The following is a 115,343-nucleotide window of genomic DNA, read 5'->3' on the forward strand; positions in this document are numbered from 1 at the left end:
CTTTAAGCCCATTTCCTGGCTGGCTAAAAAACTCGTTTGATACTCCCTTTTAGGAATGACACCGGCCCTATAAAGCTCTAAATCTTTTTTAGTAATATCTTTAGCGATTTTTAATTTATTTTGGTTGTTTTGCAATTCAAAATACAAATTGCTCAAATCAATAGAGCTCACTTCACAGATCGCATCTCCAGCCTTCACCTGCTCGCCCTCTCTTTTATAAACAGCGACCACAGACGCATCAAAACTCAAACTCTGCACCACAGAACTCTTGCTATCAAAATCAATATAAGCGTTAAAAGGAAGCCCTTTACTAAAGATTTCTTTATCTAATTTAACCACCTTTAACCCCATGGGTTGCAAGTTTTTTTCTTCTAAAACAATTTCTGGATACTCTTTGGCTTTTAAAGAAACGCCCATTGAAAAAACGCCCATTAACATAAGCCACCATAACGCCCGCTTCAATGCAATACTCCTAATCTGGTCAAGCTCTCCCCTAAAGTCTCTTCTAAAAGCGCGCTAATATCAATGTATTCAATCTTAGCTTCCGCTAGAGTGATGAGGGCGTCCATGTAAGAATTTTGATAAATCAAGTATTCAAAAAGCCCGATTTTTTGGGCTTCATAAGCGATGCGCCCCATTTCCATCAAACGCTTCTTATTGGCAATGGCTTCTTTTTGGGTTTCAATGTATGCTTCTTTGGTTTTGAGCTGGTTTAAGTAGGAGTTGGCGTTGATTCTAATGTTTCGTTTCATCACTTCATTTTGCGCGAGCGTCCCGCTTTGCAAATCCAAGAATTTACGCTTTTGATAGATATTTTTAGGCGTTACCGGTAAAGGGATACGCACTTCTACAGAAAGATTAGTGGAAGAGTTATAGCTTTCAGAGCCAATCCCAAACTCAAATGCATTAAACACATCTCTATTAGCCAATTTCGCATTCACTTGATAATCTTTAGCCGTCAAATCCAAAATATCCACATACAACGAGCGATCCAATTTGAACTTTAAGGCTTCAGGCTCTAATCGCACGTATTCAAAATCCAAACCGATCACCTTGACATCATGCAAATGGTCTAAATAAGTGTCAAAATGCGCCCCCTCTTTAACCGGCTCCACAATCGCTAGCATCGTGTCTAGCATTTTTTCTAAATCTATGAGTTTAGTTTCCACATTGGTTTTAGCGAGTTTGGATTCCAAATAAGAGTTATTGAAGTTGATATAATCTTTTTCGCTCATGCTGCCGGCTTTGACTTTTTCTTTAGCGATTTTGAGCTGCGAATAAAAGTTCGCTTCCCGTTGCGCATACACTTGATACTTTTCTTTAGTCATCACATAAGTCAAATACAAGCGTTTAGCGCCAATAAAAGCGAGATTTTTATTCAATTGATAGCTTTTATCGTATTGAATGGTTTTAATAGAAAGGCTTTTAGATAAAAGCGAACTCACCCATGGGAGCTTGGGTCTTACCACTAAAAGGGTTCTGGGTTGCGCTTCTATGATGCCTTGGAAGTTTTTCACCATAGAAGTTTCATTCTCAATGTAAGGGAAATCCCAAGCGTTCACGGAGCGTTGCTCATTCAAACGGCTTTTAAAATCGGCTTTTTTGCCGATCAACTCCATTGAATTGGTTTCTACTTCTTTAAAAAACTCTTGTAGGGTAAAGGTTTTCGCATCAAGCACGCCCGCACCGCTTATTAAAAAAGCTACCCCCAAACAAAAACGCCGGACTTTGCGTTTGAAAGAATTAAATCGCAATTTCTTTAATATCCCCAATTTCTAAGAAACTTTGATACACGCCCCACAAGAAATTTTTACGATTTTTTTGGATTTCTATGTCTTTATCCATGACTAGCACGCTTTTAAAATATTCTTCTAAAGGCGCATGCAAACCAAAATAAGCCTCTATTTTGCTATCCAAACTCTCAAAAGCGCTTGTTTTGATCGCATTGAACGCTTCAAAAAGGGCATTCTCTTGCGATTCTTTGAAAAGACTCGTAGAAAACCCGCTTGATTCGTTAGGGTTTCTGTCTTTATTGATATTGGCTAAGCGTTTGAAAGCGCTAAAAAGCAACTCTTTTTTTTGAGCGTTCTTGGGATCGTCCAAAAAGCGTTTTAAGGCTTTGACTTTTTGAATGATTTTAACAATGTCTCGCTCGTTGGTGTTTAACACGCTCCTTATAATAGAGGGGTTACAATCTATTAAATTATGAAAGCGCTCCAGTAAAAACTTTTCTAAAATCTCTAAATCAAAGCTTTGATAAACGCCCACTTTTTGAAAAAGGTTTTTCAAATCCGCTTTCAAATCAAATTCTAACCCGTAATGCGCGATGATTTTCAATAGCCCAAAACTCAAGCGCCTTAAAGCAAAAGGATCTTTAGATCCGCTAGGGATTTTACCCACGCTAAAAAGAGAAAACAGGCTGTCTAATTTCAAGCTCAAAGCCACGATTGAACTAAAAACGCTAGAGGGCAAGGGAGCGTTTTCGCTTGCGGGCAAATACTGCTCTTTCACACTCAAGGCGACCAATTCGTTTTCGTTTTGTTTTAAAGCGTAATAATAGCCCATGATCCCTTGAAGCTCGCTAAATTCATACACCACTTCACTGAGTAAATCCGCCTTAGCGATTTGAACGGCTCTTTTAACCAACTCAAGGGCTTTTTCTAAAGGCATGTTTAAAGATGAAAGATATTTTTGCGTCAAATATTGAGCGATGATTGATTCTCGCTCCATTTTATCTTTTAAAGTCCCTAAACCTTGCACAAAAACCACGCTCTCTAAAGGAGCGTTATCTAAAGGCTTTTTGAGATCGTTTTCATAAAAGAAAACCGCATCGCTCAAACGGGCTTTTAAAACCTTTTGGTTGCCTAAAATGATTTTTTGCTTGTCTTTATTGATAGCGTTACTCACCACAATAAAGCCGTTGTGTAATGTTGGGCTTTCTTGGCTTTTTTGACTAAAGGCCGCAAAATAGCGTTGGTTTTCTTTCATGGAAGTGATGATGATTTCACTGGGTAATTTCAAAAACGCCTTGTCAAACTCCCCTAAAAGCGCGCTGGGGTATTCCGTGATCGCTACCACTTCATCTAATAGATCCCTATCTATTTCTACGATGATGCGATGCTTTGTTTCTAGCTCTTTAATTTCTTGTAAGATTTTAGCTTCGCGCTTTTTAGGGTCTAAAATGACATGGTTTTTTTCTAAAACTTCAAAATAGGCTTTAGGGCTATCCACTTGGATAAAATCAAAACCCTCTTGTCGGTGCACTTTCGTGGCTTGCTTGGTTTTAAAACCATACTCTTTGACTTCAATACCGTTAAAATTTTCCCCATTAAACAACACGCAAATATTATGAATGGGTCTGATAAAGCTTTTTTCCACATTGCCCCAACGCATAGACTTCCCGAAATTCAAACCCTCTAAAAACTCTAACACAATGGGCATGATTAAGTCTTTTGTAGGCTCTTTTTCATGGATTTTAGCGTGATAAAGCACTTCTTTATTGTTTTTGAACGCTGTTTGGAAATGCTGGTGATCTTTTAACCCTAATTTTTGATAAAACCCTAAGCCTAATGCGTTCAACCCTTGCGTTTTATCTTCATTGTTGCATGCGATTTTAACCGGAGGCCCAAAAAATTCCTCTTTGGTTTCTTGGGTTAAAAGGGGAAAATCTTTAATGAGCAAACACAAACGCCTAGGGGTGTAAAAAATCTCTATATTTCCCACTTCTAAAGTGCGTTTTTGAAAAAGAGCATGGAGTTTTTTAGGCATTTCTTTATATTCATTCAATAACGCTTGTGCGGGCAATTCTTCAACTAAAATCTCTACTAACAATTCATCTGAATGCAAAATCTCAATTCTCCCTAAAAAACAAAATCACTTTTAAGACTAAATCATGTTAGAATTATACTTGAATTTACACTCAGTTTAGTTTATTTCTTAATACAAAAGGTAGGCGTTTTGAAACATTTAACCCCACTCACTCACACCATCTTTAAAGCCTTATGGCTAGGCACAGCCTTAAGCGCATCTTTAAGTTTAGCCGCAGCAGAAAGCCCCACTAAAACAGAGCCTAAGCCCGCTAAAGGGGTTAAAAACAAACCCAAATCGCCCGTTACTAAAGTCATGATGACCAATTGCGACAATATTAAAGATTTTAACGCTAAGCAAAAAGAAGTCTTAAAAGCCGCTTATCAATTCGGCTCTAAAGAAAATTTAGGCTATGAAATGGCAGGCATCGCATGGAAAGAATCATGCGCAGGGGTTTATAAAATCAATTTTTCCGATCCGAGCGCTGGTGTGTACCATTCTTATATCCCTAGCGTTCTAAAAAGCTATGGGCATAATGATAGCCCCTTTTTGCGTAATGTGATGGGGGAATTGCTCATTAAAGACGATGCGTTTGCTTCTGAAGTGGCTTTAAAAGAGTTGCTCTATTGGAAAACACGCTACCATGACAATCTAAAAGACATGATTAAATCTTACAACAAGGGCAGTCGTTGGGAAAAAAACGAGAAGTCTAACGCTGATGCTGAAAAATATTACGAAGAGATACAAGACAGGATTAGGCGTTTGAAAGAATCTAAAATCTTTGATTCGCAGTCCAGTAATGACCAAGAATTGCAAAAAAGTGCTAATAGCAACCTGGATTTAGACCCTATCGGCAACGCCATGCCCCAAGCCTTAATTGCCAAAGAAACTAAAATAGAAGAAACCCAAGCAGAAAAATCCCAAGAAATGAAAGAGGCAACTAGCGAGCAAACAAAGAGTAAGCCAGAAAAAGCAAAAGATAAACCCATGTATTTGGCTCAAATCAACAGCACTGATTTCACACCCGCTAAAAAAAGCCCCAAAAAACCGGCTAAAGTGAGCCAAAAACGTTCCTCCAAAAACAATAAAAATAATGTAAAAAACAGCACCAAAACCGCTTCCAAAAAACAAGAAGTGTGCAAAAATTGCTCTCCAGGGCAAAGGAATGCGATTTTAGCCAACCATATCACCCTCATGCAAGAGCTTTAAAAAGTCCTAAAAATGGCGCAAAAAACTCTTTTGATTATCACTGATGGCATTGGGTATCGTAAAGATAGCGATCATAACGCATTCTTTCATGCTAAAAAACCCACTTATGATTTGATGTTTAAAACCTTGCCTTATAGCCTAATTGATACGCATGGCTTGAGCGTGGGCTTACCTAAGGGGCAAATGGGAAATTCTGAAGTGGGGCATATGTGCATTGGGGCTGGTAGGGTACTTTATCAGGATTTAGTCAAAATTTCTTTAAGCCTTCAAAACGATGACTTAAAAAACAACCCCGCTTTTTTAAACACGATCCACAAAAGCCCTGTGGTGCATCTTATGGGTTTGATGAGCGATGGAGGCGTGCATTCACACATTGAGCATTTTATCGCTCTGGCTTTAGAGTGTGAAAAATCCCATAAAAAAGTCTGTCTGCATTTAATCACCGATGGGCGCGATGTCGCTCCTAAAAGCGCTTTAACTTATTTAAAACAAATGCAAAATATCTGCAATGAAAACATTCAAATCGCTACCATAAGCGGTCGTTTTTATGCCATGGATAGGGATAAGCGTTTTGAAAGGATTGAGCTTGCGTATCATAGCTTAATGGGGCTTAATCACACGCCTTTAAGCCCTAGCGAGTATATCCAAAGCCAGTATGATAAAAATATTACCGATGAATTTATCACGCCCGCTTGTTTTAAAAATTATTGCGGCATGCAAGATGATGAGAGTTTTATTTTTATCAATTTCAGGAATGATAGGGCTAGAGAAATCGTGAGCGCTTTAGGCCAAAAGGAATTCAGTGGCTTTAAACGCGAAACTTTTAAAAAACTCCATATCGCTACCATGACGCCTTATGATAACACTTTCCCCTACCCTGTTTTATTCCCCAAAGAAAGCGTTCAAAACACGCTCGCTGAAGTGGTCTCTCAACACAACCTGACCCAAAGCCATATCGCTGAAACTGAAAAATACGCGCATGTAACCTTTTTCATCAATGGCGGAGTGGAGACGCCTTTTAAAAATGAAAACCGAGTGCTTATCCCAAGTCCAAAAGTTACCACTTATGATTTAAAGCCTGAAATGAGCGCTAAAGAAGTAACCCTTGCGGTGTTGGAGCAAATGAAACTAGGCACGGATTTGATCATTGTGAATTTTGCTAATGGCGATATGGTGGGGCATACGGGGAATTTTGAAGCGAGTATCAAAGCGGTAGAAGCAGTGGATGCATGCTTAGGGGAAATCCTTTCACTGGCTAAAAAATTGGATTACGCCATGCTTTTAACCAGCGATCATGGGAATTGCGAACGCATGAAAGATGAAAACCAAAACCCCTTAACCAACCACACCGCTGGGAGCGTGTATTGCTTTGTTTTAGGGAATGGAGTCAAATCCATAAAAAACGGAGCGTTAAACAATATCGCTAGCAGCGTGTTAAAGCTCATGGGCATCAAAGCCCCAGTAACGATGGACGAACCCCTATTTTAAACTAAAGGAAAAGAATGCAAATTGATGATAAACTATTGCAACGCTTAGAAAAATTGAGCATGCTAGAGATTAAAGACGAGCATAAAGAGAGTGTTAAAGGCCATTTAGCGGAGGTTTTAGGCTTTGTAGAAAACATCTTCGCTTTAGAAACTAGCGCGCTAAAAACGGATACAGAGCTATGCACCCCCTTAAGAGAAGACGAGCCCAAAAGCCAACCTAACATTGCCAAAGAGATTTTAAGCCAAAACAAACACAGCCAGGATCATTATTTCGTTGTGCCTAAAATCATTGAATAGGTTTGATTGAATAGGCTTAATATCAAGTGAAAAGCTTGATTTTTAAAATCAAAGAGAAAAAGAGGCTATCGCTTGACTAAAATTCAAGCTCTTTACTATTTGTTTTCAGCCTTTTTTTAACTCATCAAGAATTTCCACTAACCCCGCAACCGCCTTTTTGACTTCTTCATGCGTGATAATATAAGGGGGCATGAGGTAAATGGTGTTGTTTAAAGGGCGTAATAACAGGCCTTTTTTTAGAGCTTTTTTAAAAACCGCCAAACTCAAACGCTCTTTGGTTTGAATAAAGACTTCAAAGGCAAAGACCATGCCCAAATGCCTTAAATCAGACACCACTTGTTGCTCTATCAAGGGTTTTAATGCGTTTTGGAGCGCACTAAAAATAAACCCGCTTAAAGCCTTGTTCTTTTCAATAACATTTTCTTTTTCAAAAATATCCAGCGTAGCGTTCGCGCATGCGCATGCTAGGGCGTTTCCTGTGTAGCTGTGCGAATGCAAAAACGCTTTATTTTCTTCATAGGGAGCGTAAAATTGGTTATAGACTTCATTGTGGGTTAATAGCGCGCTTAAAGGCAAATACCCCCCACTAATCCCTTTAGACAAGCATAAAAAATCAGGCTCAATTCCGCATTGTTCATAAGCAAACATGCTCCCTGTGCGCCCAAACCCGGTAGCGATTTCATCAAAAATAATATGGATGTTTTTTTGCTTGCACAACAAAACGGCTTGTTTTAAATATCTTGCGCTATAAATATGCATATTCCCTGCGCATTGCAAAAGAGGCTCTGCAATGAAGGCGCAAATTTCTTCATGATGCTTGTCTAACAAACGCTTTAAAGCGTTCAAACTATTTTCTATTTCATGGTCGTTTTTAGGCACGGGTGTGGTGAGATTCTTGAGCAATAAAGGGGTGTAAGTGTCTTTATAAAGTTTCACATCGCCCACGCTTAACGCCCCCAAAGTCTCGCCATGATAGGAATTAGAAAGCGATAAAAAAAGCTTTTTGCGGCGTGTTTGATTCTTTAAAAAATGGGCGTGATAGCTCATTTTCAAAGCGATTTCAACACAAGATGAGCCGTTATCCGCATAAAAGCATTTGTCCATATGAGTGAGCTGGCAAAGCCTTTGAGAGAGCGTGATGATGGGCTTATGGCTAAAAGAAGCCAAAAGGACATGCTCCAAACTATCAATTTGATTTTTAAGCTGCTGGCTGATGTAGGCGTTATTATGCCCAAAAAGATTCACCCACCATGAGCTGATTAAATCCATGTAAGCGTTATCATTAAAATCATAGAGGTAAATCCCTTGAGCCTTTTTAATGGGGATAATGGGGAAATTTTGATGCTCTTGCATTTGCGAGCAAGGGTGCCAAAGATATTCCAAATCCAAAGCGGCTAAATTTTCTTGAAAATTCATGTTAAAAACTCTCTATAATAAGGATAATTTTAATAACCTTTGGTTAAAATAAGGTTATTTGATTTTACTATAAGGTTGTTTAAACCTGAATTTCACATTTTTGATTTTTTAAAGGGATTAGAGTTCTTATGATTGAATGGATGCAAAATCATAGAAAGTATTTAGTGGTTACAATATGGATAAGCACGATCGCTTTTATTGCTGCCGGGATGATAGGTTGGGGGCAATACAGCTTTTCTTTAGATAGCGATAGCGCTGCCAAAGTGGGACAGATTAAGATTTCTCAAGAAGAATTAGCCCAAGAATACCGCCGCCTTAAAGACGCATATACTGAGTCTATCCCTAATTTTAAAGAACTCACTGAAGATCAAATCAAAGCCATGCATTTAGAAAAAAGCGCTCTAGATTCGCTCATCAATCAAGCCCTATTGAGAAATCTCGCTTTAGATTTAGGGCTTGGCGCTACCAAGCAAGAAGTGGCGAAAGAGATCAGAAAAACGAGCGTTTTCCAAAAAGATGGCGTTTTTGATGAAGAATTGTATAAAAATATCTTAAAACAAAGCCATTACCGCCCCAAGCATTTTGAAGAAAGCGTTGAAAGGCTTTTAATCCTTCAAAAAATCAGCGCTCTCTTCCCCAAAACCACTACCCCTTTGGAGCAATCCAGCCTATCGCTTTGGGCAAAATTGCAAGACAAATTAGACATTCTTATCCTAAACCCTAGTGATATTAAAATCTCTCTTAATGAAGAAGAGATGAAAAAATATTACGAGTCCCATAAAAGGGATTTTAAAAAGCCCACGAGCTTTAAAACACGCTCTTTATATTTTGACGCTAGTTTGGAAAAACCTGATTTGAAAGAATTGGAGGAATACTACCATAAAAACAAGGTGTCTTATTTGGATAAAGAGGGGAAATTACAGGATTTTAAAAGCGTTCAAGATCAAGTCAAGCATGATTTAAGCATGCAAAAAGCGAATGAAAAAGCCTTAAGGAGCTATATCGCTCTAAAAAAAGCGAACGCACAAAACTACACCACGCAAGATTTTGAAGAAAACAACTCCCCCTATACTGCTGAAATCACGCAAAAACTCACCGCTCTCAAGCCCCTTGAAATCCTAAAACCAGAACCTTTTAAAGATGGTTTTATTGTGGTGCAACTCATCTCTCAAATTAAAGACGAATTGCAAAATTTTAATGAAGCTAAAAGCGCTCTTAAAACCCGCCTAACTCAAGAAAAAACCCTTATGGCGTTGCAAGCTTTAGCCAAAGAAAAGCTTAAGGATTTTAAAGGCAAAAGCGTGGGCTATGTAAGCCCTAATTTTGGAGGCACTATTAGCGAACTTAACCAAGAAGAAAGCGCTAAGTTTATCAACACCCTTTTTAACCGCCAGGAAAAAAAGGGGTTTATTACTATTGGTAATAAAGTGGTGCTCTATCAAATCACAGAACAAAATTTCAACCACTCATTTAACGCAGAAGAAAGCCAGTATATGCAGCGTTTGGTCAATAACACTAAAACGGATTTTTTTGATAAAGCGTTGATAGAAGAATTGAAAAAACGCTATAAGATAGTCAAATACATTCAATAATGCAAGGGGAAATCATGGAACATAAAGAAATCGTTATAGGGGTTGATATAGGCTCTAGAAAGATTTGTGCGATAGTGGCTGAATTTAAAGAAGGGATTTTGCGCATCATTGGCACGGCCCATCAAGACTCTAAAGAAATCAATTCAAAAGCCATTAAAAGAGGGCGTATCAATAGCCTTGCTCACGCTTCCAACGCCATTAAAGAAGTGATCAATAGCGCTAAAAAAATGGCAGGTTTGAACGCTGATGAAGACAGAAATAACCCCATGCCCCATTTTGGGGAATACCACCCTAAAACTAAGGCGATTGTTTCTTTTTCGGGAGCTTATACTGAAAGCATTAGAGACGTTACCGGTGTAGCTAGCACCAAAGATAATGTGGTAACCATTGATGAAATCAATCGCGCTATCAATAACGCATGCGCTAAAGCAGGATTGGATAACGACAAACATATTTTGCATGCCCTCCCCTATCGTTTCACTTTAGACAAACAAGAAGTAAATGACCCTTTAGGGATGAGTGGGACTCGCTTGGAAGTCTTTATCCACATTGTCTATACAGAAAAAAACAACATTGAAAATTTAGAAAAAATCATGATCCAATCTGGGGTAGAGATTGAAAACATCGTGATCAATTCTTATGCAGCCTCGATTGCTACCTTGTCTAATGATGAAAGGGAATTGGGCGTGGCTTGCGTGGATATGGGCGGAGAGACATGCAACCTTACGATTTATAGCGGCAATTCCATACGCTATAACAAATACTTACCCGTAGGCTCTCACCATTTAACCACGGATTTATCGCACATGCTCAACACCCCATTCCCTTACGCTGAAGAAGTTAAGATCAAATACGGGGATCTTTCTTTTGAAGGCGGAGAAGAAACGCCCTCTCAAAATGTCCAAATCCCTACCACCGGATCGGATGGCCATGAAAGCCATATTGTGCCGCTTAGTGAAATCCAAACTATCATGAGGGAAAGGGCTTTAGAAACTTTTAAAATCATCCACAGGAGCATTCAGGATAGCGGCTTAGAAGAGCATTTGGGCGGAGGCGTTGTGTTAACCGGTGGGATGGCTTTAATGAAAGGGATCAAAGAATTAGCCAGAACCCATTTCACTAATTACCCGGTGCGTTTGGCGGCCCCTGTGGAAAAATACAATATCATGGGCATGTTTGAAGACTTGAAAGATCCTCGCTTTTCAGTCGTGGTTGGCTTGATTTTATACAAAGCAGGGGGGCATACCAATTATGAAAGAGACTCTAAAGGGGTTATCCGCTACCATGAAAGCGATGATTACACAAGAACAGCCCATCAATCAAGCCCTACCCCCCATATCCATTCATCGCCCACAGAAAGGAATTTGAGCGATTTAAAAACCCCTAACGCTCCTTTAAACACCGCTAAAAACGATGACTTCTTGCCTATAAAACCCACCGAACAAAAAGGTTTTTTTAAAAGTTTCCTTGATAAGATTTCTAAAATCTTTTAAGATACAGCCTTTTCTTTATGCGATAAAAACGCCTTGATAGTTATCAAAAGCCAGAAAACATGGTATAATCCTTTAGCTATTTATCAAAGTTTAAGATTTGCAAAAATCGTATCTCAAGGGGAATGTGGCTATGGTTCATCAATCAGAGATGGAAAATTATAATATCGGTCAAGCAAGCATTGAAGAAGTAAGCGATCCAGCTTATAAAGGGGCTAAGATTGTCGTCATCGGTGTTGGAGGTGGGGGGTCTAACATGATTAAACACCTGGTTGAATACGGCGTGCATCAAGATGTTACCCCCATTGCAACGAACACTGATGGCCAACATCTCAAAAACAATCCCGCTCCGGTTAAAATCCTTTTAGGCAAAGAGTCTACTGGAGGTTTAGGCGCTGGGGGGGTTCCTGATATTGGTAGGAAAGCCGCTGAAGAAAGCGCTAATGAAATTAGAGAAGCGATTAAGGACGCCAAATTAGTCATTGTCTCTACAGGACTTGGAGGAGGGACTGGGACTGGAGCCACCCCTACTATCGTTAAAATCGCAAAAGAAGTGGGAGCGCTCACGATTGCTATCGTTACCAAGCCTTTCAAATACGAAGGGTCTCAAAAAAGCAAGAAAGCCGAAGAGGGGTTAAAGGAATTGGAGCAATCTAGCGATTCTATTTTGGTTATCCCTAATGATAAAATTCTTTTAACCATGAAAAAAAACGCTAGCACTAAAGAATGCTATAAGGAAGTTGATGATGTCTTGGTTAGGGCTGTGAGCGGTATTTCTACGATCATCACTAAACCCGGTGATATTAATGTTGATTTTTCTGATTTAAAAAGCGCTCTTGGTTTTAAAGGCTTTGCGTTAATGGGTATTGGTGAGGCCACTGGCGAAGAATCCGCTAAATTAGCGGTGGAAAATGCGATCCAATCGCCTCTTCTTGATGACGCTTCTATTGATGGGGCTAAGAGCATTATTGTCTTTTTTGAGCACCACCCTGATTATCCTATGTATGCTTATTCTCAAGCTTGCATATCTATTCAAGAACGAGCCAATCAAGATGTTGACGTTAAGTTTGGCCAACACACGAGCGAGAGTATCCCCATTGATCATGTGCGCGTTACTATCATTGCAACCGGTGCTGAAAGAAACAGCGGTGGAGCGAGTTTGGAATCTATTGCTACGCTCTCTCAGCCTATGGTGAAACAAACGAGAAAAGTGGGCAATGGCGAGTATTTAAAGATCCCTACTGAAGAAGAGCTATCCATACCCACAACCATGAGGATCCAGCAAGACTGATTGCGGAGATCTCGCTTTTCTCCCCTATTTTTACAAGGCTATAATAGAGCAGTTTGTTGGGTTCGCTCTCATTTATTTTTTAGAATAAAATTAAAAAGCTTTGATTTTAATGGGTGTGCTAGTTTTTAGAGCGTTTAGGGGATTTTAAAGCGCTTTAAAGGGGAAATTATCCCCGAAACGCCCCCTAGTTAATGAAGCGCTAGAAACTCGTTTGGCAAAAACCAAGGGCTTTGTTTTTCACACTCACCACCCCTAAAACTATACGCCCCATTATGAATTTGTGAGGTCAATGCATTTTTAACTTGATTGAGTTCTGCATTCTTAAGGACGGATTTGAGGGACTTCAATGACTAGATGATTGAAATCCTCACCGCTTTATCAATCTCAAAGATAAAATCATAGCGCTTATTCAAGCTGTTATAAGTGGTGTCTTTAATCAAAGCATAAACTAGGTCTATGTTTTCTGTTTGTCTTATCGCTAATAAGGTGTCGTGGGATAGTTTCGTGCTCACATTGATGAACTGATTGAGTAGGTCTTGTTCGTTAATGGAACAATACCCAGCGTTAGTATCAAATTGATTAGTTTTAAGGGGTTTGGGTTTGTATGTGTTATCTAGAACGCTATCCATAGTAAAGGAAGCGTTCAAGTCGTAGGAGTATCCAGGAACCCACTTGCTCCAATTTTCCCAACTACCCCTAGTTCCTCTTATTTTTCTCTGCCCGTTCTCTATCAAATTGGCTTTTAATTTAGCAAGAACGCTGTTAGCGGTAATGTCTTTTTGTTCGGTTGCCTTATAAGTTCTTGCTATACTTTCATAGGTAGAGAACCCAAACCTAGCGGATTTAGATTTATCATCTCTTTTGATTTTATCTTTTTTAGTTTCGCTGTAGCTGTGTTTAGCAACGCTACGCATAAACTCCGTGAAAGCAATCAAAAAATCAGGGTTTGACTGACCATTAGGTAAGGCTTCATCAGCGATAGAGTTCCTAAATTTAGGGTCTTTTAATTCAACAAAGGGTTCTCCAAGTCTTGTTTTTTCCCATCAAGCATCAAGTAGGGATAAGGTGTAGTGCATATTAAAGTGAATACAGCCCCACGCTTATCTTTAGGGCCGTTGATAATAATGCTGTCTTGGTTGAACTCCCTACCCAAATTCACTATGATGTCTTTGAACTGATTTTTATTATGGAATGGTTTGAGTTCAAAACAAATGAAGCTAGTTTCTATGTTAGCTTGTAGCATACCTGCTTCTCTGTATAACCTTTAACAATTTTGTATCCTATGTAGCCCTTGTATAGGTCTAGCTTTTTTCTCAACCACTTGGTTCTTTTTTCGTTATCAGTGTTAGTGAGCATAAAGGGTTTTAAAAGGGCTTCAACTTCCTCTTTTTTCTCGCCCTCTGTTGTCGCATTCAGTTCTAAAATCTTGGTGGCTTCTTTTAATCCATAATCCGCAATAATGGCTTTATCGTTATAAGTTCTATAACCAGAGATAACTGCTACTGGGCAGTTTAGCATCCGATCGCATAATCGGCTCATAGATAAAGCGGTGGTATTCATTTTTTGAGCCATAGTCAAATCATCATAATGCACTAGGTTATTGTCTCTTTTTGACCTTGTGTTTAAAACGGCTCTTAACGCTGACTTTTTCTTATCATACTCGTTTAATTGAGCGGATAGGGGTTGGTTAGAGTTGACAGAGATTTTAAAGAGAGGTAGTTGGCTTTTAGCTTCCTTGTATTCCTTAAAGGCGGGCATCAATGAGAGATGATAACGAGTTAGAATTGATAGGGTTTTTTTCGCTATTAAGTTAGCTTGGTGCGTTTAGAATTATTAGCACCGATGAAAAGGTTTTTAAAATCGCTTGACATAGGGTCTCCTTTAAAATTCAAGTATCACTACAATCAATGCGTCTCACACCAATCACTTAGAAGAGTCTTGATTTTTAATAGCAATATCTAACTTATTGAAAGGGATTTCAATGTGGTTAGCGTCTAGGGCGTTTTTGATGCGTTCAATGAGTTCGCTCCTCACATTAAAGATCCCGTCTTCAATCTTTGCCCAAACCCTAATGGTGAAATTCAATGAGCTGGATCCAAAATCCGTGATTCCAATAAAAGTGGGCATGTTTTTATCAATTTTTTCCATTGTATCAATAACATCTTTTATAGTCTTATGCACCAGTTCAATATCGCTCCCATACCCTACCCCACAAACCCATTCAATGCGCCGACACGCCGTATTATTGCTATTAATAATATTAGAATTAGCGACACTTCTATTGGGTAAAACCGCCAAGCGTCCGTCATGCAAGCGTAAAGAAGTGTTAAAAAAATTAAGTGCTTCTACTTTGCCCTCTAGGCCAGAGATTTCAATGATGTCTCCTTTTTTGAAAGGGTGTAAAATAATAAGGATTATCCCTCCCGCAATGCTTGAAAGATAATCTTTTAAAGCCAACGCCACAGCGATCCCCACCGTTCCTAAAACAGTGATAATAGAGGTGGTTTGGACGCCTAGCGTGCTGAGCGCGATGATTGTGGTGATGATAAGGATTAAGATAAAAGTAACCTGTGCGACAAAATTCGCTAAAATCTCATCCTTTTTGGATAAAAGCTTCATGGTTTTGTTCCGTAAGAAAAACGAAAAATAAAAACCTATACAAAAAACAATGACAGCCTTGATCAAGATTATCCCAAAATGCTTTGCCTGCGGGAAAAAATCCACTAACAGCGTTTTAATTTCATCCATAAATTTTTCCTTTTAAATCACAAAATCGCTAAAAGAGACAAGATAACTTATTCTTATGTAGCTAATTTGACATGTTAGCATGTTTAGGACTAACCTTATTACCACAACTCAAACGCTCAACCCGGTTCTAGTGTCAAATTGATTGGCTTCTAGCGCACTGTCTAATAAAAAAGGGTTTTTGAGTGTTGAACCTAGAGATTACTTTACGCACACCCCCTACTTGATGGCTACCGCTTACTTTATAGCAATGGTTTTTCCCTAGCTTGGCTTTAATGGATTTTATCGTTACTCTATCAACAGATACCGCTCTATAAGATTTTCGCATAAAGGCTATGGTGTGTTTAAAAGTCTCTGAGTAATTCTTTAAGAATTTAGGGGAGTTGGGGCTTTCTCAATTTTGGTCAATATTGATGTGGTTAGCAATCTTAATTTTTTGACCCCTTTTATAAGGCTTATAACCTTCACCCTTCCTTTTTCTCAAAGAATGCGGATTTTAAAGGGTAGTGAAATACAACCACGCTTCAGAGCTGTTGCTAGTAGAATACACCACGCTATCTTGTTTGTATTGGTATCCAAGCTCTCTAATGGTTGTCAATAAATCCACACCTAATGCGTAGATAAGAAAGCTAGGTTCTTTACTGCCTTGATAAACGCCATTGACTTTAATGTAACCAATTTTTGGGTATAGTTTTTTAATATCCGCTTCCAATTCCTTGTTTCTTTGGGTATTCTCTGCATCGCTCATTAGGTGTTTAGAAAAGATAGCACCAACAGACCCACTTATAATAATCCACAATCATATCAGCGGCGGTATCAAACCCTTCATCTTGCCATAAGCTCAACTTAAACTCTCTGTTAGCCGAAAGACACAAGCACTCATCGTTATATAGATGTTTATACAATCTAGAAAGGAGCGGTTATGCTGTATTTTTCTTTTTTAGTCAGCTCATCAAACGCCTTTAAGTTAGGGTTATTCATAGCTTCACTTAAAGTCGTTTTTAAAGTCGGTTTGATTTTGTAAGTTTTCATAGCATTGATGAGACTTTGACTGACTTTATCGCTTGTAATATTAAGTTTTTTCATGGGTTAGTTCCTAGAACGCTATCCAACCTGAACGCCTTTTTCATATCCACATAACCGGAAAGTGCCTATTACCCCACCCGTTGTGCTAGTTTTCATTCTATTGGCGTCAAGTTTGGCTTTTAAACTCTGTAAGGTGTTTTCGGCTATTTGTGTGGGTTTATAGAAAAAGAACTTCTTTCCGTGTATTTTTGAATAAGCACTTTGGAATGATTTAGCGCTAGGGTTCATATCTTTACCAAAACTGACAAGCTCTGATTTTCCTATTAACTGACCGAATTTACATTTCCTGTGTATTTTGCCAGAGAAGCCATAAGCCTCAACCCCATCAAGGTTTGGTGTGGTGCAAATGAGACTAAATCTAGCATAAACCTTACCGCCTTTTTCTACCATTTCAGGACACCACGCAATGCTGTCTTGCTCGAATTTGTTTCCTAATTTGATGAGTTCTGCTCTTAAATCAAAGCGATGGTCTTTGAGCGTATAGACAAAAAAGAAACTTCATTACTAGGAATATCGCTAGCTTTTTCTTGGCAAGAACCTTGAATAGTAATAAATCCCACTTCAGGGTATAACGCTCTTAAGAGAGACTTGAGGTGTTTAGTCCGCTTCATATTGGTTTCTCTAGTATAATTCCCCATGAATACTGAAACAATTCCGCATTGACCCTCTATCATATGTTCATAAACCCTAGATAGACCCGCAGCGCTCAAGTCAGCCTTCTGCTTCTGTGAAAGCTATTGTTCTTTTTAAGTTAGGGTTACTCGCTCTCAATTTAGCGAATTTTTCAGCCGTCCCATAATGATTAATTCAGGTTCAGTGCCATTCTTTAACTCTGACTTTTTAACATTTTAAAACCACTAGACATTGACTACCTTTTCAAATTTATTTATTATAGTTGTTATCTTACACTAATTATATAGGGATAAAAACCCAAGAAACTAAAAATAGTGATACTATATAAAACAAAGTAAAACATACCAATGCGTGTTATCAAACCATTAAAAACAATAAAAAAACTTAAACAAAATAAGCAAGCAAAAACCTTTGAATAAATCAACAAAACAACCAAAAATAAAAAAAATAAAAAAGCAACAGAAAAATAAAGCACTAAAATATAATCAATAATGAAATTAAATAAAAAGCAAGACTAAAAAACATTTCCCTATCCTTGCACCGACCTACATTCCCACTCTTGAAAAGAGCAGTATTATCAGCGATGAAGAGCTTGACTTCCAGGTTCGGAATGGTTAACTGGGTAGTTCCTCTTCTCTAAAGGCACAAGGAAAAGGGAGCTAAAGATAAAACGCATTTACCCTTAACTCCCCTTTCTCTTTATAGGGAGCTGTTTTTTAACAAAGAAGATCGTTAATAGCTTTTAACTTTAAACCATTGAGATGGTATCTCATTCCTCATTAAAGTTTAACCCTATAAAAGTCTTTATAAAACTCTAACTCTCTTACACTCAGTAAGGCAGTGGTAACCCATTCGCACTTATTGCCGTTATCTTATACAAAAAGCAAAAAACAAGCCAAACGCTCTATTAGTAGTAGTCAGCTAAACGCATTACTGCGCTCACACATCTACCCTATCAAGCACATAGTCTTTGTGCGAGCTTCAGGGAAAGTTTATCTTGGAGTTGGCTTCCTGCTTAGATGCTTTCAGCAGTTATCACATCCGTGTGTAGCTACCCAGCGATGCTCTTGGCAGAACAACTGGTGCACCAGTGACACGTCCATCCCGGTCCTCTCGTACTAGGGACAGCTCTCCTCAACTTTCCTACGCCCACGGCAGATAGGGACCGAACTGTCTCACGACGTTCTGAACCCAGCTCGCGTACCGCTTTAAATGGCGAACAGCCATACCCTTGGGACCTGCTCCAGCCCCAGGATGCGATGAGCCGACATCGAGGTGCCAAACCTCCCCGTCGATGTGAGCTCTTGGGGGAGATCAGCCTGTTATCCCCGGGGTACCTTTTATCCTTTGAGCGATGGCCCTTCCACACAGAACCACCGGATCACTATGACCGACTTTCGTCTCTGCTTGACTTGTATGTCTTACAGTCAGGCTGGCTTGTGCCATTACACTCAACTTGCGATTTCCAACCGCAATGAGCCAACCTTTGCAAGCCTCCGTTACTTTTTAGGAGGCGACCGCCCCAGTCAAACTACCCACCAAGCATTGTCCTGCCTGTGGATAACACAGGCCAGTTAGCTAACAGAAACATCAAGGGTGGTATCTCAAGGATGGCTCCATAAGAGCCAAAGCCCTTACTTCAAAGCCTCCCACCTATCCTGCGCATGATATTCCCATTAGCAGTGCTAAGTTGTAGTAAAGGTCCACGGGGTCTTTCCGTCTTGCCGCGGGTAGGAGGAATTTTCACCTCCACTACAATTTCACTGAATCTCTGGTTGAGACAGCTCCCATCTCGTTACGCCATTCATGCAGGTCGGTATTTAACCGACAAGGAATTTCGCTACCTTAGGACCGTTATAGTTACGGCCGCCGTTTACTCGGGCTTCAATTCAACGCTTCATCTTGCGACTGACGCATCCTCTTAACCTTCGAGCACCGGGCAGGCGTCACACCTTATACTTCCTCTTACGAGTTGGCAAAGTGCTGTGTTTTTGGTAAACAGTCGGGAGGGACTCTTTGCTGAGACCGCATTGCTGCGGCACACCTTATCGCGAACTTACGGTGCTAGTTTGCAGAGTTCCTTAACCAGAGTTCTTTCACGCGCCTTAGAATACTCATCTCATCTACCTGTGTCGGTTTGCGGTACGGACGACTATGGATATGCTTAGAGGCTTTTCTTGGCACGACGGTATCAGCGATTCTCCCTTTGTCCTAAAAGGACTCAAAGAGCCTGTTTGGGTTTCAAATACAGAGGTGGATTTGCCTTCCCTCCAATCTACGCCCTTAGACTAGCGCTTCCATCAGCTAGCTCGCTTAACCCTATGCGTCCCCCCATCACGCTCCATAGTCGGTATTGGAATATTAACCAATTTGCCATCACCTACCCCTTTCGGACTCGGCTTAGGACCCGACTAACCCTACGATGACGACCATCGCGTAGGAAACCTTAGATTTACGGCGGATACAATTCTCATATATCTTATCGTTACTCATTCCTGCATGCTCACTTCATACCACTCCAGCACTCCTTACCGGTATACCTTCAACGCTGGTATGAACGCTCTTCTACCACTGTGTTTAACACAATCTACAAATTCGGTGTCTATCTTAGCCCCGTTATATTTTCAGCGCATGACCACTAGACCAGTGAGCTGTTACGCTTTCTTTAAAGGATGGCTGCTTCTAAGCCAACCTCCTGGTTGTTTGAGTAGCCACACATCTTTTTCCACTCAGAATAGAACTTAGGGACCTTATTTGGTAGTCTGGGTTGTTCCCCTTTTGACGATTGATTTTATCACCCACCGCCTGACTCCCAAGATACGATAAAAGGTATTCGAAGTTTGATAGGGTTTGGTACCGCGGCGAGCAGCCCTAGCCCAATCAGAGCTCTACCCCCTTTTATTATCACTTGAGGCTATACCTAAATATATTTCGAAGAGAACCAGCTATCACTAAGTTTGTTTGGCCTTTCACCCCTATCCACAGCTCATCCCAACCCGTTTCAATGGGTACGAGTTCAGTCCTCCACGCGCTATTACACGCGTTTCAACTTGGCCATGGATAGATCACTTAGCTTCGGGTCTGCAGCATCTGACTTGTTCGCCCTGTTAAGACTCGCTTTCGCTACGGCTTCGCATTCGCTTAACCTTGCCAGATACCACAACTCGCAGGATCATTATGCAAAAGGCAGTCCATCACCCTGATAAATCATAGGGCTCTGAATGATTGTAAGCAGATGGTTTCAGGTTCTATTTCACTCCGCTCACTGCGGTTCTTTTCACCTTTCCCTCACGGTACTTGTTCGCTATCGCTCAAAGAGTAGTATTTAGGGTTGGAGAGTGGTCTCCCCGGCTTCAACCTGGATTCCTCGTGTCCTGGCCTACTCTGGATCCTGCTACCTAAAAACGCCTTGTCGCATACAAGGCTATCACTTTCTATGGCTTACCTTTCCAGGTAACTCTGCTAAAGCGTTCTCTTGGATGTTGCAGTCCTCAACCCCGAATGCAAGCACTCGGTTTGCCCTTTTCCCCGTTCGCTCGCCACTACTTAGGGAATCTCGTTGATTTCTTTTCCTCTAGTTACTGAGATGTTTCACTTCACTAGGTTCGCTCTCTATTAAAGAGTAACTAATATCTCTATTAGTTGGGTTGCCCCATTCGGACATCTACGCATCAAAGCTCCTTGACAGCTCCGCATAGCTTATCGCAGTCTAGTACGTCCTTCATCGCCTCTCTTTGGCAAGGCATCCGCCATCTGCTCTTAAAAGCTTGTTTTAAATTTTAAAATATCCTTTAAAACCCGCCCTTTTATAATGAATAACGACAATTGCACGAATATTCTTCAGCGCTACCACTGCCTTAATGAATATAAGACAGAGTTATTGTAGTTTTACTTTACTTTTACATAGGCTATTAACAATGTTAAATCAAATAACTTCGTTTTTCTTTAAAAACTTGCTACAATCGCTCTGTTAAACCCTTTAAAGAAGACTAAAAATGCTTGATCCCTAATCTTTTTTAAGTGCCAAGTTTAATCAGTCAATGAGCTTTTTATTTTTAAAAGCTTTTTGGCTTTTATGACTTGTTTAAACTTGTTTAAAAGCTTTTTGGCTTTTAGAACTTGTTTGAGTGGTTTCAAATTAAAGAACTTTTTAAAGCTTGTCTTTAAAAACGAAATGTAATTATAGACATGCAATGCTTAAAGTTTGCTTAAAGTTTTGAGAATTTTGGAAGAAAATTTAGAGTTTGAAAGGAATTTTAAAGTTTGAAAGGAATGGATAAGCGTTATTGGAAATGATGGGGGAGCGATTGGAATGGGGGGCTAAAAAATAAAGCTTTAAAGATTAAACGCATCATTAAAATAAGATAAAAACGCATCATTAAAAAACAAAACGCATCATTAAAAAATAAATACGCACCATTAACCATTGATTGAATACCACTAGATACAATGCTCCATGTCATCTTTTTTTCAAAAAGGGGTAGAAATGGCATTCAACCATTCAAGCAATCAAGCAATCAAGCAATCAAGCAATCAAGCAATCAAGCAATCAAGCAATCAAGCAATCAAGCAACGCTACCCTATTATTATAACTTTTACCAAAACCGATTTAAAAATCCCCTACTCTTTATTATTCCCCCTATTATTAACCCTTTTATTCCCTCTCTCATTAATCCGTGCCACAATTTTTTTAAACCATTTGATTCCATAAGCCCCATTTTTAAATCAGTGGGGCTTACAGAGTTAAATTCAATACAAGGAGAAGACGATGGCAAAAGTAGAAGTAGAGTTAAAAAAACTCCATCAAATTTTAGTGGATGCTGAATATTTTTATCAAGTTCCCGATTACCAACGCCCTTACGTGTGGGATAAGGATCATTTAGGGGCTTTGATTGATGATCTGGTGGGCAGCTACACAAACAATAAAGAAGATGAGTATTTTTGCGGCTCTATTGTGATCGCTGAAAATCCAAAAGATAAAAGATGGGATGTTGTGGATGGCCAACAGCGGTTAACGAGTTTTATCATTCTGGCTTGCACGATTTTAAGGCTTTATAAAGATAGTCTTGAGCAAAAATCTAAAGCTTTTATTGAAGATAGTATTTATGACAGATACGATAAAGAAAAAGAGCGTCTGAAATTCTTAACCGCTCAAAATTACAATAGTATTTTTGAAAACACGGTGTTAAACCATTTGGAGTTTGAAGACAACATTAAAAAGAGCGAGTTGAATAAGAAATTTGAAGAAAACACTTATTTGCGTAACGCTTATTATTTCAAGGAGCTATTGAATGAGAGTGTGGAAAATGGTTCAATAAGCGATATTGATGATTTTGTCAAGTGGTTTTATGAACACATTGTTTTGACCAGGATCATTTGTTTTGAGCAAGACAGCGCGATGCAAATCTTTCAAGTGTTAAACGACAGAGGCCAACCCTTAAGCCCTATTGATATTTTAAAATCCAGTTTAATGCAAGAAATCAAACAAGATAGCGAAAAGCGTAAGGATTTTATAACCACTTGGGATAAATTGGTTGAAGCTTGCAAGAGCGTTGAGGGCGTGGATATTGATTTGGAAGACTTTTTTAACATGTATTTGGAATACGCTGATCCTAGCGCTTCTAAAAAGAGGGCCGATAAGGGATTAAAAAAGGTATTCAAAGACAGCAAAAAAGACGCTTGCGAGTTCATTTATGATGTGAGTACTTTTATGAAATCTTATACCGATTTGTTAAAAAAACCAGACCGATATATTTATTTATTAAGATACCTTCCCTCCAGATTTTGGGCTAGTATTTTAACGACCGCCCTTCATGTCAAATATCCTGATTTTGACGCTTTGAAAAAGCTTTTGGTGTCTTATTACTATCAAACTTGGATTGCAGGAGGCACGATCACGCGCATCAAGCAAACGAGCATCAACATTATCAAAAATGTTAAAAGCAATAAAGACATTGAAACCATCAAAGAGCTTATATTGAATAACATAGAATCTTATAACACCTTTAACCAATACCACTATAACTTATGGGAGAGCTCTTCTGTTTATCCTAGCAAATGGGTGCGTCCTGTCTTAGCCTTAGCTAACTATTTCATGGCAGATGAAGAGAAACCCCATTTTATCGTTATGGATGCCGAAACCCAAGTGGAGCATATTTTGCCACAAAAGCTCAAAAGAGGCAGTCAATGGAACGCGGATTTTGACAAAGAAAAAAGAGAAGAATGGGTAAATAATATCGCGAATTTAACCCTTTTAAAGCGTAAAAAGAACGCGCAAGCTTTAAACGGGGATTTTGATGAAAAAAGAAAAATTTATGGAGGCAAAGACACGAGCAAAGTGATTAGCTGTTATGACATCACTAAAGAATTGTATAGCAATTATAGGAAGTGGAATGAGAAGTCCCTCCAAGAGCGATACAAATCTTTGTATAACACTATCACGCCTGTTTTACACATAGAGGGGCAAGAAGATGATTTTGAAGATGATTTTGATCTAGAATGATTAAAGATTGCCAAGCATCAAAACAACAAAGAAGTGATCAATGCCTAAAAAAGAGCTATTAAAGATGTCAAAGAAAAGGATTTTTAAAGACTTCTTAAAAGAAGCCAAACAGCACCGCCCCATTGTTTTCTATACAGACAATGATTGTGATGGCATGTTGGCTGGCAGCGTTTTAATGTCTATGTGTTACAGATTGGGTATTAAAGATTTCTTTTTCTTTAGCCCCTTAAGGAATGCGCATGGCTATGGTTTCACTGATTTAGCTATAAATGATTTATTGTCCAAACCTTGCATCTTTAACCCTAAAACCAACCAATTAGTCCGCCTAGATTGCATTAAAAACCAATTTCAAAAAGACCCCTTATTGTTTAGCGCTGATTTGGGGGCGGATTTGGCCGCTGATACACAATTGCAAGAAATCTTATTAGAGCGTTTTGAACAATGCATCATCACAGACCACCATAAGAGTTTTGAAATTGATTTGATTGATGGAAATAAAATCGCTTACATTAACCTGAATGATGAAAAAGACGCTAACTATTATAGCGGGGCTTTCACAAGCGCTTTAGTGTTTAGTCAAATCTTTCAAACGCAAACCACTCCTTTAGAAGAAGAATTGATCGCTATCACGCTTTTAAGCGATCGCATTGATTTGGATCATGGGGATAATTTGGATATGGTTTTGAATTTAGCACCAGTTAAACATGAGCGCATTCAATGCTTTTTCAAAGATAAAGATCTTTCTTTAGCCCAAGACGATTTAGATGGAATTTCTAACTTATACGGCTTTAATTGCATCAATTATATCAACGCTTTAAGCCGTTTGAGTGGGGCTAGAGAGTTTAAGGGTTGTTATAATAGCTATTTGCACTATCTGGTTTTAAAGCATTTCAATCCCATAAGCGATCCGTGCTTAAGCGTCTTTAATGTTAAGGAATTCAAAAGATACAACGACATTAAAAAGAAAATGGTGAAAGAAAGCGAAGAAAACGCTCAAATTTTTCCTTGCAACAAAATATTAGTGGCTCTTTTAGATGAAAGCTGTTCTATTAAAGTAGGTGTTAGCGGTTTAGTGGCTAATAACTTTTTAAAAAAATACCCTTCCAATCGCTCCCTTTGTATCTATAGAGACAATAAAGACGGGTATAGTGGTAGCGCTAGAGGTGGTGGGAATTTTTTAAGCCAGATTAAAACCATTCCTTTAATACAAGCTGGCGGGCATGAGGAAGCTTTTGGGTTGAGCTTTGCAAAAGAGGATTTTGAAAAAGTGATAAAAAGCTTACAAGCCTTATAAGGTCAAATAACGCTAATGAATAATTTTAAAAAGGACTTGACATGTTATTGGATTATGATTTTTTATTGTTATTGAATGATGAGAGCGGGAATCCAACCAGATACTACTATTTGTTACAAGATTTTGAAAAGGATTTTGTGGCTAGTAAAGTGGCTCAAAATGGAGCGAAGCGATTCGTTAAGGAGATCATTGGGAGGGAGAAAGTCTCTAAAACTAAAAACAGCACCATTGCAGTTTCTAACACAAAGGCTTCTGCTGTTAAGAACGAAACGATTGGAAGCAGCGATCTTAAAAAGGCGTGTGAGAAAATCAAAAGCGGGCTACCCTTTGGGATCATCTCAGCCTTTAAACCCTTTAAAGACGCTTTTTATAGGGATTTCAATCATAATGAGCAAAAATTACTGATAGGGGTGGCTAAAAGCGGTTGCATTCAATCTAGCACTGATAAAGCGGCTCAATTAAAAGCGCGCTTACTCTATTGGCAGGACAAATCCGTTAAAGTGGATTGGGATAAACCCATTTTGATTAAGGACTTCTTTAAAGGCAATGATTACCTTTATAGGAGGCTTTGTTTTTTATTGGGGAAGCATTTTATGGATAGATTTTTAAAAAATAACGCTAAGGCGAGCGTGAAAGACTTTATGTCTAGTAAGGAGTTTGTCGCTAAATACCGATACACTCCCAAGCAGAATACAGAAAAAGCAAAAAAGTTACAATCGTATTTAGAGAATAAGCACGATTTTATAGGGTTTGTTCAAACGCTTAACTCTCTAAAAGACAACCCGCAAGATCCTTTTTTACCCAATGAAGAAACGAGCTTTTTGGTGTTTTCTAATGAACCTACTATCGTATTTAATTTAAGGGACTATTTATTAGTGCTAGCGCAAATCTTTAACCAGCAAGCGATCTGTTATTGTGAAAGCAAATGCCCTATAGAATTAATCAACGCTTCACCGGGTAAGGACTTTAACAAGACACAAGACAGCTTTTCAGACATCAAATTCTCAACACCCAATCAATTAGAACAATCCCTCAACGCTCTTAAAAACAAGCTAAGCGCATTCTTTTCAAAACACCCTGATAAACATAACGGCATGGAGTTTAATGAAATAGCTAAAACTCAAATAGAAGCGCTTTATATGCCGCAATCTAGCGATGGTTTTGATGATTTTCGCGAGCATCTTGAAGATAGCATTAAAAAGTTTTATCAGAGCGAAAAAAAATCGTTATGGTTTTCCTAAAATCTTTGATGTTGCAGACATAGAACAAGAAGAGAGGGAAGTCATTGAATGGCGAGAAAAAAAGAGAGCGTCAAAACAAAGCTATAAACAAAACCTTCAAATCAACAAAATCGCTAACGATTTAAAGCGTGATAAGGTAGTGGATAAAAGAACGATTTTAAGCGTGATAGACGCTGATATAGAGCGTGGTTTTATCCCGCCTAAAGATTTGTTAAAGCAATTAGAAAAAATCAGTGCTTCTCTTTCTAAGGACATCGTAATAGCGATAAAGCAAGTAGAAAAATTAGAGCTTAACTATGCGCTAATAGACAATATCCAACACAACACGCTTGATGACACGCTTAATTTTACCTTTATTATTGGGGATTCTTTGAGCGTTCAGTCGCTTTATGTTACCTTTCATCTTGTGATTGACATGGATAGACCCATGAGCGAGCAGTCCCTCAACCATATTGGGGAATTGGGGAATTTTGAATCTAGAGAGCGAGCGTTAGAGTGGGTGCGACTAGCAGAATCTAAACTGATCATTGAAACGCCCAGAGAAGCGCTAAAAAATGCGGAATTATCGCAAATTGAAGAAATATTAACCGGCTGTATTTTTAATGGCGCTTACCGCCTTCAAAACGATCTTAAGGGCAATAGACATGGAAATTTTAAATAAAATTCACACCCCAACAAGGAGGAACAAGCCATGCCAAAAAGATAAAAACATTAAAAAAACATTGAACGGACGATTATAGCGGATTTTAAAACAAATTTTTATCAAGGAGTATTTTATGGGTTTTCAAAACGAAAATAAGTTAGAGTTAGGCGCGTCAGTCAAAGCCACGATCAATAACAAAGTGGTGGAGGCTAAAGTCATTAATATTGGGTTTAATCGTGTAACCTTAAGGAGCCAAAAAGGCAACGAAGCCACTTACGCTTTCAATAGCGAAAAATTCTTAAAATGGTTTAAGAAAGTGCCTTTGAATGAAGTTGCGAATAATCACGCTGAAACAAGCGGTGATGATTTGTTGAAAAATGTTAAAATCGTTACGAGCGGTGCGAGTGTCAAGGATAGGACTTCTACTCCTAAAGAGAAAGAGGATAGGTTTAAACTCGCTTTTGGATTTAAGACTACGGATGATAAGACTAGCTTTGAGATTATTGCGGAGGATTATACTTTAAGCGAGAGAAAAAGTAGGCTCGGTGCGTTATTATCTCCTATGTTTTTTGAGGGTAGTGGTAATCAAGCAACCGCTATCATTCTTACCGCTCTCCATTATGCGAAAGGTTTAAATAAACATAGCGATGCGGAGTGGCGTGCTATGATTGATAACCGAGATGAGAAAAAATGCGAGATTGAGACACTAGACCACTTGGATAGAGTTGGAACGACTTTATTCTGTGGTGTGATTAAAGAGTATGCGGAGGGTAATAAGGAGTTTGAAAAAGAACTTAACGACTTTTCCCCTGATGGTTTTTGGGCTATGACTTTACCTAAAAACAAAAATGAGACGTTGTTTGTGGCTCAATTGCTTTGCGATGGCGGTATCAATAAATACGGCTTAAGCTGTGCGGGTCTTACTGAAAATTTATTAAAAGACATTTTTAATAATATTGGACTAGCAACTGCTAAAGAGGTTGATGAGCATTTAGCGAATATGGATAAAGAGGAGGCGGAGTTAAAAGAATAAACCCCCCCCATTGGGGTGGCTCTTCTTTTTTTTTATCTTTTCTTTTCTCTCTTTTATTTTTCTTTTTTCATTCCCTCCCTAATCTGTCCATTTAATTTTGTTTAAAATATATTATGTGTATAATCATAAGAAATTTAATCAAAGGTAGTGCCATGCTTATAAACGCTGTCATAGAAAAAGATGAGAATGGGTATTTTGCTTTTGTCCCCTTTCTAAAAGGCTGTGTATCACAAGGGAAAAGTTATGAAGAAGCCCTAAGAAACATTAAAGAAGCCATAGAGCTTTATTTGGGAGATTTAGAAGCCGATGAGTTAGCTTTTCTTTCTAAGAAAAATTCTGTAATAGCACCCATTGAGATAGCTTTTGCCTGAATTGCCACGACTCACAGCTAAAGAAGCAGAGAAGCTATTATTGCAGAATGGATTTGTTTTCTCTAGGCAAAAAGGCAACCATAGAATTTATGTGAAAGATAAGATCAGGCAGGTTTTGCCTTTTCATTCTGGCGAAATCTTGCACCCTAAAATAGTGAAAGAAATCATGGAAAATATCCTTAAATGAAATCTAAAGAAGTCTTAAAGATCTTAAACAATATAAAAACCCAACAAAAAGCGTTTTTAGTGGGTTTTTGCTTTTAAGAAATCGTGCGCAAATACCCGTTTTCGCTCAGCATGACATACAGGCGCCCCATGATTTCTTTCTTTTCTTCCATGTCTAGTTGGTTGTTGTCTTCAATTTTTTGCTTTAAAAGGCGCTCAATTTCTTTAGTGTCATAGTCCAAATCGTCTAGCACATCTAAAATCGTTTGGGCTTCGCAAATATCTTCCACTTCATAATCGCCTTTTTCATCAAAAACCACGCTAAATTCCGTAGGGTGCGTGAATAAATTGTGCTTCATGCCTAAAACTTCTTGATACGCTCCCACTAAAAAGAACGCTAAAAAGTATTCTTCTTCATCTATATCTATATCGTGCAAAAACAAGGGCTTCGTGGAATCAAAAGCGATTTCCCCATCGCTATCGCAAGTAATATCCCACAAGCTCGCGCTCCTGGTGGGCTTTTCATCTAATTTATTCAAGGGCATGACCGGGAAATTCTGCCTCAAGCCCCAATAATCCGGCAAGCTTTGGAAAAACGAGCAATTCAATAAATAGCGCTCTTGGACTTGCTCTTGAATGCGCAAAATATCATTATGATCCTTAACATAAAGCAATTGCACCGCTTTTTTGACAATCAAATGGGCTAAAACTTCAGTGTTGCTCCTGTCAATCAAATCAATATAGCCCAAATCAAAAAGCGTGAATAGCGACTCGGTGTGATCAAAACTATCATGCAAGTATTCAATGGCGTTTTTTTCATTGATATTAGCGAGCAAGTCTAGCATTTCATCAATCAAAGGGGGGTTATTATTTTCTTTGATTTTTAGGGATTTTTCATTGTATTCATGCGAAAACAATTCTAACACCGGGGCCACCAAAACGGCATGGTTAGCGGAAATATAACGGCCTGATTCAATGAAAATGTCCGGCTCGATTTCTTGCTTATTTTTCACAATTTCTCTCAATAAAAACACCACATCAGCGCTGAATTCCTCTAAAGTGTAGTTTTTATCTTGGTGGTGCTTGTGCTGGGTGTATTCTACGGCTAACCCCCCTCCAATATTCACGCTATTGAGATTTTTAGCGCCCATTTTACGCAATTCTGCATACAAGTTTCCCGCTTCTCTTAAAGCCTTTTTTAAGGGCGAAATATCGCTGATTTGAGAGCCTATGTGGAAATGTATCATGTGGAAATGCTCTAACAAGTCATTTTCTTCTAAAAGGCGCATCGCTTCTAAAACTTCAGTGCTGCTAAGACCAAATTTAGAATTGATCCCCCCACTCTTTGCCCAAACGCCAGTGCCAGTGCTGTGCAAACGGATGCGAATGCCAATTTTAGGGCATGCTACAAAATCGTTTTGTTTAGCCACGGCGATAATGGTTTTCAATTCATTCAAACCCTCAATCGTTAAAGTGATTTCATGCTGCATGCTTTTAGCGATAAAGCCAAGCTCAATCATTTCTTTGTCTTTAAAGCCATTCACGGTGATAGGGGCTTTAGGGTTAGTGTAACTCATCGCAATGATGAGCTCAGACTTGCTCCCGGCTTCTAAACCATAATCCAAGCCCTTAGCCCCCTGAACTAAAGGGAAAACAAACGATGGCATTTGATTGACCTTTAAAGGGAAAACCGCCTTAAAAGCCCCGCTGTATTGATACTCTTTAATCGCCAAAGAAAACGCATCAAACAAGCTTTTGATTTGTTTTTGCACCAAATGGGGGAATCGCACCAACAAAGGCCCTCTATAGCCCTTATCGCGCACGCTTTGAACGATTTCTAAAAGCGAGGGGTTTTTGCCATGACAAACTTTAACCAAGCCTTTTTCTATCTTAAATTCGTTATTGCTCCAAAAATTAATCCCATAATCATGGACTTCTTGCATTTTTTATCCTTTTGTTACGATAAGGTTTTAAAGAGATGGGGGTTGTTTTTAAAATCTCTGATCGCTTCTTCATAAACTTTTTCAATTTGAATGACTGAATTTTCTAAAGTGTAGTTTAAAGCGCTTTTAGCGTATTCGTTTTGCATCCTTTCTCTTTCAAGCTTGTTTTCTAACCACCAATCTATTTTAGCGCTCAAATCTGTAGCGTCATCAGGTTCAAACAGCGATCGTTCATCTAGCGCGAATTGCCTGGTCGCGCTTAAAGGGCTATTAGCGATAACAGGCACAATCCCCACGCTAATGGCCTCTAAGCACGCAATCGCTTCGCTTTCCACATTGGCCGTGTGCGCATAAAGGGTGCAGGTTTTTAAGATCTCTAACAATTCATTAGAATTGACAAACCCAAACTCCGTTTTTACGCCTAGTTTTTGGGCTAAAAGTTTGATTTTTTTCTCATCAGGCCCTTTGCCTTTGAGTAATAATACAATGTCTTGTTTGTATCGGCTTAAAGCAATCGCTTTGATTAAAACGCTTTGATTTTTTTCATTAGAATAGCGCCCTACCATAGCGATTTTAAAGGGTGTGGTGTCAAAAAGGCTTTTTTGCGGATGTTCAAATCTAAACATGGGATCAAAGCCGTTAGAAATAGCGTATTTTTTCCCTCCATAGTTGTATTTTTCTAATTCTTCTACAATGAATTTTGATGGGCAATGGATATGGTGGATATAGCGGTAATGCGAAGATTTAAACCACGAAAAAAGCGTCATGTTAAACCAAGAAAACCACCCCAATTTCATATTATAAGAAATATGCTCTGGCTGTAAATGGAAAGAGCCAATGTAAGGCACTTGCATTTCTCGCGCGATTTTTACGGCTGTTTTTTCTAGCAAAAAAGGCAAATAAGTATGGATCATATCCGCTCCCTTAAAAGCCTTCCTTAAGATTTTTTCATCCGGTTTAGCAAAAAGAATGTGCTGTTTGTGTGAGATTTCTGTAACTAGGGGGATATAGCGCTCTTTAAGGTTGTAATACCCTTCTTCTTCACTCCCTAAATTATCCACATGAGGGGCAACCACTCTCATCGCATGCCCTCTTTTTTTCAGCGCTTCAAAAAAACGAAACGCTGTCATAGAAGTGCCATTACTGGTGTCTTTAAAGCTATCCACGACTAAAACAATAACCATTTAACTACTCTTCTTTAAAATTGAATTTAAAAGGCTTTTTATCAAACACCACAATTTCTATCATTCCCTCTAAAACCTGAATGTCTAACACAAACGCCTCTATTTTTATTTCAGCTTTTTTCACGCCATTTTGAATCACTTGCGCTTTAATGAGCGCTTCTTGATTCAATTCTAGGGGGGCATAAAAATTGATGTTATTAGAAACCACCACGCTGTGTCTTTTATTCAACGCGCACAAGGCCGCATAATTGCACGCAATAAGCACAAATCCGGCATGCACAAAATTTTCTTCATACACCATGCTTTCATTGCCCTTGAAACGCGCATGGGCTATATCTTTTTCTAAAACGACCAATTCAGTGCCAACGCTTGGTTTGAAATTCTTACAAGTCTCTAAAGAGTCATAATCCACACGAACGACTGATTCTTGCACTATCTTATCCTTTATTTAACGCTTGTTTGGTTTAAGCATCTTAAAATACCCCCTTAAAGGAGCATCATACCCCTCTAAAGTTTTAGAGGGATCCGTTTTATCCAAAAAATCTTCCAAACTCTGCCCCAAAATAAAATCCGTTTTACGCTGTTCTTTAGGCGTGGTCTTTGAAACGCTAAGAATCTCAAAATTTTCAAACCCTACCCTTTCGCACCACCCCTTTAGCGCGCTAACGCTAGGGATAAAATAAACGTTTTTCATTTTAGCATAAGTTTTTTTAGGGCAAAGGGCGATGTCTAGGGGCGAATCAATGATTAAAGTGTCCAACACCAACTCCCCTTTTATCTTTAAAGCATGATACAAGGCTTTTAAAGCCTCTAGCGGGCTTTTTCTGTGGTATAGCACCCCTAAGCAAAAAATGACATCAAAAGCATTAGGATACTTTTCATGCAAATCCTCTACCCCTAAAGACTCATAAATGATTTTTTTTTCTTTATCAAAAAAGGGGGCTAAAAATTCAAATTGTTTTTTGACTAAAACGCCCGGATCAAACCCCACCAAACTTTTAGGCTTATATTCTAGCATTTTAAACAAGTAATAGCCGTTATTGCAACCCACATCAGCCACAACCTTATCTTTTAAAGGAGTGGCGTTTTTGACTAGATCCCATTTAATGGAGCTGTCCCATTCGCTATCAATCTTGATTTGAGAAATTTTAAAAGGGCCTTTACGCCATGGCCTTAACGCCATGATTTCTTCTAAAAGGGTTTTTGGATTAATTTTATCGTTACAAATGAGCATGACTTACCATAGCGTGGGGGTTTTTTTAAAAAGAGGGGGGTTTAAAAGGGATTCTAAATGATGGGAGCTAATCCCATAAATAAAAGCGAAATTAAACGCTAAATTTTTTAATTGCTCTTTTAAGTTGTTTTGGGTGGTGTAACAATAAGGGTTATTTTTTTCAAAGAAAGCCGCGCTGTTTTTACGACAAAACACGACAATTTTCCCCCACGATAAAATCTCAAAGGCTTTTTGAAGCATCATTTCAAACAATTCTTTTGACGCCTCAGCAACAACCACCCTTGCCGTTGCGCCATAAGGGGCTATTTCTAGATTCTTATTCACAAAAAAGGGTTTGCAATGATCTAAAGGGTATTCTTTTTTGCCCAAAAGATTCAAATCAAACTCAATTTGTAATTTCTCGCACAATTGAATGACCCTTTTTAAAGGCTCTAAAAAGATGCATGGCATTTTGAATTCGTATTCTTGTTTTTCATAGACTAAAGCGCTGCAAAAAAAGGATTGGTTGAGAACGATTAAACGGCTTTCCTTTAAATATTCCTTTAAATCTTCTTTCAAGCGCTCTTGCTTATAAAACAAATGGAGCCACTCCAATTTATCAAAAAAGGCTATTTTACACCCCTCTATAATGAATAAATCTTCAAGGCTCTCTTTCAAGCACCACACAAAATTGCTCACCATGATTTTAGAAGCGATCTCTAATTCTATGGGGCTTAACAACGCCCCGACCACGCGCTCATTCAACAAGCAAAATTTAAACAAATGATTCAAAGAATGTTCTATATCTTTAAGCTTGATCCATGCCACATCCCTATCGCTTACAGGATATTCTCCTGCGTATAAAATCCCATAAGCCCCTAACTCTAAAGCTTTAGGAATGAGAGCATGATCTTTGGCGACAAATAAAGAGCCTTTTTGGACTTTGTTTAAAGACAAAACAATAGAATTAAAATAGCTGATTGAGGGTGTGTTTTGCAATTCGCCCAAACTCAATTCTACGGCTTCATTCACCCCTAATCGCATTTAGCTGATCAAACTTCCTGCAATTTTTTCTTTGGTAGGGCTGATTAAAGCCAGATTATCGCTATCTCGCACCGCTAAAATCATGCCCTCACTCATTTCACCCATAAGCTTTGCGGGTTTTAAATTAGCCACCACGCACACCATTTGACCCACCAAGCTTTCAGGCTCATAATCCAAAGCGATCCCTGAAATAATCTGCCTCAAATAACCTTCGCCTAAATCCACTTTCAAGCGCAGTAATTTATTGGATTTTTCAATCCTTTGAGCTTCTTTGATAAGCCCCACTTTGATCTCTACTTTTTTGAAATCCTCAATGCTGATATAGTTTTCTTGTTTTTGGGGGGCTTTTTCTTTTGCGTCCTTTTTTTCTTTTTCGTTTTTTTCTGGTGAGACTTCTCCCGCTTTTTCAGTCCTTTCAATTTTCTCCATTTTGGAAAATAAAGGCTCGGTGTCTTGTAAAATCATATCTTGTAATTTTTTAGCTTTAAAAAAGCGTTCGTAATTATCGGGCGTGATTTCTGTGTTGAAAGCGTTCGCTAATTTAGCCGCACTCTTTGGCATGAACGCATAGAGCAAAAAGCTTGATTGCAAAAGCGCGTTTGCGATCAAACTCAATAAGGCTTCTAGTTTTTCTGATTCGTTGTTTTTGTGCAAAACCCATGGCTCTTCTTTAGCGATGAGTTTGTTTAAAAAATCATAAACATTAAACAATTCCTCTAAAGCTTTATGCAATTGCATTTTAGGCACAAAAGAATTAGCGTTATCTAAGATTTGATGCACTTTTTCTAGCTCTTTAGAATAATAAGCGGTGATTTTTGCGCTTTTTAGAGAATGATTGAAATATTTTTTAGCCATGCCTAGCAAGCGATTCAGCAAATTCCCCAAATCGTTATTCAAATTCGCATTGATCCTTTCTATTAACGCTTTTTTAGAAAAATCCCCGTCTTGCCCAAAAGGCACTTCACGCAATAAAAAATAGCGTAATTCCTCAATCCCATACTCCATAGCGATTTTTTGAGCGTCTAAAACATTACCCAAGCTCTTACTCATTTTCACGCCCTCTATCGTCCACCACCCATGCACGCAAAGCTGTTTGAATAGGGGCAAATTCAAACTCATCAAAAAAGCCGGCCAATAAATGGCATGGAAGCGTAAAATATCCTTACCCACAATATGCCTAGCGCATTCAAAATGTGCCATTTTATTGTCTAAATCATTCAAATACCCTAACGCGCTCGCATAATTCAATAAAGCGTCCAGCCAAACATACACCACATGTTTAGGATCGTTCATTTTTTTAGGCAAAGGAATGCCCCATTCAAAGCTCGTGCGCGTGATAGACAGATCCAATAAACCCTGCTCAATAAAAGAAGTTACTTCATTTTTACGATAAACGGGCAAAATCGCTTCAGGGTTTTTAGCGTAAAAATCCAATAAAGGCTTCTCATACGCGCTCAATCTGAAAAAATAACTCTCTTCTTCTAAAAGCGCAGTCTCCCTCAAGCAATCAGGGCATAAGACTTTATCGTTCGTGTTGTCCGTTTTAGAGATCGCGCAATAACTCTCACAGCTCACGCAATAATACCCGCTATAAGCGCCTTTATAAATATCCCCTTTTTCAAACATGATTTCAAAGGCGTTTTGCACGCATTTTTGATGCTCGCTGTCTGTGGTGCGGATAAAACCATCATAATCTAAATTGAAAAAATCCCACTGGTCTTTAAAAATCGCGCTAATGCTATCGGCGTAAGCTTTAGGGCTTTGATTTCTCAGTCTTGCGCTTTGTTCGATCTTTTGCCCATGCTCATCGGTGCCGGTTAAAAAAAAGACTTCTTCGCCTTGAAGCGTGTAATACTTCTTTAAAGTATCCGCAATCAAAGTCGTATAAGCATGGCCAATATGAGGGATGTCATTCACATAATAAATGGGGGTTGTGATCAGTGATTTTTGCATCTTTATAATCGTGTTACCTTAAATTTGTTTAAATCTCTTAATTTTAACATGCTTTTAAAAATTTAGAGAATAGAGGTTGAATTTATGCTTATTTGTGGGGTGTTTTTAGCTTAAAATTCATTATAATTAACGCTTAAAAAATTGAAAAAAGAGTTCAAGGAATAGACAGATGATTTCAAAATTTTTGCTCAAAAGCATGTTCAAGCAGTGGAAAAACGGCGATTATCAGGTCGTTTTTTGGGACAATAGCGTTTATAGGAATGGCGAACATTCGCCTAAATTCACCCTTAAAATCCATCGCCCCCTAAAATTTAGCGATATTAAAAAAGACATGTCTTTGACGATCGCTGAGGCTTATATGGACGGCGTGATTGATATTGAAGGCTCTATGGATGAGGTGATGCATTCTTTGTATTTGCAAACCAATTATGAGCATTTGCACAAACATGATAACGCTAAAGCTATCCAAAAGCCTATCAAAGAAAGCTCCAACATTTCTAAACATTACGATCTAGGGAATGACTTTTATTCTATCTGGTTAGATGAAACCTTAAGCTATTCATGCGCGTATTTCAAAAAAGACGATGACACCCTCCATGCCGCCCAACTCCAAAAATTAGATCACACTTTAAAAAAGCTCCACCTAAAGCCTGGCGAAAAACTGCTAGATATAGGCTGTGGCTGGGGCTATCTCTCTGTAAAAGCCGCACAAGAATACGGGGCGGAAGTGATGGGGATCACCATTTCTAGCGAACAATACAAACAGGCTAACAAACGAGTCCAAGAGCTAGGGTTAGAGAATAAAGTAACGATCAAGTTATTAAATTACCAGGATTTAGACGGGCGCTTATACCGCTTTGATAAGGTGGTGAGCGTGGGCATGTTTGAGCATGTGGGTAAGGATAATTTGCCCTTTTATTTCAAAAAAGTTAAAGAAGTGTTGAAGAGAGGCGGGATGTTTTTGCTCCACTCCATTTTATGCTGTTTTGAAGGCAAGACTAACGCATGGGTGGATAAATACATCTTTCCAGGCGGCTACTTGCCCTCTTTAAGAGAAGTGATGAGCGTGATGAGCGAATGCGACTTCCACTTGCTCATGGCTGAAAGCTTACGCATCCATTACGCTAAGACTTTAGACATTTGGCGAAACAACTTCAACCACAACCTAGACCAAGTGAAAAGACTCGGCTATGACGAACGCTTTATCCGCATGTGGGATCTGTATTTAAGGACTTGTGCGTCCGCTTTTAGGGTGGGGAGCGCGGATTTATTCCAATTGCTTTTAACCAACAGCGTGGATAACACTTTCCCCTTAACCAAAGAATACATCTACCAATAATTTCAGATTTTAGCCCCTTCTTTCAGGCTAACTTCTGGCAAACTCTCCACATACAAACTCTGTGATGGGAAAGCAAAACTCAAATGGTGCTTTTCCACAATCCCCATGATTTTTAGCATCACATCTTCTTTGACTTCTAGCCACTCTTCCCAAACCACTGTTTTAGAAAAGCAATACACTAAAATATTGATAGAGCTGTCTGCAAACTGGTCTAAAAAGACAAACAGATTGTTTTTATACCCTAAAAAATCGTCAATAGAAACAATATCTTTTTTAAACATGTAGCGGTAATCGCTCGCGTTTTGCAAAGCGCTATCGGCTCCATTGGCGATTTTAGGGTGGTTTTCTAGCATTTCTTTAATGTCTTTCACGCAAAGCTGTAAAGCGCTTTGGCTGGAGCTATAAGTTAAGCCTATTTCCATTTTAATACGCCTTCCCACTTTACGCCGGCTCCAATTCCTGATGGGTTTTCCGGCTAATTCTGAATTAGGCACGGACAAAAGAGCGTTATCAAAGGCTCTGATCGTGGTGCGCCTTAACCCCATTTCCACCACCGTGCCCTCCACTTCACCGCACACAATCCAATCCCCTTGAGAAAACGAATTGTCTAACAACAAGATGACAGAAGCAAAAAAATTCGCCAACACGTCTTTAACCGCCAAAGCCACCGCTAACCCCCCAATCCCTAAAGAAGCGATGATGGCTGAAACATTAAACCCCAGTTGTTTCAAAACCCCTAAAAGCGTGACAATAAAGATCAAAAAATACACGACTTTTAAAATCAAGTTGATCACTTCTTTTCTAAAATTGTGCGTGCTTTTGGTAGCCATATTCGTAACTAACGCTTCCCCATAGCCTTTAAAAAGCGCTATCACTAACCATGCTAAAAGCATGATATACACCGCGCCCACCCACATAGAAACTTTAGGGGGCGATGCGTTAGGGTAGTAGAAAATATCTAAAGCTATATCGCAACTAAATAGGGCTAAAAAGACAGAAACCGGCGAAACAATGCTTTTTTGCACATTGACATGCATTGTTTTATTGCGCTGCATGATTTCAAAAATCCAATCCAGGAATTTGGCTAAAAGCCAAGTGATCAACTGCCTTAAACCTAGCAATAAGGTTAAAATCATCAAAGCAAGCGCAATCTTACTCACTTGCAAGCTATGGGCTGTGAAAGGCAAGACCTTGCTGATTTTGTTTAACACAAAATCCATATTCACTTCCATGATCAAGTTTTTAGGAAGCACTTCTTTAGGGTGGTTTTTAATGTAACGCAAGACTTCGGTATAAGTGTTCAAACGCAATTCATAATCGCTAAACATCTGCTCTAATTCATGCATTTTGACATTGTCTAAATTTTTAGGGAAAGTGTAGAGTTTGAATTGCCCTAAACGCAAAAGGAAAGAATCGCTGATACTTTCCACATCTTTTTGTTCGCTAAAAATATCAATACTGCTCCTGATTTTATCTATAAAACGATACAAAATTTCATCTATCAACAAAATATCTAAAGACAATCTGTCTTTCATGAAAGTGTAGAAATTATCGCCCTTAATGCTTCTAGACAAGCGCTTTTTGATTTTCTCTTGCTCTTTTAAATTTTGATTGATATCAATGCCAATTTTATCCCTTTCATTCAACACTTTAGAAGTCAAACTTTTAATCAAGTCATTCTTTTGGGTGTTATACAGAGAGATTTCAGCGCTTCTTTCAGGGTTTTTCTTGTAAGTTTCAATGACTTGATTGAGTTGGTTGATTTGATTGAAAATCAAAAACAAATCCACCGCATCCGTTTCATGCTCTTCAACCGCCCTCAAAGGATTTAAAAACAATAACAACACCAATACCCACCACAATAATAAACGCATGCAAAACCCCACTAAAACAAGATAGAATCTTTCTCATAATTTCTAGCGATTATACCAAAAATTAGAAACGCTCCACCCCATAAAGTTACCCATGCAATTTGAAAACGCTTTTTATCTATCCCTAAAAAGCGGGCTTTATCCCAATTGTGAGCCTCTTTTCAGATCGCTATATTTCTTGATGGCTTTGAGTATTTTTACATTTTATGATTGAGATTCAATTAAAAACAGAGCCTTAATTTTTAACAAGTCTTGCTTTGATTTAATATTTTTATAGCAGGATTTCGCACAGGTCGTAGTCAAAAAGCTTTCCTTGTTCGGCGCGATAAAGTCATGGGTAATGCGTGTATCTTTCATTCTTACATATTTCTCATTTTTTAGGTTTTTATAACCACTTTTATTAATGTTTTCGTATAAGATTGTTTTCATGCAAGATCTGTGTTTTAGAGATTTCCAACCCCACCACTTGTCATTGGGCTATTTTGATGATCAATCTTTAGAAGAAAAAACCATAAAGATGTAGTATCCTATGCCTATAAGAAAAACAAGAATCAAGAAAATGAGTAATCCCCACTCTAAAGAATCCATAACTCCTCTTTAAAGAATGTCAAAAGTGGTGCGCTTGGCAGGACTCGAACCTGCGACCTACGGCTTAGAAGGCTGTTGCTCTATCCAGCTGAGCTACAAGCGCATGATATTTGGTGTTAGGTGGTGCGCCCGAAGGGAGTCGAACCCCTAACCCCCAGATCCGAAGTCTGGTGCTCTATCCAATTGAGCTACGAACGCTTACAATTCAAATAAAGGAATGACTAACATAAAACTTGGTAAAACGCTTATTTAATGAGATGGGGTGGAAGATGGGAATTGAACCCACGACCCTCAGGACCACAATCTGATGCTCTAACCGACTGAGCTACTCCCACCATTCAATGAAAGGAAGCGATATTCTACCAAAGAATTTTAAACAGAACAATAAATTATGCAAAAAAGTGGTCGGGGCGAAAGGATTCGAACCTTCGACCCCTTGGTCCCAAACCAAGTGCGCTAACCAGACTGCGCTACGCCCCGAAATTTTCACATGAAGCGTTATTATAGCTGAATTTTCTAATTTTTGAGCGTAATTTTTCAAAAATGCCACTAAAATCAAAAGCGGCACTCAAAAATTATTAATCCAAACTCCCCCCACCCTTTTAAAAAGCTACTTTTTAAAAACAGCTCTCAATGATTCTAAGCTTTTCGTTTCTAAAAAACTACTTTCGCTTTTTCATCTCGCTAGAAACTTTTTCATAATGTTCCATGTGTTTTTTGCTCAACTCTTTAGTGATATGCACCATCACTTTGTGATAGGCTTGATTCATGATCTTTCTAATGGCTTGATCATGATCGGTTTCTTTAATCTTATGCACAAAAGTTTTGGGGACAAAACCTCCAGAATTGGTGCGCCGCAATTCCACTCTTTCAATCACAGCCTCAATCTTTGAAATATCAACGCCAAAACTATGGATAATGTCTTCACTTTTTGGTTCAACAAAATTCAAGTTCAAATACCCTGAAGACATGTCTATAACCTTTTCTTCATTTGCCGCATCGTTTTCTTCCACAATATCTTCTAAAATCGCCACATTCCCATCCATGCGTAAAACGAGCAACGCTTTTTCTTTGATGTCTTGAGGGATTTCGCTAGCATCTTTAAATTGCGAAACGCTATAGCCTTTTCTCTCTAAAAAACTACTCAACTGGAGGAATAAAGACTTCTCAAACTCTTTTTGATAATTTTCAGGGATAACTTTATTGATCTCTATTTTAGGTTCGATCAAAACGACTAAATGGCTGTTTTTAGGCTCTTGCTTGCCTTTAATAGGATAGTGGAAATGCAACTCCACGGACTCGCCCGTATTATTGTGCTGCTGCTTTGCAGGCATTCCATCAGCCAAAGCCGTATAAAACGCCCCACTCGCTAATAGCGATCCTAAAACGATTGCCAAACTACCTTTTTTCATTAACTTCCTTTCTTTCTTTTTCTTTAAAATCAATTCCTAATCTTACCCAAAAAATCCCACTTTTAGCGCTATTTTTTAAGATAATCATTCCCATTCAATCGTTCCTGGTGGTTTAGAGGTAATATCATACACCACCCTATTGATACCGCTCACTTCATTAGTGATACGATTAGAAACCTTTTCTAAAAAAGAATGCTCTAAAAATGAAAAGCTCGCCGTCATGCCATCGCTCGCATTTACCGCTCTTAAACAAATAGCGTTTTCATAAGTGCGATTATCCCCCATAACCCCCACAGAATTGACATTCAACAGCACGCAAAAAGCTTGCCAAACCTTGTCATACAAATTGGCTTTTTTAAGTTCCTCTATAAAAATAAAATCCGCTTCTTGCAAGCGTTTGATCTTACTCTCGCTGACTTCGCCTAAAATCCTTACAGCAAGCCCAGGCCCTGGAAAGGGGTGGTGCATTAAAAAATCCTGGCTAACGCCCAATTCCTTACCCAACAAACGCGCCTCATCTTTAAACAATTCCCTTAAAGGCTCTATGAGTTTAAAGTCCATCCATTCAGGCAGTCCGCCCACATTATGGTGGGTTTTGATCACTTTTGAAGGCCCTTTAACGCTCACGGATTCAATCACATCAGGGTATAAAGTGCCTTGGGCTAAAAACTCAATTTTGCCTTTTAAATGGTGCTTCTTGGCTTCTTTTTCAAACACTTCAATAAAGGTTTCGCCGATGATTTTTCGCTTCAATTCAGGCTCGCTCACGCCCTTTAATTTAGACAAAAAGATTCCTTTAGCGTCTATCGTGTTTAAGGGGATTTGCAAGTCTTTAAACATCGCTTGCACTTTTTCTTTTTCATTTTTACGCAACAAGCCATGATCCACAAAAACAGCGATCAAATTATCCTTAATGGCTCTGTGCAATAGCGTAGCGACCACCGTAGAATCCACGCCCCCACTCACCGCGCACAAAACCTTAGCGTCAGCAATTTTTTCTTTCAATCGCGCGATTTCTCTTTGAGCGAAATGCTGCATCCCCCAAGTTTTTTCACAGCCGCAAACTAAAAGGGCAAAATTTTCTAAAATCTTACCCCCTTCTTCGCTTTGAATGACTTCTGGGTGGAATTGCAAGCCAAAAATCTTGCCGTTTTCAATCGCACAATGGGGGGAATTAGGGCTTTTTGCAAGAGTAGTGAAGCCTTTAGGCAATTCTATGACTTTATCCATATGGCTCATCCACACAAGGCTTTTAATCTTCACGCCTTCAAAAATCACGGAATTTTGAGTGATTTCTAAAACAGCCTTACCAAATTCTTGCTCATTCGCACCAACCACTACCCCCCCAAAAAAATCCACCAGATACTGCATGCCGTAGCAAATCCCTAAAATCGGCACATTCAAATCAAAGATTTTCTCGTTAGGCTTGTAAGCGTCTTTAGCGTACACGCTCGCTGGCCCCCCACTCAAAATCAAACCTTTAGGGGCTTTTTTTTGAATGTTTTCTATGCTTTCAAAAAAAGGGACTATTTCTGTATAAATCCCGCTCTCTCTCAATCTTCTAGCGATCAGCTGTGTGTATTGGCTCCCAAAATCTAATACTAAAATCATCGCTCATTCTTTATTTTTGTTTGTGTTTTATCATACTGACTCTTATAATCCACTCTGTGGCTCTCAGCCAACTCAGGCGCTTTTTGCACAAACCAGCGTTCTAATTTTTCTAATTCGTATCTGTAATTTCCACCTTTGGAGCAATACTGAGAATCAATCAGCGAAAACGCATAGAGCGTCTTACTTTCTTTAGATTGGAATAAAAACTCCTTATGGAATAGCGCTTTTTTAGGCATGCCGCTCATCAGAGATTCAGGCAATAAAAAAGCGTCAAAACCACAAAGGACTTTTTTACTCAATTTGTTGCTTTTGGTAACCACAAAAATGAGATCTGTTTTCATGTCTTGTTTAAAAGCTAATGAAAGCACATTTAAAAAGGGCAGAGCTAAACTTTTATCCACTCTAACCTTAAAAGCTTTAAAATCCCCTAATAAGACCCCCATAAACAAAACCAACCCCACGCAACATTTCAAACTCATTTGAAAAACGCTCATCTTTTATAATCCTTGACTTATCATCGGTTGCATAACCACAAGTTACATGACGCAAAGTATTATAATATAAAAATTGAGAATCACCCCACGCTTTGGCTTGGCTAGTATCAAGTCTTTAGTTATTAAGCCTTTATTGGGTAAAAACACTCTCATGCTAGTATTTTCACTCCGTTTAAGCCCCAATGATGCTTGGTGTTGAAATAGAATGATAGGGTTTGACTAATTCATATCTTCTGAGTCTTCTGATATTAACTAAGGCGGTATTGGCTGAAATGGCTTGTGTCATGCTGCTTGTGGGGCGCAAAGAAGTGAGCGTATTCACATGCCCTCCATTGCATCGTGGGTTTCTAACCCTCTCATCTTCTGGGTCATACCACGCCCCTTTTTGGATACTCAAAACCCCTTGACGGATATTCTTAGTTACAAACGCCCCTGCTAACAACCTCCCCCTAGCGTTAAACACTTCTACAATTTCACCATGCCTAATGCCTAATTTATTAGCGTCTAGTTCGTTGATCATTACAGGCTCTCTGCCTTGAATTTTATACACATTCCTAACCCAAGTGTTATCAAGCTGTGAATTGACACGGTATTTTGGGTGCGGGGAGATCAAATGGAACGGATAAGTCTCAGCCATTTTAGAGCCTAGCCACTCAGCTGGCTCAAACCAAGTAGGATGCCCTTTAAAATCGGCCAGTTTAAAATCCGCGCATTTTTGAGAAAAAATTTGAATTTTCCCGCTCTCTGTATCCAGTTTATTACTAATAGGGTCTTGCCTGAATTTCGCATGACGCACAAACTTTCTCGCATTTTCAGGGATTTCAAACTCCACAAAGCCATCCCTCCAAAATTGATCAAACGATTTCAAAGTAGGGCCATCGCTTTTTTCATAAAGGCCCTTAATCCATTCCACGTAACTCTTAGATTCAGTGAATTTCTGCTCTGTTTCATTGCCCCCAATGCGTAAAGCAAGCTGTCTGAAAATCTCATAATCGTCTTTAGATTCATAAACAGGCTCTACCACCTTACGCATGGCATAAACCACATTCTTAGAATAACTCCCTCCAAAAGTAATATCATCTCTTTCCATAGTGCTAGTGGAAGCAAAGACAATATCAGCAAATTTTGCCGTAGGCGTCCACCAAGGCTCATGCACGATCACGCAATCTAAGGTCCTTAAAGCGCGAATCAGCTCGTTTGTATCAGCTTCATGCCCTAATAAATCCGCCCCACAATTGTAGATCATTTTGATTTTAGGTAATTTAAGTTTTTTACCCATAAAATCAATTTCTTTATCCGGATTCAAAATCGCTTCAGAAACTCTAGATGCTGGAATAGTGCTTTTTACAGAATTATGCCCTTGCGAAATCATAGGAACAATTCTTGCCCCTGAGCTTGCTTGAGCGTTCCCTCCATAATGCATAGAAAAGCCAAAGCCCCCACCAGATAAGCCCACTTGACCAATCATACTGGCTAAAACAATTAACGCCCAATCCGGTTGCTCGCCATACTGAGCTCTTTGCATGGCCCAATTACCCGCTAAAAAAGTGCGCTTAGAAACAAACAAATCCGCTAATTCTTTGATTTTTTCTGCACTCACTCCAGTGATTTGAGACGCCCATTGTAAATTCTTAGGTGCATTATCGCTCTCTCCTAGCAAATAGGGTAAGAATTTATCAAAACCATCAGTGTATTTAGCGATAAACGCTTTATCATATTGATTGCTTGTATAAAGATAATGCATCATGCCTAGCATTAACGCTACATCAGTGTTAGGGCGAATGGGTATCCATTCAGCATTAAAGGCTTGAGCGGTTTCGGTATAAATGGGATCGATACTGATGAATTTAATACCAGCTCTTTTATACTTGGGGTAGTAGCTGTCATTGACATGGTTTGGCACAAAATAATCAATGCGGTTGCACTTGAGTAAATCTGCCCCCCACATGACATACACCTTACAATTTTTAATCATCTCTTCATGCGTGGTTTGTTGCGAATAAACTTCCATATCCCCTACAATCATAGGGTTTATTCTTGCAGCCGCGCCATTACTATATTCCCCATCAGTGCCAATAGCCCCCCCTAAAGTCGTGTTAAAAAAACGCCATGCTAAATGATGGCAACGATGCAAGCTGCCCGCATGCCCCCAGCCACCATAACTGGCATTATAGATGTTTTCTTTAGGGATTTCTTTAAGCTTTTTAGCCGCTAAATCCAACGCCACATCCCAACTCACGCGCACAAACTCTTCTCTCCCGCGCAATTCTTTGTGGTTTTTTTTGTTTTCTAAGAAACTCTTGCGCACGCAAGGATACTTCACTCTACTATCTGAATACACCCTATCAACCATCGCTTTTAACATCATGGTAGGGTTATAATCGCTCTTTTGGGGGACAATATCTTTAATCACTCCATTTTGAACCTTTGCGATAAAGGAACCAAAATGCGTTGCATGCGGAATGGATTCTACTTTTTCAAAAACACCAACAGCTTTCAAACAATTAGTGCTAGCGAGCGCGATGGGGACTTTTGTTAGGATACTTCTGCGTGAAATGGACATGGTTCTCCTTCAAGCTTGCATTCTGTTAAAACACCCCAAATTCTAACATAGATTCACCTAAAATTACCGCTAATAAAATCCCACTATTGAGATTAATTTGAAACTACTTTTTATTCACGCTGCTCATGTCAGCGACTTTCCCCCACATCAAGCGGTATTTCCTCTTCATGAATTCAATTTCTTCTCTCGCTTGATTGAGTTCATCTCGCAAAAGATCAATGGTTTTTTTATCTTCTTCATAGACTTCTTGCATAGAAATTAAAGCGTCTTTTAAAAACATGTTTTCATTTTTAAAGGCTGAAATCGTTTCGTCTTTAGCGCTAATGACTTTATCATGCAAGTTTAAAATCGTGTTAATGGTTTTTTCCACAAACACAGGCTCTAAAGAACGCCCGTTCATATCCATAGAAATCAAATTATTTTCTACCTTTTTGATTAAAGCGTTTGTCCCGCTGCTCGCATCAATTAAAAGCTTGTTGTGGCTTATTTTGCTCTTGATTTTACCAAGATTGACTAATTCTAAAATCCTTTCTTTAGGAAGCCCTGAAAGGCGGCTGAACTCTTCTAATTCAAGCCATGCTAAAGCACTCAAATCCTCTAAAACCACCGGCTCTTTAGACTCTTTTTCTTTATCCTCTACTTCTTGCTCATTTTGTTGTGTCGCTTGCGCTTTGTTCAAATCTAAAATATCCAAATTTTTCCTTAAAAATAGTTTTAGCTTAACGCAATTTTTTAACCGCTTTTTTCAAGCTGTCTAGCAAATAATCAATATCGTTTATGGAATGCGTGAAGTGCAAGCTCACTCTAAGCCATCCGGGTTTAGCGTTAAAATCGCTTGACTTTTGAGCGTTAAGATTCAATAAATCATGCCCATAAGGCCCTGCGCAAGAGCAACCTGCCCGGGTCTCAATAGCGTATTCATAGCTTAAAACCCTCGCTAAATCATAGGGCGAAATCCCCCCAATATTAAAAGCCACTACCCCCACACGACTCGCTGTTAAATTCCCATAAATATTAATAGCGGGCAAGTCTTTTAAGCCATGCATGAGCACTCTTAAAAGGTTATTTTCTTTCTTGTGGATAAAATCCAAACCGCATTCATCTCTTAATTGATACGCTAGAGCGCTCCTGTAAAATTGCAACAATCCTGGCGTGCCAAATTCTTCCCTTAAAGGCAATTCATCAATAAATTCATGCCGTGTGCAATTAGCGTATTTAATCACGCCCCCTGCGCTAAAACTCGGGGCGATCTGCGTGTCAATCAAATCTTTAGAAATGCCTAAAAGACCGCACCCTCCAATGCCCCCTAAAAGCTTATGAGGCGCATAAAAACCGGTTTGGTACTCGCAATCTTTAGGGTTGGCATGCGCGCTAAAATTCGCTAAATCCAAAGCCAAAGCGGCCTTATATTTCTTGCACAATGATGAAACTTCTTTTAAGGGCGTGAGCAGTCCGGTTACATTAGAAGCCGCGCTCATAGAAACCAGGCTGTTAGGGGATTTTTTTAAAGTTTGCTCTAAAATTTCTAAATCCAACAAGCCATGTTCATTCAAAGGGATACGCGCCACTTCACACAAGCCTTCACGCCAACTGATTTCATTAGAATGATGCTCATAAGGCCCTACAATCACACGCTTTAAAGCCATATCTTTCAAATACGGCTCTAAATTTTTCTTCGTTTTTGAAGGGATACACACCCCTAAAATTTCTTGAAATTTCTTAATCGCTGAACTCGCCCCATACCCCGCGCTCAAGACGCAATGATTAGCGCTCAAATTTAAAGAACGCTTTAACTTTTCTTGGCACTCTTTTAAAAGCATGCCCATTAAAATCGCATGTTTAGAAGCGATGGAATGAGCGTTCGCGTAATAAGGCAGTAAGGATTTCACGCGTTTTTCCACTAAAGCGCTCGCTAAACCTGAAGCCCCCCAGTCAAAATAAGACACCCCTTTTTTTAAGATAATACTAGATTTAACCTGCTCTAAAACGCTCTCGTTAGGGTTGAGTAAAGGGGCAAAACTCCTGTTTAAAAACGCTTGCACGAAATACCACCAACCTTTTAATGCATATCCTCGCTTAAAATATGAAAATGCAAATGCATCACCTCTTGCCCGGCGTTTTTACCCACATTCGTTAAAAGCTTGTAGCCCTTTTCTTTGATGCCTAATTTTTCCACCACTTCAAAAATAAAACTTGTCATTTGAGCCATAAGCTCTGGGGTGATGCCATTAAAATCCTGAATGCTTTGTTTGGGGATCACTAACGCATGCACTTTAGCTTTAGGGTTAATGTCATAAAAGGATAAAAAACGCTCGTTTTCTAAAATCTTAGAACAAGGGATTTCGCCTTGGATTATTTTTTCAAACACATTCATGCTTTTTTGCTCCCTTTTAAGGTTTTTCTTTTATTAAAGTTGTATTATAGCTTTTTAAAAATAAAATATAAGGATCGTTATTGCACACCTTAATAGAACGCTTAGAAAAGGTTACTAACAGCAAAGAGTTAGAAGAAGCGCGTTTGAATGCTTTGGGTAAAAAGGGGGTTTTTGCGGATAAATTCAACCAGCTCAAAAACCTGAACGGCGAAGAAAAAAACGCCTTTGCTAAAGAAATCCACCACTATAAACAAGCGTTTGAAAAAGCCTTTGAATGGAAAAAAAAGGCTATTTTAGAGCTTGAATTAGAAGAACGCTTGAAAAAAGAAAAAATTGATGTGAGCTTGTTTAACGCTATTAAAACAAGCTCTTCTCACCCTTTGAATTATACTAAAAATAAAATCATTGAATTTTTCACCCCATTAGGATACAAGCTTGAAATCGGCTCTTTAGTGGAAGATGATTTCCATAATTTCAGCGCTTTAAACTTGCCCCCTTACCACCCTGCAAGAGACATGCAAGACACTTTCTATTTTAAAGATCACAAGCTTTTAAGGACCCACACTTCGCCCGTGCAAATCCACACCATGCAAGAACAAACCCCACCCATTAAAATGATCTGTTTAGGCGAAACCTTTAGGCGCGATTATGATTTGACTCATACGCCTATGTTCCATCAAATTGAAGGGCTTGTCGTGGATCAAAAAGGGAATATCCGTTTCACGCACTTAAAGGGCGTGATCGAAGACTTTTTGCATTATTTCTTTGGCGGCGTGCAATTAAGGTGGCGCTCTAGCTTTTTCCCTTTCACAGAGCCAAGCGCTGAAGTGGATATTAGCTGCGTGTTTTGCAAGCAAGAAGGCTGTAGGGTTTGCTCGCACACAGGTTGGCTAGAAGTGTTGGGTTGCGGCATGGTCAATAATGCGGTGTTTGAAGCCATAGGGTATGAGAATGTGAGTGGGTTTGCTTTTGGCATGGGGATTGAAAGATTAGCCATGCTGACTTGCCAAATCAATGATTTGCGCAGTTTCTTTGAAACTGATTTGAGAGTGTTGGAGAGCTTTTAATGAAACTGAGTGTCAATGATTTGAGTGTTTTTGTAGATGCGCCTAAAGATATAGCCAAACTCTGTGAGGATTTGAGCCGCTTAGGTTTAGAAGTGGAGAGCTGTATCCCTTATGCCGCTCCTAAAAATGTGGTTGTTGGTAAAATTTTAGAAAAAGCCCCCCATAAAAACGCTGAAAAACTCAGCGTGTGTCAAGTGGGTGTGGGTAAGGAAGTGTTACAAATCGTGTGCGGGGCTAAAAATGTCGCGCCAAACCAATTCGTGCCAGTCGCTTTAAATGGGGCGCTAATCGGCTCAACAACCATCGCTAAAACGGAGCTTAGGGGGGTTGAAAGCTGTGGCATGATTTGCTCTAGCATTGAATTAGGCTTCCCTAAAATCAATGATGGCATCTTGGAATTAGATGAGAGCGTTGGGGAGTTGGTTTTGGGGAAAGAATTAAACGAATACACCCCTTTCAACACGCATGTTTTAGAAATTTCATTGACTCCTAATCGTGGGGATTGCTTGAGCGTTTTAGGTATTGCCAGAGAAATTAGCGCCTTTTATCACACGCCCCTAAAGCCTATTAAGGCTTTAAATTTTACGCCAAAAAGCGATTTTGTTACGCTTAGTGCGGGTGAAAATATTGAATCGCATCTGGCTTATTATTTGGTTTGCAATCATTCTTTAAAAACCCCTTTAAATGTCAAACTTTCGCTCGCTCACAATAATGCCCTAAGCGAGAACGATCTAAACAATTTCATAGAATTTAGCACGCATTTTAGTGGGGTAATAATGAACGCTTATAACCTGGATGCAACCCCTATGGATTTGAGCGTGAAAAACGATGAAAACAACCTTGAAAGCGTTTATATCAACCATCAAAAACGCTCCACTATCGCTATAAAGCATCAAGATCAAAAAGATTTGAGCGAATATTTGCTTTTAGAAGCGAGCTATATTGATCCGATAAGCCTGTCTTTAAAATTACACGCCCTAAAAGATAAAACGCTTCAAAAAGACAACGCCCTTATTTATAGGAGTGCTAGGGGGAGTAACCCTAATTTATCAGACGGCTTGAATTTTTTAAGCGCTCATTTGAAAGCGACGATTTTAGAAAGCAAACAAACTGAGCATTCTTTAAAAGATCGCACCCTTAAATTCCAACTTGAAGACATTACCGAGATTTTGGGGCTTGCCATAGAGGAAGAAAAAATTCAAGGCATTTTAAAAAATTTAGGTTTTAAAGTTAGCATAAAAGAGCCAAACTCAAAACCCCAAATTTTAGAGGTTGTTGCACCAAATTTCAGGCATGACATTAAAACGATCCAAGATATTGCTGAAGAAATCTTACGCTTTGTAGGGATTGATAATCTAGTCTCAAAGCCTCTCAATTGCATCAGTAATAAAAATTCAAACCCCCATTATGACACGCACCGCTTTTTTGAAAACCTTAAACACAAGGCTCTCGCTTGCGGTTTTAAAGAAGTCATTCATTATGTGTTTTATTCTAAAGAAAAACAGCAAAAACTAGGCTTTGAAGTTTTAGAAGATCCCCTAGAATTGCAAAACCCTATCACAACGGAGTTAAACACCCTAAGGACGAGCCTTGTTTGCGGGCTTTTAGACGCCAGTTTAAGGAATAAAAATTTAGGGTTTAAAAGCATAGCCCTTTATGAAAAAGGGAGCGTGTATAACTCTAAAAGAGAAGAAATCCAAAAACTAGGCTTTTTAGCGAGCGGCTTACAAAAAAAAGAAAGCTACCCTGATTCTAAAGGCAAGGCTTGGGATTTTTACTCTTTTGCCGAATGCGTTTCAAAAGTTATAGGGGATTTCAGCTTGGAAAAACTGACCACTCAAACCCCCATTAACCACCCCTACCAGAGCGCTAAAATCATTCAAAATCATGAAATCATAGGCGTAATCGCTAAAATCCACCCTAAAGTGATCCAGGAATTGGATTTGTTTGAAAGCTATTATGCTGAGATAGACGCTTTTAAACTCAAACGCCCTGCCATGCTATTAAAGCTCTTTAGCATTTACCCTAGCAGTGTGAGGGATTTGACTCTCATCATTGATGAAAACACCGCTTTTAGCAATATTAAAAAAGCCCTAAAAGACGCTAAAATCCCTAATTTAAGCGAGATTCTACCCCTTGATATTTTTAAAGAAAGTAATAATTCCATAGCCTTAAGCGTGCGTTGCGTGATCCATTCTTTAGAAAAAACCCTGAATGATGAAGAGGTCAATTCAGCCGTGCAAAAAGCGCTTGAAATTTTAGAAAAAGAATTTAACGCCCGCCTTAAGGGATAATACAAAGGATAATATGTGATAGAGCTTGACATTAACGCTAGCGATAAATCGCTCTCGCACAGAGCCGTTATTTTTAGCCTGCTCGCTCAAAAGCCTTGTGTTGTGCGGAATTTTTTAATGGGAGAAGATTGTTTAAGCTCTTTAGAAATCGCTCAAAATTTAGGGGCTAAAGTGGAAAATACCGCCAAAAATTCTTTTAAAATCACGCCCCCAACGGCTATAAAAGAGCCTAACAAGATTTTAAATTGCAACAATTCTGGCACCAGTATACGTTTATACAGCGGGCTTTTAAGCGCTCAAAAAGGCCTTTTTGTTTTAAGCGGGGACAATTCCTTAAACGCGCGCCCCATGAAAAGAATCATTGAGCCTTTGAAGGCTTTTGGGGCAAAAATTTTAGGGAGAGAGGATAACCATTTCGCCCCCTTAGTGATCTTAGGGAATCCTTTAAAAGCTTGTCATTATGAAAGCCCTATCGCTTCAGCTCAAGTCAAAAGCACTTTTATTTTAAGTGCTTTGCAAGCTCAAGGCATAAGCGCCTATAAAGAAAATGAGCTTAGCCGTAACCACACAGAAATCATGCTTAAAAGTTTGGGAGCTGATATTCAAAATCAAGACGGCGTTTTAATGATTTCACCCCTAGAAAAACCCCTAGAAGCCTTTGATTTTACCATAGCCAATGATCCGTCTAGCGCATTTTTTTTCGCCCTCGCTTGCGCGATTACGCCAAAAAGCCGCCTTCTTTTAAAAAATGTCTTGCTCAACCCCACTCGCATAGAAGCTTTTGAAGTTTTAAAAAAAATGGGCGCTTCCATAGAGTATGTCATTCAATCCAAAGATTTAGAAATGATTGGCGATATTTATGTAGAGCATGCCCCTTTAAAAGCGATTAACATTGAGCAAAATATCGCCAGCCTTATTGATGAAATCCCTGCTTTAAGTATCGCTATGCTTTTTGCAAAAGGCAAAAGCATGGTCAAAAACGCTAAAGATTTACGATCTAAAGAAAGCGACAGGATAAAAGCGGTTATTTCTAATTTCAAAGCTTTAGGGATTGAGTGCGAAGAATTTGAAGATGGGTTTTATATAGAGGGATTAGAAGATATAAGCCCATTAAAACAACGCTTTTCTCACAAAAAACCCCCCCTTATTAAAAGCTTTAATGATCACAGGATTGCGATGAGTTTTGCTATTTTAACTTTAGCACTGCCTTTAGAAATTGACAATTTAGAATGCGCAAACATTTCTTTCCCGCAATTCAAACGCTTACTCAATCTATTCAAAAAAGGGAGTTTTAATGGAAATTAAAATGGCTAAAGACTATGGTTTTTGTTTTGGCGTCAAAAGAGCGATACAAATCGCTGAAAAAAATCAAAACAGCTTGATTTTTGGCTCGCTCATTCATAACGCTAAAGAAGTCAATCGTTTGGAAAAAAACTTCAACGTGAAAATTGAAGAAGACCCTAAAAAAATCCCTAAAAACAAAAGCGTGATCATAAGAACCCATGGCATTCCTAAGCAGGATTTAGAATACTTGAAAAACAAGGGGGTCAAAATCACCGATGCGACTTGTCCGTATGTGATCAAACCCCAGCAAATTGTGGAATCCATGAGTAAAGAAGGGTATCAAATCGTGCTTTTTGGGGATATTAACCACCCTGAAGTCAAGGGCGTGATCAGCTATGCCACTAACCAGGCTTTAGTCGTCAATTCTTTAGAAGAGTTGCAAGAAAAAAAGCTCCAACGAAAAGTGGCTTTAGTCTCTCAAACCACCAAACAAACCCCAAAACTCTTGCAAATCGCTTCCTATTTAGTGGAAAGATGCACTGAAGTGCGTATTTTTAACACGATTTGTAACGCCACTTCTTACAACCAAAAAGCCGCTTTGGATTTGAGTAAGGAAGTGGATATTATGATAGTCGTGGGCGGTAAAACTTCTTCAAACACCAAACAGCTCCTAAGCATCGCCAAACAGCATTGCAAAGACAGCTACTTGGTAGAAGACGAAAACGAATTAGAGTTAGCGTGGTTTAAGGGTAAAAAATTGTGTGGGATTACCGCTGGGGCTTCCACGCCGGACTGGATTATAGAAAATGTCAAGCAAAAAATCAGCACGATTTAACACATTTTGAAAATTTTCTTTAAAAAAATAGCTAATTGTTAGTTTTTAAACGATTTTGTAAGCCAAAAAAGGATACAATACCCTTAAGGATTTTATATTTATTTTATAGTAAGGCAGTCAATGAGCAAGATAGCAGATGATCAGAACTTTAATGACGAGGAGGAAAACTTCGCAAAACTCTTTAAAAAAGAATTAGAAAAAGAAGAAACCTTAGAAAAAGGCACTATCAAAGAAGGGCTAATCGTTTCCATCAATGAGAATGATGGTTATGCCATGGTGAGCGTGGGCGGTAAGACAGAAGGCCGTTTGGCTTTGAATGAGATCACCGATGAAAAGGGGCAGTTGCTGTATCAAAAAAATGACCCCATTATCGTGCATGTGTCCGAAAAAGGTGAACACCCTAGCGTTTCCTACAAAAAGGCCATTTCCCAACAAAAGATTCAAGCTAAAATTGAAGAATTAGGCGAAAACTATGAAAACGCCATTATTGAAGGCAAGATTGTAGGCAAGAATAAAGGGGGCTATATCGTGGAGTCTCAAGGCGTGGAGTATTTTCTCTCCCGCTCGCACTCTTCTTTAAAGAATGACGCAAACCATATCGGCAAACGCATTAAAGCGTGCATCATTCGTGTGGATAAGGAAAACCATTCTATCAATATTTCTCGCAAACGATTCTTTGAAGTCAATGACAAACGACAGCTTGAAGTTTCTAAAGAATTGTTAGAAGCCACAGAGCCGGTATTGGGGGTTGTGCGCCAGATCACCCCTTTTGGCATTTTTGTAGAAGCTAAGGGGATTGAGGGCTTAGTCCATTATTCTGAAATCAGCCATAAAGGACCAGTCAATCCTGAAAAATACTACAAAGAGGGCGATGAAGTCTATGTCAAAGCCATCGCTTATGATGCAGAAAAAAGACGCCTTTCACTCTCCATAAAAGCGACCATAGAAGACCCATGGGAAGAGATCCAAGACAAGCTAAAACCCGGATACGCCATTAAGGTGGTGGTGAGCAATATTGAACATTATGGGGTGTTTGTGGATATTGGTAATGATATTGAAGGCTTTTTGCATGTTTCTGAAATCTCTTGGGATAAAAATGTCAGCCACCCTAGCCATTACTTGAGCGTGGGGCAAGAAATTGATGTGAAGATCATTGACATTGATCCTAAAAACCGCCGCTTAAGGGTTTCTTTAAAACAACTCACTAACAGGCCTTTTGATGTTTTTGAATCCAAACACCAAGTGGGGGATATTGTAGAGGGCAAAGTGGCGACTTTAACGGATTTTGGGGCGTTTTTGAATCTGGGTGGAGTGGATGGCTTGCTCCACAATCACGACGCTTTTTGGGATAAAGATAAAAAATGCAAAGACCACTATAAAATTGGCGATGTGATCAAGGTGAAAATCCTTAAAATCAACAAAAAAGATAAAAAGATTTCTTTGAGCGCGAAGCACTTGGTGACTTCCCCCACAGAAGAATTCGCTCAAAAGCATAAAACAGACAGCGTGATTCAAGGCAAAGTGGTGAGCATTAAGGATTTTGGCGTTTTCATTAATGCTGATGGCATTGATGTGCTGATCAAAAATGAAGATTTGAACCCCTTGAAAAAAGATGAAATCAAAATAGGCCAAGAAATCACATGCGTGGTGGTTGCAATTGAAAAATCTAACAACAAGGTGCGTGCTTCTGTGCATAGGTTAGAGCGCAAAAAAGAAAAAGAAGAATTGCAAGCTTTTAACACGAGCGATGATAAAATGACTTTAGGGGATATTCTTAAAGAAAAACTCTAAAGAGTGATTTTAAAAGCATGAGAGTGGCATGAGATTTAAGAGTGTTGTTGCTTTTATTTCCCTAGCTGTCGCTCTTGGCGTTTTAGCCTATTTGTTTTTAAGCGTTAAAAAAGAAATGCCCGCTACTTCTCATGCGATCTCTCAAACACATGCGATCTCTCAAACCAATGAAGGCCTCTCTCAAACAGACGCAAAAAACCATGACATCAACCTAGAAGAAAATAGCCCTAATGAAATCTCTCGTAATGAAAAAGCCCCTCATAACGAAGAAGATCGCAATAACGCCCTTTCTCAAAACCTTGATGCGCAAGAATCTATCAATTACCCCGTTGTGGAGCATCATTTTGAAATCCCTTTTGAAGAAAAAAAAAGGGAATATTCAAAGCTTATCATTAAGGATTTAAAAGGTTATCAATGGCGGTGTTTAAAAGAAATCCTTAAGAAAGAACAAATTGATTACGCTTACGATAGCACCAAAAACCAACCTAACCTCATCATCTATTTAGATAAAAACAAAAAAGAACGCTTTTTAGCTGATTTAGACTACTATAAAATACGCTATCATGCTGTTTTTTAAATTCAAAGGATAAAAATGTATCAAGTAGCCATTTGCGACCCCATCCATGCTAAAGGCATTCAAATTTTAGAAGCCCAAAAAGACATTGTCTTGCATGATTATTCCAAATGCCCCAAAAAGGAGCTTTTAGAAAAACTCACCCCCATGGATGCGCTCATCACTCGCAGCATGACCCCTATCACAAGCGATTTTTTAAAGCCCTTAACCCACTTAAAATCCATCGTGAGAGCGGGCGTGGGAGTGGATAATATTGATTTAGAAAGCTGTTCTCAAAAAGGGATTGTAGTGATGAATATCCCTACCGCTAACACGATTGCCGCTGTGGAATTGACCATGGCACATTTGATCAATGCAGTGCGTTCGTTCCCTTGCGCGAACGATCAAATCAAACACCAAAGGTTATGGAAAAGAGAAGATTGGTATGGCACGGAATTGAAAAATAAAAAGCTGGGCATCATTGGTTTTGGGAATATTGGCTCTAGGGTGGGCATTAGAGCAAAAGCCTTTGAAATGGAAGTTCTAGCCTATGATCCTTATATCCCTTCTTCAAAAGCCACTGATTTAGGGGTCATTTACACAAAAAATTTTGAAGACATTTTGCAATGCGACATGATCACTATCCACACCCCTAAAAATAAAGAAACGATTAACATGATAGGCGCTAAAGAGATTGAACGCATGAAAAAAGGGGTTATTTTAATTAATTGCGCTAGGGGTGGGCTTTATAATGAAGACGCTCTTTATGAAGCTTTAGAAACCAAAAAAGTGCGTTGGCTTGGCATTGATGTCTTTTCTAAAGAGCCTGGCATTCACAACAAGCTTTTAGACTTGCCCAATGTTTATGCGACCCCCCATATTGGTGCGAACACTTTAGAATCCCAAGAAGAAATTTCCAAACAAGCCGCTCAAGGGGTTATGGAATCTTTAAGGGGTTCAAGCCACCCGCATGCTTTGAATTTACCCATGCAAGCTTTTGATGCAAGCGCAAAAGCCTACTTGAATTTAGCGCAAAAATTGGGTTATTTTTCCAGTCAAATCCATAAGGGCGTGTGCCAAAAAATTGAGCTCAGTCTTTGTGGGGAGATCAACCAATTCAAAGACGCCCTTGTAGCCTTTACGTTAGTAGGGGTGTTAAAACCCGTTGTAGGGGATAAAATCAATTACATTAACGCTCCCTTTGTGGCCAAAGAAAGAGGCATTGAAATCAAGGTTAGCCTTAAAGAAAGCGCTTCGCCCTATAAAAACATGCTCTCTTTAACCCTAAATGCGGCTAATGGTTCAATCAGCGTGAGCGGCACGGTGTTTGAAGAAGATATTTTAAAACTCACTGAGATTGATGGGTTTCATATTGATATAGAGCCAAAGGGTAAAATGCTTCTATTTAGGAATACGGATATTCCAGGCGTTATTGGGAGCGTGGGGAATGCGTTCGCTAGGCATGGCATTAACATCGCTGATTTTCGTTTGGGGCGCAACACGCAAAAAGAAGCTTTAGCGCTCATCATTGTAGATGAAGAAGTTTCTTTGGAAGTTTTAGAAGAGCTTAAAAACATTCCTGCGTGCTTAAGCGTTCATTATGTGGTTATTTAAGGTAGTTGGATGCGAGATTTTTTAAAGCTTTTAAAAAAACATGATGAATTAGAAATCATTGACACCCCCCTTGAAGTGGATTTGGAAATCGCTCATCTGGCCTATATAGAAGCGAAAAAACCTAATGGAGGCAAAGCCCTTTTATTCACGCAACCCATAAGAAAAGAGCATGACCAGATCAAAACCTTTGGCATGCCGGTTTTAATGAACGCTTTTGGCTCTTTCAAACGCTTGGATCTTTTATTAAAAACCCCCATAGAAAGCCTGCAACAACGCATGCAAGCGTTCTTGCACTTTAGTGCTCCTAAAAATTTCACTGAGGGTTTGAAAGTCTTAAAAGATTTATGGGATTTAAGACACATTTTCCCTAAAAAAACCACTCGCCCTAAAGATCTCATTATCAAGCAAGATAAAGAAGTCAATTTGTGGGATCTGCCCGTTTTAAAAACTTGGGAAAAAGATGGCGGGGCTTTTATCACTATGGGGCAAGTCTATACCCAAAGCCTGGATCATAAAAAAAAGAATTTAGGCATGTATCGTTTGCAAGTTTATGATAAAAACCATTTAGGCTTGCACTGGCAAATCCATAAAGACTCCCAACTCTTTTTCCACGAATACGCTAAGGCTAAAGTCAAAATGCCTGTCAGTATCGCTATTGGCGGGGATTTGCTCTACACATGGTGTGCGACAGCCCCCTTACCTTATGGGATTTATGAACTCATGCTCTATGGGTTTATGAGAGGAAAAAAAGCGCGCGTGATGCCATGCTTGAGCAATTCTTTAAGCGTGCCAAGCGACTGCGACATTGTGATAGAAGGGTTTGTGGATTGCGAAAAGCTAGAGCTTGAAGGGCCTTTTGGGGATCACACTGGCTATTATACCCCTATTGAGCCTTACCCTGTTTTAGAAGTCAAAACCATTAGCTATAAAAAAGATTCCATTTACTTAGCCACTGTGGTGGGTAAGCCCCCTTTAGAAGACAAATACATGGGGTATTTGACTGAACGCTTGTTCTTGCCCTTACTCCAAATGAACGCCCCCAATCTTATAGATTATTGCATGCCAGAAAATGGGGTGTTTCATAATTTGATTTTAGCCAAAATACACACGCGCTATAACGATCATGCCAAGCAAGTCATGCATGCTTTTTGGGGCGTGGGGCAGATGAGTTTTGTCAAACATGCGATTTTTGTCAATGAAGACGCTCCCAATCTAAGAGACACCAACGCTATCATTGAATATATACTGGAAAATTTTTCTAAAGAAAAAATTCTTATCTCTCAAGGCGTGTGCGACGCTTTAGATCATGCAAGCCCTGAATACGCTATGGGGGGGAAACTCGGTATTGATGCGACCTCTAAAAGCAATACCCCCCACCCCACGCTTTTAAACGATAACGCCTTACTAGCGCTTTTACAAGATAAAATGCCAAATATCGTTCTTTTGAAGCAATATTACCCGCACACCCGTAACCCCATTTGCATCATTAGCGTGGAAAAGAAAGACAAAAGCGTCATTGAATTGGCTAAAAACTTGCTCGGTTTTGAAGAGTATTTACGCATTGTCATCTTTGTAGAGCATACCAGCAACGATTTGAACAACCCTTACATGCTGTTATGGCGCATCGTTAATAATATTGACGCGCAGCGTGATATTCTCACCTCTAAACATTGTTTTTTTATAGACGCTACCAATAAGGGCATTATGGATAAACATTTTAGAGAATGGCCTACAGAAACCAATTGCTCCATGGAAGTCATAGAGGATTTGAAAAAGAAAGGGCTTTTAAAAGATTTTGAAACTTTAAATCAAAAATTCCATCTCACGCATTCTTTCAGCACGCATAAAGAAGATCTATAAAGAAGAGCCATAAAGAAGAATTATGTTAGATTATCGCCAAAAAATTGATGCTCTCATCACCAAAATAGAAAAGGCTCGCATCGCTTATTCAAGGCACCACATTGTCAAAATCGTGGCTGTTTCAAAAAACGCTTCCTTAGAAGCTATCCAACATTATTATAACTGCTCTCAAAGGGCTTTTGGAGAAAATAAAGTTCAAGATTTAAAAACTAAAATGCATTCTTTAGAGCATTTACCCCTTGAATGGCACATGATAGGCTCTTTACAAGAAAATAAAATCAATGCGCTTTTGAGTTTAAAACCCGCTCTTTTGCATTCTTTAGACTCTTTAAAACTCGCTTTGAAGATAGAAAAGCGTTGCGAAATATTGGGCGTCAATTTAAACGCTCTTTTACAGGTTAATAGCGCGTATGAGGAAAGCAAAAGCGGGGTAATGCCTGAAGAAACGCTAGAAATTTATTCTCAAATCAGTGAAACTTGCAAGCGCCTCAAGCTTAAGGGGCTTATGTGTATAGGGGCTCATGCTGATGATGAAAAGGAAATTGAAAAATCCTTTATCACCACCAAAAAGCTTTTTGACCGATTAAAGAACGCGAGCGTTCTTTCAATGGGCATGAGTTGTGATTTTGAATTAGCGATTGCTTGCGGGGCGAATCTTTTAAGGATTGGCTCTTTTTTGTTCAAAGAGTAAGATGCTAGAATCTTATACGCTTAAAAGTGGGGCTGTTTTTATTTCTGATGCGCATTTTTTGCCCAAAAGCCCTCATTTAATCCATACGCTTAAAGAACTTTTAAGCGTCAAACCCCCACAAGTCTTTTTCATGGGCGATATTTTCCATGTTCTTGTGGGCTATTTACCCCTAGACAAAGAGCAGCAAAAAATCATTGATCTAATCCATGCGTTAAGCGAAATTTCACAAGTCTTTTATTTTGAAGGCAACCATGATTTTTCCATGCGTTTTGTATTCAATTCCAAAGTAATGGTTTTTGAGCGCCAAAACCAGCCCGTATTATTCCAATACGATAACAAACGCTTTTTACTAGCCCATGGGGATTTATTCATCACTAAAGCGTATGAATTTTACATCACGCAACTCACTTCCACTTGGGCTAGATTTTTTTTAACTTTTTTAAATTTATTAAGTTTTAAAACCTTATACCCTCTTTTTAAAAAACTCATTTATCAAAAACCCGTCCGCCTTTGGGAATTAGAGCCAAACAAATTGCAATCTTTTATTGAAAAGCGCCTAAAAGCCTATCAAAACTATATTGAAGATCTTAACATTGGTAGGATTGATGGCATTATAGAGGGGCATTTTCATCTCAAAAGCGGTGCAAAAATCCCCTTGAATGCGCCTATTTATTGCCCACTGCCTTCCTTTTATTACGAACAAAGCCTTTTTAAGGTATCATCAAGCGTTTTAGAACCATCTCAAAATAAGGACGCCTAAATCATGGCAGAAAAAACAGCTAACGATTTAAAATTGAGTGAGATAGAACTCGTGGATTTTCGTATTTATGGCATGCAAGAGGGCGTCCCTTATGAGGGGATTTATGGCATCAATGTGGCTAAAGTCCAAGAAATCATCCCCATGCCCACCCTTTTTGAATACCCCACGAATTTGGATTACATTATCGGCGTGTTTGATTTGCGCTCCATAATCATTCCGCTTATAGACTTGGCCAAATGGATAGGGATTGTCCCGGATAAAAGCAAGGAAAACGAAAAAATCGTCATTATCACGGAATTTAATAATGTCAAATTGGGTTTTTTAGTCCATTCGGCTAGGCGTATCAGGCGCATTAGTTGGAAAGATGTGGAGCCTGCATCCTTTAGTGCCTCTAATAGCATCAATAAAGAAAGTATCACCGGTACGACACGCATTGAAAACGACAAAACCCTACTCATTTTGGATTTAGAAAGCATTTTAGACGATTTAAAACTTAATGAAGACGCTAAAAACGCTAAAGATACCCCTAAAGAGCGTTTTGAAGGCGAAGTGTTGTTTTTAGACGATAGCAAGACCGCAAGAAAAACCTTAAAAAACCATTTGAGTAAATTGGGTTTTAGCATCACTGAAGCTGTGGATGGGGAAGACGGGTTGAACAAATTAGAAATGTTATTCAAAAAATACGGAGACGATCTGAGGAAACATTTGAAATTCATTATTTCAGATGTTGAAATGCCTAAAATGGATGGCTATCATTTCTTATTCAAGCTCCAAAAAGACCCCAGGTTTGCTTATATTCCTGTGATTTTCAATTCTTCTATTTGCGATAATTATAGCGCTGAAAGGGCTAAAGAAATGGGGGCTGTAGCGTATTTAGTCAAGTTTGACGCAGAGAAATTCACCGAAGAAATTTCTAAGATTTTAGACAAGAATGCGTAATTCTTTTTATAAAATTGTAAAATACTCTTATCTCAAACGCTAAAAAAGGGTTTTAAAATGGATGATTTGCAAGAAATAATGGAAGACTTCTTGATTGAAGCCTTTGAAATGAACGAGCAGCTGGATCAGGATTTGGTGGAATTGGAGCATAACCCTGAAGATTTGGACTTGCTCAATCGCATTTTTAGAGTCGCTCACACCATTAAAGGTTCTAGCTCGTTTTTGAATCTTAATATCCTTACGCACCTCACGCACAACATGGAAGATGTCTTGAATCGCGCCAGAAAGGGCGAAATCAAAATCACGCCTGATATTATGGATGTCGTGTTGCGTTCTATTGATTTGATGAAAACCTTACTCGTAACGATTAGAGATACCGGCTCTGATACTAATAACGGCAAGGAAAACGAGATTGAAGAAGCGGTCAAACAGCTTCAAGCCATTACGAGTCAAAATTTAGAGGGCGCTAAAGAAGGGACTACAGAAGCCCCCCAAAAAGAAAATAAAGAAGAAAATAAAGAAGAAAATAAAGAAGAAAATAAAGAAAACAAGGCAAAAGCCCCTACTGCAGAAAATTCCGCAAGCGATAACCCACTAGCCGATGAGCCGGATTTGGATTACGCTAACATGAGCGCTGAAGAAGTGGAAGCGGAGATTGAGCGGCTGCTGAACAAACGCCAAGAAGCCGATAAAGAGCGAAGAGCCCAAAAAAAACAAGAAGCCAAACAAGAAGTTACTCCAACAAAAGAAACCCCTAAAACAGAAACCCCCAAAGCCCCTAAAACCGAAACTAAAGCTAAAGCCGATACTGAAGAAAATAAAGCCCCCTCTATTGGCGTGGAGCAAACCGTTAGGGTGGATGTGCGCCGCTTGGATCACTTGATGAATTTAATCGGTGAGCTTGTGTTAGGAAAAAATCGCTTGATTAGAATCTATAGCGATGTGGAAGAGCGCTATGATGGGGAAAAGTTTTTAGAGGAATTAAACCAGGTAGTCTCTTCTATTTCAGCGGTAACGACAGACTTGCAGCTTGCGGTGATGAAAACCAGGATGCAACCAGTGGGCAAAGTGTTCAATAAATTCCCTCGCATGGTAAGGGATTTGAGCCGGGAATTAGGCAAAAGCATTGAATTAATCATTGAGGGCGAAGAAACCGAATTAGACAAATCCATTGTAGAAGAGATTGGCGATCCGCTCATCCACATTATCCGCAACTCATGCGATCATGGGATTGAGCCTTTAGAAGAAAGGAGAAGGCTTAACAAGCCTGAAACCGGTAAGGTGCAATTGAGCGCGTATAATGAGGGTAACCACATTGTGATTAAAATCTCTGATGATGGCAAAGGGTTAGACCCTGTGATGCTTAAAGAAAAAGCGATTGAAAAAGGGGTGATTAGCGAAAGAGACGCTGAAGGCATGAGCGATAGGGAAGCGTTTAACCTCATTTTCAAGCCAGGCTTTTCTACCGCAAAAGTCGTTTCCAATGTTTCAGGTAGGGGTGTTGGCATGGATGTGGTGAAAACCAATATTGAAAAGCTCAATGGGATCATTGAAATTGATTCAGAAGTGGGGGTAGGCACGACTCAAAAGCTTAAAATCCCTCTCACTCTGGCTATCATTCAAGCTTTACTCGTGGGCGTTCAAGAAGAATATTACGCTATCCCGCTTTCTTCAGTTTTAGAAACCGTGCGCATCAGCCAAGATGAAATCTACACCGTTGATGGCAAGAGCGTGTTGCGCTTGAGGGATGAGGTGCTTTCTTTGGTGCGCCTTTCTGATATTTTTAAAGTGGATGCTATTTTGGAATCCAACTCAGATGTGTATGTGGTCATCATTGGCTTGGCTGATCAAAAAATTGGCGTGATCGTGGATTATTTAATCGGTCAAGAAGAAGTGGTCATCAAATCTTTAGGTTACTATCTTAAAAACACTAGAGGCATTGCTGGCGCTACGGTGAGAGGCGATGGGAAAATCACTCTCATTGTAGATGTGGGGGCGATGATGGATATGGCAAAAAGCATCAAGGTCAATATCACTACCTTGATGAACGAATCCGAAAACACCAAGAGCAAAAATTCCCCTAGCGATTATATTGTCTTAGCGATTGATGACAGCAGCACGGACAGAGCGATTATCCGCAAGTGTTTAAAACCATTAGGCATCACGCTTTTAGAGGCCACTAACGGGTTAGAGGGCTTAGAAATGCTTAAAAATGGCGATAAGATTCCGGACGCTATTTTAGTGGATATTGAAATGCCTAAAATGGACGGCTACACTTTCGCTTCTGAAGTGCGCAAATACAATAAATTCAAAAACCTGCCTTTGATTGCAGTAACTAGTCGGGTAACTAAAACCGATAGGATGCGCGGCGTTGAATCCGGCATGACTGAATACATCACCAAACCTTATAGCGGCGAGTATTTAACCACCGTAGTGAAGCGCAGTATTAAATTAGAAGGAGACCAATCGTGAGCAACCAATTAAAAGATTTATTTGAAAGACAGAAAGAAGCTAATGCAGGTTCTAAACAAGAAGACAATGAAGAAATTTTGCAATTCATCGGCTTTATTATTGGCGATGAAGAATACGCCATTCCCATTTTGAATATTTTAGAGATCGTCAAACCCATTGGTTACACGCGAGTCCCTGAAACCCCAAACTATGTGCTTGGCGTGTTCAATTTAAGGGGTAATGTCTTCCCATTGATTAGCCTGCGTTTAAAGTTTGGCTTGAAGGCTGAAAAACAAAACAAAGACACTCGTTATTTGGTGGTGCGCCATAACGATCAAATCGCTGGGTTTTTCATTGATCGCTTAACTGAAGCCATTCGCATCAAGCAAACGGATATTGATCCGGTTCCAGAAACTTTGAGCGATAACAATAATTTAACTTATGGTATTGGGAAACAAAACGACAGACTTGTAACCATTTTAAGAGTGGAAGAAATCTTAAAGAAAGACTTCTAAAAATTTTAGTTTATCCATAAGCCCCTATAGGCTTTGAGAAAGACTTATCCCGTTAAAAAGCTTGATTTTAATCAAGCGATAATGTTTGATTGAAAATAGAGTCTTTTTAATATTTTCTTTTAAAAACAGCGTGAAACTTTTTTAAACGGATTAAAAAGAACTTCTTATTTTTTAGTCTTTGTTGCCAACACTTTTTAATAAATAGAGCTTTTGCATTGAGATTCGCTAGATTATAGCCCCCTCCTTTTAAGAACTTCCTATTCCAACACTTTTAAAAGCGCTTCATAATCAGGCTCTTCTAAAATGTTTTGAACGATCTCTTTATAGATAACCACTCCCTTATCATCAAGAACAAACACCGATCGAGCGAGTAAGCCTTGAAAAGAGCCTTTGCCCAACAGCACACCGTAATTTTCCCCAAAAGCCTTATACCTAAAATCGCTTAAAATTCTTAAGTCCTTAATGCCTTCAGCGCCGCAAATTTGCCCTTGAGAAAAAGGTAAGTCCATAGAAATAACGCTAAAACTCACAGAAGGCAGTTTGCCGGCTTGCTCATTGAAGTGCTTGGCTTGGAGCAAGCAAACCGATCCGGTTAAACTAGGAAGCGTGCTAACAACCTGAAAACGCACGCCTTGCTTCAACAAATTGACTTCTTGCAAATCGCCATTCACCAATTTCACATCAGGGGCTTTATCGCCCACTTTTAAGGGTTTCCCTTCTAACTGATATGTTTCTTCTTTAAAAGTAACTTTTTGCATGGTTAAATCCTTTCTAATTGAATTGCTATATTGAGTTAGAATAGTAGCCCATTAAGATTAACTTTTAACAAATTTAAAAAGAATTTGTTTAAAAAGTCGTTTTCATTTTAAAAAACCCCTTAAAATCTACAAAATTTGCATAACGATTTAATTTTTAAGAAAAGATTTACCAAAAAGTATTAAAAAATGATTACAATACGGCTATCTGATCACAAGGAGAAAACATGTTTACATTACGAGAGTTGCCTTTTGCTAAAGACAGCATGGGAGATTTTTTAAGCCCTGTGGCGTTTGATTTCCACCATGGGAAACACCATCAAACTTATGTGAATAATTTGAATAACTTAATCAAAGGCACGGATTTTGAGAAAAGTTCTTTGTTTGATATTTTGACAAAATCTAGCGGAGGCGTGTTCAATAACGCCGCTCAAATTTACAACCACGATTTTTATTGGGATTGCCTAAGCCCCAAAGCGACTGCTTTAAGCGATGAGTTAAAAGGGGCTTTAGAAAAAGATTTCGGATCGTTGGAAAAATTTAAAGAAGACTTCATTAAGAGCGCGACCACTCTGTTTGGCTCTGGCTGGAATTGGGCAGCGTATAATTTAGACACTCAAAAAATTGAAATCATTCAAACGAGCAACGCTCAAACCCCAGTTACGGATAAAAAAGTGCCGCTTTTAGTGGTAGATGTGTGGGAGCATGCTTATTACATTGATCACAAAAACGCGCGCCCTGTGTATTTGGAAAAATTCTATGGGCATATCAATTGGCATTTCGTTTCTCAATGCTATGAATGGGCGAAAAAAGAAGGCTTAGGATCAGTGGATTACTACATCAATGAGTTGGTGCATAAAAAAGCTTAAGCGTTATTTTGCGTAGAGTGGTTTAAAGGTTTTTAAACCACGCTTCTTTTTTGAATGAAAGACACCCTGTTTAATGAATCTCTAAACAAACGCTTTTGCTTTGATGAGAAAGTCGCCCATGTTTTTGACGACATGCTGGAACGCTCCATCCCCTATTATTATGAAATGTTGGATTTGGGGGCGTATTTCATCGCTCAAAATTTAAAAGAAAATGTCTATCCTAAGCCCTTGCCTAAGCCCTTGATTTATGATTTGGGCTGTTCTACCGGGAACTTTTTTATCGCGCTTAACCGGCAAATCCAACAAGATATTGAGCTTGTAGGGATTGACAATTCCATGCCCATGCTTAAAAAAGCGCAAGAAAAATTAAAAGATTTTAACAATGTCCGTTTTGAATGCATGGATTTTTTAGAGGTTGAGTTTAAAGAAGCGAGCGCGTTTTCATTGCTTTTTGTGTTGCAATTTGTCCGCCCCATGCAAAGAGAGGTGCTGCTTAAAAAGATTTATAACAGCCTTGCGTTGAATGGGGTTTTATTGGTGGGTGAAAAGATCATGAGCGAGGATCGGATATTGGACAAGCAAATGATAGAGCTATACTACCTTTATAAACAAAATCAAGGCTACAGCCACAATGAAATCGCTTTCAAAAGGGAAGCGTTAGAAAATGTGCTTGTGCCCTATAGTTTAAAAGAAAATATCGTGCTTTTAGAAAGCGTGGGGTTTAAGCATGTGGAAGCGGTGTTTAAATGGGTGAATTTCACGCTGCTAGTTGCCAGAAAAACATGAGTTTTTTGAAATAATATATAAAGTTTTTAAAAAATATCCACAGGATCCATGTTCACGCTACAAGGAATATTAGGGGCGGTTTTTAAAAACGCATGCACGCTTTTGATTAGGCTTAAAGGGTCTTTGGAACGCAATAAAATCAGGTAGCGGTAAGAAGAGGCGATTTTTTCAATGGGGGCTTTAAAGCTAGAGAGCGTTACGCCCTTTTCTAAACACGAAGAAAGGGTTTGAGAGGCTTTTAGGATCAATTGTTGGGCTTTTTCTTCGTTTTTATGCTTAAACTCTAACAAACACAACCTTGAAAAAGGCGGGTAGAGTTCGCACCTTTCTTGCAATTCGTATTGTAAAAAATCTTCATAATCTTCTAAGAAATTTTTTAATAGATCGGTTTCGGTGCTTTGAATGAACACTTGGCCAGAAATTTGCCTAGCGCTCCTCCCAGCGATTTGATAAAGTAACGACACGCCCTCTTCTAAAGCCCTATAACTATTAGATTTAATGATATTGTCTATGCCTAAAACAACCGCTAAACTCACTTTAGCGTAATCATGCCCTTTGCTTATCATTTGAGTGCCGATTAAGATATTGGTTTTTTGAGCGTTGAAATCGTTTAAAATATTGTGGAGTTTTTTTGGCGTGCTGGTGTGATCTTTATCTAAAATCGCTATTTTAGCGCCTTTCAAAAGGCCTTCCAACTCGTTCAACACTTGCATGGTGCCTATCCTTTTACCCACTAAAACTTCGCTTTGACACGCGCTGCAAATTTTAGGGATAGGGCTTGAAAAATGGCAATAATGGCACATGAGTTTGTTGGTTTTTAAATGCAAACTCATATTCACGCTGCAAAAGGGGCATTGAACGCTTTTATAGCAATTTTGACACAGCAAGGTTTTGAAATTAGCCCTTGTAGGCACAAAAATAATGGCTTGCTCGTTTTTGTCTATAACTTGTTTGAGCGCTTCTAGGAGTTTGGGCGTGATAAAACGCTCGGTTTTTTCAAAAATAATGTTTTTTTGCGTAGGGGTGTAGCGCCCCTTTAAGCGTACTAAAGCCTTATCTTTAAAGCGTTTGTAACTATTCAAACTTGGTGTAGCAGAGCCTAAAACCACTTGAATAGGGAATTTATGGGATAAATACAAGCATAAATCCCTAGCGTTATACATAGGGCTTTGATGAGACTTATAAGAAAAGTCATGCTCTTCATCTACAATGATTAAACCCAACTCCTTAAGGGGCAAAAACAACGCGCTTCGTGTGCCTACCACTAATTTGATTTCTTGCGAATAAAGCTTTTCTAAAAATTGTTTTTTTTGATTTTGAGAGAGTTTGCTATGCCACAAGCCTAAATTTTCTTTAAAAACCCTTTTAAGGCGTTGCTGCATTTGAGGGGTGAGAGCGATTTCTGGCACTAACAATAATGCGCTTTTTTTTTGCTCTAAAGTTTGAGCGATTGCATGCATATAAATTTCGGTTTTCCCGCTACCCGTATCGCCAAAGAGCAAGCTTGCTGAATGTTTTTGCAATTCTTTTAAAGCGTTGGTTTGCGTTTGGCTTAATCTATTAAGAACAGGCTCAATTTTTTCTAACCCCATTTCATCACATTCTTTAAAAGGGGTAAAAAGGCTTAAGACTGAAGAAAGATTGGCCGAGTAATATTGAGCGATAAATAGAGCAAGCTCTATTTGAAAGGGGAGTAAAAAATAAGGGGTTTTTTCTAGTTCTAGGCATTCAAAAGAGGGTTTTGAAACTTCTTCAAGAACGACTCCCAAAAGCGTTTTATTCCTTAAATGGATATTAACTAACGCTCCTTTAAGGTGTCGCTCTTTAGAAAAGTAAGTTAAAGGGGGGGTTTTATTTTTTAAAGGAGCGATTAAGTGATAGAACATGATGAGATTTTTTCTAAAAGCTTTTGGAGTTCATTATGCAAATACTCGTTTTGACAACTTTCATGCAAATAATCCTTTAAAAGCTCTAAGGCGTTTAATTCTTGGTTATGGAAACGCTCCTTTAGGGTGCGTTTCATCTCATCGCTAAAGGTGTTATTGAGAGAGATTTTATAGCGTTTGCCTAAATAAGTGATTTCTAAGCTGTCGTTTTCGGAGTGCATGTTTTTAATGGTTTATGACAATAAATCAGAGATTTTGTCATAAAGACCTTGAATGCCCTTATCTTTAGCGCTCAATTCATCGTATAAAATAGCGATTTGAATGTCTTTTTCTTCATTTTGCGCATTCAGCGTGGTGTTTGCTTGGCGTAAAGCGTTCAACTCTTCTTCTTGTTTTTTGATTTTTTCAATCAATTCGTCAATTTTAGCCCCCAATTGGTTTAACAAACTTAAAGATTGCATAGTAAGCCTTTCATGGTTTTTAAAAGTTATTATATCAAAGCTATTAAATTATCGCAAAATACCCCTATCCCCTTAAGGTAATGACTTTTACCATAAAATCAAGCAACCAAATCCTATTTTTAAGCAATTCTTATGGCGGTATTTGGTATTTTTGATTACCATAAAACAACAAGACAGAGAGCTTGACATGGAATGATAAATGCAAAAAAGTATATTAAAAATGACTCTGTTGTTGGTTTTCCTCCTTTCAAGGAATGCTGTTGGTTTAGACGATAAAAAAGCGGATCCTAAAAGCGTTCAAAATACGCCCAAAAATTTACCCCCTATCCAATTAAGACTCAATGAAGTCCATGAAGAACTTATAGAAATGTTAGAAAATATGGAAAAAGGCACGCAGTATGAGTTCCCTAAAATCAAAGAAATCCTAGAACAAAGCGAAGAGGAATGGCTCAAAGTCGCCCATGAAGAATGCGTGGCGTTGGTTATGCTAATAAGCCCCAAGGCTTCTATTGAAAATAGCCCGATTTATAAGAATTGCTATGAAGCTTATGTGAAGCAAAGAATCCATGATTTATATGATTTTTATATAGAAAGCAAAAAGGTGAAAAGAAAAATCAAGAAATCCCATAAGCAGGAGACCGCTATTAATCAATCCAAGCCCCTAACAAAAGAGCCACCCAAGAACGAGAACAAAAAAAGCTTAGTAAAACCCAGCTTAAAAGATGCGAGTATCCCTAAAGGGTATTATTTGCAAATTGGGGCTTTTTTGAACGCGCCCAGTAAGGATTTTTTGCAAACGCTCAAAACTTTCCCTTACCAAATAAAGAAAAAAGACTCCCTCACGCATTATTTTATTGGCCCTTATAAAACGAAAGAAGAAGCCCTAAAACAGCTTGAAAATGCAATTAAAAGCTTTAAAAATAAGCCTGTGTTGGTAGAGAAGTAGTCGTTTTAGCTCCTTATTCAATAAAAACAAATCCATCGTTTTATTGGATTTGATAAAGCCACATGGCTATTAGTGCAACAAACAAACTCGCACCCAAAAACACATAGCCTATCATTTTATAAAGGGGGATAAAATTTTTTTGAATTTCTTCTTCTGCAATAATGATTTTAGAAACCCCTAAGCGGTTAGTTGGGGCGCTGTCTGTGAGGTAAAAGCCCTGTTTTTTAAGCGCAAAATAAGGGGTTTTAATTAAGGCGTCATTTTTAAAAGAGGCCACAAACGCCCCGATATTGGAAAACTTGACTTTGTTATCCGCATCTAATAAGACAAAGGGGGTGTTTTTGAATCGTTCTTCTAAGATTTTTAAAGGCTCTAAAGAAGAGGTATTATCCAACTCTAAAAGGCTTTTAGCGATCGCATCAGCGGTGTATTGCATGCGTATTTGGGTGTTTTCTAATAGGTTATTTTTCGCATAAAAGAAAAATAACGCTAACAAAACCCCCACTAAAAGCAAGGTAGAAAGGGCATAAACGATTAAAAAACGCTTTTTAAAAGAATGGGGCATGACAGACCTTTTTGTTGGTAGCGGGTTGGATAACACAGCTTTTTATGATTGGATTAAAAACGCTCAAAAATAGCCCCTTTTTTCTACCATATTTATTTAATTTTATGGTAAATTTTTGAAAAATTGTTATAATTCCCATACTTTTATTGGCAAATTGATTAAAAAAGGGGTTTAGAATATGCTTGACATATGGATAGATATGATAATTTGTATTTTTTATTTGCTCTTTTTTACGACTCCTTACATTGTGGGCGATATTTTGCAATTGAAATTTATCCGTCAAAAGCTCTGCGAGAAGCCCGTTTTACTCCCACAAAAGGATTATGAAGAAGCGGGAAATTATGCCATTAGGAAAATGCAATTATCCATTATTTCTCAAATTTTAGACGGGATAATCTTTGCTGGGTGGGTCTTTTTTGGTTTGACGCATTTAGAAGATTTGACGCATTATTTAAACCTTCCTGAAACGCTAGGTTACTTGGTGTTTGCCTTGTTGTTTTTAGCGATTCAAAGCGTTTTAGCTTTACCCATTAGCTACTACACCACCATGCATTTGGATAAGGAATTTGGCTTTTCTAAGGTGAGCTTGTCGTTGTTTTTTAAGGATTTTTTCAAAGGGTTATTGCTCACTTTAAGCGTGGGATTGTTGTTGATTTACACTCTTATTATGATCATTGAACATGTGGAACATTGGGAGATTAGCTCGTTTTTTGTCGTGTTTGTTTTCATGATTTTGGCTAATCTTTTTTACCCTAAAATCGCCCAGCTTTTCAACCAATTCACCCCCTTAAATAACCGGGATTTGGAGAGTCAAATTGAGAGCATGATGGATAAGGTAGGTTTTAAATCCGAAGGCATCTTTGTGATGGACGCTAGCAAGAGGGATGGGCGTTTGAATGCGTATTTTGGAGGTTTGGGTAAAAACAAGCGGGTGGTGTTGTTTGACACTTTGATCTCTAAAGTTGGGACGGAAGGGCTTTTAGCCATTTTAGGGCATGAATTAGGGCATTTTAAAAATAAGGATTTACTGAAAAGTTTAGGGATTATGGGAGGCTTGCTCGCTCTTGTTTTTGCTCTGATCGCTCATTTGCCACCGATCGTTTTTGAAGGCTTCAATGTCTCGCAAACGCCAGCGAGTTTGATTGCGATTTTACTCTTGTTTTTGCCGGTATTTTCTTTTTACGCTATGCCTTTGATTGGGTTTTTTAGCCGAAAGAACGAATACAATGCGGACAAGTTTGGGGCGAGTTTAAGCTCTAAAGAGGTTTTAGCCAAAGCGTTAGTGTCTATTGTGAGCGAAAATAAAGCGTTCCCCCATTCGCACCCTTTTTATGTCTTCTTGCATTTCACGCACCCACCCCTATTAGAACGCTTGAAAGCTTTGGATTATGAAATTGAATGACCCTTTCACAAGCCCTAAACAAAGCCAAAAAAGGATTATCGCAAAAAGGTTTTAGGGGGGGCTTAGAGTCTGAAATTTTATTAGGCTTTGTCTTGCAAAAAGAAAGGGTTTTTTTGCACGCGCATGCTTATTTAGAGTTAAACCACGAAGAAGAGGTGCGTTTTTTTGAATTGGTAGAAAAGCGTTTGAATGACTGCCCCATAGAGTATTTATTAGAAAGCTGTGATTTTTACGGGCGCTCTTTTTTCGTGAATGAGCATGTTTTAATCCCACGGCCTGAAACGGAGATTTTAGTCCAAAAAGCCCTTGATGTTATTTCTCAATACCACTTAAAAGAGATAGGCGAAATCGGCATAGGGAGCGCTTGCGTGTCCGTTAGTTTGGCTTTAGAAAACCCTAAACTTTGTATTTATGCGAGCGATATTTCATTAAAAGCTTTAGAAGTGGCGTCCAAAAATATTGAACGCTTTAATTTAAAAGAGCGTGTTTTTTTAAAACAAACGCGCCTTTGGGATCGCATGCCAACGATAGAAATGCTTGTCTCTAACCCGCCTTATATCGCTAGAGGTTATCCTTTGGAAAAATCCGTTCTCAAAGAACCGCACGAAGCCCTTTTTGGGGGGGTTAAAGGCGATGAAATCTTAAAAGAAATCGTTTTTTTAGCCGCTGGATTAAAAATCCCTTTTTTGGTTTGCGAAATGGGGTATGACCAGTTAAAAAGCTTGAAAGAATGCTTGGAGTTTTGCGGTTATGATGCAGAGTTTTACAAAGATTTGAGCGGCTTTGATAGAGGGTTTGTGGGCGTTTTAAAAAGTTTTTTAAGATAAAGTTAAAACTTGATTACCCTTTTAGTGTTACAATAAAAACACTTAAAACAATAAAAGGATGCCGCTTATGTATGTTGAAAAAATCCTCCAATCTTTACAGAAAAAATACCCTTATCAAAAAGAGTTCCATCAAGCTGTCTATGAAGCTATCACTTCTTTAAAACCCCTTTTAGACAGCGATAAAAGTTATGAAAAGCATGCCATTTTAGAGCGTTTGATTGAGCCTGAAAGAGAGATTTTTTTTAGGGTGTGTTGGTTAGATGATAACAACCAAATCCAGGTCAATCGGGGGTGTAGGGTTGAATTCAATTCGGCGATTGGCCCTTATAAGGGGGGCTTGAGATTCCACCCTAGCGTGAATGAAAGCGTGATCAAGTTTTTAGGCTTTGAGCAAGTGTTGAAAAATTCGCTCACCACTTTGGCTATGGGGGGCGCTAAGGGGGGGAGCGATTTTGACCCTAAAGGGAAGAGCGAATATGAAATCATGCGTTTTTGCCAGGCGTTCATGAATGAATTATACCGCCACATTGGAGCCACGACTGATGTGCCAGCCGGGGATATTGGAGTGGGCGAAAGAGAGATTGGCTATCTGTTTGGGCAATACAAAAAATTAGTCAATCGTTTTGAGGGCGTATTGACCGGTAAGGGACTCACTTATGGGGGGAGCTTGTGCAGAAAAGAAGCTACCGGCTATGGGTGCGTGTATTTTGCTGAAGAAATGTTGCAAGAAAGGAACAGCTCCTTAGAGGGTAAGGTTTGCAGCGTTTCTGGGAGCGGTAATGTCGCAATTTACACCATTGAAAAATTGCTTCAAATAGGGGCTAAACCGGTAACGGCGAGCGATTCTAATGGCATGATTTATGATAAAGACGGCATTGATTTAGAGCTTTTGAAAGAGATTAAAGAAATCCGTCGTGAGAGGATCAAAGAATACGCCCTACAAAAACCAAACGCGAAATACACCCCCATAGAAAATTACCCCAAAGGGGGGAATGCAGTGTGGCATGTGCCTTGTTTTGCGGCTTTTCCTAGCGCGACTGAGAATGAATTGAGCGTTTTAGACGCTAAAACCCTCCTTTCTAACGGGTGCAAATGCGTGGCTGAAGGGGCGAACATGCCCTCAAGCAATGAAGCGATTGGATTGTTTTTACAGGCTAAGATTTCTTATGGTATAGGCAAGGCGGCTAATGCTGGGGGGGTGAGTGTGAGCGGCTTGGAAATGGCGCAAAATGCAAGCATGCACCCTTGGAGTTTTGAAGTGGTGGATGCGAAATTACACCACATCATGAAAGAGATTTATAAGAATGTCTCTCAAACCGCTAAAGAGTTTAAAGACCCTACTAATTTTGTTTTAGGGGCCAATATCGCTGGTTTTAGAAAAGTGGCGTCTGCGATGATAGCGCAAGGGGTTTGATTTACCCCCAATTTTACAAACCCAATTTTTTAACCCATCTCCTTATTGCGCGCAACAAAGGTAAGGATTTTTGATAAGCTTTGCGATAGATTTTAAAAGTGGTGATTTGAGAGGGTTCTAATAAAGGTGAAGCGTTTTGTAAAAGGCGCTCATAATTAACCCTCAAATCATCATAATTAACCCTCAAATCATCAATAGATATTAACGGCTCATTCAAATCACGATAGAAAATGAAAGGGTTATTATGATAAATCGTGTCGTTTTCTAAAATCGTTTTAAAAAAATCTAGGATTTTTTTAAAACTCAAATCTTGGTAAAAGTAAGCTTTCCCATCAATTTCATTTAAAGGGTTTTCATAGAGCATGTCTAAATAAGCGTTTGGGTGCGTGTGCAGGTATCTCACGTAATCAATCGCTTCATCAAAATCTTTAAAATCACAAACGTTCACAAAACTTTTAGGGTTAAAATCTTTCGCCACGCTAGGACTCCCCCAATAAATGGGAATGGTATGGCTGAAATAAGCGTCAATGATTTTTTCAGTTACATAGCCATAGCCTTGCGAGTTTTCAAAACACAGATTGAATTTGTATTGGCTTAAAAACTCGCTCTTGTTTTTGACATTATAGCCTAAAGTGTTTCTCACGCTCCCTCCCCCAGTAACTGGCTCAATGGAATTTAGAGCGTCATAGAAAGCGTTCCTTTTAGGAGCGTTAGGGTTGCTTGCGACAAAGCTCGCAAACCCTCTTTTCAAAGGATCGATCTCATTATTCACTACTGCGCATAAATTAGGGTGGTTTTCTTTAAAATGATGGGAGGGTTTTTTTAAAGTATAAAGGCTGTTGTCTTTAATCTTGTAGGGTGCAGTGGTGTCATTCACGCTCTCTGCTTTATGGTGTAGTCTATCATAATATAAAGGCATTCTCAAATAACGATCTCTAAAGTCTAATTCATCAAAGCCTATGGCGTAATCAAAGAGGTTGAAATTAGGGACTTCATTTTCACCGGTGTAAAACACTCTTTTAGTGTTTTGATAGGATAAGATTTTTCTGGCTGCTCCAATAGGACTGCCAAAGACGAGATCGGAGGGTTTGTTGGGGTTTTGGTGGAGGGTGATTTTGTAGCGTTGGCTTAAGATAAAATACAGAGCGCTCTTTTTAAATTCTTCAGCGCCTCTCCACCAATTCGCCACAGCGATTTTTAGGGGGGGGGGAGATTTAGAGGCCATTTTTTCAATGGAAGCGCTTTCTATAAAGGCGTCTAATAGGGGTTGGAACATGGTTATCCTTTAAATTAATTTAGGCAAACTCAAATGGCGTTTGAAATACGCCAAGATCACGAGAGCGAAAGGTATCGCTACCAAAAAGTATAAAAAAGTAGGGATCGGCAAGGGATCGCCTGCGGCATAGCTGTGTAAGCCAGAAAGGTAGTAATTCACGCCAAAATAAGTCATTAAAACCGAATAAAACCCTAGCACGCTGCTGCTCGCTAAAATAAAGGGCCAATTTTGAGAGCCTAGAAAACGCAAATGCAAGATTAAAGCATAGACGCAAATAGAAATCAATGCCCAAGTTTCTTTAGGGTCCCACCCCCAATAACGCCCCCAAGATTCATTCGCCCACACCCCGCCTAAGAAATTCCCGGCTGTGAGCATGAACAGGCCTAAAATCATGCTCATTTCATTGATGGCGCTAATGGAGAGAATGGTTTTATCCAAATTGAAACGCCCTTGTTTGCGCAAAATAAACAAAATCAAACTCAAAATCCCTAGCACAAAACACAAGCCCAAAAAGCCATAACTGGCGGTGATGATAGAGACATGGATATTGAGCCAATAGGATTTCAACACCGGCACTAAATGGCCGATTTGAGGGTCCATAAAGCCTAAATGAGCCACAAAGAGCGCGATACCGGCTAAAAAGCTAGAGGCCGATAGCGCGAGTTTTGAGCGTAAAACAAACCCTGCGACAACAGAAGCCCATGCGATATAAAGCATGGACTCATAAGCGTTGCTCCAAGGCGAATGACCGCTCACATACCAACGCAAGATTAGCCCCACAGAATGAGCGATCGCGCAAAGCAAGATAGCCATATAAAGGATTTTAGTGGGCCAAATATTAGGGGGGGTGTTTTTAACCAGAGAGCTGATCACAACGATAAAAAGCAATAACCCAAGAAAGATATAAGGTAGGGTCAGGCGGTTAAAAAAATTGGTGTGGTTTAAAAAAATTTCAGAATCCACTTTAGAAGAGGGCAAATAGAGGTTTTTGGCATGCTCTTGTTGGTAAATGCTTAAATCTTTTAGGGTTTTTTCCACTTTATCCCATTGATTGGTTTTTAAAGCGTCATCAAACCCGCTAAAAATATTTTTTAAAAACTCCGTTGCCACGCTTGAAATTTCTTTATTGGGGCTGTTGATCGCTTCAATGGGCGAGAGCCAAGCGGTGGTTTTATCGCTAGGGAAAATGCGTAAAAATTGAGCGCTAAAAAGCGTATAGACTAAGTTGATTCGTTCATCTACTTTTAAGACGTCTTTATCCAATTCGTTGCGCGCGTTAGGGGATTTTTGATTGACTTCTTCAACCAAATTTTTTAATTTATACCCACGGCTATCAAACGCATCTCTAAAAGCGATACGGCTTTCGTCTAAGGGCGTGCCGATAAGCTTTCTTAAGGCTTTACTAGAAGTGTAAATCATCTTAATACTGCGCCAATCATTGGGGAAAAACATGATCCCTAAAAGCGTTTGCATGGCGTTTAGCCCTTGAAAATCATCTTTTTTTAAAATCTTATGGATATATTCAATGCTGATGGTATCAAGAGGTTTGATACGCCCGTCAAAATCCTGGACTTGAAGCCTTTGAAAGGCTTTTAAGTGGTCTTTGGAATACTCTCTTAAACGTTTCAAACGCTCTAAAATTGCGCTTTTAGAATCCTCTTTATTAGCGGGATTTTCTATCTTTTGTCGCTCAATTTTAGCACTTTTGCCCCCATGCATGTCAATTGGAGCCTCATTAGCAAACGAAGAAGTAAAAGGGCTGATTAAAATTAAAGCGAGCAAGAAACTAGCAACTTGTTGGGATTTTAAAAAGCGTGAAAGCTTCAAAAAACGCCCATTTTTATCCAAAAGCAACCACAAAGCCCCCAAAATAAGCATCGCATACCCTAAATAAGTGGGGATTTTACCCGGATCTTTATTGACAGAAAGGATCGTGCCTTTTTCATCCGTGTCATAGGAAGATTGGAAAAAGCGATAACCTTCATAATCTAAAACATGGTTCATAAAAATCCTATAAGGTTTGATCAAAGTGTTATCCAGTTTCAAAACTTCCACTTCTGAAGCGTAAGATGAAGGGCTCATAGAGCCGGCGTAGCGCTCTAATTCAAAACGCTTCAGTTTGATTTGAAAGGGCAATTCAATGTAAGCGGATCCAAAACTTAAAGAGAGCTTGTCGTCTTTAAACACCTCGCTTTCTTCTATGCCTTCATTCCTGTTGTTTTTAATGAGGTTGAATTTGCGGCTCACGCCGTTATAAGTCGCTTTTAACACTAAAATAGTAGCGTCATCTTTTTTAATGGCGTTTTGCTTGTAAATCTCTAAGGGTTCTAAAATCAAAGGCTTGTGATCTAAAGTGGCATGAATGGGTCTTAATCGTTTGGAATGATAAAAGGTTAAGGGCGTTTTTAAAGAAAGTTTGGTGGAGTCATTAAGAGTGATATTAAGGTAAGTGTCCGCGCTTTCAAAAGAGCTTTGCGCGCTATTTTCTCGCACATGCATAAGCCCTTCTACGCCAAAAAAGCGCGTGATGGCTGCCCCCAAAATGATTAAAATCAAGGAGCTGTGGAAAAAAAGGCTGGCGTATCTTTTGCGCTTCAAAGCTTTAGAATTAATGAATGTGCCTATTAAAACCACCAACAAATACGCATGCAAGAAATTAAACCAAGGGGTGTTATACACAATCGCCTTACTCGCGCTCGTGCCGTAATCGTTTTCTATAAAAGTGGCTATCGCGCACGCTAAGGCATAGAGTGCGATTAAAGGGATAGCGACCCAAAAAGAAGCCAGCAAAAAAGAAATCAAGCTCTTAAGGCTTTTCATGCATTTTCCTAGCTTGATTTGTTTTTAGAAAGGTTGGTTTTATACTTGATGTAAGCCTTTAATTTTTTGGTGAGATCCTCATCGTCTTTTGTGTCTTGATACTTCCCATCGCCGATAAATTCTAACACTGCTAAAAATTGCGTAGAGGGCATATAGCCGGGCAATTCATAGATGGTTTTACCGGTTTTATCGGATAAAACAATCGTAGGGGTGGATTGGACGGCATAAATTTGCGCTAATTCTTCTGTGGACATTTTGATTTCTTTTTCATCATTTTTATCGCCGACTTTAAAATCATGCTCTTTAGAGTAGCTGATATTGACATAGTAAGCGCTAAAATGCTCTTTAATATAGTCGCGCAATTCTTTGACATTTTTGAGATCTTTTTTAAGCCTTTCACAATAGGAGCAACCATTACGGCCAAAAACTAAAAGCATGTATTTATCGTTAGGACTAATGGACTTATTATCTGAAAAAACATCTTCTAAACCGGCATAGCTCTTTTTGTCTATGTTGTCTCGCTCATCATTTAATTCTTTGGAGCTTTGAGCGCCAGAACTTAAAAGATTTTCATCTAATTTGTCCTTATTGTTAGATTTGCAAGCGCTTAAAAATAGCGAAATCAATAGCAACACGCTTAAAAATTTCTTAGAAACATAAGAGAGTGAAAACATGGAATAACCTTTATTTTTTAATAGATTTGAAAACTAAGTATCTTACTACAATAATCGCTTTTTTATGCACATTTTACTATTCCTTGAGATCTTTAATCTGTTCAATAATGAAATTTGCAAACTCTATGGAATCGTTTAAGCATGGGCAAACCAAATATTCTTTAACCGCCAAGCGCTCTGCCATCAAGCGGTATTGCATGTCTAATTCATAGATCGTTTCAGAATTATCAATCGTGAAAGCTAAAGGATAGATGACAATATGAGACTTGCGGTGCTTTTCTATCAATTCTTCAGTGCTTGGCTCTAGCCATTTCATAGGCCCTAGCTTGGATTGGTAAGAGAGTAAGACTTCTTTAAAAGGGATATTTTTTTGTTGCATCAGCTCTTTTAACAAATTCACATGGTGTTCGCATTCTTGCTGGTAAGTATCGCCGGCATCAATAACGCTTTTAGGTAAGCCATGGACGGAAAAGATTAAGACAAAATCCTGGCTTTTGCGGTTGTTTAGGGTGTTTAAAATCGTGTTTAGAATGATTTCATTAAGTTTTTTGCTGGCATAAAAACGCTCTATTAGTCGCACCTTAGGGCGGAAAGTTTCTAAGGATTTTAGGGCGTTAAAAGCATCATTGAAACTAGAAAGGGTGGTGGTGCTAGAATATTGCGGATACATGGAAAAAAACACCAAGCTTTCTACCTCTTTTAAGGCTAAATCTTGCAAGACCATAGACGCATAAGGGGGGGTATAACGCATCGCATAAGTGTAAAAGCGAGAAGGATCCAATTCGTTCAAACGCTCCGTAAGGGCGAATGTGATAGGCGTTAAAGGGGATTTTCCCCCTAATTTTTCATAGATTTTTTTGGATTTTTCTATGCGGCTATTGACGATCATTTTACCCACCATTTTACGCATAAAATTATTTTTAATGGTAAGGATAAAGGGGTCATCAAACATGTTTTTTAAAAACACCCCCACTTCATAAAGGCTGTTAGGCCCTCCCATATTCAAAAGAATGACCGCTTCTTTAGGGGATTTTGTAGCGTTATTTTCTAAATTATCAAGCTTTTCATTGATTAAATTCATTAGCACATGCTAAAATAAAACGATTAATAAAAAATAAATCGTTAGAAAGAAGTTAATGTTAGAGATGAGTTTGCAAGCATTAAATACACAAGATTCTTCTGTGATGGCCCAATCCTTGCTTATCCATGCCTTTTTTGCCGCCTTGCTTGCCCTAGCCTTTATGATCAATCTTTACACCCTTTTTAAAGAAAAGAATTTTATCCAATTGAACAAAAAAATCTATCTTGTCATGCCAGCGATTTACATTCTTTTAAGCATCGCTCTTTTGAGCGGGATTTTTATTTGGGCGATGCAGCAATTTGAATTTTCTTTTAGCGCTGTTGCCATGCTTTTAGGGCTGTTGTTGATGCTTATAGCAGAAATCAAACGCCATAAAAGCGTGAAATTCGCTATCACTAAAAAAGAAAGGATGGAGGCGTATATTAAAAAGGCTAAAATCCTGTATTTTTTAGAAACGATTCTTATTGTTGTGTTAATGGGCCTTTGAATGCGTTTTGTCTATCACCCTTTAGCCAAAGAGCCTGTTTTAAAAATAGAAGGTGAGAGTTACACGCATTTATACCGCTCAAGGCGCATCAAAAGTGCGAGTCGTTTGGATTTAAGAAATTTAAAAGACGGCTTTTTATACACCTATGAGCATGCAGAAATCACTAAAAAACACGCCCTTTTAAAGCTAGTGGGTGCGCGATTATTAGAGGTTATGGCTAGTAAAAAAACGCATTTGATTTTAAGCGTGATTGAAACCAAAAGCGTTGAAAAAATCCTACCCTTTTTAAATCAATTAGGCGTGAGCAAGTTGAGTTTATTCTATGCGGATTTTAGCCAGCGCAATGAAAAAATAGACAGCACCAAATTAGAGCGCTTTCAAAAGATTTTGATCCATTCTTGCGAGCAATGCGGTAGGAGCTCTTTAATGGAATTGGAAGTGTTTTCAAACACCAAAGAGGTATTAAAAGCCTACCCTAAAGCGAGCGTTTTAGATTTTAAGGGCGAAACCTTACCCACAAGCGTGGGTTTTGAAAAGGGCGTTATCATAGGGCCTGAAGGGGGCTTTAGCGAACCAGAAAGAGAGTATTTTAAAGAGCGTGAAATTTATCACATCCCGTTAGATATGGTGCTAAAGTCTGAGAGCGCATGCGTGTTTGCAGCAAGTATCGCACAAGTTTAGGGGGTATCGCAAAAGTTTTAAAAACAAAATTTTAAAAACTTAAGATCTTAACTTTTTACTAAAAAGCTTGAATTAAAGCCAATTTTTAACCCCTAAAACACCCACCCGTAATTAAAAAACACTTTAAAATGACTGCCCCCTTCATTCAAAACAACAGAGTTCGCATAGATGCCATTATTAGAAGCGATTTTAATATCGCTTTGGATTAAAGGAACGCTAATGCCTACAGAATATTTAGAATGCTTGTAGCGGTAATTAAACCCAGTAACTATATCTAAATTACCGCTTCCTTTGACCTGGTTGAAAACATAGTAGCTATTGTATAAGCCCCTTAACCCCCCAAACACCCCAAAAGAGGAAGCAAAAACTTTTTTAGTTGGATTGCCTTGCTTTTTATTGGTATAAGTGGTGATGAAATCAAATAACACATCCATTCCCCCACCATAGCTTAATTGCTGGATTTTTTCATCGTCAGCTTGAGCGTAGTTGTATTTGATGATGCCGTAATAGGCTAACCCTATGTAGTCATTGAAATAATGTTGGTAGCCTATTTTAACATTAACCCCTAAAATAGGGCTTCTAAAATTTTTACTTGAAGAGTGGTAAGTGGTGGTGGAAGTGGTGGAAAAATTTTGCGTGATCGCGCTGACCATAGAGGTTGCAAAATTTTGCGCATTCAACCCAGCGTTTAAATGGCTGGTTTGGCTATTTAGGTTAGCGAAATTAATGGGGAGGGCGTTTTGATTGATGAGCTGTTGCCAAACGGCGGTGGTAACCCCTATAAGCCCAGCGGGGACTTGAGCGCAATTGGTGTAGATGGAATTGGGGTAGTTGCCCGCTGTATAGACTTGGTGGTTGTCCTTATAAAAAGAACATACATTATAGGTGTAACCATCCTGATCTTTTACTTCTTTTCCGTTTGTAAATTTTAGTTCTTCTTTCCCATTGACTAACTCTTCTTTTCCACCCTCACATTCTTGTATGGCTCCGCCGTTTTCTTGGCACAAGCGCACCCTTTGATAAGTCATGTTCCCATTATGCGTATAGCCTTTAGTGTGGCTAAATTCATGGATAATGTCTCTTAATTCCACAATATCAACTTTGTTCAAAGTTTTACCAAACAATTTTTCGGGATTTAATGCAGAAGCGGCTATCCCTAGATTGCCATCATTATCATCAAGTTCATACCCTAGCCCTAAAAACCCTGATTTCATGATGTTCACTTCAAGATTGATTGCTCTTCTAAACGCATCTATAACGGATTGTGGGGTTAGCACGTATTTTTCATAGATGGGAGCGACACGCCCGTTATTGAAAGGATTCACGCATTTAGGAAAGTCAGAGCCGCACTCTGATGGGCTGTTAGAAAATTGGAAAGGAGCGTTTAAAATGGCTTCTTCCCACGATTTAGAGTCAAACACCGCAATCATATCTAGCATTAAATTGGTCAATTCTTCTGCGGTTTGTGGGGTGAAATCTGACACACAATCATTGCAATTACCTTTAAAATTGTTGGTATCGGCGTTTTCATAACTCATCGTTACATTGGTCGTGATTTGGCTGAGCTTTTCAAACAAACTTTGCGTGTTAGCATCAGAAAATTGTGTGGCAGTAGCTTGAAGTTGTTGGTAATTAAAGCTATCAGCTTGTTCAAATTCTGAATCATTAAACAAGCTTGCAGGCAGAATGATTTGAGAATCTTTAGGGATAGTTTCTATCACGCCTAAATTGACTACCTTGCCTTGAGCGTCTGTATAGCTCAGCTCAATATTGTTTAAATTGTAGGGCAGAAAGTTTTGTATGGTTACGCTCCCATTAACCATATTCGCATACACAGGGTTTTGAGAATAAAAAGTTAAGCCATTTTTTTCTATATTATCCGTGGTGAATAAAGCCGTTGCGTTTTTTAAAATGGTGCTTTGGGGTATGTAGTATTTTCCGTAAGCACTTTGTGGGGTGGCTGTATCGCTTTTGTTTTGTTCTTTAGGCTGTTCTTTAGTTTGTGGGTGGGTTAGGGGGTTTTTTTGGATTTTTTGGGTGGTTATGGTTTGCTCTTTATTTTGCACGCCTTCTAATAACCCGGTTTCAAACCCGGCTTCTATAAAAAAGCCGTCTTTTTGGTGTTTTTGAAAGGCTTCTAAAGGGTTGAACAAGCCGATTAAAGACAAGCAAATCGTTTTACTAACGAATCTTAGCATGGTAATTTCCTAAATAATTTAGCGTTTTGTTCTCAAAGAGTGTGTAACTCAATCAAACTGAACTTTCGTATTATAATATATTTTTGAGAAACTGCGGTATTGTTTGTATTAAAAAATAAACAACGCTCACAAGGATAAGTGTTTTTATCTTTCTTCAAAATCACTTTAAAATTTTAGGCAAAGTGATGCCCACTTGCCCTTGATACTTACCGCCTCTGTCTTTATAGCTTTGCTCGCACATTTCATCGCCTTGTAAAAACACCACTTGCGCGATCCCCTCATTGGCATAGACTTTAGCCGGTAAGTTGGTGGTGTTAGAAATTTCAATCGTGATATAGCCTTCAAATTCTGGCTCAAAAGGCGTAACATTCACAATGATCCCACACCTGGCGTAAGTGCTTTTGCCTAAACAAATCGCTAAGGTGTCTTTAGGCATTTTAAAATACTCTATCGTATGAGCTAGGGCGAACGCGTTAGCGGGCAAGATAAAATACCCTTCTTTACTCGCATCAATTTTAGTCGCGTTGTTAGGGTCAAAGTTTTTAGGGTCAATTAAAGCGTTTTTGTTATCAAAGAGCATGAACTCACTCCCCACTCTAATATCATACCCGTAACTGCTCAAACCATAGCTGATCACATTCTTACCGACTTGCTTTTCGCAAAAAGGGCTAATCATGCCATGCTCTAAACTCATTTTTTTAATCCAAGAATCCGCTTTCAATCCCATACGCACAAAGCCTTTAAAGTTTGTTAATAATTATGTTATTATAACAATAATTTTTTGCTAAAAACGCTTAGTAAGATTATGTTTTGTGGCATATTTTAAAACAATATAAGGAATAAATCGTTATGAACCTTTCTGAAATTGAAGAGTTGATCAAAGAATTTAAAGCTTCTGATTTGGGGCATTTGAAATTAAAGCATGAGCATTTTGAGTTGGTTTTGGATAAAGAATCCGCTTATGCGAAAAAAAATGCACTAAATCCCGCTCATTCTCAAGCCTCCATCCAAGCCCCCATCATGGTAGAAGCGAGCATGCCAAGCACTCAAGCCCCTGTGCCTATGGTATGCACCCCTATTGTGGATAAAAAAGAAGATTTCGTGCTTTCGCCTATGGTAGGCACTTTTTATCATGCGCCCTCGCCTGGGGCTGAGCCTTATGTCAAAGCGGGCGATACGCTTAAAAAAGGGCAAATCGTGGGCATTGTAGAAGCGATGAAAATCATGAATGAAATTGAAGTGGAATACCCTTGCAAGGTGGTTTCTGTTGAAGTGGGAGACGCTCAACCGGTAGAATACGGCACGAAACTCATCAAAGTTGAAAAGCTTTAAAATCCATGAATAAAGTGAATAAAGAAAATAAAAAGGTAGAAAAAAAAGAGCTTTCACGCATTTTGATCGCTAATAGAGGCGAGATCGCTTTAAGAGCGATCCAAACCATTCAAGAAATGGGTAAAGAATCCATAGCCATTTATTCTATCGCTGACAAGGACGCCCACTATCTTAATACGGCTAGCGCAAAAGTGTGTATAGGGGGGGCCAAATCCAGCGAGAGTTACTTGAATATCCCTGCAATCATTAGCGCGGCGGAATTGTTTGAAGCGGATGCGATTTTCCCTGGGTATGGGTTTTTGAGCGAGAATCAAAACTTTGTAGAGATTTGCTCGCACCATTCTTTAGAATTTATTGGCCCAAGCGCGAAGGTCATGGCTTTAATGAGCGACAAATCCAAAGCCAAAAGCGTGATGAAAGAAGCCGGCATGCCTGTGATTGAGGGCAGTGATGGGTTGCTTAAAAGCTATCAAGAAGCTGAAGAAATCGCTGATAAAATCGGCTACCCTGTCATCATTAAAGCGGCCGCTGGTGGGGGAGGGAGAGGCATGCGCGTCGTAGAAGATAAATCCAAGCTTAAAAACCTTTATTTAGCCGCCGAAACGGAAGCTTTGAGCGCGTTTGGCGATGGGAGCGTGTATTTAGAAAAATTCATCAACAAGCCTAAGCACATTGAAGTCCAGATTTTAGCCGATAAGCACGGCAATGTCATTCATGTGGGCGAAAGGGATTGCTCGGTGCAAAGACGCCAGCAAAAGCTCATTGAAGAAACCCCGGCAGTGGTTTTAGAAGAGGGCGTTCGTAAGCGTTTGCTAGAAACAGCGATCAAGGCCGCTAAATATATCGGCTATGTGGGGGCTGGGACTTTTGAATTTTTGCTCGATTCCAACATGAAAGATTTTTATTTCATGGAGATGAACACTCGTTTGCAAGTGGAACACACCATTAGCGAAATGGTGAGCGGGTTAAATCTCATTGAATGGATGATTAAAATCGCTCAAGGCGAAGAATTGCCCAAGCAAGAAAGCTTTTCTCTTAAAGGGCATGCGATAGAATGTAGAATCACTGCAGAAGATCCTAAAAAATTCTACCCAAGCCCGGGCAAAATCACCGAATGGATCGCCCCTGGTGGGGTGAATGTGCGCCTTGATTCGCATGCGCATGCCCATTATGTCGTGCCTACGCACTATGATTCTATGATTGGCAAGCTCATTGTGTGGGGTGAAAACAGAGAAAGAGCGATCGCTAAGATGAAAAGGGCTTTAAAGGAATTTAAAGTAGAAGGCATTAAAACGACCATTCCTTTCCACCTTGAAATGCTTGAAAATGCGGATTTCAGGCAAGCAAAAATCCACACGAAGTATTTAGAAGAAAATTTTTAAACTTAATTACAAGGAGATTTTAATGAAGCAAGTGATTAAAAGGGTTCTTAAAGGTTTATTGCCTAATAGGGTTTTAAACGCGTATCATCATGTTGAAAACTTGGGAGCGATTAAAGAGCAAGTTCGTTCTAATACTGAAACTCTAAGATCGTTTAAAGAGCAAATCAACTCTATAGTCAATCAGGTTAATTCCATTCTTTGGCGAGCCGAAAGGGTAATGTCTATCAATGAATTGTTTGTTGAAACCCCTAAAGAAAAGATAGAAAGTTTTATTAAAAGTTTACATCCCATTAAGACAGAACATGAATTAGTGCGTTTGGGGGCAAAATATGATGGAGGTTATTTGGTTCCTAATGATTTTAAGGGGATTAAAGCACTCTTTTCTCCAGGTGTGGGTAATGAAAGTGCGTTTGAAGAAGATTTTTATCGTCAATGCAAACTTGCAAATCCTAACGATATATATATATATATATGGCAGACAAATCGGTCAATGAACCGATACTGAATATCCCTAAAGAAAACTACTCCTTTATTAAAAAATTCATCGGTTGCACTAATGACGAAGATTTTATTACGCTAGACACATGGGTCAATAATTCTCAAGTGGGCGAAGGGGATTTAACGTTGCAAATGGATATTGAAGGGGGTGAATATCTCGCCCTCATCAGTGCGAGCGATACGCTATTGAATCGTTTCAGAATCATTGCTTTAGAAATCCATCGGCTGAAATATTTGTGGGATAACAACTATTTTGAAATGGTTCAAAGCGCTTTAAATAAGATTTTAAAAACGCATTATTGTGTGCATTTGCACCCAAATAATTGTTGTCCTATTTTTAATTATAATAGTTTAGAAATCATTGAAGTGGTAGAATGCACTTTTATTAGGAAAAATAGAGTAAAAAATATCTTAGGGTATTGCACAGAATTTCCGCATCCTTTAGATGCAGATAATGTGGTTGAAAATCCTACGCTAATCTTACCTAGAAATTGGTATGGAGGCTGAAGTCTTTCTGTTTTGAAATGCTTGAAAATGCGGATTTCAGGCAAGCAAAAATCCACACGAAGTATTTAGAAGAAAATTTTTAAGTTTTAAGGATTTTCTTAAGCATGATTTAAGGATTTTAAACGATCAGAAAAAATCAGCATTAAATTTTATGATTTTATAGTAAAGTTTTTTCATGCAAACCTTGTTTAAAGAAATTACCCCTAAACGCTATGTCAATGGCAATGAGATGAAAGAAAATTCTAGCAATGTCCTAGATCAGTATTTCACTAAGCCTAGTGTGGCTTTAAAGTGCTTTCAAAAAGCTTGTGAAGTGATTAAAAAATACGAAAATCCAGATGGCTTTATTTTTTTAGAGCCAAGTGCAGGCGATGGGGTGTTTTATGACTTGTTTCCTAAAAATAGGCGCATTGGTATAGACATTGAACCCAAAAGAGATGGATTTATTCCATGCGATTTTGTGAATTACCCAACCGCTAAAGCGATTGGGCTTTTTCTTGCTTCATAGCTCCATAACTAGCTAGATCCAATATGTTTCCATATTTAGAACTAACCCCGTTAGAGGAAGCTCCACAAGCTTTGACACACTCATTAGTGTGATGAGTGTAATCGCTTCGGATAATCCCTACCCTAGCTTTATCTGTCTTTACTTTATGCCTATCATCTAGCATGCCTAAAGCGTAGTTTCTGATATTGACGCTCGCATTATAATCTCTGTGGTGTGTGGTTTTACAATGAGGACAAGTGAATTTAGTGATGCTTTCATGTTTTTTGCCTGTATTGACCCCACAATAAGAACATAATTGAGAGCTAGGGAAAAATCTGTCTATGCCTAATAGGGTTTTGCCTTTTCTTTGGGCTTTGTATTCCAACATAGTAAGGAATTTCCCCCAACTCGCATTAGCAAGGCTTTTAGAATGATAGGTTTTCATAAGAGCTTTAATATTCAAAGTTTCTACTCCTATCAAATCGTATTGATTGGTTATCTCATTACTGATTTTATGCAAGTAGTCATCTCTAGTGTTTGAACAAGCTAAATGCAATCTGGATACCTTTTTAGCTTGTTTTTTCCTGTTGTTGGAACCTTTTACTTTTTTACTTAACCTCCTTTGCGCTTTAGTGAGTTTCTTTTCTAATTTTTGATAAAAGCGAATGTGTGGGTATTCTATTTTATCGCTTGTAACAATGAGCGTTCTTAAGCCCATGTCTAAACCTACCGCTTTTTTGATAATGGTGGGGTTAGGGATAGGCTCTTTAGTTTCATAGGATAGAGAACAAAAATATTGATCCGCTATGCAAGAAATAAAAGCCTGTTTGATAACGCTATCTTTAGGCAAGTCTCTGTGTAATTTAGCCTTAATGCCCTCTTTGAATTTAGGGAGAGCGATGGTTTGAGTTTCTGTTTTGATTTCTATGTTTTGAGGGATTGCAAAAGATTGTTTAGCGTTTTTCTTGGATTTGAATTTAGGGTATCTCGCTCTTTTACTGAAGAAATTATCATAAGCGCTCACCAGCTGTCTTAACGCCATTTGCAAGCTTTGAGAATTGCATTCATTGAGATAATGGTATTTTTCTTGCCGCTTGATTTGGGTTAAGACTTTTTGCATGGTGAAGTAAGTTTCTTTAATGCCTTTTGCGTATTGCTTTTGCCGGTAATCTAAAAAGTAGTTATACACGACTCTAGAACAGCCAAAATGTTTAGAAATCAATTCTTTTTGTTGGGCGTTAGGATAAATTCTAAACTTGATAGCGTTAAGCAAAAATAACTCCTTATCTTTATCTTGTATTATTATACAATGTTTTTATAAATAATGAATAAGGATAGAGGAATGAGGAAAAACCATTATCCATTAAGGGGGTATATTCCAACCAACAGAAGTAAGCATAATCTAAAAGCCCATTTGATTTTAGTGTGTAAATACAGAAAAAAGTTATTGCAAGGGGATTTGAATAACTTTATTAAGTCTGTTATAGATGAGATAGCCACCCAAAGCAATCTCATTATCATTGCGATGGAAAGCGATATAGATCATTTGCACTTAATGGTTCAATATATCCCTAGAATGTCTATTAGTTCCATTATTGCTAAAATCAAACAAATCACTACTTATAGAGTTTGGCGCGATAAAAGATTTATCCCCTTATTGCAAAAACACTTTTGGAAAGAAAAAACTTTTTGGACTGATGGATTTTTTGCTTGCTCTATCGGTGAGGCTAACCCTGAAACGATCAAGGCGTATATAGAAAATCAAGGTTAGTTTTACTTAAGGTTTTTATAGTTCCTAGCGGAACTAAAGCATTCATCCCAAACACTAAAGATATTTGGGATTTCTGCTTGGGTGGTTTAAATTATAAACTGCCTACGCATCAAAAAGTGATTTGCTTGGGCAACCCTCCTTTTGGGCATCGTGGGGTTATGGCGTTAGAATTTATCAACCATGCTAAAAGTTGTGATTTTGTGTGTTTTATCCTACCCATGTTCTTTGAAAGTCAAGGAAAAGGCTCTATTAAATATCGTGTGAAAGGTTTGAATCTGCTTTATAGCGAACGCTTAGAAAAAAATGCGTTTATAGATTTTAAAAATAAAGAAGTGGATGTGCATTGCGTGTTCCAAATTTGGAGCAAGAAGTATCAAAACAAAAAAAGTGAATTTTCTTGGTATAAGAATCGCCATAAAGAACCCTTTGGCGAGTATATCAAGGTTTTCACGGTTTCATTAGCTAAAAACAGAGAATGCGGTAAAGAGTGGATTTTTAATCAAAAAGCGTCTTTTTACATTTCATCAACTTTTTATAAAAGCACACAAATTGTAGAGAACTTTGAGGAAGTTAAGTATCAATCTGGTATTGCTGTGGTATTTACTAGCACTAACAAGGCTTTAAACGCTAAATTAAAAAAACTATTCCAAGAAATTGATTGGACAAAATACGCAAGTTTAGCGACTAATTCTTGCTATCATTTAGGAAAAAGTCATATTTTTCAAGCCTTATATGATCATTTGGATAGCTTAAAGGATAATTGATGGACTTAGAACAAACTTTTTTGAAAATTATTGAAAAAAAACATAAAGAATTGAATTTAGGGCAAGACTACAACGCTATTTTTTCAAAAATTAGAGATTTTGAAGCCAACGCTATAGGGCAGATTGGCGAAGAGTTTTTAAAAAATGTGCTTAACGCTATAGATGAAGTGATCAATGATGGCATTATTCATGATGAATACGATATTATGACAAAAAGCGGTGTATCCTTTGAAGTTAAAACAGCACAAAAAGGCAGAACTAACAACACTTTTTTAGTTCAATGGTATAAACCCACGATACAACTATGATTTTTTGGTTTGCTTAGGAGTGTGCGAAGACAAATTGCTTTATAGAATTTTTAAAAAAGATGGAATCCATTACATTCATAAAGAAAGAAAATACTTTATGAAACAAAATGAGTTTAAAAAGCAACTAGTGCCAATGAATCCTGATAATCAAGTCAATTATAAACTCACTCTCAATATTAAAGAATTGAAAGAAATTACAAACCTCATCAAAGAGTTAAAAAGGGTTTTAGGGTTAGATTAATATTTTTAGATAGAATTGGGTGGAATAAAATGTTTTTAGGAATAGAGTTTGCTTATCTTGTCTTTAAGAAAGTCCAATGAAGTGGAGGATAAGATGTCTAAGATTTCAAATAATTATAACCCGTCTTTGATGGTAAGGGATTACCACAGGGTTGGTTCGCGCACAAGAAAAGAAGAAAATAAGGAAATTCAAAATCTTTCAGAGAATGATGAAAAAATCAAATTAGCCAAACAAGCTAAGCATGATAACCTAGCCATAGGGGATTTAGAAAGTCGCCTTAAAAGCTTAAAAGGCATGGATAAAGACGCTAAAGAATTGGTGGGGATTTCTAAAGCTTACGCTCACAATAATGAAAAAGATCGAAGCGATTTTGAGCATTTTAAAAGCCGTTTGGACAAAGCGATTGATTCTTTCAACCAAAAATCAGGCAATGATAGTTTGAAACTCCCTGGCAATATTGACATTGACGACACGAAGGCTTTGGAAAAATTTTCAAAATCATTAGAAAGTGAGAAAGAAAACATTCAAAACTCTTTGCACCAGTGGAAAAAACAGCTCGCTGAAACGAATCATTTAAACAAGGAATACAACACCTTAGATAAAACAAGACTGAACGCTCAAAAATTCCAAGATGTCCATGACACAAGCAAGATCACCCCATCTCGCTTGCAAGACTTGCTCGCTTGAAAGAGTTTGCTTATAGCGAGCCTTGTTTAGACGAAGAAGATAAAAAGGCTGTTTTAGAGGTTTTAAATTCCAAACAGCTCACGCAAGGCAAACGCTCTCTTTTGTTTGAAGAAGCTTTGTGCGAGTTTCTGGGCGTTAAGCATGCGTTAGTGTTTAACAGCGCGACTTCAGCCCTTTTAACGCTCTATAGGAATTTTAGCGATTTTGACGCTGATTGTAATGAAATAATCACCACCCCTATAAGCTTTGTAGCGACGGCTAACATGCTTTTAGAAAGCAGTTACAAACCCGTATTTGCTGAAGTCAAAAACGATGGCAATATAGATGAATTAGCCCTAGAAAAGCTCATTACTAAAAAAACCAAAGCCATAGTGAGCGTGGATTATGCCGGTAAAAGCGTGGAAGTAGGAAGCATTCAAAAGCTTTGCAAAAAACATTCTTTGAGTTTTCTTTCTGACAGCTCGCATGCTTTAGGGAGCGAGTATCAAAACAAAAAAGTAGGAGGCTTTGCGTTAGCGAGCGTGTTTAGTTTCCATGCCATTAAGCCTATCACTACGGCTGAAGGGGGAGCGGTCGTTACTAATAATAGCGAATTGTATGAAAAAATGAAATTGTTTCGCTCTCATGGCATGCTCAAAAAAGATTTTTTTGAAGGCGAAGTCAAAAGCATAGGGCATAACTTCCGCTTGAATGAAATCCAAAGCGCTTTGGGTTTGAGCCAGCTTAAAAAAGCCCCCTTTTTAATGCAAAAAAGAGAAGAAGCCGCTCTAACCTATGACAGGATTTTTAAAGATAACCCTTATTTCACCCCTTTACACCCCTTGTTAAAAGATAAAAGCTCTAACCACCTTTACCCTATTTTAATGCACCAAAAATTTTTTGCATGCAAAAAACTCATTTTAGAAAATTTGCACAAGCGTGGCATTTTAGCCCAAGTGCATTACAAGCCCATTTACCAATACCAATTGTACCAACAGCTCTTCAATACAGCCCCATTAAAAAGCGCAGAAGATTTTTATAACGCTGAAATTTCCTTGCCTTGTCATGCGAATTTAAATTTAGAGAGCGTTCAAAACATCGCTCATGGCGTTTTAAAAACTTTTGAGAATCTTAAGATAGAATGAGTTTCATTTATAGGGCTTCAAATTTTAATCATTAAGAATGGTGCGGAAGAAAGGAATCGAACCTTCATGCCTTGCGGCGCTAGATCCTAAGTCTAGTGCGTCTACCAATTTCGCCACTTCCGCACACCGCACGCCATCGCATGCATTAAGAAGTAGAAAATAAAGAAGCAGTATTTTAGCTGTTTAATCCTTTAAAAATACTGAAAAATTGAAGTTTTTTAAAATTTGGAGTTTTTTCTGGCTTTTAGGGGGTTTTAAATTCTTTTAAGGTATTCTAACAAGACTATATCATTGAGATAGTTTTAAGGAAATTAAGGAACAAAATGGAAGTTTCACGCAAGAAAATTTACAACCCCAATTCTACAGAAAGTGTGAATGAAAGAAAGATTTTTGGGGGTAATCCTACAAGCATGTTTGATTTGAATAAGATCAAGTATCAATGGGCGGATCATTTGTGGAAAACGATGCTCGCTAACACTTGGTTTGCTGAAGAAGTGAGCATGAATGATGACAAAAGGGATTATTTGAAATTGAGTGCAGAAGAAAAGATCGGCTATGACAGAGCTTTAGCGCAACTCATTTTTATGGACAGCTTGCAAACGAATAATTTAATTGACAATATCAATCCCTTCATCACCAGCCCCGAAATCAATTTGTGTTTGGTGCGTCAAGCTTATGAAGAAGCCTTACACAGCCATGCGTATGCGGTGATGGTAGAAAGCATTAGCGCGAATACTGAAGAGATTTATGACATGTGGCGTAACGATATGCAATTAAAAAGCAAGAATGACTATATCGCGCAAGTGTATATGGAATTAGCCAAAAACCCCACAGAAGAAAACATTCTCAAAGCGCTTTTTGCGAACCAGATTTTAGAGGGGATTTATTTTTATAGCGGGTTTAGCTATTTTTACACTTTGGCTAGGAGCGGTAAAATGCTAGGATCAGCGCAAATGATTCGTTTTATCCAAAGAGATGAGGTAACGCATTTGATTTTATTCCAAAACATGATCAACGCTTTAAGGAATGAAAGAGCGGATCTCTTCACGCCGCAATTGATTAATGAAGTCATAGGAATGTTTAAAAAAGCGGTAGAAATTGAAGCTTTGTGGGGGGATTATATCACGCAAGGCAAGATTTTAGGGCTCACTTCCAGCTTGATTGAGCAATACATCCAGTTTTTAGCGGATAGCCGTTTGAGTAAGGTGGGTATCGCTAAAGTTTATGGCGTCCAACACCCCATTAAATGGGTAGAGAGCTTTTCAAGTTTCAATGAGCAACGCTCTAATTTCTTTGAAGCTAGGGTGAGTAATTACGCTAAAGGGAGCGTGAGTTTTGATGATTTTTAAGGGGCTTGTTTGAATAGTATTAAAAACCATTTGATGTGTGAAGAAATCCATAAGCGTTTCAATTTGCACCCCAAAGTGAGAAAGGCTATGGAGAGCATTGAAAGAGAAGTTTTTGTGCCAGCCCCCTTCAAGCATTTTGCCTACACTTTAAACGCGCTTTCTATGCAAGCGCAACAATACATTTCTTCGCCCCTGACCGTGGCCAAAATGACGCAATATTTAGAAATTGATCATGTGGATAGCGTGCTAGAAATTGGCTGCGGGAGCGGCTATCAAGCGGCGGTTTTGTCTCAAATTTTCAGGCGCGTTTTTAGCATTGAAAGGATTGAAAGCCTGTATATAGAAGCGCGTTTGCGCCTTAAAACTCTCGGTTTAGACAACATTCATGTTAAATTCGCTGATGGGAATAAGGGCTGGGATCAATACGCCCCCTATGATAGGATTTTATTCTCTGCTTGTGCTAAAAATATCCCTCAAGCGCTGATTGATCAGCTTGAAGAAGGCGGGATATTAGTCGCGCCCATTCAAGAAAACAACGAGCAAGTCATCAAACGCTTTGTGAAGCAAAATAACGCCTTGCGCGTCCAAAAAGTGTTAGAAAAATGCTCGTTTGTGCCTGTTGTAGATGGGGTGCAATAAAGATTAAAGCATGATTAAACACTATCTTTTCATGGCGGTTTCGCAGGTCTTTTTCTCTTTCTTTTTAGTGCTGTTTTTTATCTCCTCTATCGTGCTATTAATCAGTATTGCAAGCGTAACGCTCGTGATTAAAGTGAGCTTTTTAGATCTAGTGCAACTCTTTTTGTATTCCTTGCCTGGAACCATTTTTTTTATTTTACCGATCACTTTTTTTGCGGCTTGCGCTTTAGGGCTTTCAAGGCTTAGCTATGACCATGAATTGTTAGTGTTTTTCTCTTTAGGGGTTTCGCCTAAAACAATGACTAAAGCGTTTGTGCCTTTAAGCTTATTAGTGAGCGCGATTTTATTAGTGTTTTCGCTCATTTTAATCCCCACTTCTAAGAGCGCTTATTACGGGTTTTTGCGTCAAAAAAAAGACAAGATTGATATTAACATCAGAGCCGGTGAATTCGGGCAAAAATTAGGCGATTGGCTCGTGTATGTGGATAAGGCTGAAAACAATTCCTATGATAATTTAGTGCTTTTTTCCAATAAAAGCCTTTCTCAAGAAAGCTTCATTCTAGCCCAAAAAGGCAATATCAACAATCAAAACGGCGTGTTTGAATTGAATTTATACAAAGGGCATGCGTATTTCACTCAAGGCGATAAAATGCGTAAAGTTGATTTTGAAGAATTGCATTTGCGCAACAAGCTCAAGTCTTTCAATTCTAATGATGCGGCTTATTTGCAAGGCACGGATTATTTAGGTTATTGGAAAAAAGCCTTTGGTAAAAACGCTAATAAAAATCAAAAGCGCCGTTTTTCTCAAGCGATTTTAGTTTCCTTATTCCCTTTAGCGAGCGTGTTTTTGATCCCCCTATTTGGCATCGCCAACCCGCGATTCAAAACGAATTGGAGTTATTTTTATGTCCTTGGAGCGGTTGGGGTTTATTTTTTAATGGTGCATGTGATTTCTACGGATTTGTTTTTGATGACCTTTTTCTTCCCCTTTATTTGGGCGTTTGGCTCTTATTTGTTGTTTAGAAAATTCATTTTAAAGCGTTATTGAATGCGTTGTTTTAAGGCTACTATCGCTTATGATGGGGCGTATTTTTTAGGCTATGCCAAACAGCCTAACAAACTCGGCGTTCAGGATAAAATAGAGGGCGCTTTAAATGCGCTAGGGATTAAAAGCGTTGTGGTTGCGGCCGGGCGCACGGATAAAGGCGTGCATGCCAACAACCAAGTGCTGTCTTTTCACGCTCCAAAACACTGGAATGCTGATAAATTATTTTATTATCTAGCCCCCAAACTCGCCCCGCATATTGTCTTAAAAAAACTAGAAGAAAAAAACTTCCATGCGCGTTTTGATGCTCAAAAAAGAGCGTATCGTTACCTTTTAACAAAGAATTTAAAAACGCCTTTTTTAGCGCCTTATATCGCTTGTGGGGATTATGGTTCGCTAGATGCGTTAAACACCGCTTTAAAGCAATTCACAGGCAAGCATGATTTTTCCATGTTTAAGAAAAAAGGTGGAGCGACAACCAATCCTAAACGCGCTATTTTTAACGCTTTTGCTTATAAAACCTTTATCATAGGGCATGAGTGCGTGGTGTTTAAAATCATTGGCGATGCGTTTTTACGCTCTAGCGTGCGTTTGATCATTCAAGCATGCGTTCAATACTCCTTAGAAAAGATCACGCTCGCTGAAATTGAAATGCAAATCCACAACCTCAAAGCCACTATAAGAACGCCCATAATGGCTAATGGTTTGTATTTGCACAGGGTGTATTATTGAAATCTTAAAAGGTGTTCTTCCCAATCTAGAGCGCTTTTGATAATGGTGTCTAGGTTGTTATAAAGGGGTTTGAAAGGGGTGTTTTGTAAGATTTTAGCGTTATTGGCAATAAGGCTTGCTGGATCGCCCTGTCGCTTGTCTAAAATTTCCACTAAAAAATCGTTGTTTGAGATTTCTTTAACCTTTTCTATCACTTCTTTCACGCTATGGCCTTGATTGTAGCCGACATTATAAATCTCGCTCTTATTTTTTTCTAAAAGGGTTTGATAGCTCGCTAAATGCGCGTTAGCCAAATCATCTACATGGATATAATCCCTAATGCAAGTGCCATCTCTAGTGGGGTAGTTAGTGCCAAAAATCCCCATTTTTTTCCTTTTCCCCACAGCGCATTCGCATGCAATTTTGATCAAATGCGTGGCGTTGAGCGTGCGCTGTCCTAGCGTGTAAGGGGTGGTATAATCATTATGCATGCATGCCCCAGCCACATTGAAATAGCGTAAAATAACGCATTTAAAATCCGCTATTTTAGAAGTGTCTAACAAGATTCTTTCGCTCATCATTTTAGACGCTCCATAAGGATTAATGGGGTTTAAGGGGCTTTCTTCGTTCAAGCTTGAACTAGACTCGCCATAAACCACGGCCGTGGAAGAAAAAATAAAACGCTTGATTGCATGTTTTAAACAAAGTTTGACAAGCTCTAAAGTGTTGAGCGTGTTGTTGGTGTAGTATTCTAAAGGCAAGCGCGTGGATTCTTCTACTGAGATTTTAGCCCCAAAATGCAAAATAGCTTCAATAGAGTCTTTTAGCTGTTGCCTATTCAAAAAGGCGTCTAATTTGTGGGTTTCATTCAAATTCGCTTGAATAAACACAATCCTATTAGGGTAGTAACGCTCTAACGCTTTGATATGCTCTAAAAAACCGGTGCTTAAGTCATCTACAATAATGATGTTTTCTTTGGTTTTTTCTAAAAACGCCCTTGCGGTATGCGAGCCTATATACCCACACGCCCCTGTGAATAATAATGCCATAAAAACCCCTTTTGAAATGAAAAAATAATGAGTATTATAACATTTTAATCCCATTTATCATTTAAGGATTTTTTAAGAAAGTTTAACCTATAATTTCGTCTTTATTGGCTTTAAAGGGCTTATAGCTCAGGTGGTTAGAGCGCACCCCTGATAAGGGTGAGGTCGGAGGTTCAACTCCTCCTAAGCCCACCATTTTTTACAACCTTTGGGGAATTAGCTCAGCTGGGAGAGCGCCTGCTTTGCACGCAGGAGGTCAGCGGTTCGATCCCGCTATTCTCCACCATTGTTTTCTCCTTAAATTTTTTCTTTTTATCAGTCGTGTCTTGGTTGAGAAATCCTAAACGATTGGATCGTCTTTGTTTAACGCCGCAAGTCTTTTAACTCAAAGCTCCTTGATGGAAGATTAAATTGGATTGAGATTTTTGGTTATAAAAATTCTTATTACCGCTCATCAAGGCTTTATAAAAAATGTTAGAAACCCTTACAAAACAAGCTAATATATTCTATTCAATTTGCTTCAAGGACAAACAAACATGAAAAAACTTCTTTATACCATACTTGCGCTTCTTTTAATCGGCCTTTTAACAACCTATCTTACCCTTTTTACAGAATGGGGGAATAAAATCATCGCTTCGTATATAGAGAAAAAAATCAACCCGAACGAGCGCTACTTGAGCGTTAAAACCTTTAAATTAAGATTCAACTCTTTGGATTTTAAAGCTCAAGCCAACGATGATTCCACGCTCATTCTTAAGGGGGATTTTTCACTTTTAAAGCAAAGCGTGGATTTGAATTATCATATAGATATTAAAGATTTACGCTCTTTCAAAGAATGGATACCCTACCCTTTAAGAGGGGCTATTATTACTTCTGGGAATATCAAAGGGCATAGAAAAGCCCTTATGATTCAAGGCGTCTCTAATGTGGCTCAATCCCACACTGCCTACAACGCCCTTTTAGACGATTTCAAGCTTTCTCGCTTAAGCTTGAACGCAAAAGACGCCCATTTAGAAGATTTGCTTTATTTAATCAATCGCCCTGCTTATGCGAACGCAAAAGTGTCCTTACAAGCGGATTTTAGCTCTCTAAAGCCTTTAGAAGGGCATTTGATTCTAACAGCCAATAACGCTTTAATCAATAACGCCCTAATCAATCAAATGTTTCATTTAAACCTTAAAGACACGCTTATCTTCAGCCTCTCGCACTCAAGCGACTTTAAAGAGGACAAAGCCATCAGCGATACCACCCTAACTAGCCCTTTAGTTAATTTCACGGCCCTAAAAAGCGAATATCTTTTCTCTGTTTTAAAACTCAACGCCCCCTACACTTTAGAAATACCCAACCTAGCCAAACTCCAAAACATTACCAACCACCCCTTAAAAGGGAGCTTGACTTTAAAAGGCACTATAGAGCAAAGCCCTAAACTTTTAAAAGTCAACGGCCATTCAAATTTATTGGACGGCGCACTGGATTTCACGCTTTTAAATAAAGATTTGAAAGCCCGTTTTTCCAATATTTCCACTTTAAAAGCCTTAGATTTATTCCATTACCCCAAGTTTTTCCAATCCATTGCAGACGTTAACTTGGATTATGACCTTATCTCTAAGCAAGGCGTGTTGAAAGCCAATCTCAAAAACGCAAGATTCCTCAAAAATGCATTCAGCGACTTTCTCTACTCCATTTCTAAATTTGATATTACTAAAGAAATTTATAACGATGCCAATCTGGTAAGCCAAATCAACCAGCAACGCCTGCTCTCTAGTCTCAGCTTAAAAAGCCCCAAAACCCAATTGAAAATCCATAACGGCTTATTGGATTTAAACACCAAGCAAATGGACATGCTCATGGATGCGGAAATTTTAAAATTCGTTTTTAAAATGAAACTTCAAGGTAACATGCACCAGCCAAAATTTTCCCTCATTTTAAACGAAAAAGCCATCCAACAAAACCTGCAACAAGGCTTGAAAGAAATCTTAAAAAATGACACCCTTAAAAAAGGTTTAGATCATTTGCTTAAAGATGATAAGCTCAAAGAAAAGCTTGAAAAAGGGCTTAAGGGGCTTTTTTAAAATTTTAAAGGACAGAAATGGCGCACATTTTAGTTAGTGGGGCGACTTCAGGGTTTGGGTTAGAAATCGCTAAAGCGTTTTTACAAAAAAGCCATGTGGTTTTTGGCACAGGGAGGCGAAAAGAGAATTTGCAAGAATTGCAACTCGCTTACCCTAAGCATTTCATTCCCTTGTGTTTTGATCTTCAAAACAAGCTTGAAACTAAGCGAGCGATAGAAACTATTTTTTCCATGACGGATCGCATTGACGCTTTAATCAATAACGCCGGCTTAGCGCTAGGCTTGAACAAGGCTTATGAATGCGAGTTAGACGACTGGGAAATCATGATAGACACAAATATTAAGGGGTTGTTGCATCTCACCCGCTTGATCTTGCCCTCTATGATAGAGCATAACCAAGGGACTATCATCAATCTTGGCTCTATCGCTGGCACTTACTCCTATCCTGGCGGGAATGTCTATGGAGCGAGCAAGGCGTTTGTGAAGCAATTTTCTTTAAATTTGCGAGCGGATTTGGTTGGCACTAACATCAGAGTGAGTAATGTTGAACCCGGTTTGTGCGGCGAAACCGAATTCAGCATGGTGCGCTTTAAGGGCGATAAAATAAAAGCCCAATCTGTCTATGAAAACACCATTTATCTCAAACCACAAGATATTGCTAACATCGTGCTATGGATTTATGAACAACCCTTGCATGTCAATATCAACCGCATAGAAATCATGCCCATAAGCCAAACTTTCGCTCCCCTACCCACCCATAAAAACCCTTAAGGGGTTTTAAGAATAAATTTAAACTTTAATAACCCTTTAAGTTTTAAAAAAAGGGGATTTTGGTTGTTTAAACTCATCATCTTAAGAGAATAGGAAGTATTTTGGAAATGATCCTCCCCTAAAATCCCCCCTAACACCCTAAAAGACCGCTTTTTAAAGCCGCTTGATCAAGCCTTATTCAAACTAAACTTTGATTTTGAGCTGCTTGAGAATATCGCATGCCCCTTTAGCGCCCAATTTACAGCCTTTTTTAAAGTTTTCTATGGCTTGCTTTTCATTCCTTGTTGCACCTTCGCCATTGTATTGCATAGCCCCTAAATTGAAACACCCTCCGCCGTTTTGCATCTCGCATGCTTTAGAATAACGATCGAGAGCCTCTTTAAAATTCTTCGCCACGCCATCGCCATGATGATACATATTCCCTGCGTTAAAACACCCCGGGCTGTCTTTTAAGTCGCAAGCTTTATCATACGAAGCGAGCGCCTTTTTCAAATCCTTAGGCGTGCCTCTGCCTGCATCATACAAGCTCCCTAATATCGTGCAACCATCGCCATCGTTTAAATCGCACGCTTTAGTGAAATATTCCACCGCTTTTTTAAAATCCCTAGTTACCATTTTACCATCATGATAAATCCCCCCTAAGCTCGCGCACCCTTCAGCGTATTTCAAATCGCACGCTTTAGAGTAGTATTGTAAGGCTTTATTGGTGTTTTGGGACACGCCTTGCCCACTGTAATATAAATTCCCTAGCAAATGACACCCATTGCTGTAATTCAAATCGCAAGCTTTAGCGTAAAAGGAGGCGGCTTTTTTCAAGTTCTTTTCCACCCCTTGCCCTTGATAATAAAGCACCCCTAAATTAAAACACCCGCTATTTTCTTTCAAATCGCACGCTTTCTCAAAATATTTCTTAGCTTGAGTGAAATCTTGCTCTTTGTAACTCTTTGCGCCCAAACCCACAAGCTCTTTAGGGTCTTGCTCTGCCATTAGCCCCCCTAAACACAACGCTCCCAAGCACAAAACCCTAAAAAGGGATTTTTTGACATTTTCTAACATGATGTATCTCCTTATTAAAAATTTTATTATAGTGTTATTAAGCAAATACAAAATGCCATGATCTTTTTGCTATCTTAAAGTTAGCGCTCTCTTACAAATTTCTGTGATTTTATCCCACTCTTTGTTTTGAATCAAATCTTTAGGGGTAAGCCAGCTCCCCCCCACGCACAAAACATTTTCTAAATTTAAATAAGAACGCATGTTATCTGCGCTAATCCCCCCAGTAGGGCAAAATTTCACCCCTTTAAAAGGGCCATTAAAAGCGTTTAAAAGCTTAACGCCCCCGCAATACTCTGCCGGGAAAAATTTCAAAGTGCTATAGCCCAATTCTAAGGCTTGCATGACTTCACTACTGCTAGAAACCCCAGGTATTAGGGGCATGTCTTTTTTCTTTGCGTGTTCTAAAAGCTCTATCGTAAGACCCGGGCTAATCAAAAACTCTGCCCCCCTATTTTGAGCTTGCTCTAATTGAGTGGGATTTAGTATCGTGCCAGCACCCACGCGCATTTTTGGCACATTCTTAGCGATAAGCTCTATGGCTTCTAAAGCGCAACTGGAGCGCAAAGTAACTTCTATGATTGGAATACCCCCCTCTATTAGGCTTTGCGCTAAAGGCACAGCGTCTTTTATATCCTCAATTACCACCACAGGGACAATGGGGCTAATTTGTAAAACCTCTATTATTTTATCTTGCATTTTATCTCCTTTATATTTTTATACCTTTATGCCAAAACTCATGCCGCCCTCTTCAGCCGTATTGACATTCAATCTCAAACTCGTAAACAATTCCCTACCCAACCCAAAACTCGGCTTTTCTAAATTTTCTAAGGTTTCTAAAAACAAGGGATTGATCCCTCTATCTTCAAAATCCTTTTCAAGCACATTCAAAGCGTTATTAGGAGCGTCTAATTCTATCAAATCGCCATCTTTAATCTTAATGATCGCCCCGTTTAACGCTCCCTCAGGGCTTAAATGGATCGCGCTAGGCACTTTCCCGCTCGCCCCGCTCATGCGCCCATCCGTAACCAGCGCAACCTTATAGCCCATATCCTGCAAAGCCCCTAAATTCGTGGTGAGTTTGTGCAATTCTGGCATGCCGTTAGATTTAGGCCCTTGGAAAGGCAAGACCGCCACAAAGTCCCTTTCTAATTCTTTATTTTTAAAGCGTTCCAAAAATTCGCTTTGGGTTTTAAAAACAATCGCTCTGGCCTTGACTTTCCTATGCTCATCTTTAATGGCTGAGATTTTAATCACGGCCCGCCCTAAATTACCCTTTAAGATTTTAAGCCCCCCATTAGCGGCAAAAGGCTCGCTAACAGGGCGTAAAATATCCGTATTCAGGCTATGACTAACAGCGTCTTTATACACCAATTGGTCGTTTTCTAAAAAGGGGGTTTTGGTGTAATTTTGCATGCCTTTTTGCGTTTTGGTATCCATAATGGTATGAGTGTCTTCAAATAAAAGCCCCTCTTTTAATAATTCTTTGATCACAAACGCTAAGCCCCCACAGGCTTCAAAAGCGTTCACATCCGCTGATCCGTTAGGATAGACTTTAGCTAAAAGGGGTATGAGATTAGAAACAGCGTCAAAATCGTCCCAATTGAGAATCACCCCGCAAGATCTAGCGATAGCGATCAAATGCAAAGTGTGGTTAGTAGAACCTCCGGTTGCCATTAAGCCTATAAGAGCGTTAAGAATGCTTTTTTCATCAATGAGTTTGGCTAAAGGCAGAACTTTCCCGCTCGCTAATCTTTTGGCGCTCTCTTCTACTAAAACCTTCCGTAAGGGGTTGTTAGGGTTGATAAAGCTAGAATTAGCCACATGCAACCCCATAAACTCCATCATCATTTGGTTAGAATTAGCCGTGCCATAAAAAGTGCAAGTGCCCACATCATGATAGCTTTGCATTTCCACTTTTAAAAGCTCTTCTCTGTTGATCTTTCCCATTGCAAAATCTTGGCGCGCTTTAGCTTTTTTATAATTTTCTATCCCACTCACCATAGGCCCGCTTGGCACAAACACGCTCGCTAAATTCCCAAAGCTTAACGCTCCTATGAGCAAGCCTGGCACAATCTTATCGCACACGCCTAAAAAAAACGCTCCGTCAAAGACATTATGGCTTAACCCCACGGCGGTGCTTAAAGCGATCACATCTCTACTGAATAAGCTCAATTCCATGCCATCATAACCCTGCGTGATACCATCACACATCGCTGGCACCCCACTAGCGACGCTCGCATAAGCGTTATGCTCTTGCAATTCTTTTTTAATCCAGTCAGGGTAATTTTTAAAAGGCTGGTGGGCTGACAGCATGTCGTTATAAGCCGTGATAATCGCAAAATGCTTTCTTTTATGCGAACCTAAAGGCATTTTTAAATGCTCTGGCATGCTCGCAGTAACATGTGCAATATTCGCGCAACCCAAGCTCTCAATCTTGGGCTGGTTTTTAGGGTTAAAGATATTTTCTAAATAAAGTTCTCTGGTTTTTTTGCTACGCTCTGTAATTTTTTCTTTGATTTGTTCTAAAGAATGCTTAGGCATGAACACCCCTTCAATTAAGATTTAATATATAATAATAACTTAAAAACACTCTAAAAGGGTTATTGATGTTAGATTTTGATTTGGTTCTTTTTGGCGCGACTGGGGATTTAGCCATGCGAAAGCTCTTTGTTTCGCTCTATGAAATTTATACCCATTATGGTTTTAAAAAAGATTCTAAGATTATTGCATCGGGGCGTAAGGAGCTATCCAATGAAGAGTTTTTAACGCTTCTTTGTGAAAAAACGCAACTGCATTCAAGAGAAAAGGGTAAGGAATTTTTAGCCCATATCAGTTATTTGCGCATCCGTTTGGATAACCCTAAAGACTTTGAGGAATTGAGTAAAATCGCTACAAAAAATAAGCCCTTGATCTTCTACTTTTCTATCTCCCCTAGTTTTTTTGCAACGACCGCTCAAAATTTGGCCAAAAACGCGCTCAATCACGCCAACACTCGCTTGATTTTAGAAAAGCCTTTAGGGCATGATTTAAAGACTTGTAAAGAAATTTTCCAAAGCATTAGCGCTTTTTTTAAAGAAGAACAAATCTTTAGAATCGATCATTATTTAGGGAAAAAGGGCGTTCAAAATATCCTTGAATTGCGCCTAAATAACCCTATCTTAAACATTTTATGGGATCAAATCAGCGCGGTTGAAATCTGCGTGTATGAGACTTTGGGGGTGGAAGAAAGAGGCGAATTTTACGATAAAATCGGGGCTTTAAGGGATATGGTTCAAAACCATCTCTTGCAAGTTTTATCCCTTATCGCTACAGATTTACCCAACGATTTAAAGGATTTGAGGAAAGAAAAAATCAAAGTTTTAAAAACCTTACAACCCCCTAAAGATTTTAAAAAACAGGTCATTCGGGCCCAATATCAAGGCTATAGAGATGAAAATAAGGTCCATAAAGAGAGCCAGACAGAAACTTTTGTCGCTATTAAAGCCTTTTTGGATACGCCTAAATTTAAAGGCGTGCCTTTCTATCTTAAGCACGCTAAAAAAATGCCCCATAATCAAGCGAGCGTGAAAATCCATTTTAATGCAATCAATACGCTAGAATTTTTCCTCTCTCAAGATAAAATCACCCTCACCCTAAAAGACAATCAAAACCCCCTTATTTTAGAAACCCATAACAAACAAGAATTTTTACAGCCCTACGCTAAATTGCTCTATGATGCGATACAAAATAACCACAATAATTTCGCCCACCAATTGGAATTAGAAGCGTCATGGGTTTTTATTGACACGCTCATAGAGGGTTTTATGAATAACGCCACGCCCTTATACTCCTATGAAAGCCATAATCTCAACGAATCAGAATTTTTAAAACCACTCTATCAATGAAAGGGATTTCATGGGTTATCAATTGTTTGAATTTGAAAGTTTAAAAGATTGCCACAAGGCTTTAACAGAGCGTTTTAAAGAATTTTTTAACACCGCCTTAAAAAAGCACCATCAAGTTTCTATCGCTTTTTCTGGGGGCCGTTCGCCCATTAGCTTGTTGCAAAAATTAAGCGTTTTAAATCTCAAATGGCATGAGTGTTTAATCAGTCTGGTAGATGAACGCATTATAGACACAAATCATGATGATAGCAACACCAAATTATTACACGACTACTTGTTGCAAAATAACGCTTTAAAAGCTTCTTTTATTCCGCTTTTGCCCAAAAAGATTTCTAACGATACAAACGCGCTTTTTCATTTTGCTAACCAGCATTTCAAACAGCCCCATTTAGCCATTTTGGGCATGGGGACTGACGGGCATACGGCTAGCCTTTTTCCTGAAACAAGCGCTTTTTTAAACGAAGAAAAAGAAAATATCGTTTTGACTAAGCCCGCTAACGCTCCTTATGAGCGCCTGAGCATGTCTGTTAACGCCTTAGAAAATTGCGAAAAACTTTTCTTAAGCATTAGCGGAGTAGAAAAAAGGGAGGTTTTAGAAAAAGCTTTAAAAGAAAACGCTCCCTATTCTCTGCCGATCGCTCGGATTTTACATTCTAAAAAAGTTACCACGGAGGTGTTTTATGCCAAAAACTGAAACTTACCCAAGACTCTTAGCCGATATTGGCGGCACGAACGCGCGCTTTGGCTTGGAAGTCGCCCCACGACAGATTGAATGCATTGAAGTCTTGCGGTGCGAAGATTTTGAAAGCTTGAGCGATGCGGTGCGATTCTATCTTTCTAAATGCAAAGAAAGCCTTAAACTGCACCCTATTTATGGCTCTTTTGCTGTGGCTACGCCCATTATGGGGGATTTTGTCCAAATGACTAACAACCATTGGACTTTTTCTATTGAAACGACACGGCAATGTTTGGATTTAAAAAAATTGCTTGTCATCAATGATTTTGTCGCGCAAGCCTATGCCATTAGCGCGATGCAAGAAAACGATCTAGCTCAAATAGGCGGGATTAAGTGCGAGATCAACGCCCCTAAAGCGATTTTAGGGCCAGGAACCGGGCTTGGGGTAAGCACTCTTATCCAAGACAGCGATGGCTCTTTGAAAGTCTTGCCCGGTGAAGGAGGGCATGTGAGCTTTGCCCCTTTTGATGATTTAGAAATTTTAGTGTGGCAATACGCCCGCTCTAAATTCAACCATGTGAGCGCGGAAAGGTTTTTGAGCGGGAGCGGTCTAGTGTTGATTTATGAAGCCTTGTCTAAACGCAAAGGCTTAGAAAAAGTGGCGAAGTTAAGCAAGGCTGAATTGACCCCACAAATCATTAGCGAACGCGCTTTGAATGGGGATTACCCTATATGCCGATTGACTCTAGATACTTTTTGCTCCATGCTTGGCACGCTCGCTGCTGATGTGGCTCTCACTTTGGGGGCTAGAGGAGGCGTGTATTTGTGTGGGGGGATTATCCCACGATTCATTGACTATTTTAAAACTTCGCCCTTTAGAGCGCGTTTTGAAACGAAAGGGCGCATGGGAGCGTTTCTCGCTTCTATCCCTGTGCATGTCGTGATGAAAAAAACTCCCGGACTTGATGGGGCAGGCATTGCGTTAGAGAATTATTTACTGCATGATAAAATTTAGCAAATAGTAGCCGCTTAAGATAAAAGCGATTAGCGTAAGGGGTGCGTTTAGAGCATGCCAAACAACGCTACCATATAACCAACAGCTATAAAATTAGTTAAACCTATAGAAACATAAGCAAACCATAAAAACGATACAATAGCGGTATTTTAATCAAACAAGGAGTTTTTATGAGAGTTCCATCTAAAGGTTTTGCTATTTTTTCTAAAGACGGGCATTTCAAGCCCCATGATTTTAGCCGCCATGCTGTAGGCCCTAAAGACGTGCTGATTGATATTCTTTATGCAGGGATTTGCCATAGCGATATTCATAGCGCTTATAGCGAATGGAAAGAAGGCATTTATCCTATGGTTCCTGGGCATGAAATTGCTGGGGTCATCAAAGAAGTGGGTAAGGAAGTTAAGAAATTTAAGGTTGGCGATGTGGTGGGCGTGGGCTGTTTTGTCAATTCATGCAAGTCATGTAAGCCCTGTAAAGAACACCAAGAGCAATTTTGCGCCAAAGTGGTATTCACTTATGATTGTTTGGATTATTTCCATGATAATGAACCCCACATGGGCGGATACTCTAATAATATTGTCGTAGATGAAAACTATGTGATTAGCGTGGATAAAAACGCTCCTTTAGAAAAAGTAGCCCCCTTGCTTTGCGCGGGCATCACCACTTATTCGCCCTTAAAATTTTCTAAGGTTACTAAAGGCACAAAAGTGGGCGTCGCTGGGTTTGGCGGGCTAGGAAGCATGGCGGTCAAATACGCTGTGGCTATGGGGGCTGAAGTGAGCGTTTTTGCAAGAAACGAACACAAAAAGCAGGACGCTTTAAATATGGGGGTTAAACATTTCTATACGGACCCTAAACAATGCAAAGAAGAATTGGATTTTATCATTTCAACCATTCCTACCCATTATGATCTAAAAGACTACCTCAAGCTCTTAACTTATAGTGGCGAATTAGCTCTTGTGGGACTTCCGCCTGTAGAAGTCGCTCCAGCGCTTAGCGTTTTTGATTTTATCTATTTAAGCAATCGCAAGGTTTATGGCTCATTGATTGGGGGCATTAAAGAAACCCAAGAAATGATGGATTTTTCTATCAAACACAATATTTACCCTGAAATAGATTTGATTTTAGGCAAGGATATTGACACGGCTTATCATAACCTAACCCATGGGAAAGCGAAATTCCGTTATGTGATTGACATGAAAAAATCGTTTGATTAAAGGCTTTGACTCTAGCTCTTTTTTAAGAGCTTGAGTTGGATTAGGATTTTTTTGGCTAGTGCATGGAGTCCTAGGATTTTAAGGGTTTTACTAATAAGGCTCTTGATTGGTATTGAAATGCAGTATTTGAATAGTCTTCGCCTTGCGTTTTTAGGAATCTCATGAATGTGTAAAAAATAATGTTTTAAAAACATCTTAAAAGCGTCATGGGCAATCTGTTCTTCTGCTTTCCATAAAGGAAAGTAGTAATGATAAGCGGCAATGCTATGGTAGTGGTGCCATTTTTCTCCACCTATCTCCCCACCCCCTGTAATCAAATAAGACCAATCGCTCATAAATGGGGTTTTAGCCAAAGCGTTCAGCCATAAATCCGCTTTTAAACCAAAAGGATATGTCCAAGGCTTGATTTGAAAATAAGGATGAGAGTCATATTGTATAACGATAGGTTCTCTTAGGGCTTGTTTAATGGTGTTATGATAAATTGCATTGGCCACGCCCTTTAAATGCTCTTCAGAAAGACTATAATAGTGTGGGAAAATGCAATACTCTATTTTTAATGGCGCGATCTTTGAACGACAAAATTCTGTCAATTGCGGTTCTTTATCTATTTTTTGCGTGCGTATGATTTCTAATATTTTTTTACAAAATTGATTTTTTCGCTGGTAAGTTAAGTTGCAATAAAAAAAGCCTTCATACGGGTATATTTTGTCATAAACCCCATAAAAATAATTCTCATCATTTTCTTTAATGTTTAAGAAATCAGTGCTAAATTCGTTGCAAAAGATAACATCCACATCGCTCCACACCATTTTAGAATATTTTGGGAATAAATCCGCCAAAAAATACTTCACTAACACCATTTTAGAAAAACGCTTGGTGAAATCCTCATCAAAAGGGTTAGGGATAGTGTCTAAAAAAGGTTCAATATCTTTTACTTCTAAAACAGCAAATTCTTTAAAAGGCTCTGCGATTTGATTAAGCTTTGCTTTATCTTCTTCATTCAAGCCCACCACTAAAGCGTGTAGGGTGTAACGGATTTTTTTATTGGCTTTAGCGATGCTTTCTAGCAAAGAATAAAGACACGCGCCCGCAGCAATGAGATAATTCTTATCAAAAGCAAAAGCGATAGGGATATGAAAATCTTGTTCTTTAAAAGAATGGCTTGAAGATGAAGTCATAAAAAATTAAACACCCTTTTTTAATGGCTATTTTATCCAAAAAAAAAAAAAACCGAACTTGAAAGGGTTCTGTTTTTGGTTTTTATGTTGTTTTTAAAGCAAATTAATTTAAAGAAAGGTTTTAACCCCTTTACTCTAGCCCTTTCTTAAAAGCTTGATTAAGATTTTTTTAACAATCCCATGAAGCCCTAAAACTCTAAGGATCTTACTAACCACCCTTTTAGCTAACGCTTTAGGCATCAAAAACACAAAATAAATAAGCTTATTGAAAAATTTTTTCACTAAATTACAAGTTAATTCAAAAACTCTTGAATGGATTTTCCTTTCTTTAAACACAACAAACAGATACGATTTGAAAAACAAATACGGAGCCTTGAAAACAATTTCTTTTGAAGACTTTACTGAAGAAAAATAATGCTGCTCAGCCATTTTTGTGGTATAAAAGCTCTCATTGGTGTGCATTTTCTTAGTGTAATCGCTCATAAATGGGGTTTTAGCCAAAGCGTTCAGCCATAAATCCGCTTTTAAACCAAAAGGATAGTCCCAAGGCTTCACCGCTCCCCACCAAGCGTCATAGTGGATAATGGTAGGGTTTTCTCGCGCCTCTAAAATGGTTTTCTTGTAATTTTCGTTTAAATACGCGTTAGAAAAATCTTTAATGGTGTAATAATAAGGGAAAACGCAATACTCAATCCCTAAAGCTTTCATATTGGGCCAACACCATTTCGTAAGATCCAACTCCCCTTTAGTCTCATTCCCCTTTAAAAGATCATGCATTCTTAAGGTGAAATTTTTCTTGCGTTGGTAATCTAAATTACAAAACAAAAACCCTTCCATCATGTGGTGCTTTTCAACTTCCAAAACCCCATAAAAATAATTCTCATCATTTTCTTTAATGTTTAAGAAATCAGTGCTAAATTCGTTGCAAAAGATAACATCCACATCGCTCCACACCATTTTAGAATATTTTGGGAATAAATCCGCCAAAAAATACTTCACTAACACCATTTTAGAAAAACGCTTGGTGAAATCCTCATCAAAAGGGTTAGGGATAGTGTCTAAAAAAGGTTCAATATCTTTTACTTCTAAAACAGCAAATTCTTTAAAAGGCTCTGCGATTTGATTAAGCTTTGCTTTATCTTCTTCATTCAAGCCCACCACTAAAGCGTGTAGGGTGTAACGGATTTTTTTATTGGCTTTAGCGATGCTTTCTAGCAAAGAATAAAGACACGCGCCCGCAGCAATGAGATAATTCTTATCAAAAGCAAAAGCGATAGGGATATGAAAATCTTGTTCTTTAAAAGAATGGCTTGAAGATGAAGTCATAAAAAATTAAACACCCTTTTTTAATGGCTATTTTATCCAAAAAAAAAAAAAACCGAACTTGAAAGGGTTCTGTTTTTGGTTTTTATGTTGTTTTTAAAGCAAATTAATTTAAAATTTTACCTTATTTTTGCCACCATTTTTAAAGGGCGTTGATGAAAGGGGCTGTGTTTTAGTTTGATTTCCTTAAAAAAATCTCTTTATGCGTTGTTAATTTCAAGTTTTTCAATACCACCCTTAATAAAAGCGGCTAGTTTTGTCTATGACTTGAAGTTCATGAGCTTTAATTTCAATTTAGTGGCCCCAGCTAACAACCCCTATTGGAATAGCCTAACCAAAATGCAAGGTCGTCTCATGCCCCAAATTGGCGTCCAATTAGACAAAAGACAGGCCTTGATGTTTGGGGCGTGGTTCATTCAAAATTTGCACACGCATTATAGCTACTTCCCTTATTCGTGGGGGGTTACCATGTATTACCAATACATAGGGAAAAATTTGAGATTTTTTTTAGGCATTGTGCCGCGAAGCTATCAAATAGGGCATTACCCTTTAAGCGCTTTTAAAAAACTTTTTTGGTTTATAGATCCCACTTTTAGGGGAGGAGCGTTCCAATTCAAACCAGCTTATGATCCCAACCGCTGGTGGAATGGGTGGTTTGAGGGCGTTGTGGATTGGTATGGGGGGCGTAATTGGAATAACCAACCCAAAAAGAAAAATTACGATTTTAACCAATTCTTGTATTTTGTTTCTTCAGAATTTCAGTTTCTTAAAGGGTATTTAGGTTTAGGGGGACAGCTTGTCATTTTTCATAACGCTAGCCCTCATAGCATGGGAGATAACTACCCTTATGGCGGTAATTCCTACTTAAAACCAGGCGATGCAACCCCACAATGGCCTAATGGCTACCCCTATTTCAGTCAAAAAAATAACCCACAAGGCGGAGAAATAGGGAAATACTCTAACCCTACCATTTTAGATAGAGTCTATTACCACGCTTATCTTAAAGCGGATTTTAAAAATCTCATGCCTTATATGGACAATATTTTTATGACCTTTGGCACGCAGTCGTCTCAAACCCATTATTGCGTGCGTTATGCTAGCGAGTGCAAAAACGCTCAATTTTATAACAGCTTTGGGGGGGAATTTTACGCTCAAGCACAATACAAAGGCTTTGGGATTTTTAACAGATACTATTTTTCCAACAAACCCCAAATGCACTTTTACGCCACTTATGGCCAATCCCTTTATACCGGATTGCCGTGGTATAGAGCCCCTAATTTTGACATGATAGGGCTTTATTATGTTTATAAAAATAAATGGATAAGCGTGCGAGCGGATGCGTTTTTTAACTTTTTAGGTGGGGGCGATGGGTATCATTTGTATGGGAAAGGGGGCAAGTGGATCACTACTTATCAGCAATTCTTAACCCTAACCATAGACACACGAGAGTTGATTGATTTTGTCAAATCTAAAACCTCTAAATAACTATACCTAAAAATTATAGATATAATTGAAATAAGCTACCGGTAAGCGGTGCCATAAAGTGGTCGCGCTCAAGCCATCAACGATTTCGGTTCTTTTGTTAGGAATGACAGGGAATTTCAACCCGAAAGTGATTTCATTGTGGAAAAAGCCAAAACGAAAACCCACTTTCACAAGCAATTGGAAAAGCGAATTTTCTTTGCCTAAATTTTGAGCGATAATCCCATGCATAGCCCCTCCTGGCATGTAAGTCGCCCCAGCGATGCCTAAGCCAAACTCCAACCCTAAAAACATCTTTTGCGAATTGAAAGCGTCCCACAAACCGCTAAATTCCAAACCATAGGTAGAAATATAGGATTTGTGAGAAGAAAAGGTCTGATCATAAAACAACCCGTAACGGAAACCCACATGCTCTACAGCTTGCGTTTTAGTCACAAATTTCCCCCCTAACACCACACCAAAGCCATTGCCGGTCATGAAATACGATTTATCTACAGACTCGGTGCTAAAAGATGTGTTGATCGCGCTAAGCTGATACCCAACCCCTAAATAAAAGGTATTCCTATCCGCAAATTTAGGTTTTTTTGATTTTTCATCAAGCTCTGCCTCTGCGGCTTGAAGCGATGATAATAACGCCATGCCCATCAATATTTTAACCATTGTTTTATCCATAACCCAATTCCTTTTGTTATCCTGCCCCACACTTGCCCCAATAGACTAAGATCAAATCACACCTTAAATAATAACAAAGTTTAAAATAAATATCAGTGGTTTTTATTAAGAACGCTTATCTTTTTAGAATAAATAGCCATAATTCTTGTAAGTATGCCCCCATTTTCCTATAAAAATTCCTAAAAAGATATTGTTATAAGACACATTAACAGTTTTTTTTGTATAATTTTAGGCTGAATTCAATTTATCTTATACGATATTAAGGAGACATATTACCATGTTTCAAATTAGATGGCATGCACGAGCGGGTCAAGGTGCTATCACCGGCGCTAAAGGGTTGGCTGATGTGATTTCAAAAACAGGCAAAGAAGTGCAAGCGTTCGCCTCTTATGGCTCAGCTAAAAGGGGGGCTGCTATGATGGCTTATAACCGCGTTGATGATGAGCCTATTTTAAATCATGAACGCTTCATGCAGCCTGATTATGTGCTGGTGATTGATCCCGGTTTGGTTTTCATTGAAAACATCTTCGCCAATGAAAAAGAAGACACGACCTATATCATCACTAGCTACCTTAACAAAGAAGAATTGTTTGAAAAAAAACCTGAATTAAAAACCCGTAAGGTGTTTTTAGTGGATTGTTTAAAAATCTCTATGGAAACCTTAAAACGCCCCATCCCCAACACGCCCATGTTAGGGGCTTTAATGAAAGTGTCTGGCATGCTTGAAATTGAGGCTTTTAAAGAAGCTTTTAAGAAAGTTTTAGGCAAAAAACTCACGCAAGAAGTCATTGACGCTAACATGCTCGCTATCCAAAGAGCTTATGAAGAAGTTCAATAACATTAAGGATTAAAAATGAAAGATTGGAATGAATTTGAAATGGGAGCGGTGCTCTTCCCTTTTGAAAAAAACGCGCAAAGCGAAATGGAAAAACACAACGATGAGCGCCATTACACCGAGCAAAGTTACTTCACCACTTCAGTGGCTCATTGGCGCGTGGCTAAGCCTGTGCATAACAATAATATTTGCATCAATTGCTTTAATTGTTGGGTTTATTGCCCAGACGCTGCTATTCTTTCAAGAGAGGGTAAGTTAAAGGGCGTGGATTATTCTCATTGTAAAGGCTGTGGCGTGTGCGTGGATGTCTGCCCTACCAACCCTAAATCGCTATGGATGTTTGAAGAACAAATTGAGCCCGCTACCGCTCTCACTCAATGGCCCCAAAAACAAGAAAAGAAAAAATCATAAGGAAAAAATATGGCAAAAAGTATTGAATTGCAAGAGATAGAAGTGTGGGATGGCAACACCGCTAGTTCTAACGCTTTAAGACAGGCTCAAATTGATGTCATCGCAGCCTATCCTATCACCCCATCAACGCCCATTGTGCAAAATTATGGCTCGTTTAAAGATAATGGCTATATTGATGGCGAATTCGTTTTAGTGGAATCTGAACATGCCGCCATGAGCGCATGCGTGGGAGCTGCTGCAGCAGGTGGAAGGGTTAGCACTGCGACTAGCTCTCAAGGTTTGGCGTTAATGGTAGAGGTTTTATACCAAGCTTCTGGCATGCGTTTGCCTATCGTTTTGAATTTAGTCAATCGCGCTTTAGCAGCCCCTTTAAATATCCATGGCGATCATTCTGATATGTATTTAAGCAGGGATTCTGGCTGGATCAGTTTATGCACATGCAACCCTCAAGAAGCTTATGATTTCACTTTAATGGCGTTTAAAATCGCAGAGCACCAAAAGGTGCGCGTGCCTACCATTGTCAATCAAGATGGCTTTTTATGCTCGCACACCGTGCAAAATGTCCGCCCTTTGAGCGATGCAGTGGCTTATCAATTCGTAGGCGAATACCAAACCAAGCATTCCCTTTTGGATTTTGATAAACCGGTAAGCTATGGTGCGCAAGCTGAAGAAGAATGGCATTATGAGCATAAAGCCCAACTCCACCATGCGATCATGAGCGCTTCTTCTGTGATTGAAGAAGTGTTCAATGATTTCGCTAAACTCACAGGCAGGCAATACCATTTGACTAAAACTTTCCAGCTAGAAGACGCTGAAATCGCTATCTTTGCGTTAGGCACTACTTATGAATCAGCGATTGTAGCGGCTAAAGAAATGCGTAAAAAAGGCATTAAGGCCGGCGTGGCTACCATCCATTCCTTGCGCCCCTTCCCTTATGAAAGATTGGGGCAGGATTTGAAAAATCTTAAGGCTCTAGCGATTTTAGACAAGAGTTCTCCAGCGGGTGCTATGGGAGCGATGTTTAATGAGGTAACGAGCACGGTGTATCAAACGCAAGGGACTAAACACCCTGTGGTGTCTAACTACATTTATGGTTTAGGAGAAAGGGATATGACAATCGCGCATTTATGCGAAATTTTTGAAGAAATCAATGAAGACGCTCTTAAAGGCACGCTCACGCACCCTACC

General features: G+C 38.9%; 103 protein-coding genes, 7 tRNA genes, 2 rRNA genes and 3 pseudogenes (2 of these 115 only partly in view). 62 read left to right on the forward strand and 53 right to left on the reverse strand.

Features of this window, described 5'->3' with window-relative positions:
* The 3 genes in view from DQL14_RS06065 to glyS are tightly spaced (each overlapping or abutting the next) and all read right to left on the reverse strand, a layout consistent with a single transcriptional unit that may run on beyond the window.
* Positions 1-462: the 5' portion of an efflux RND transporter periplasmic adaptor subunit gene (locus tag DQL14_RS06065; protein WP_108169090.1), read on the reverse strand. The gene continues 618 nt to the left of window position 1, outside the view; only the first 462 of its 1,080 coding nucleotides appear in the window; it begins with the start codon at positions 460-462; its stop codon lies off the left edge, out of view.
* Positions 459-1,754 carry a TolC family protein gene (locus DQL14_RS06070; protein ID WP_162296881.1) on the reverse strand — a complete coding sequence of 432 codons (1,296 nt, stop codon included), beginning with the start codon at positions 1,752-1,754 and terminating at the stop codon, positions 459-461. The genes DQL14_RS06065 and DQL14_RS06070 overlap by 4 nt, the downstream gene beginning before the upstream one ends.
* Positions 1,744-3,846, reverse strand: a complete 2,103-nt coding sequence (glyS, locus tag DQL14_RS06075; RefSeq protein WP_108169091.1) for a glycine--tRNA ligase subunit beta — start codon at positions 3,844-3,846, stop codon at positions 1,744-1,746. The genes DQL14_RS06070 and glyS overlap by 11 nt, the downstream gene beginning before the upstream one ends.
* A gap of 111 nt (positions 3,847-3,957) precedes the next feature.
* Between glyS and DQL14_RS06080 the strand changes: the two genes are divergently transcribed.
* From DQL14_RS06080 to gatC, 3 genes are read left to right on the forward strand one after another with little or no spacing between them, the layout of a single operon-like run.
* Positions 3,958-5,016 carry a hypothetical protein gene (locus DQL14_RS06080; RefSeq protein WP_108169092.1) on the forward strand — a complete coding sequence of 353 codons (1,059 nt, stop codon included), beginning with the start codon at positions 3,958-3,960 and terminating at the stop codon, positions 5,014-5,016.
* A gap of 12 nt (positions 5,017-5,028) precedes the next feature.
* The gene (gene gpmI / locus DQL14_RS06085) at positions 5,029-6,504 is read left to right on the forward strand and encodes a 2,3-bisphosphoglycerate-independent phosphoglycerate mutase (protein ID WP_108169093.1); all 1,476 of its coding nucleotides are present in this window, start codon (positions 5,029-5,031) and stop codon (positions 6,502-6,504) included.
* A 14-nt stretch (positions 6,505-6,518) separates the two neighbouring features.
* On the forward strand, positions 6,519-6,800 hold the full coding sequence (gene gatC / locus DQL14_RS06090; RefSeq protein WP_001846722.1) for an Asp-tRNA(Asn)/Glu-tRNA(Gln) amidotransferase subunit GatC: 282 nt from the start codon (positions 6,519-6,521) through the stop codon (positions 6,798-6,800).
* A 105-nt stretch (positions 6,801-6,905) separates the two neighbouring features.
* Here gatC and DQL14_RS06095 read toward each other — a convergent pair whose 3' ends face one another.
* Entirely contained in the window at positions 6,906-8,216 is a 1,311-nt protein-coding gene (locus DQL14_RS06095; RefSeq protein ID WP_108169094.1) for an adenosylmethionine--8-amino-7-oxononanoate transaminase, read from the reverse strand.
* 128 nt (positions 8,217-8,344) lie between these two features.
* Between DQL14_RS06095 and DQL14_RS06100 the strand changes: the two genes are divergently transcribed.
* From DQL14_RS06100 to ftsZ, 3 genes are all read left to right on the forward strand, one after another.
* Complete coding sequence (locus DQL14_RS06100; protein ID WP_108169095.1) at positions 8,345-9,808, forward strand: peptidylprolyl isomerase; 1,464 nt, start codon at positions 8,345-8,347, stop codon at positions 9,806-9,808.
* Positions 9,808-11,301, forward strand: coding sequence for a cell division protein FtsA (ftsA, locus tag DQL14_RS06105; protein WP_162296882.1), 1,494 nt, complete (start codon positions 9,808-9,810; stop codon positions 11,299-11,301). The genes DQL14_RS06100 and ftsA overlap by 1 nt, the downstream gene beginning before the upstream one ends.
* Positions 11,302-11,431: 130 nt before the next feature.
* Entirely contained in the window at positions 11,432-12,589 is a 1,158-nt protein-coding gene (ftsZ, locus tag DQL14_RS06110; protein ID WP_108169096.1) for a cell division protein FtsZ, read from the forward strand.
* 350 nt (positions 12,590-12,939) lie between these two features.
* Here the strand turns inward: ftsZ and DQL14_RS06115 are convergent, their stop codons facing one another.
* The 11 genes from DQL14_RS06115 to DQL14_RS06165 all read right to left on the reverse strand — a co-directional run bounded on the left by DQL14_RS06115 (position 12,940) and on the right by DQL14_RS06165 (position 20,826).
* The gene (locus DQL14_RS06115) at positions 12,940-13,503 is read right to left on the reverse strand and encodes a hypothetical protein (protein WP_108169097.1); all 564 of its coding nucleotides are present in this window, start codon (positions 13,501-13,503) and stop codon (positions 12,940-12,942) included.
* Positions 13,504-13,592: 89 nt separating this feature from the next.
* Complete coding sequence (locus DQL14_RS06120; protein WP_108169098.1) at positions 13,593-13,832, reverse strand: hypothetical protein; 240 nt, start codon at positions 13,830-13,832, stop codon at positions 13,593-13,595.
* The gene (locus DQL14_RS06125) at positions 13,814-14,347 is read right to left on the reverse strand and encodes a hypothetical protein (RefSeq protein WP_097704859.1); all 534 of its coding nucleotides are present in this window, start codon (positions 14,345-14,347) and stop codon (positions 13,814-13,816) included. Before DQL14_RS06125 ends, DQL14_RS06120 begins: the two co-directional genes overlap by 19 nt.
* Positions 14,348-14,512: 165 nt before the next feature.
* Positions 14,513-15,337, reverse strand: a complete 825-nt coding sequence (gene mscS, locus DQL14_RS06130) for a small-conductance mechanosensitive channel MscS (RefSeq protein ID WP_021304837.1) — start codon at positions 15,335-15,337, stop codon at positions 14,513-14,515.
* A gap of 133 nt (positions 15,338-15,470) precedes the next feature.
* Positions 15,471-15,662: a hypothetical protein gene (locus tag DQL14_RS08545; protein ID WP_108169099.1), complete on the reverse strand. Its 192-nt coding sequence runs from the start codon at positions 15,660-15,662 to the stop codon at positions 15,471-15,473.
* Positions 15,663-15,830: 168 nt separating this feature from the next.
* Positions 15,831-16,082, reverse strand: a complete 252-nt coding sequence (locus DQL14_RS06140; RefSeq protein ID WP_108169100.1) for a DUF3293 domain-containing protein — start codon at positions 16,080-16,082, stop codon at positions 15,831-15,833.
* 158 nt (positions 16,083-16,240) lie between these two features.
* Entirely contained in the window at positions 16,241-16,420 is a 180-nt protein-coding gene (locus DQL14_RS06145) for a hypothetical protein (protein ID WP_000735874.1), read from the reverse strand.
* 18 nt (positions 16,421-16,438) lie between these two features.
* On the reverse strand, positions 16,439-16,810 hold the full coding sequence (locus DQL14_RS06150; RefSeq protein WP_001848286.1) for a hypothetical protein: 372 nt from the start codon (positions 16,808-16,810) through the stop codon (positions 16,439-16,441).
* 62 nt (positions 16,811-16,872) lie between these two features.
* On the reverse strand, positions 16,873-17,094 hold the full coding sequence (locus tag DQL14_RS08415) for a hypothetical protein (protein WP_157956331.1): 222 nt from the start codon (positions 17,092-17,094) through the stop codon (positions 16,873-16,875).
* A gap of 491 nt (positions 17,095-17,585) precedes the next feature.
* A 5S ribosomal RNA gene (gene rrf / locus DQL14_RS06160) occupies positions 17,586-17,703 on the reverse strand.
* Positions 17,704-17,939: 236 nt separating this feature from the next.
* Positions 17,940-20,826, reverse strand: a 23S ribosomal RNA gene (locus DQL14_RS06165).
* 713 nt (positions 20,827-21,539) lie between these two features.
* Between DQL14_RS06165 and DQL14_RS06175 the strand changes: the two genes are divergently transcribed.
* The 7 genes and pseudogenes from DQL14_RS06175 (at position 21,540) to DQL14_RS06205 (ending at position 28,324) form a co-directional block, all read left to right on the forward strand.
* Entirely contained in the window at positions 21,540-21,764 is a 225-nt protein-coding gene (locus tag DQL14_RS06175; RefSeq protein WP_108169951.1) for a hypothetical protein, read from the forward strand.
* A gap of 57 nt (positions 21,765-21,821) precedes the next feature.
* On the forward strand, positions 21,822-23,555 hold the full coding sequence (locus tag DQL14_RS06180) for a DUF262 domain-containing protein (protein WP_108169102.1): 1,734 nt from the start codon (positions 21,822-21,824) through the stop codon (positions 23,553-23,555).
* 40 nt (positions 23,556-23,595) lie between these two features.
* Positions 23,596-24,849, forward strand: coding sequence for a single-stranded-DNA-specific exonuclease RecJ (locus DQL14_RS06185; protein ID WP_108169103.1), 1,254 nt, complete (start codon positions 23,596-23,598; stop codon positions 24,847-24,849).
* A gap of 41 nt (positions 24,850-24,890) precedes the next feature.
* A pseudogene (locus DQL14_RS06190) lies at positions 24,891-26,751 on the forward strand (hypothetical protein).
* A 115-nt stretch (positions 26,752-26,866) separates the two neighbouring features.
* On the forward strand, positions 26,867-27,766 hold the full coding sequence (locus DQL14_RS06195) for a hypothetical protein (RefSeq protein WP_108169104.1): 900 nt from the start codon (positions 26,867-26,869) through the stop codon (positions 27,764-27,766).
* A gap of 152 nt (positions 27,767-27,918) precedes the next feature.
* Entirely contained in the window at positions 27,919-28,137 is a 219-nt protein-coding gene (locus DQL14_RS06200) for a type II toxin-antitoxin system HicB family antitoxin (RefSeq protein WP_000906664.1), read from the forward strand.
* On the forward strand, positions 28,130-28,324 hold the full coding sequence (locus DQL14_RS06205) for a type II toxin-antitoxin system HicA family toxin (RefSeq protein ID WP_001114659.1): 195 nt from the start codon (positions 28,130-28,132) through the stop codon (positions 28,322-28,324). The genes DQL14_RS06200 and DQL14_RS06205 overlap by 8 nt, the downstream gene beginning before the upstream one ends.
* A 73-nt stretch (positions 28,325-28,397) precedes the next feature.
* On the opposite strand, the gene speA is transcribed toward DQL14_RS06205, so the two are convergent.
* Genes speA through metG form a run of 6 tightly spaced genes read right to left on the reverse strand, consistent with a single transcriptional unit; the run spans position 28,398 to position 35,639 of the window.
* Complete coding sequence (gene speA, locus DQL14_RS06210; protein ID WP_108169105.1) at positions 28,398-30,245, reverse strand: arginine decarboxylase; 1,848 nt, start codon at positions 30,243-30,245, stop codon at positions 28,398-28,400.
* Between the two features lie 14 nt (positions 30,246-30,259).
* Positions 30,260-31,429, reverse strand: a complete 1,170-nt coding sequence (locus DQL14_RS06215) for a glycosyltransferase family 4 protein (protein ID WP_108169106.1) — start codon at positions 31,427-31,429, stop codon at positions 30,260-30,262.
* Between the two features lie 4 nt (positions 31,430-31,433).
* The gene (locus DQL14_RS06220; RefSeq protein WP_108169107.1) at positions 31,434-31,862 is read right to left on the reverse strand and encodes a hotdog domain-containing protein; all 429 of its coding nucleotides are present in this window, start codon (positions 31,860-31,862) and stop codon (positions 31,434-31,436) included.
* Between the two features lie 15 nt (positions 31,863-31,877).
* Positions 31,878-32,663 carry a tRNA 5-methoxyuridine(34)/uridine 5-oxyacetic acid(34) synthase CmoB gene (gene cmoB / locus DQL14_RS06225; RefSeq protein ID WP_108169108.1) on the reverse strand — a complete coding sequence of 262 codons (786 nt, stop codon included), beginning with the start codon at positions 32,661-32,663 and terminating at the stop codon, positions 31,878-31,880.
* A gap of 3 nt (positions 32,664-32,666) precedes the next feature.
* Positions 32,667-33,686: a ferrochelatase gene (locus DQL14_RS06230; RefSeq protein WP_108169109.1), complete on the reverse strand. Its 1,020-nt coding sequence runs from the start codon at positions 33,684-33,686 to the stop codon at positions 32,667-32,669.
* Positions 33,687-35,639: a methionine--tRNA ligase gene (gene metG, locus DQL14_RS06235; protein ID WP_108169110.1), complete on the reverse strand. Its 1,953-nt coding sequence runs from the start codon at positions 35,637-35,639 to the stop codon at positions 33,687-33,689.
* 169 nt (positions 35,640-35,808) lie between these two features.
* Here metG and cfaS point away from each other — a divergent pair, with 169 nt between their 5' ends.
* Positions 35,809-36,978 (forward strand): cyclopropane fatty acid synthase, encoded by a 1,170-nt coding sequence (gene cfaS / locus DQL14_RS06240; protein ID WP_108169111.1) that lies wholly within the window; start codon positions 35,809-35,811, stop codon positions 36,976-36,978.
* A gap of 2 nt (positions 36,979-36,980) precedes the next feature.
* Here the strand turns inward: cfaS and DQL14_RS06245 are convergent, their stop codons facing one another.
* The 12 genes from DQL14_RS06245 to DQL14_RS06305 form a co-directional block, all read right to left on the reverse strand.
* Positions 36,981-38,852, reverse strand: a complete 1,872-nt coding sequence (locus tag DQL14_RS06245; protein ID WP_108169112.1) for a mechanosensitive ion channel family protein — start codon at positions 38,850-38,852, stop codon at positions 36,981-36,983.
* 611 nt (positions 38,853-39,463) lie between these two features.
* A tRNA-Arg gene (locus DQL14_RS06255) sits at positions 39,464-39,540 on the reverse strand.
* Between the two features lie 18 nt (positions 39,541-39,558).
* Positions 39,559-39,635 (reverse strand) — tRNA-Arg (locus tag DQL14_RS06260).
* Positions 39,636-39,695: 60 nt separating this feature from the next.
* A tRNA-His gene (locus tag DQL14_RS06265) sits at positions 39,696-39,772 on the reverse strand.
* A gap of 67 nt (positions 39,773-39,839) precedes the next feature.
* A tRNA-Pro gene (locus tag DQL14_RS06270) sits at positions 39,840-39,917 on the reverse strand.
* Positions 39,918-40,099: 182 nt separating this feature from the next.
* On the reverse strand, positions 40,100-40,849 hold the full coding sequence (gene hpaA2, locus DQL14_RS06275) for an HpaA2 protein (RefSeq protein WP_108169113.1): 750 nt from the start codon (positions 40,847-40,849) through the stop codon (positions 40,100-40,102).
* Positions 40,850-40,933: 84 nt separating this feature from the next.
* Complete coding sequence (gene guaA, locus DQL14_RS06280) at positions 40,934-42,460, reverse strand: glutamine-hydrolyzing GMP synthase (protein WP_108169114.1); 1,527 nt, start codon at positions 42,458-42,460, stop codon at positions 40,934-40,936.
* Entirely contained in the window at positions 42,457-42,954 is a 498-nt protein-coding gene (locus DQL14_RS06285; protein WP_108169115.1) for a hypothetical protein, read from the reverse strand. Before DQL14_RS06285 ends, guaA begins: the two co-directional genes overlap by 4 nt.
* Positions 42,955-43,126: 172 nt before the next feature.
* Positions 43,127-45,517 (reverse strand): molybdopterin guanine dinucleotide-containing S/N-oxide reductase, encoded by a 2,391-nt coding sequence (locus tag DQL14_RS06290; protein WP_108169116.1) that lies wholly within the window; start codon positions 45,515-45,517, stop codon positions 43,127-43,129.
* A gap of 103 nt (positions 45,518-45,620) precedes the next feature.
* On the reverse strand, positions 45,621-46,211 hold the full coding sequence (locus DQL14_RS06295; RefSeq protein WP_033588022.1) for a DUF3972 domain-containing protein: 591 nt from the start codon (positions 46,209-46,211) through the stop codon (positions 45,621-45,623).
* Between the two features lie 25 nt (positions 46,212-46,236).
* Positions 46,237-47,559, reverse strand: a complete 1,323-nt coding sequence (locus DQL14_RS06300; RefSeq protein ID WP_108169117.1) for an aminotransferase class V-fold PLP-dependent enzyme — start codon at positions 47,557-47,559, stop codon at positions 46,237-46,239.
* Between the two features lie 17 nt (positions 47,560-47,576).
* Positions 47,577-47,891 (reverse strand): histidine triad nucleotide-binding protein, encoded by a 315-nt coding sequence (locus tag DQL14_RS06305; protein ID WP_001100348.1) that lies wholly within the window; start codon positions 47,889-47,891, stop codon positions 47,577-47,579.
* A gap of 80 nt (positions 47,892-47,971) precedes the next feature.
* Here DQL14_RS06305 and pheS point away from each other — a divergent pair, with 80 nt between their 5' ends.
* The 13 genes from pheS to cheW all read left to right on the forward strand — a co-directional run bounded on the left by pheS (position 47,972) and on the right by cheW (position 64,545).
* Entirely contained in the window at positions 47,972-48,958 is a 987-nt protein-coding gene (gene pheS / locus DQL14_RS06310) for a phenylalanine--tRNA ligase subunit alpha (protein ID WP_000557065.1), read from the forward strand.
* Entirely contained in the window at positions 48,958-51,252 is a 2,295-nt protein-coding gene (gene pheT, locus DQL14_RS06315) for a phenylalanine--tRNA ligase subunit beta (RefSeq protein WP_108169118.1), read from the forward strand. The genes pheS and pheT overlap by 1 nt, the downstream gene beginning before the upstream one ends.
* Positions 51,253-51,267: 15 nt before the next feature.
* Positions 51,268-52,557: a 3-phosphoshikimate 1-carboxyvinyltransferase gene (gene aroA, locus DQL14_RS06320; RefSeq protein ID WP_108169119.1), complete on the forward strand. Its 1,290-nt coding sequence runs from the start codon at positions 51,268-51,270 to the stop codon at positions 52,555-52,557.
* Positions 52,547-53,371, forward strand: coding sequence for a 4-hydroxy-3-methylbut-2-enyl diphosphate reductase (locus DQL14_RS06325; RefSeq protein WP_108169120.1), 825 nt, complete (start codon positions 52,547-52,549; stop codon positions 53,369-53,371). Before aroA ends, DQL14_RS06325 begins: the two co-directional genes overlap by 11 nt.
* 120 nt (positions 53,372-53,491) lie before the next feature.
* Positions 53,492-55,162, forward strand: coding sequence for a 30S ribosomal protein S1 (locus DQL14_RS06330; RefSeq protein ID WP_108169121.1), 1,671 nt, complete (start codon positions 53,492-53,494; stop codon positions 55,160-55,162).
* A gap of 28 nt (positions 55,163-55,190) precedes the next feature.
* Positions 55,191-55,739 carry a hypothetical protein gene (locus DQL14_RS06335; protein ID WP_108169122.1) on the forward strand — a complete coding sequence of 183 codons (549 nt, stop codon included), beginning with the start codon at positions 55,191-55,193 and terminating at the stop codon, positions 55,737-55,739.
* Between the two features lie 15 nt (positions 55,740-55,754).
* A complete protein-coding gene (gene serA / locus DQL14_RS06340) occupies positions 55,755-57,329 on the forward strand; it encodes a phosphoglycerate dehydrogenase (protein ID WP_000285084.1) in 1,575 nt (524 codons plus the stop codon).
* 9 nt (positions 57,330-57,338) lie between these two features.
* Positions 57,339-59,189: a menaquinone biosynthesis decarboxylase gene (locus DQL14_RS06345; RefSeq protein ID WP_108169123.1), complete on the forward strand. Its 1,851-nt coding sequence runs from the start codon at positions 57,339-57,341 to the stop codon at positions 59,187-59,189.
* Between the two features lie 22 nt (positions 59,190-59,211).
* Entirely contained in the window at positions 59,212-59,880 is a 669-nt protein-coding gene (locus tag DQL14_RS06350; RefSeq protein WP_108169124.1) for a YggS family pyridoxal phosphate-dependent enzyme, read from the forward strand.
* Between the two features lies 1 nt (position 59,881).
* Positions 59,882-60,640, forward strand: a complete 759-nt coding sequence (locus DQL14_RS06355) for a UDP-2,3-diacylglucosamine diphosphatase (protein ID WP_108169125.1) — start codon at positions 59,882-59,884, stop codon at positions 60,638-60,640.
* Positions 60,641-60,643: 3 nt separating this feature from the next.
* On the forward strand, positions 60,644-61,579 hold the full coding sequence (cheV3, locus tag DQL14_RS06360; RefSeq protein ID WP_108169126.1) for a chemotaxis protein CheV3: 936 nt from the start codon (positions 60,644-60,646) through the stop codon (positions 61,577-61,579).
* 57 nt (positions 61,580-61,636) lie between these two features.
* Positions 61,637-64,051: a chemotaxis histidine kinase/response regulator CheAY2 gene (gene cheAY2, locus DQL14_RS06365; RefSeq protein WP_108169127.1), complete on the forward strand. Its 2,415-nt coding sequence runs from the start codon at positions 61,637-61,639 to the stop codon at positions 64,049-64,051.
* Positions 64,048-64,545 (forward strand): chemotaxis protein CheW, encoded by a 498-nt coding sequence (gene cheW, locus DQL14_RS06370; RefSeq protein ID WP_000070759.1) that lies wholly within the window; start codon positions 64,048-64,050, stop codon positions 64,543-64,545. Before cheAY2 ends, cheW begins: the two co-directional genes overlap by 4 nt.
* A 257-nt stretch (positions 64,546-64,802) precedes the next feature.
* Here the strand turns inward: cheW and tpx are convergent, their stop codons facing one another.
* On the reverse strand, positions 64,803-65,303 hold the full coding sequence (gene tpx, locus DQL14_RS06375; protein WP_108169128.1) for a thiol peroxidase: 501 nt from the start codon (positions 65,301-65,303) through the stop codon (positions 64,803-64,805).
* Between the two features lie 224 nt (positions 65,304-65,527).
* Between tpx and sodB the strand changes: the two genes are divergently transcribed.
* Positions 65,528-66,169 (forward strand): superoxide dismutase [Fe], encoded by a 642-nt coding sequence (gene sodB / locus DQL14_RS06380; protein ID WP_000494629.1) that lies wholly within the window; start codon positions 65,528-65,530, stop codon positions 66,167-66,169.
* Between the two features lie 54 nt (positions 66,170-66,223).
* Positions 66,224-66,955: a carboxy-S-adenosyl-L-methionine synthase CmoA gene (gene cmoA, locus DQL14_RS06385; protein WP_108169129.1), complete on the forward strand. Its 732-nt coding sequence runs from the start codon at positions 66,224-66,226 to the stop codon at positions 66,953-66,955.
* A 26-nt stretch (positions 66,956-66,981) separates the two neighbouring features.
* On the opposite strand, the gene DQL14_RS06390 is transcribed toward cmoA, so the two are convergent.
* The 3 genes from DQL14_RS06390 to DQL14_RS06400 are packed head-to-tail and all read right to left on the reverse strand — an operon-like array spanning position 66,982 to position 69,302.
* Positions 66,982-68,841, reverse strand: a complete 1,860-nt coding sequence (locus DQL14_RS06390) for a primosomal protein N' (RefSeq protein WP_108169130.1) — start codon at positions 68,839-68,841, stop codon at positions 66,982-66,984.
* Positions 68,826-69,062: a hypothetical protein gene (locus DQL14_RS06395; protein ID WP_000555364.1), complete on the reverse strand. Its 237-nt coding sequence runs from the start codon at positions 69,060-69,062 to the stop codon at positions 68,826-68,828. Before DQL14_RS06395 ends, DQL14_RS06390 begins: the two co-directional genes overlap by 16 nt.
* A gap of 12 nt (positions 69,063-69,074) precedes the next feature.
* Positions 69,075-69,302, reverse strand: coding sequence for a hypothetical protein (locus DQL14_RS06400; RefSeq protein WP_001191188.1), 228 nt, complete (start codon positions 69,300-69,302; stop codon positions 69,075-69,077).
* A 199-nt stretch (positions 69,303-69,501) separates the two neighbouring features.
* Here DQL14_RS06400 and DQL14_RS06405 point away from each other — a divergent pair, with 199 nt between their 5' ends.
* Positions 69,502-70,248 carry an SPOR domain-containing protein gene (locus DQL14_RS06405; protein WP_108169131.1) on the forward strand — a complete coding sequence of 249 codons (747 nt, stop codon included), beginning with the start codon at positions 69,502-69,504 and terminating at the stop codon, positions 70,246-70,248.
* 40 nt (positions 70,249-70,288) lie between these two features.
* Here DQL14_RS06405 and DQL14_RS06410 read toward each other — a convergent pair whose 3' ends face one another.
* On the reverse strand, positions 70,289-70,813 hold the full coding sequence (locus DQL14_RS06410; RefSeq protein WP_108169132.1) for a hypothetical protein: 525 nt from the start codon (positions 70,811-70,813) through the stop codon (positions 70,289-70,291).
* A 178-nt stretch (positions 70,814-70,991) separates the two neighbouring features.
* Here DQL14_RS06410 and DQL14_RS06415 point away from each other — a divergent pair, with 178 nt between their 5' ends.
* The 3 genes from DQL14_RS06415 to gdhA all read left to right on the forward strand — a co-directional run bounded on the left by DQL14_RS06415 (position 70,992) and on the right by gdhA (position 74,456).
* Entirely contained in the window at positions 70,992-72,215 is a 1,224-nt protein-coding gene (locus tag DQL14_RS06415) for a M48 family metallopeptidase (RefSeq protein ID WP_108169133.1), read from the forward strand.
* Positions 72,212-73,042 carry a peptide chain release factor N(5)-glutamine methyltransferase gene (locus DQL14_RS06420; protein ID WP_108169134.1) on the forward strand — a complete coding sequence of 277 codons (831 nt, stop codon included), beginning with the start codon at positions 72,212-72,214 and terminating at the stop codon, positions 73,040-73,042. Before DQL14_RS06415 ends, DQL14_RS06420 begins: the two co-directional genes overlap by 4 nt.
* A 67-nt stretch (positions 73,043-73,109) precedes the next feature.
* Complete coding sequence (gene gdhA, locus DQL14_RS06425) at positions 73,110-74,456, forward strand: NADP-specific glutamate dehydrogenase (protein ID WP_108169135.1); 1,347 nt, start codon at positions 73,110-73,112, stop codon at positions 74,454-74,456.
* 13 nt (positions 74,457-74,469) lie between these two features.
* Here the strand turns inward: gdhA and DQL14_RS06430 are convergent, their stop codons facing one another.
* The 4 genes from DQL14_RS06430 to hemH all read right to left on the reverse strand — a co-directional run bounded on the left by DQL14_RS06430 (position 74,470) and on the right by hemH (position 80,307).
* Entirely contained in the window at positions 74,470-75,732 is a 1,263-nt protein-coding gene (locus tag DQL14_RS06430) for a glycosyltransferase family 10 domain-containing protein (RefSeq protein WP_108169136.1), read from the reverse strand.
* Between the two features lie 9 nt (positions 75,733-75,741).
* Entirely contained in the window at positions 75,742-78,552 is a 2,811-nt protein-coding gene (gene ccsA, locus DQL14_RS06435; RefSeq protein WP_108169137.1) for a cytochrome c biogenesis protein CcsA, read from the reverse strand.
* Between the two features lie 8 nt (positions 78,553-78,560).
* On the reverse strand, positions 78,561-79,226 hold the full coding sequence (locus tag DQL14_RS06440; protein ID WP_108169138.1) for a SoxW family protein: 666 nt from the start codon (positions 79,224-79,226) through the stop codon (positions 78,561-78,563).
* Between the two features lie 76 nt (positions 79,227-79,302).
* Positions 79,303-80,307, reverse strand: coding sequence for a ferrochelatase (hemH, locus tag DQL14_RS06445; protein ID WP_108169139.1), 1,005 nt, complete (start codon positions 80,305-80,307; stop codon positions 79,303-79,305).
* A gap of 55 nt (positions 80,308-80,362) precedes the next feature.
* Between hemH and DQL14_RS06450 the strand changes: the two genes are divergently transcribed.
* Positions 80,363-80,794, forward strand: coding sequence for a hypothetical protein (locus DQL14_RS06450; protein WP_000892088.1), 432 nt, complete (start codon positions 80,363-80,365; stop codon positions 80,792-80,794).
* Positions 80,795-81,475 (forward strand): 16S rRNA (uracil(1498)-N(3))-methyltransferase, encoded by a 681-nt coding sequence (locus tag DQL14_RS06455; RefSeq protein ID WP_108169140.1) that lies wholly within the window; start codon positions 80,795-80,797, stop codon positions 81,473-81,475.
* Positions 81,476-81,567: 92 nt separating this feature from the next.
* Here the strand turns inward: DQL14_RS06455 and DQL14_RS06460 are convergent, their stop codons facing one another.
* Complete coding sequence (locus DQL14_RS06460) at positions 81,568-83,673, reverse strand: porin family protein (protein WP_108169141.1); 2,106 nt, start codon at positions 83,671-83,673, stop codon at positions 81,568-81,570.
* A 160-nt stretch (positions 83,674-83,833) separates the two neighbouring features.
* Positions 83,834-84,400 (reverse strand): dCTP deaminase, encoded by a 567-nt coding sequence (dcd, locus tag DQL14_RS06465; RefSeq protein WP_000523106.1) that lies wholly within the window; start codon positions 84,398-84,400, stop codon positions 83,834-83,836.
* A gap of 122 nt (positions 84,401-84,522) precedes the next feature.
* Between dcd and accB the strand changes: the two genes are divergently transcribed.
* The 5 genes and pseudogenes from accB to DQL14_RS06490 all read left to right on the forward strand — a co-directional run.
* Positions 84,523-85,005: an acetyl-CoA carboxylase biotin carboxyl carrier protein gene (gene accB, locus DQL14_RS06470; RefSeq protein WP_001053769.1), complete on the forward strand. Its 483-nt coding sequence runs from the start codon at positions 84,523-84,525 to the stop codon at positions 85,003-85,005.
* 14 nt (positions 85,006-85,019) lie between these two features.
* On the forward strand, positions 85,020-86,387 hold the full coding sequence (locus DQL14_RS06475; protein ID WP_108395369.1) for an acetyl-CoA carboxylase biotin carboxylase subunit: 1,368 nt from the start codon (positions 85,020-85,022) through the stop codon (positions 86,385-86,387).
* A 22-nt stretch (positions 86,388-86,409) separates the two neighbouring features.
* Positions 86,410-86,892 carry a hypothetical protein gene (locus DQL14_RS06480; protein WP_108169952.1) on the forward strand — a complete coding sequence of 161 codons (483 nt, stop codon included), beginning with the start codon at positions 86,410-86,412 and terminating at the stop codon, positions 86,890-86,892.
* The gene (locus tag DQL14_RS06485; protein ID WP_108169143.1) at positions 86,859-87,392 is read left to right on the forward strand and encodes an FkbM family methyltransferase; all 534 of its coding nucleotides are present in this window, start codon (positions 86,859-86,861) and stop codon (positions 87,390-87,392) included. Before DQL14_RS06480 ends, DQL14_RS06485 begins: the two co-directional genes overlap by 34 nt.
* 175 nt (positions 87,393-87,567) lie before the next feature.
* A pseudogene (locus DQL14_RS06490) lies at positions 87,568-87,861 on the forward strand (SAM-dependent methyltransferase); the annotation flags it as partial.
* Between the two features lie 7 nt (positions 87,862-87,868).
* Here DQL14_RS06490 and DQL14_RS06495 read toward each other — a convergent pair.
* On the reverse strand, positions 87,869-89,152 hold the full coding sequence (locus DQL14_RS06495) for an RNA-guided endonuclease InsQ/TnpB family protein (RefSeq protein ID WP_108169144.1): 1,284 nt from the start codon (positions 89,150-89,152) through the stop codon (positions 87,869-87,871).
* A gap of 51 nt (positions 89,153-89,203) precedes the next feature.
* Between DQL14_RS06495 and tnpA the strand changes: the two genes are divergently transcribed.
* The 6 genes and pseudogenes from tnpA (at position 89,204) to pseC (ending at position 92,774) form a co-directional block, all read left to right on the forward strand.
* Complete coding sequence (gene tnpA, locus DQL14_RS06500) at positions 89,204-89,650, forward strand: IS200/IS605 family transposase (protein WP_162296838.1); 447 nt, start codon at positions 89,204-89,206, stop codon at positions 89,648-89,650.
* Positions 89,651-89,736: 86 nt separating this feature from the next.
* Positions 89,737-90,414 (forward strand): annotated as a pseudogene (locus DQL14_RS06510) (SAM-dependent methyltransferase); the annotation flags it as partial.
* Positions 90,414-90,722: a type II restriction endonuclease gene (locus DQL14_RS08875; protein WP_331837270.1), complete on the forward strand. Its 309-nt coding sequence runs from the start codon at positions 90,414-90,416 to the stop codon at positions 90,720-90,722. The pseudogene DQL14_RS06510 and the gene DQL14_RS08875, both read left to right, overlap by 1 nt.
* 34 nt (positions 90,723-90,756) lie before the next feature.
* Positions 90,757-90,963, forward strand: a complete 207-nt coding sequence (locus DQL14_RS08880) for a type II restriction endonuclease (RefSeq protein ID WP_331837271.1) — start codon at positions 90,757-90,759, stop codon at positions 90,961-90,963.
* Positions 90,964-91,056: 93 nt separating this feature from the next.
* Positions 91,057-91,650, forward strand: coding sequence for a Laminin subunit alpha-2 precursor (locus DQL14_RS06520; RefSeq protein WP_108169953.1), 594 nt, complete (start codon positions 91,057-91,059; stop codon positions 91,648-91,650).
* A complete protein-coding gene (gene pseC, locus DQL14_RS06525) occupies positions 91,647-92,774 on the forward strand; it encodes a UDP-4-amino-4,6-dideoxy-N-acetyl-beta-L-altrosamine transaminase (protein WP_108169147.1) in 1,128 nt (375 codons plus the stop codon). The genes DQL14_RS06520 and pseC overlap by 4 nt, the downstream gene beginning before the upstream one ends.
* Positions 92,775-92,812: 38 nt before the next feature.
* On the opposite strand, the gene DQL14_RS06530 is transcribed toward pseC, so the two are convergent.
* Positions 92,813-92,897 (reverse strand) — tRNA-Leu (locus DQL14_RS06530).
* Between the two features lie 200 nt (positions 92,898-93,097).
* Between DQL14_RS06530 and DQL14_RS06535 the strand changes: the two genes are divergently transcribed.
* Genes DQL14_RS06535 through truA form a run of 4 tightly spaced genes read left to right on the forward strand, consistent with a single transcriptional unit; the run spans position 93,098 to position 96,539 of the window.
* Positions 93,098-94,123 (forward strand): ribonucleotide-diphosphate reductase subunit beta, encoded by a 1,026-nt coding sequence (locus tag DQL14_RS06535; protein WP_000454012.1) that lies wholly within the window; start codon positions 93,098-93,100, stop codon positions 94,121-94,123.
* A 9-nt stretch (positions 94,124-94,132) separates the two neighbouring features.
* Positions 94,133-94,762, forward strand: a complete 630-nt coding sequence (gene pcm / locus DQL14_RS06540; RefSeq protein ID WP_108169148.1) for a protein-L-isoaspartate O-methyltransferase — start codon at positions 94,133-94,135, stop codon at positions 94,760-94,762.
* 10 nt (positions 94,763-94,772) lie between these two features.
* Positions 94,773-95,810, forward strand: coding sequence for an LptF/LptG family permease (locus tag DQL14_RS06545; RefSeq protein ID WP_000589929.1), 1,038 nt, complete (start codon positions 94,773-94,775; stop codon positions 95,808-95,810).
* Positions 95,811-96,539, forward strand: a complete 729-nt coding sequence (truA, locus tag DQL14_RS06550) for a tRNA pseudouridine(38-40) synthase TruA (RefSeq protein WP_108169149.1) — start codon at positions 95,811-95,813, stop codon at positions 96,537-96,539.
* Here the strand turns inward: truA and galE are convergent.
* Positions 96,533-97,567, reverse strand: a complete 1,035-nt coding sequence (galE, locus tag DQL14_RS06555; protein WP_108169150.1) for a UDP-glucose 4-epimerase GalE — start codon at positions 97,565-97,567, stop codon at positions 96,533-96,535. The two genes, truA and galE, sit on opposite strands and share 7 nt — an antisense overlap.
* Before the next feature lie 115 nt (positions 97,568-97,682).
* On the opposite strand from galE, the gene DQL14_RS06560 reads away from it, so the two are divergent.
* From DQL14_RS06560 to DQL14_RS06575, 4 genes are all read left to right on the forward strand, one after another.
* Positions 97,683-97,759: transfer RNA gene (locus DQL14_RS06560), tRNA-Ile, on the forward strand.
* Positions 97,760-97,774: 15 nt separating this feature from the next.
* A tRNA-Ala gene (locus DQL14_RS06565) sits at positions 97,775-97,850 on the forward strand.
* Positions 97,851-98,100: 250 nt separating this feature from the next.
* The gene (locus tag DQL14_RS06570; RefSeq protein ID WP_108169151.1) at positions 98,101-99,636 is read left to right on the forward strand and encodes a hypothetical protein; all 1,536 of its coding nucleotides are present in this window, start codon (positions 98,101-98,103) and stop codon (positions 99,634-99,636) included.
* 17 nt (positions 99,637-99,653) lie between these two features.
* A complete protein-coding gene (locus tag DQL14_RS06575) occupies positions 99,654-100,406 on the forward strand; it encodes an SDR family oxidoreductase (protein WP_108169152.1) in 753 nt (250 codons plus the stop codon).
* 183 nt (positions 100,407-100,589) lie between these two features.
* Here the strand turns inward: DQL14_RS06575 and hcpC are convergent, their stop codons facing one another.
* From hcpC to edd, 3 genes are all read right to left on the reverse strand, one after another.
* Positions 100,590-101,462 carry a Sel1-like repeat protein HcpC gene (gene hcpC, locus DQL14_RS06580; protein WP_108169153.1) on the reverse strand — a complete coding sequence of 291 codons (873 nt, stop codon included), beginning with the start codon at positions 101,460-101,462 and terminating at the stop codon, positions 100,590-100,592.
* Positions 101,463-101,531: 69 nt separating this feature from the next.
* Complete coding sequence (locus DQL14_RS06585) at positions 101,532-102,158, reverse strand: bifunctional 4-hydroxy-2-oxoglutarate aldolase/2-dehydro-3-deoxy-phosphogluconate aldolase (protein ID WP_108169154.1); 627 nt, start codon at positions 102,156-102,158, stop codon at positions 101,532-101,534.
* 18 nt (positions 102,159-102,176) lie between these two features.
* On the reverse strand, positions 102,177-104,003 hold the full coding sequence (gene edd / locus DQL14_RS06590) for a phosphogluconate dehydratase (RefSeq protein WP_108169155.1): 1,827 nt from the start codon (positions 104,001-104,003) through the stop codon (positions 102,177-102,179).
* A 65-nt stretch (positions 104,004-104,068) separates the two neighbouring features.
* Between edd and DQL14_RS06595 the strand changes: the two genes are divergently transcribed.
* The 4 genes from DQL14_RS06595 (at position 104,069) to DQL14_RS06610 (ending at position 108,254) form a co-directional block, all read left to right on the forward strand.
* Entirely contained in the window at positions 104,069-105,346 is a 1,278-nt protein-coding gene (locus DQL14_RS06595; protein WP_108169156.1) for a glucose-6-phosphate dehydrogenase, read from the forward strand.
* A gap of 10 nt (positions 105,347-105,356) precedes the next feature.
* On the forward strand, positions 105,357-106,040 hold the full coding sequence (pgl, locus tag DQL14_RS06600; RefSeq protein ID WP_108169157.1) for a 6-phosphogluconolactonase: 684 nt from the start codon (positions 105,357-105,359) through the stop codon (positions 106,038-106,040).
* Entirely contained in the window at positions 106,027-107,037 is a 1,011-nt protein-coding gene (locus tag DQL14_RS06605) for a glucokinase (RefSeq protein WP_108169158.1), read from the forward strand. Before pgl ends, DQL14_RS06605 begins: the two co-directional genes overlap by 14 nt.
* Before the next feature lie 170 nt (positions 107,038-107,207).
* Positions 107,208-108,254, forward strand: coding sequence for an NAD(P)-dependent alcohol dehydrogenase (locus tag DQL14_RS06610; RefSeq protein ID WP_108169159.1), 1,047 nt, complete (start codon positions 107,208-107,210; stop codon positions 108,252-108,254).
* Positions 108,255-108,265: 11 nt separating this feature from the next.
* Here DQL14_RS06610 and DQL14_RS06615 read toward each other — a convergent pair whose 3' ends face one another.
* Together DQL14_RS06615 and DQL14_RS06620 are read right to left on the reverse strand one after the other, a co-directional pair.
* Positions 108,266-109,432 (reverse strand): glycosyltransferase, encoded by a 1,167-nt coding sequence (locus DQL14_RS06615; protein ID WP_108169160.1) that lies wholly within the window; start codon positions 109,430-109,432, stop codon positions 108,266-108,268.
* A 135-nt stretch (positions 109,433-109,567) separates the two neighbouring features.
* On the reverse strand, positions 109,568-110,758 hold the full coding sequence (locus tag DQL14_RS06620) for a glycosyltransferase family 8 protein (RefSeq protein ID WP_108169161.1): 1,191 nt from the start codon (positions 110,756-110,758) through the stop codon (positions 109,568-109,570).
* A gap of 174 nt (positions 110,759-110,932) precedes the next feature.
* On the opposite strand from DQL14_RS06620, the gene DQL14_RS06625 reads away from it, so the two are divergent.
* Positions 110,933-112,240 (forward strand): hypothetical protein, encoded by a 1,308-nt coding sequence (locus DQL14_RS06625; protein WP_108169162.1) that lies wholly within the window; start codon positions 110,933-110,935, stop codon positions 112,238-112,240.
* A 6-nt stretch (positions 112,241-112,246) separates the two neighbouring features.
* Here DQL14_RS06625 and DQL14_RS06630 read toward each other — a convergent pair whose 3' ends face one another.
* Positions 112,247-112,909, reverse strand: a complete 663-nt coding sequence (locus DQL14_RS06630; protein ID WP_108169163.1) for an outer membrane protein — start codon at positions 112,907-112,909, stop codon at positions 112,247-112,249.
* 277 nt (positions 112,910-113,186) lie between these two features.
* On the opposite strand from DQL14_RS06630, the gene DQL14_RS06635 reads away from it, so the two are divergent.
* The 3 genes in view from DQL14_RS06635 to DQL14_RS06645 are tightly spaced (at most 15 nt apart) and all read left to right on the forward strand, a layout consistent with a single transcriptional unit that may run on beyond the window.
* Positions 113,187-113,747 carry a pyruvate flavodoxin oxidoreductase subunit gamma gene (locus DQL14_RS06635; RefSeq protein ID WP_000486466.1) on the forward strand — a complete coding sequence of 187 codons (561 nt, stop codon included), beginning with the start codon at positions 113,187-113,189 and terminating at the stop codon, positions 113,745-113,747.
* Between the two features lie 15 nt (positions 113,748-113,762).
* Entirely contained in the window at positions 113,763-114,155 is a 393-nt protein-coding gene (locus DQL14_RS06640; protein WP_000656174.1) for a 4Fe-4S dicluster-binding protein, read from the forward strand.
* A 9-nt stretch (positions 114,156-114,164) separates the two neighbouring features.
* On the forward strand, positions 114,165-115,343 hold the 5' portion of the coding sequence (locus DQL14_RS06645) for a 2-oxoacid:ferredoxin oxidoreductase subunit alpha (protein ID WP_108169164.1). 45 nt of this gene lie beyond the right edge of the window; the window shows 1,179 of its 1,224 coding nt (coding positions 1-1,179); its start codon is at positions 114,165-114,167; its stop codon lies beyond the right edge, outside the window.

This window comes from Helicobacter pylori NCTC 11637 = CCUG 17874 = ATCC 43504 = JCM 12093 (assembly GCF_900478295.1).
GTDB classification, from domain to species: domain Bacteria; phylum Campylobacterota; class Campylobacteria; order Campylobacterales; family Helicobacteraceae; genus Helicobacter; species Helicobacter pylori.

What these genes read in the sequence shown, in the direction of transcription:
- DQL14_RS06395 (WP_000555364.1), bottom strand. Translation starts at nt 69,062, where the DNA reads ATGCACTCCGAAAACGACAGCTTAGAAATCACTTATTTAGGCAAACGC.
- ftsZ (WP_108169096.1), top strand. Translation starts at nt 11,432, where the DNA reads ATGGTTCATCAATCAGAGATGGAAAATTATAATATCGGTCAAGCAAGC.
- metG (WP_108169110.1), bottom strand. Translation starts at nt 35,639, where the DNA reads ATGCAAAAATCACTGATCACAACCCCCATTTATTATGTGAATGACATC.
- hpaA2 (WP_108169113.1), bottom strand. Translation starts at nt 40,849, where the DNA reads ATGAAAAAAGGTAGTTTGGCAATCGTTTTAGGATCGCTATTAGCGAGT.
- ccsA (WP_108169137.1), bottom strand. Translation starts at nt 78,552, where the DNA reads ATGAAAAGCCTTAAGAGCTTGATTTCTTTTTTGCTGGCTTCTTTTTGG.
- DQL14_RS06585 (WP_108169154.1), bottom strand. Translation starts at nt 102,158, where the DNA reads ATGCAAGATAAAATAATAGAGGTTTTACAAATTAGCCCCATTGTCCCT.
- DQL14_RS08545 (WP_108169099.1), bottom strand. Translation starts at nt 15,662, where the DNA reads ATGCGAAAATCTTATAGAGCGGTATCTGTTGATAGAGTAACGATAAAA.
- DQL14_RS06150 (WP_001848286.1), bottom strand. Translation starts at nt 16,810, where the DNA reads ATGGTAGAAAAAGGCGGTAAGGTTTATGCTAGATTTAGTCTCATTTGC.
- DQL14_RS06245 (WP_108169112.1), bottom strand. Translation starts at nt 38,852, where the DNA reads ATGCGTTTATTATTGTGGTGGGTATTGGTGTTGTTATTGTTTTTAAAT.
- DQL14_RS06455 (WP_108169140.1), top strand. Translation starts at nt 80,795, where the DNA reads ATGCGTTTTGTCTATCACCCTTTAGCCAAAGAGCCTGTTTTAAAAATA.
- DQL14_RS08415 (WP_157956331.1), bottom strand. Translation starts at nt 17,094, where the DNA reads ATGATAGAGGGTCAATGCGGAATTGTTTCAGTATTCATGGGGAATTAT.
- DQL14_RS06145 (WP_000735874.1), bottom strand. Translation starts at nt 16,420, where the DNA reads ATGAAAAAACTTAATATTACAAGCGATAAAGTCAGTCAAAGTCTCATC.
- DQL14_RS06615 (WP_108169160.1), bottom strand. Translation starts at nt 109,432, where the DNA reads ATGACTTCATCTTCAAGCCATTCTTTTAAAGAACAAGATTTTCATATC.
- DQL14_RS06575 (WP_108169152.1), top strand. Translation starts at nt 99,654, where the DNA reads ATGGCGCACATTTTAGTTAGTGGGGCGACTTCAGGGTTTGGGTTAGAA.
- DQL14_RS06485 (WP_108169143.1), top strand. Translation starts at nt 86,859, where the DNA reads ATGGCAGACAAATCGGTCAATGAACCGATACTGAATATCCCTAAAGAA.
- DQL14_RS06195 (WP_108169104.1), top strand. Translation starts at nt 26,867, where the DNA reads ATGGGTTTTCAAAACGAAAATAAGTTAGAGTTAGGCGCGTCAGTCAAA.
- DQL14_RS06605 (WP_108169158.1), top strand. Translation starts at nt 106,027, where the DNA reads ATGCCAAAAACTGAAACTTACCCAAGACTCTTAGCCGATATTGGCGGC.
- sodB (WP_000494629.1), top strand. Translation starts at nt 65,528, where the DNA reads ATGTTTACATTACGAGAGTTGCCTTTTGCTAAAGACAGCATGGGAGAT.
- gatC (WP_001846722.1), top strand. Translation starts at nt 6,519, where the DNA reads ATGCAAATTGATGATAAACTATTGCAACGCTTAGAAAAATTGAGCATG.
- pheT (WP_108169118.1), top strand. Translation starts at nt 48,958, where the DNA reads ATGAAACTGAGTGTCAATGATTTGAGTGTTTTTGTAGATGCGCCTAAA.
- DQL14_RS06215 (WP_108169106.1), bottom strand. Translation starts at nt 31,429, where the DNA reads ATGGTTATTGTTTTAGTCGTGGATAGCTTTAAAGACACCAGTAATGGC.
- DQL14_RS06185 (WP_108169103.1), top strand. Translation starts at nt 23,596, where the DNA reads ATGCCTAAAAAAGAGCTATTAAAGATGTCAAAGAAAAGGATTTTTAAA.
- DQL14_RS06450 (WP_000892088.1), top strand. Translation starts at nt 80,363, where the DNA reads ATGTTAGAGATGAGTTTGCAAGCATTAAATACACAAGATTCTTCTGTG.
- ftsA (WP_162296882.1), top strand. Translation starts at nt 9,808, where the DNA reads ATGCAAGGGGAAATCATGGAACATAAAGAAATCGTTATAGGGGTTGAT.
- edd (WP_108169155.1), bottom strand. Translation starts at nt 104,003, where the DNA reads ATGCCTAAGCATTCTTTAGAACAAATCAAAGAAAAAATTACAGAGCGT.
- DQL14_RS06200 (WP_000906664.1), top strand. Translation starts at nt 27,919, where the DNA reads ATGCTTATAAACGCTGTCATAGAAAAAGATGAGAATGGGTATTTTGCT.
- accB (WP_001053769.1), top strand. Translation starts at nt 84,523, where the DNA reads ATGAACCTTTCTGAAATTGAAGAGTTGATCAAAGAATTTAAAGCTTCT.
- DQL14_RS06100 (WP_108169095.1), top strand. Translation starts at nt 8,345, where the DNA reads ATGATTGAATGGATGCAAAATCATAGAAAGTATTTAGTGGTTACAATA.
- guaA (WP_108169114.1), bottom strand. Translation starts at nt 42,460, where the DNA reads ATGATTTTAGTATTAGATTTTGGGAGCCAATACACACAGCTGATCGCT.
- DQL14_RS06120 (WP_108169098.1), bottom strand. Translation starts at nt 13,832, where the DNA reads ATGCTACAAGCTAACATAGAAACTAGCTTCATTTGTTTTGAACTCAAA.
- DQL14_RS06355 (WP_108169125.1), top strand. Translation starts at nt 59,882, where the DNA reads ATGCTAGAATCTTATACGCTTAAAAGTGGGGCTGTTTTTATTTCTGAT.
- DQL14_RS06630 (WP_108169163.1), bottom strand. Translation starts at nt 112,909, where the DNA reads ATGGATAAAACAATGGTTAAAATATTGATGGGCATGGCGTTATTATCA.
- DQL14_RS06620 (WP_108169161.1), bottom strand. Translation starts at nt 110,758, where the DNA reads ATGACTTCATCTTCAAGCCATTCTTTTAAAGAACAAGATTTTCATATC.
- DQL14_RS06290 (WP_108169116.1), bottom strand. Translation starts at nt 45,517, where the DNA reads ATGTCCATTTCACGCAGAAGTATCCTAACAAAAGTCCCCATCGCGCTC.
- DQL14_RS06180 (WP_108169102.1), top strand. Translation starts at nt 21,822, where the DNA reads ATGGCAAAAGTAGAAGTAGAGTTAAAAAAACTCCATCAAATTTTAGTG.
- DQL14_RS06595 (WP_108169156.1), top strand. Translation starts at nt 104,069, where the DNA reads ATGTTAGATTTTGATTTGGTTCTTTTTGGCGCGACTGGGGATTTAGCC.
- cheV3 (WP_108169126.1), top strand. Translation starts at nt 60,644, where the DNA reads ATGGCAGAAAAAACAGCTAACGATTTAAAATTGAGTGAGATAGAACTC.
- DQL14_RS06545 (WP_000589929.1), top strand. Translation starts at nt 94,773, where the DNA reads ATGATTAAACACTATCTTTTCATGGCGGTTTCGCAGGTCTTTTTCTCT.
- mscS (WP_021304837.1), bottom strand. Translation starts at nt 15,337, where the DNA reads ATGGATGAAATTAAAACGCTGTTAGTGGATTTTTTCCCGCAGGCAAAG.
- DQL14_RS06285 (WP_108169115.1), bottom strand. Translation starts at nt 42,954, where the DNA reads ATGAGCGTTTTTCAAATGAGTTTGAAATGTTGCGTGGGGTTGGTTTTG.
- DQL14_RS06570 (WP_108169151.1), top strand. Translation starts at nt 98,101, where the DNA reads ATGAAAAAACTTCTTTATACCATACTTGCGCTTCTTTTAATCGGCCTT.
- DQL14_RS06420 (WP_108169134.1), top strand. Translation starts at nt 72,212, where the DNA reads ATGACCCTTTCACAAGCCCTAAACAAAGCCAAAAAAGGATTATCGCAA.
- DQL14_RS06115 (WP_108169097.1), bottom strand. Translation starts at nt 13,503, where the DNA reads ATGCGTAGCGTTGCTAAACACAGCTACAGCGAAACTAAAAAAGATAAA.
- DQL14_RS06305 (WP_001100348.1), bottom strand. Translation starts at nt 47,891, where the DNA reads ATGAATGTGTTTGAAAAAATAATCCAAGGCGAAATCCCTTGTTCTAAG.
- DQL14_RS06480 (WP_108169952.1), top strand. Translation starts at nt 86,410, where the DNA reads ATGAAGCAAGTGATTAAAAGGGTTCTTAAAGGTTTATTGCCTAATAGG.
- hcpC (WP_108169153.1), bottom strand. Translation starts at nt 101,462, where the DNA reads ATGTTAGAAAATGTCAAAAAATCCCTTTTTAGGGTTTTGTGCTTGGGA.
- DQL14_RS06330 (WP_108169121.1), top strand. Translation starts at nt 53,492, where the DNA reads ATGAGCAAGATAGCAGATGATCAGAACTTTAATGACGAGGAGGAAAAC.
- DQL14_RS06400 (WP_001191188.1), bottom strand. Translation starts at nt 69,302, where the DNA reads ATGCAATCTTTAAGTTTGTTAAACCAATTGGGGGCTAAAATTGACGAA.
- DQL14_RS06095 (WP_108169094.1), bottom strand. Translation starts at nt 8,216, where the DNA reads ATGAATTTTCAAGAAAATTTAGCCGCTTTGGATTTGGAATATCTTTGG.
- serA (WP_000285084.1), top strand. Translation starts at nt 55,755, where the DNA reads ATGTATCAAGTAGCCATTTGCGACCCCATCCATGCTAAAGGCATTCAA.
- DQL14_RS06520 (WP_108169953.1), top strand. Translation starts at nt 91,057, where the DNA reads ATGTCTAAGATTTCAAATAATTATAACCCGTCTTTGATGGTAAGGGAT.
- speA (WP_108169105.1), bottom strand. Translation starts at nt 30,245, where the DNA reads ATGCAAGAAGTCCATGATTATGGGATTAATTTTTGGAGCAATAACGAA.
- DQL14_RS06535 (WP_000454012.1), top strand. Translation starts at nt 93,098, where the DNA reads ATGGAAGTTTCACGCAAGAAAATTTACAACCCCAATTCTACAGAAAGT.
- DQL14_RS06140 (WP_108169100.1), bottom strand. Translation starts at nt 16,082, where the DNA reads ATGAGCGATGCAGAGAATACCCAAAGAAACAAGGAATTGGAAGCGGAT.
- cmoB (WP_108169108.1), bottom strand. Translation starts at nt 32,663, where the DNA reads ATGCTCATTTGTAACGATAAAATTAATCCAAAAACCCTTTTAGAAGAA.
- DQL14_RS06460 (WP_108169141.1), bottom strand. Translation starts at nt 83,673, where the DNA reads ATGCTAAGATTCGTTAGTAAAACGATTTGCTTGTCTTTAATCGGCTTG.
- DQL14_RS06350 (WP_108169124.1), top strand. Translation starts at nt 59,212, where the DNA reads ATGTTAGATTATCGCCAAAAAATTGATGCTCTCATCACCAAAATAGAA.
- DQL14_RS06230 (WP_108169109.1), bottom strand. Translation starts at nt 33,686, where the DNA reads ATGCGATTAGGGGTGAATGAAGCCGTAGAATTGAGTTTGGGCGAATTG.
- DQL14_RS06635 (WP_000486466.1), top strand. Translation starts at nt 113,187, where the DNA reads ATGTTTCAAATTAGATGGCATGCACGAGCGGGTCAAGGTGCTATCACC.
- DQL14_RS08875 (WP_331837270.1), top strand. Translation starts at nt 90,414, where the DNA reads ATGGACTTAGAACAAACTTTTTTGAAAATTATTGAAAAAAAACATAAA.
- DQL14_RS06175 (WP_108169951.1), top strand. Translation starts at nt 21,540, where the DNA reads ATGGCATTCAACCATTCAAGCAATCAAGCAATCAAGCAATCAAGCAAT.
- tpx (WP_108169128.1), bottom strand. Translation starts at nt 65,303, where the DNA reads ATGCAAAAAGTTACTTTTAAAGAAGAAACATATCAGTTAGAAGGGAAA.
- DQL14_RS06410 (WP_108169132.1), bottom strand. Translation starts at nt 70,813, where the DNA reads ATGCCCCATTCTTTTAAAAAGCGTTTTTTAATCGTTTATGCCCTTTCT.
- DQL14_RS06325 (WP_108169120.1), top strand. Translation starts at nt 52,547, where the DNA reads ATGGAAATTAAAATGGCTAAAGACTATGGTTTTTGTTTTGGCGTCAAA.
- cheAY2 (WP_108169127.1), top strand. Translation starts at nt 61,637, where the DNA reads ATGGATGATTTGCAAGAAATAATGGAAGACTTCTTGATTGAAGCCTTT.
- DQL14_RS06610 (WP_108169159.1), top strand. Translation starts at nt 107,208, where the DNA reads ATGAGAGTTCCATCTAAAGGTTTTGCTATTTTTTCTAAAGACGGGCAT.
- cmoA (WP_108169129.1), top strand. Translation starts at nt 66,224, where the DNA reads ATGAAAGACACCCTGTTTAATGAATCTCTAAACAAACGCTTTTGCTTT.
- DQL14_RS06335 (WP_108169122.1), top strand. Translation starts at nt 55,191, where the DNA reads ATGAGATTTAAGAGTGTTGTTGCTTTTATTTCCCTAGCTGTCGCTCTT.
- galE (WP_108169150.1), bottom strand. Translation starts at nt 97,567, where the DNA reads ATGGCATTATTATTCACAGGGGCGTGTGGGTATATAGGCTCGCATACC.
- DQL14_RS06440 (WP_108169138.1), bottom strand. Translation starts at nt 79,226, where the DNA reads ATGTTTTCACTCTCTTATGTTTCTAAGAAATTTTTAAGCGTGTTGCTA.
- DQL14_RS06345 (WP_108169123.1), top strand. Translation starts at nt 57,339, where the DNA reads ATGCGAGATTTTTTAAAGCTTTTAAAAAAACATGATGAATTAGAAATC.
- cfaS (WP_108169111.1), top strand. Translation starts at nt 35,809, where the DNA reads ATGATTTCAAAATTTTTGCTCAAAAGCATGTTCAAGCAGTGGAAAAAC.
- DQL14_RS06405 (WP_108169131.1), top strand. Translation starts at nt 69,502, where the DNA reads ATGCAAAAAAGTATATTAAAAATGACTCTGTTGTTGGTTTTCCTCCTT.
- gdhA (WP_108169135.1), top strand. Translation starts at nt 73,110, where the DNA reads ATGTATGTTGAAAAAATCCTCCAATCTTTACAGAAAAAATACCCTTAT.
- gpmI (WP_108169093.1), top strand. Translation starts at nt 5,029, where the DNA reads ATGGCGCAAAAAACTCTTTTGATTATCACTGATGGCATTGGGTATCGT.
- pgl (WP_108169157.1), top strand. Translation starts at nt 105,357, where the DNA reads ATGGGTTATCAATTGTTTGAATTTGAAAGTTTAAAAGATTGCCACAAG.
- tnpA (WP_162296838.1), top strand. Translation starts at nt 89,204, where the DNA reads ATGAATAAGGATAGAGGAATGAGGAAAAACCATTATCCATTAAGGGGG.
- DQL14_RS06125 (WP_097704859.1), bottom strand. Translation starts at nt 14,347, where the DNA reads ATGCCCGCCTTTAAGGAATACAAGGAAGCTAAAAGCCAACTACCTCTC.
- DQL14_RS06390 (WP_108169130.1), bottom strand. Translation starts at nt 68,841, where the DNA reads ATGTTCTATCACTTAATCGCTCCTTTAAAAAATAAAACCCCCCCTTTA.
- DQL14_RS06415 (WP_108169133.1), top strand. Translation starts at nt 70,992, where the DNA reads ATGCTTGACATATGGATAGATATGATAATTTGTATTTTTTATTTGCTC.
- DQL14_RS06640 (WP_000656174.1), top strand. Translation starts at nt 113,763, where the DNA reads ATGAAAGATTGGAATGAATTTGAAATGGGAGCGGTGCTCTTCCCTTTT.
- truA (WP_108169149.1), top strand. Translation starts at nt 95,811, where the DNA reads ATGCGTTGTTTTAAGGCTACTATCGCTTATGATGGGGCGTATTTTTTA.
- hemH (WP_108169139.1), bottom strand. Translation starts at nt 80,307, where the DNA reads ATGAATTTAATCAATGAAAAGCTTGATAATTTAGAAAATAACGCTACA.
- DQL14_RS06430 (WP_108169136.1), bottom strand. Translation starts at nt 75,732, where the DNA reads ATGTTCCAACCCCTATTAGACGCCTTTATAGAAAGCGCTTCCATTGAA.
- dcd (WP_000523106.1), bottom strand. Translation starts at nt 84,400, where the DNA reads ATGGGATTGAAAGCGGATTCTTGGATTAAAAAAATGAGTTTAGAGCAT.